Source organism: Flavobacterium sp. (genome assembly GCF_044369455.1).
Lineage (GTDB): Bacteria > Bacteroidota > Bacteroidia > Flavobacteriales > Flavobacteriaceae > Flavobacterium.
Genome location: NZ_JBIPLW010000011.1, coordinates 1 through 90,445, shown reverse-complemented (window position 1 = coordinate 90,445; position 90,445 = coordinate 1). Strand labels below are relative to the sequence as shown.

The window sequence follows — 90,445 nt, the reverse complement described above, 5'->3', positions numbered from 1 at the left end:
TAGTTAACGTAGCACCACATGAACCTGTAGACAACGTAATCGCAGGTACAGCCGGTGGCGTTACAGTCATTGTATTTCCTTGATACGCCAATACCTCATCATTGATAACCGCTGCTGCACTAATAGTATACGTTGCCGTATACGAACGCATCGGTCCGGGAATCGTTACATAACGCGTTGGTAAAGTAACCTCTTGAACCTCGTTTGCTTGTCCTGTTTGTATCTTAGTAATGATAAAGCGATACTTAAGATTCGTATACGGTGACAATGAATACAGATTCGCTGCAACTGCATTTGAAAACGTAGTTAAGGTAGCCGTAGTTGAAGTCATGTTTACGGTAGGAACTACACAAGCAGTTTCATTAACAAAACCATTACAGTTGTCGTCGATACCGTTGTAGCATATTTCAGTTGCATTTGGTCTGATTGCTGGATTGGCATCGTTACAATCGCCAGTAAGTACAACACCACAAGCTACTTGAACTGCTGTTCCGTAGTTGTCAGAATCTCCATCAAAATATTGAATTTGATTGTCGTTACAATCAGTATTGTTTGTAACACCTCCACAAGCCACTTTTACGGTAGCTGATCCGAATGTATCACCATCAACATCAGCCCAACGAACTGTAGCATCGTCACAATCAGCAGTGTTGGTAACTGTACCACAAGCTAATTTAGGTAATGCACCAAATCCGTCATTATCTGAATCCGTATAATACGTTATGGCATCATTACAATCTGAACTATCAGTAACATAACCTACTGGTTGCGTACAAGCCAATTGAGAAACCGCTGAATTTCCAAATCCGTCAGCATCACTATCTTGATAATACGTGATTTGTGGTGTACCAGAAACATACGTTAAGTCAAGGGTAAATGTACCTAATGCGGCAGCATCATATCCTTCAACAACTAAATAGTAAATCCCCGGATTCAATGCTAATGTTGTCAGTAAAGAGCCTGCAGTATTAGGAGTTGTACAAGAGTCATCATCTCCATTAATTCTAGTACCGGCTGCATTTAATAAATGCACATAGGTATCGAAACTAGAAGTACATGTTCCAATATCCATTAAACTACCACATTCAGTAATTTCAAATTTATAGAATACTTCATTACCCGGTCTAGCCAAACTATTACCAGGAGTAGAAGTTGTGGTATAGTCATTTCTCCAACAATTAGATGTTTGATTATCTCCATTTGCACTTGTAGAAGCAGTAATTACCCCTAAATCAATGGCAGTAGCAAAAGTATCTCCAGTAGGATTTCCATTAGCTGTAAAGGTAAAATCTACACAACCTGTTGCGGCACCAATACAATTTAATGGCACAATGCTCCAAGCATGAGGACCAGCAGCTACAGATTGACTGTATGATGTTCCGGCTTGAGTTGAAACTAAAACCGTATCTAAATATACTTCATATGACGTTGCACCCGCTGCAGCAGCCCAAGTAAAGGTTGTTGGACCTGCACAAATAGTTGCTAAATCAGCAGGAGCTGTTAAAGTCGTACACGCTGGAGCACCAGTAGTTGTAAATGTAAAATCGGAACAACCTACAGCATCACCTGTACCATTTTTAGGAACTATTCTCCAAGAATAACCTGTAGTACCAGCTAATATACCAGCAACATAAGAAGTACCTGCTTGAGCAGGAGAAACTAATGTAGTTGCAGGTCCTGCACCAGCATCAAGATACACATCATACGTTAAAGCACCGGGCACTGCAGGCCAAGATAAGGTAACTGCACAAGGATTAACCGTAGTTGAAGCGTTTGCAGGAGCTGTAGGCGCCGCCACACAATTAGGTGCAGGAGGCGTTGAAATACAGATTGAGAATGTACCCGCAACTGCAGCACTATTTGCCCAAACAACGATAAAATAATCTGTATTGGCGGTAAGACCAGTTATATTAGTTGTTAATGATGATGATGAACAAATACCACCATACGTTAATCCGCAATCAGTATAGATACCAAATTCATTTGTACCTGTTAAATTTGTAAAAGCAAAATTTAGAGAAGTATTAGCACCTGAATTAAATTTATAAAACACATCATTATAGGTACCAAAGGCATCACAAGTAGTTTTTACCACACCCGGAGTTGCAGTAGCATCGACTGTAGTTCCTGAAGTAGCAGCGCCAGGACAAGAACCTGGAGCACCAACTGTAATCGTTTCTACCCCTGCACACTCATCATTTGCAGGAGGTACTGCACAAACAACATCTTCGTAAATTCTTATATTAAAATTACCTGCAGTATCACTATAAGGCCATAATTGAACATAATACGTGGCACCAGGAGTTAAAGAACAAAACTCCAATTGTGGCATATTACCAACAACGTCATCACTACATCCTAAAGCAATACCCGAAGCAGGACATGCTGACCACACTTGCATTACGGCATCTGATATCGTTCCTGATGAAGTAGTAATAATTACTTTATTTCCAGAAGTTGGCGCCACAAAAGAAACCCAACGGTCTCTTTTGCTAGGATTACCTGTAGAGTTACTACAAGTTCCGTTTGGCCCATCAGAAGTTAAACCTGTTGTTAGTAACGTATTTACTGCAGAACCTAAATCAGGAGCTACAGTAATAGTTTGTGTAATAGTACATGATTCACCAGCTGTTGGTGTAAATGGCGTATTTACATTAGTACTATATCCATTACCTGAACCTGTACAATCTTGACGTACATATACTGAATAGGCAGTTCCTAAAGTTAAACCTGTAATGGTTTGTGGAGAAGATCCTGACACTACACTTCCACAAGCACCTGCAGTTGCACCCGTACCTGCAACACAACCTGAAGCACCCCATTCTACCACTGCAGAAGCAGCACCCGACCAACTAACTGATGCGGTTGTTGCACTTGTTAATGTTATTGAAACTGAACTAGGTAAAGTACATGCTGGAGGTGCAGGTGGAACAAAAGTATATGTTAAGCCTGTAGCCGGTTTAACTGTGTTTGATAAAGTTAGCGTGCTTGCATTAGTTGCTCCCGCAGTACTAGCAGACCATGAAGTTGTTGAAGTTCTATTATTAAAATCTGCATTAGAACTTCCTCTTAATCCAACTTGGTATTGATTAGCTGTAGTTGAAGTAGGTCCTTGAATGTTGTATACGAACTCTATGTTATTAGTACCTTCTGATAGTCTTATTTGGAAGTTGTATAATTCCCCAAACGCTCCATTTGTAGTATATCTATGGAATCCTGTCCACTGAACTACCAAGGTCCTGTTTGGCGAAGTTCCAATAGTTTCATAACGGATACCTGTATTTGGTGTAGAAAAGCGGAAATGGGATCCTGAACCAGTGGTAGTTGCATTTGCAGACATTGTTACTGTAGTTGCAGTTTTCGATAAAACTGTAGCGCCTGCTGGTATTCCAGTTCCTGAAACTTTATCTCCAACGCTAATTAAGCTGATATCTCCAGATGTAACGGTTACTGTTGGACTTCCACTAGTTCTATTGATTAAAAAGGTACCTCTACCCATTAAATCATTATTTAATGCTGATATTACATTGTTTGAGGTACCAGTAGACAAGGAATTATAACTTGAAATAGGCAACGCTCCTAATGTAATAAATCCATTTGCATTAAATCCGAATTGAGTGTAAACTACACCATTATAAGTAAAGTTAAAACCAATAGGTTCAAGTGCAGTAGAACTATTATCGTCTAAAAAAGATGTATTAGTAAAACTTGTAAATCCATTTAAATTTGAACCACCTGTTATCGGTGTGTAAGTTCCTGTACTTTGAGAAAAAGTGTAGTTTGCTACTTGCGCAAATCCTTTTTGTCCTATTATCAATGATAATAATAAAAATAAAGAGCCAAGTAAGTGTTTTGTTTTTTGATTGATTTGATCAACCTTAAACACTTGCATTTTTTTAATAAAAGATACCAATCCTTTATCAAAAACATTGTAGTTTAAATTCATATTTAATATTATTTAAAATTATTGATTATAAATTTAAGTATCTTATTTAATATGCGAATGATTTTTTGCTAACTTTTTAATAACACAACTATAATATTAGATGAACTGCATTTTTTCACCGATGTACTACATTAGATAAGTCTGTTACAATGCTAAAAAAAACTTATACCACTACATAAACGTTTTCTTTTTTATAAAGTATTACTTTTTAGTAAATTGTTTATCCCTTTGGGTGTAATTAATTTTTGATGATAATTTTTCGTCAGTTTCAATTTTCTAATAAAACTTCGGAAAAAAAAATCGTCTTTCGAATTCACTCAGGATGTCAGAACAAGAAAAATATCATTATAAACGGTTCTAGCTTACACTCAGTTCGCCTTCGGCTCGGGTCGATACTTTCTTTGTTCTTCTTGTCCCAGAAGACGAGATACAAAAAAATCGAAGTGACGTTTTTAATAATTTCACCCACCCGCTAAATTATCTAGTCGATCTCTAATTATATGTATCAATAATTATCAAATTGACAGTTGTGCATTTAGAAAAAGACAAAAAAAATCCGCTAACGCGGATATTTTACATCTATAAATCAAATAAACTTATTGATACTGCTTTTCGTAATAGGTTTGATACTCACCCGAAGTGACGTTCTTTAGCCATTCCTCATTAGATAAGTACCAATCGATGGTTTTTTCTAATCCTTGTTCAAAAGTTACTGATGGTTTCCATCCTAATTCTCTGTTTATTTTAGAAGCATCAATGGCATAGCGCAAATCATGTCCTGGTCGGTCTTTTACATAGGTAATCAACTTTTCAGATTCGCCTGCTGGTCTTCCTAACTTAGTATCCATTTGACGGCACAATAATCTTACCAAATCAATATTTTGCCATTCGTTAAAACCTCCAATATTATAAGTCTCGTGATTTTTCCCTTCGTGGAAAACCAAATCAATGGCTATGGCATGATCAATTACGTATAACCAATCACGGGTGTATCTTCCGTCACCATACACCGGCAATGCTTTGTTATTGATAATATTATGTATAAACAAAGGCACTAATTTTTCCGGAAAATGATTGGGTCCGTAATTGTTAGAGCAATTGGTAATCACATAAGGCAATCCATAGGTTTCTCCATACGCTCTGACAAAGTGGTCTGAACTCGCTTTGGAAGCCGAATAAGGAGAATTGGGATCATACGGTGTAGTTTCGGTAAACAAACCTTCTGCCCCAAGACTTCCGTATACCTCATCGGTTGAAATATGATAAAATCGTTTGCCATCAAAGTTGGCTGCCCAAATGGTTTTTGCAGCATTTAATAGGTTCATTGTTCCGATAACATTGGTTTTCACAAAGGCCAGCGGATCCGTTATGGAACGATCTACATGCGACTCGGCTGCCAAATGCAACACGCCATCAAACTGCTGTCTTTGAAATAAGTCATTGATAAAATCGGCATCAACAATATCGCCTTTCACGAAAGTGTAATTGGGTAATTGATCAATATCTGCGATGTTTTCAAGATTACCGGCATACGTCAAAGCATCCAAATTAAAAATTTGATAACTAGGATACTTTGTTACAAATCGTCTCACCACGTGAGAACCAATGAAACCTGCTCCGCCGGTTATTAAAATTTTTTTCATAAATAAATTTTTTTTTCACGCGAAGTGCGCAAAGTTTTCTCGCAAAGGCCACAAAGGTAAAAATTATTTATATAAATGGTTTCCAAAAACTCAAACACACATTGCGTGAAACTTTTAACTAACTACAACTCATTAACTATCCTGTGAATGGAATCTTTAACCAACTTTGAATTAAAATTAATCAACAATCCCAATCGTTTATCCGATAATTTCAAATAAGTCAAAAGTTGAGAATAATGAATAGGTGCTAAACTTTCCACTGATTTAATTTCGAGAATAATTTTATTCTCAACCAAAATATCTATTCTATAACCAACTTCTAAATGAACCTCTTTATAAACAAATGGCATAGATACCTGTTGCGAAACGTCTAATCCCAAAGAACGTAATTCATAAGCCAGCGCATTCTCATAAACAGATTCTCATAAACCTGGTCCAATTTGCTTATGCAGTTCAATTACAGCTCCAATTATTTTATATGATAGTTCATTCTCTGTCATCATTTAAAAAAGATATTTCTCGCAAAGAACGCTGATACTTTTCGCAAAGGGCACAAAGACCAATTTATTAAATATCTAGAAAGTATATAAAAACACACTACTTTTTGTATTAAAAGAGCAAATCAAAATTACTAAAAAAACTCGGTGCTCTTTGCATAAACTCTTTGAGAGCTTTGCGTGAAACTTTTACAATCTTCCGTCCGCTTTTTCAGTCAATACTCCTTTTACATCAAATAAAACACCGTTAGGTTTTTTCAATTTCGATAAATCGATAGTAGTAAATTCTTTATGAGCTACTCCAAGAACTATCGCATCAAAAGAATCTGCTGGCAATTGCGTTGTTGTTGTCAATTTATATTCATGCTGTACTTCTGATGGTTTTGCCCAAGGGTCGAAAATGGATACTTGAATTCCGTAATCGGCCAAAGCATGAACCACATCTACAATTTTAGTATTACGAACGTCAGGACAATTTTCTTTAAAAGTGATTCCCAGCATTAACAGTTTAGCGCCGTTAATAACAACCCCTTTTTTAATCATCAACTTCACTACTTGCGAAGCTACATATTCTCCCATACTATCATTTAATCGTCTTCCAGCTAAAATAATTTCGGGATGGTATCCTTTTTCTTGCGCTTTTTGAGCTAAATAATAAGGGTCAACTCCAATGCAGTGTCCACCAACCAATCCGGGTTTGAAGGGTAAGAAATTCCATTTGGTTCCGGCAGCTTCTAAAACAGCATGAGTATCAATTTCAAGTAAATTAAAAATCTTAGCTAGTTCGTTTACGAAAGCAATATTAATATCGCGTTGTGAATTTTCGATAACCTTTGCTGCCTCGGCTACTTTAATTGATGGTGCCAAATGTGTTCCAGCTGTAATAACGGATTTATATAACTCATTTACTTTCTGTCCAATTTCTGGAGTGGATCCCGAAGTTACTTTTAAAATTTTCTCAACGGTATGTTCTTTATCACCTGGATTGATTCTTTCGGGGGAATAGCCTGCAAAAAAATCAACATTAAATTTTAATCCGCTTACTCTTTCTAAAACAGGGATACACTCATCCTCAGTAACACCAGGATAAACTGTTGATTCATAAATGACGATATCGCCTTTTTTCAAAACCTTACCAACCGTTTCACTTGACTTATATAACGGCGTCAAATCGGGGCGGTTATTTTTATCAACCGGAGTTGGAACCGTTACTATATAATAATTACAATCTTTAATGACTTCTATAGTACTACTACAGAAAAGACCGTTTGCATTACTAGTTGAATTTACAAGTACATTTTTTAATGTGCTTTCATCGATTTCTAACGTAGCATCAATACCAGAGTTCAGTTCTTGAATTCTGTTCTGATTAATATCAAAACCAACAACAGGATATTTTGTGGCAAATAAACGTGCCAATGGCAATCCAACATATCCTAATCCAATTACTGCTATTTTAATATTCATAAAATTTAATTTTTAAAAAGGAAGCAAATATACTTTTTTTATTTAACGCCAATAGATTGATATACAAAACCAATTGACTTAAGATTTTCTCCATCCAACAGATTTCTACCATCAAAAACAAAAGCTGGTTTTAGCATGTTATCATAAATTTTTTGCCAATCATAATCCTTAAACTCATCCCATTCGGTCAATACAGCGATGGCATGTGCATTTTTACAGGCATCATAAGGATTGTCGCAAGTTGAAATGTGCTTCTCATTTTCTGTTGGTTTTCTAGTTTCAAGATAATCCAAATCGGACAAGACTTGTTTTTGAGCCACTTTGGGGTCAAACAAAGTAATCTTTGCCTGTTCATTTATTAAATCATCTGCTACATATATTGCAGCCGATTCACGAGTATCATTAGTGTCTTTTTTGAATGCCCATCCTAAAAAGGTTATCTTTTTACCAGATACCGTATTGTAGAGTGTTTGTACAATATTTTTTGAAAAACGACGTTTTTGATGGTCGTTCATGATGATTACTTGTTCCCAATAATCAGCCACTTCGTTTAAGCCGAAAGCTTTAGAGATATACACTAAATTCAAAATATCTTTTTGAAAGCACGAACCTCCAAAACCCACCGAGGCTTTTAGGAATTTTGGTCCAATTCTACTATCCATTCCGATAGCTTCTGCCACTTCATTAACATTAGCTTCGGTCTTTTCACACAATTCAGAAATGGCATTTATAGAAGAAACACGTTGCGCTAAAAAGGCATTAGCTACTAATTTTGATAATTCGGATGACCATACGTTTGTAGTTAAAATACGATCTCTTGGCACCCAATTCGAATAAACATCGACCAATGATTGTATAGCATTTTGCCCTTCAGGTGTGCTATCTCCACCAATTAAAACGCGATCCGGATTTAATAAATCTTGAACCGCAGTTCCTTCTGCCAAGAATTCTGGATTGGAAAGAATTTGAAATTGCACCCCTTTTCCGGTGTTATCCAAAATACTTTTTAATGCTTCTGCGGTTCTCACCGGGAGGGTTGATTTTTCGACTATAATTTTATTGTTTTTGGCCACTTTAGCAATTTGTCGGGCACAAAGTTCAATATGTTTTAAATCGGCTGCCATTCCTTTTCCACTACCATAGGTTTTGGTTGGTGTATTTACTGAGATAAATATCAAATCAGCTTCATCAATGGCTTTATCCACATCGGTAGAAAAAAACAAATTTTTCCCTCGAGCATTTCTAATTATTTCATTTAATCCTGGTTCATATATTGGAATATTATTGACATCTTCATCGTTCCAAGCCGCTATTCTAGCTTCGTTTAAATCGACTACAGTAATCTTAATATCCGGACATTTTTGTGCAATAACCGCCATTGTTGGTCCACCTACATAACCTGCTCCGATACAACAAATGTTTTTAATTTTCATGCTAAATATGCTATTTTAAATTTTCCCAATACCATTTTACAGCCTCTTTCAAACCGTGTTGAAATGAATATTTTGGAGAATAGTTTAATATTTTTTTTGCTTTATCAATACTTGCCAAAGAATGAGGAATATCTCCAGCTCTATTGGGTCCGTGTATTACTTTAATAGTTGAAATTTCCGCATCATATTCTGATAAATATTCTTTTAAATAAGTAACCATTTCATTTAAGGTGGTTCTGTCTCCAAATGCAGTATTGTAAACGGTGTTTATCGCTTCCGGATTTTGAGTCAGCATCGCCAATTCGTTCATTTGAACTACATTATCAATATAGGTGAAATCTCTTGAATAATTTCCATCCCCGTTAATAACTGGGCTTTCATGTTTCATCAATTGCATTACGAATTTTGGAATCACTGCTGCATAAGCGCCATTTGGATCTTGTTTTCTTCCAAATACATTAAAATAACGCAAGCCGATTGTTTCTAAACCATAGGTATTACTGAAAATTTGAGCATACAACTCATTCACGTATTTTGTAATGGCATAAGGAGAAAGAGGTTTGCCGATTTTCTCTTCTATTTTTGGTAAACTTTCTGAATCCCCATAAGTAGAGGAACTTGCAGCATAAACAAACCGTTTTACCTTGGCTTCTTTTGATGCGACAAGCATGTTTAAAAAACCTGAAACATTCACCTCATTACTCGTTATTGGGTCAGCTATTGACCGCGGAACTGAACCTAATGCAGCCTGATGAAGGACATAATCAACATTTACAACTGCCTCTTTGCATTGTTCCAAATTACGAATGTCACCTTCTATAAGTTTGAAATTTTCATTCTTTAAAAGATCGGAAATATTATGTTTAAAGCCGGTAGAAAAATTATCTAAGCAACTAACAAAATACCCTCGAGATAAAAAATACTCACAAAGATTAGTGCCAATAAATCCTGCACCACCCGTAATTAAAATAGCTGTTTTATTTCCTATCATTTCCCTAATTTTTTTAACAAACGATACTTCCATTTAGCAAAAAACTCGGTTGGCTCATCTTCTTCGTGGTAACCACTTCCGTAACCATAGCCATAGCTATAGCCGTAGCCGTAGCCGTAGCCGTAGCCAACACCATATTTTGCTTTGTTTTCATAGCCATTAAATACAATACTTACATTGCGTAGCTCATCTCGTTTGGTTCTGTTGTTAAGCAATACCAACATTTCTTTTTTGGTAAAATTTTGACGAACAACGTAAAGCGTTACATCGCAAAACTGTGACAACTCTAATGCATCCGAAACTAATCCGACGGGAGGTGTATCAAGAACAATATAATCATAGCTTTTCTTTAACTCATCAATCATTTCTTTCATCGAATCTCCAAGAATAAGTTCCGAAGGATTTGGTGGTATTGGTCCTGATGTAATTACATCTAGAAACGGAATATGTGTTTTTTGGATGACATCTTCCAAGGCGTTGTCGCCTATTAAGTAATTTACAGCTCCAAGTTCATTTTGGATATTAAAATCATCGAAGATTTTGGGCTTTCTTAAATCGAGTCCCAAAATGATTGTTTTCTTTTCACTTAACGCAAAAACAGTTGCGATATTCAAAGAACAGAATGTCTTTCCTTCACCACTGATAGACGAGGTTAACATTACTGTTTTGGCACCATCAACTTTTTGTTTTTTAAACAAAAATTGTAAAGAGGAACGAATAGCTCTAAATGATTCTGAAAGTGCCGATTTTGGCCTTTCAAATACAGATAAATTGCTTTCAGAGTGTTTCACCCCAACAATACCAATCAAGGGTAACTGTGTATTAGCAGAAATATCTTCAACATTTTGAACAGAATTACTAATAAAGAAAATAAAGAAAACCAATATCAAAGGAATAATCAGTCCCATGAAGAAAGCTAACACATAATTAACACTTGTTTTTGGACCCAATAAGCCTCCTCCAACATCTTTTGCAGGATCAATAAAAACAATATCGGATAAATTTGCTGCCTTAACTATAGAAGCTTCACTTCTCTTTTGAAGAAAGGTATTATAAATATTATCACTCAAATTGTACTTTCTTGAAATATTTAACCATTCTTGTTTGTTCTCAGGAAGCTTACTAATTTCGTTTTCTACCTTTGCAATCTTCTCATTTGCTCTACTTAAATCATACTGTAATGCGTTTCGATAGGAATTTACATTTTCAATTAATACTCTTTTAACCGATGACATTTCATTATCAATTCTTTCATAATAAACACCACCTTTGATTGAGTATGCCAATTCTGATCTTTGAATAGAAAGTAAAATTAATTTGGCAACATTTGAATTTATATTGGGTTCTTCTATACCCGCAACTGTTGGAGCAGGTAATTTAGAATAATCTACGCTATTTTTAAGATAATTACTTAGGGTGTTTAGATACGATAATTTTCGCTCAACTATATCTTTTTTTTCATCATAATCAAGTAATTGTAACTTATAACCTTCGCCTCCCTCTTCAATATCAATAATATTATTATTTCTTCCAAATTCTTTTAATTGATTACCAGAATCTTCGAGATCTCCTTCCATCTCTTTTAACTTTTCATCAATAAATTCAATGGTGTTGTCTGCAAACTTGTTTTTACTATCCAATTGTCTTTTAATCAATACTTCTACAGTAGTATTCAACAAATCAACCATTCGGTTTTTGTTATTTCCTTGAGTACTTAATTTTAAAATAGAACCAGCTTTTTCATCGATTGTTACATTGATATTCATACACGCAGTAACAGTATTGTCAAAATTATAACAACGAACTAAAATTTCCTCATTTGAGTTTTCACCAGTATAAGGAACCGCTGTCAATCTCCAATGAAGAAAAGGTAAATTTACATCTTCACCTACTTTGTAAACTCTCTTAAATTCTTTATTCTCAACCTTGATAAAAGATTTTTTAGCATCAGCATATCGAATTACTTCTACCGAATTAGATGGAAAAGTAACAGATAATTGATAGGTATCATTAGAAAGCATTTTAACCTTAACAAACTCATCCAACAATTGATTTTGTGCTTTATCGATGGTTACAGTAAACGGCAGATCACCATATACATCCTTTAAGAAATATTTGGTTTGCTTCATATAATCAACATAAAACTGTAATTTATCTACAACCAATTCGTTGTGAGACCTTGATTTAAGTGTTGTGGAAATCATTTGAACTTTGTCAGATGTTCCTCCCCAATTAAAAACTAAGCTTGTATTGGATGTAAAAAAGGGATTGTTTTCCTCTTGGATAGCGATAGTGGTTTCAACACCATATATTTTTTGCTTTCTAACATTAACCTGATGTGCAATAGAAAAAGAAATGATCAATCCTACTAAAAACCATTTCCAATAACTTAAAGTTTTAATTAAAAATCCTTTAAAATCGAAGCTATTTTTTTTATCAAAAAAAGTGAAATCTTTTACGTCTAACATGAAAAGTGGGTGTTAATTTCTAAGCAACAAAAAAGTTGTTGTTGCTAAGGATAATAATGTTATCACTGTAGTTAAGGACTCTATACCTGTTTTCCCTGTTCCCCAACTCTTTTGTTTTAGAGGTTTGACATAAATATAATCATTGGGTTGTAAATAAAAACAAGGAGCGTTACTTGCATTACTATCGGTTAAATCAATACTAAAAGTTTCGCTTCCTTGAGGATATCTTCTCATTACTTTTACATCTTTTCTATCGCCTGTAATAGTTATATCACCAGAATTTGCGATTGCTTCCATAATATTTACTTTGTCCTGATACAATACTTTTGTTCCTGTATTTAATACTTCTCCATTTATAGTATATCTGAATCCCGATAATTTAACAACAACGAATATTCCTGCTTCTGTTTTAAAGTATTTTTCATTTAGGAGTTTTTCAATTTTAATCCTAACATCCTCAACTGTAAAACCTAAAACATTAACTTCCCCAAGAATTGGCAATCTAATATTCCCATGATCATCTACTGAATATCCATTAAAATAATTCACCATCTCCGAACCATTATTACCAAGTTGAGTTGAATTAGTGCTAAAAATTTCTACAAGTTTTGGGTCAATAGCTTTTATAGTAATCATTAAGATATCCGTCGTTTGGAGTCGATACGGTTTTTGATTTACTTGCTCTACTACTTCGTTTTTAGTGTTTTCTTTCTCTTGTAAGTAGATTAAATCCTTAGTAGGTATGCAGGAAGTAAATAAAACAGTAAAAAGTAACAGTAAATATAATTTAGGTTGGTTCATTATTTTTCATAAAAATTAGCAAACAAAGATAGTTTTTCAATTCTAATTACAAAAATGTAGTTTGCTATTATTTACTATATATTTTTTAAAGTGTTTTCAAACGGAATTCGATTTAGAATACTACGCCCCAAAGTCACTTCATCAGCATATTCCAATTCATCGCCCACTGCAATTCCACGAGCAATGGTTGATGTTTTTACGGTAAAATCTTTTATCTGCTTAAAAATGTAAAAATTAGTGGTATCGCCTTCCATCGTTGAGCTTAGCGCAAAAATCAATTCATCGGTTTCTCCTAACTTCACTTTTTCTACTAATGATGAAATAGTTAACTGACTTGGTCCAATACCTTCAATCGGTGAAATTTTTCCGCCTAAAACATGGTAAATTCCTTTAAATTGATTTGTGTTTTCAATTGCCATGACATCACGAACATCTTCTACAATGCAAATTATTTTACGATTTCTCTTCGGATTATTGCAAATCTCACAAACTTCAGCATCGGAAATGTTATGACAACTACTACAAAATTTGATTTCCTCTCGCATAGTTGTGAGTGCTTGTGATAAAAATCGGGTTTGTTCCGAAGGTTGTTTGAGTAAATACAATACCAATCGCAAAGCAGTACGCTTCCCAATTCCGGGTAATTGTGCCATTTCGTTTACCGCTTTCTCGAGTAATTTTGAAGAAAATTCCATTGCGCAAAAATATGTAAAAAGAGAAAAGAAAATAGAGAAAAGAACATAGAAACTTTCTACTATCAAATTTTACAATTAATTACTATGTCTATTATCTATTTTCATTATTCTATATTCTTTTTTGTATTTTGGCTCACTGTAAAATACAACTTATGTCGCCAACAACCATACTCATTATCATTGTTATTTATTTCGGATTATTGATTTTTATATCGAATATCATGACTAAAAAAAGCACTGATAATGATACTTTTTTTAAAGCCAATAAAAACTCAAAATGGTACCTAGTAGCTTTCGGAATGATTGGCACTGCTTTGTCTGGCGTAACTTTTATTTCGGTTCCGGGACAGGTTGGCTCATCAGACATTCAATTTAAATATTTTCAATTTGTATTGGGCAATGCACTTGGCTTTTTACTGATTGCTAGAGTTTTGCTTCCTTTGTACTACCGAATGAATTTGACTTCGATTTATGGTTATATTGAACAACGTCTTGGAAATGTATCGTATAAAACTGCCGCATTCATCTTCTTAATCAGCCGTACAATTGGTTCTGCAGCTCGTCTGTATTTGGTAGTTTTAGTCTTGCAACGCTATCTTTTTAATGCTTTTAATGTTCCGTTTTGGGCAACGGTTTTTATCTCATTAGGGTTGATTTTTGCCTATACCTATCGCGGTGGATTAAAAACCATTATCATTACCGATACTTTACAGACTTTTTTCTTAGTTTCCTCTGTATTTCTGACTATATATTTCATTTGCGACAGCATGAATTTTTCTTTTGGAGAAGCATTTGAAGCGGTGAAAAACAGTAATTACTCGAAAGTTTTCTTTTTTGAAGATTGGTTGAAAAGCACTCATTTTGTAAAGCAAATTCTTGGCGGAATGTTTGTTACCATAGCAATGGTTGGACTTGATCAGGATTTGATGCAAAAGAACTTAAGCTGCGCAACTATTGGTGAAGCGCAAAAAAACATGTACACTTTTACCGGAATCTTTGTGATTATTAATATTTTCTTTTTGAGTGTTGGAGCCTTACTATACATGTATGCGGAGAAAAACGGAATCGCTGTTCCCATGGTAAACGATGTCGTTCGAACCGATTTATTGTTTCCAGAGATTGCTTTCAATCATCTGACAATCGTTCCCGCTGTAATCTTTTTGTTAGGACTAACTGCAGCAACTTTTGCCACAACGGATTCGGCATTAACCGCCTTAACCACTTCGTTTTGCGTTGATTTTCTTGGAATGGATAAATCTGAAAATCAAAACAAACCCAATATTGTGAGAACGCGCCATTTGGTTCATATTGGATTTTCATTCTTAATGCTATTGGTGATTCTTTTGATTAACTTTTTTAATAATGCTTCAGTGGTAAGCTTGATTTTTAAGATTGCGGCTTTAACTTATGGTCCGCTATTGGGACTTTATGCTTTTGGGTTGTTTGTTAAAAAGAAAACAGTCAACGAAAATCTAGTTCCAATAATTTGCATCATAGCGCCAACACTAACATTCTTATTGAGTTTGTATTCAAAAGTACTTTTTGGCAACTATGAATTTGCCGAAGAATTAATAATTATAAATGGTTTGATTACGTTTGTTGGACTAATAATGATTAGCAAGCCAACCGATTTAAACACAAGGTATTAGTATTGATTTGTAGCCAACAATACCAACGTACATGCTACTTCCACTTTAATTCCGTTGCTTTCTAGTAATTGGTAAAATTGTGGATTTTCTGTTCCTGGATTGAAGATAACCCGTTTTGGCTTGGTTTCGATGATGTAATTGTAGTAATCGCGTTGACGTAACGGATTTAAATACAAGGTAACGGTATCAATATTGGCAAGTGGAATTTGTTTGGTATAAATTTTAACTCCCGCAACTCCCCCTTGATTTTGACCAATAGCAAGAACGGAGTGCCCTTTTTCAACAAGCATTGTAATGGCTTTATAAGCATATCGATCCGATTTTGTAGTAGCACCAAGGACCACCGTTTTTTTATTTTTCATGGGTTTCATTTCTTGGTGTCAAAGATAATGGTATCTTTATATTTGGGCAGGTTTATTTAACTTCTATTTAATATTTAAAGTAAAACTCAGAAGGTATCTTTGCAAAAAAACTATGGAACTATTTATTTTTCTACTAGCAGCTCTTTTTTCAGTACTTAATCCAATTGGAACCGTGCCAATATTCGTTGGTTTGACAGTGGATTATACCAAAAAAGAACGTTCTCGAGTAGCACTTTGGACCGCCATCAATGTTTTTATTATTCTGATAATCTCTTTTTTTATTGGGCAATATGTTTTGTCTTTTTTTGGGATAACGATTAGTGCACTTAGAATAGCTGGTGGAATCATCATTGCAAGTTCAGGTTTTTCTTTATTGAATGGTAAATTCAGTAAAAATAGAGGTATCGATAAAAAAGTGCAACAAGACATTGAAAACCGAAATGACATTGCTTTAACGCCATTGGCTATGCCGATGCTCGCTGGTCCTGGTTCGATATCACTATTAATTGCTTTCTATCAAGAGCATAATACAACAAATGATAGTATTCTTTCTTCTTCAGCAATTTTAGTGGTAGCATTTATAATTTTCCTAATTTTGCGAAGTGCTCATTATCTGGCAAAAATACTTGGACAATCTGGAATTGTTGCTATATCGAGAATTATTGGTTTTCTAACCATAGCAATCGGGATTCAATATATCATCAGTGCGGTTTTAAGTATTATCAGAGGAATATAATTTTATAATCATGAAAAAAATACTTATACTATTCGCTGGAATTACCGTATTCTTAAGTTGTAAATCGGGTCAAAATCAATCATCAAAAAACAGCTCCGAATTGAATGAGATAGTTTCCATCATGCAAGGGCATTATTCTTCTGAAATTCAATCAAAAGAAGATACCGATTATTATAATATTTCACTCCGAATGACTCCCATTTGGAAAGAAAAAGGGAATTATCTTTTTGTTGAACAAGCCATGTTTGACACCCAAGACAAACCGTATCGTGTTAGAGTGTATAAAGTTCATCAAGACGGAGAAAAATTTATCAGTGAAATATTTACAATTAAAAACGAAAAAGATTGGATTGGTAAATGGGCAACTCCAGAATCTTATGACAAACTTACGCAATCCGATATCGAATTGAAAGAAGGCTGTCAAGTAACGTTGAAAAGAGAAAGTAAAAACAAATTTTCAGGTGCTACTGGAGATAAAACGTGCCCTAGTGAATTACGAGGTGCGAGTTTTGCAAACTCTATAGTAACCGTTACAAAAAATGAAATTGTTTCTTGGGATCAAGGATTTGATAAAGAAGGAAAACAAGTTTGGGGCGCTACAAAAGGCGGTTATCATTTCATAAAAATGAATAATTAATTTGTAAAAATTCCAAATAAAAAATCCCAAACTCCAATGGCTTGTTATTGGAATTTGGGATTTTAATTTTATGTAATTTAATTTTTTGGAAGAAAAATTTCGGCCATCATACATCGAGCACTTCCACCGCCACAAGCTTCTATTGTATCTAAACTAGAGTGAATGATTTGAACATGAGCTTCTAATTGTGCGATTTGTTTTTTTGTTAAACTTTTATAAGCTGATTCACTCATTACCAAAAATCGCTCATCGTTTTTCCCTTTAACTTCAAGCATATTTCCAGCAAAGTTATTGACTTGCTCTTCGGTAATTAGAATAATTTCTTTGTCGTCGCCACGAAGACTATCCAGCACCATTTTTCGTTCTTTTTTATCGTCAATGCAATCGGCACAAATTACGGCAAAAGTATCGCCGAGAGTAAGCATCACATTCGTATGATAAATCAATTCTCTTTTACCACCTGCCTTGCCGTCAGGCAGGTTTACCGTTTGAAAAGCTTCAAAAATGACAGGCGTAAATTCAAAATCTTCGCAAAACTCTATCATTAATTCTTCTTCGGCTCTGGGTGAAAGTGCGCAATAGGCTTTGTCGTTTTCTCGATCTAATAATAAACTTCCTGTGCCTTCTAAGAATACGCCATCATCTTCGGCTTGCGTATAATCCATGATTTCTTTAATGACAAACCCTTCATCTTCTAAAATATCTAAGATATCTTCTCTTCGTTCGGCACGACGATTTTCAGCAAACATAGGATATAAAACGACATCACCACTTTCGTGAAATGAAATCCAATTGTTCGGAAAAATGCTGTCTGGAGTATTGGGTTCTACAGTATCTTCAACAACAATAACATGTACACCTACTTTTCGCAATTTGACTACAAACGCATCAAATTCTTGCTGTGCTTTTGCATTTACGTTTTCTGGTGATACTCCGTCAAGAACTTTTTGGTAGTAATTATTTACGGCTGTTTGCTCATTCATTCGGAAGGCAACGGGACGAATCATGAGTATGGAATTGGTCGTTTGTTTCATTTCGTAATTTGTGTTTTTTATTAGTTTGGTTAGGTCATTTTATCGTCCAATCAAAGATAACAAAATCAAACTAATAAAAAAGCACTCAAAAAGGTTCTTTACAATTTTACAATTTAAAAACTGTACTTGTGTTATTTCCCTAACGGCACTTTACCCGTTCCGTTAGTAGCACCGTTTGTTCCCGTTCTATCAGAAGCGGTTCCATGATTTGCATAGTGGCTTGCGCATGAAAGTAATAGCACTACCATTACCATCAATACGCCATTTCGAATGTTGAATAAAGTTTTCATAATTACTAATTTTAGTACTATAAATTTACATAGCTACAAATTAAAAATCTTATACCTTTATCTTTAAATCTTGTAGAATTGCTATTCTTACAATCGTATTTCGTCCAAAAAAAATACTCTTTCTATTGCTTTTCATTTCAAAAATTACAATATAATATTCAAACCAATTCTGAAGTTTCTGCCTCGGGTGGAATACCCAATGTTTTCAACGAATTCTTCATTTAATATATTTGTTGCGGCTCCAAAAATGGTCATTCGACCTTTAATTAATTCATATTTTATTGAAGCATTTACCAGTTGGTAGGAATCCAATTTAGTAGTTACTACACCAAAAGTAGTTCCATCAAAAAAAGCATCGTTTCGAGCATTAAAATACTGATAGTCTAGACTTAAGAATGTTCTTGTTGTTGGCTGAAAACCAATGCTTGCATTGGCTTTGTGTTTTGGAATTAACCTGTCTAAGGCTTTGTCAACTTGCGTGAACGTATAATTTCCGTTTAGTTGCAATTTTGATGTCAATGCAATATTCAACGAAGTCTCTACTCCTTTTGCTTTGGTTTCTCCGTTAACATTTATATAAAAGGCATCAAAAGTAACTGGGTCAAAATAAAAATCGATGGCATTGGTTTGATCACGATAAAAAGCCACCGCATTCAGTTTCACCTTTTTGTTTATCAATTCGGTTTCAAAACCCGCTTCGATGGTTACATTTTTCTCAGGCGTTAAATCAGAATTTCCAAATTCTGAATACAATTGGTACAAACTTGGCGTTACAAAAGCAGTACTATACGAAGCCAAAACTTTCAACGGAAAAGAAGTTTTAAAATTAAAGGACGGATTAAAATTATACACAAAATTATTTCCATAGGCACTATGATTATTTAATCGAGCACCGGCATTAACATTCAAACCATAATCTGAATTGTAGACCAACGTGGTATACCCATCGATGATATTAATAGTGGTGTTTTCATTTTCAATAGAACTAAATGGCGTATTGCTATTCATATCATTATATTGATAATTAGTTCCCAATATCACTAAAAACTCTTTGCTTACATTGTATTTATTAAACCCATCAATTACAACACTTCTCGAATCATAAACCGAATAATCTACGGTATTTGAAAACGTATTTAATTCATTATAATCCCTTGTAATTTTGGTAAAACCCGAATTCAATACGAATTCCCCTTTTCTATACTTATACTTTGGAGAAAACCCAAAACGCAGTTGTTCCGAAGTAGTGATATTAGTATCCGTATCATTAAAATCGGTATTGTCAAAAGTTCCGTCGTAATCGTTTTTTATTTTATCGTAATTCCCAAAAAAATCTAAAGACAAATTATTGGTCACTTTAAAACCAAGTTTTGTCAAAAGATTTTGTCTCGAAAAAGAATCGTTTTCATAGTTTGAAGTAGAATTGGGTTCGGCAATCTGAGACATTCCTTTGGATTCGGTACTATTGAATCCCGCAAAATAGTTTACTTTCTTAAATTCACCACCAACAGAAAGTCCTTGATTAAAATCTTGTCCGTTATAATGATGATTGTTAGCTGTATTATTGGAGCCAATATTTAGGTAGGCATTTCCTTGAATTTCTTTTTTAGCTGCTTTTTTGAGTGTAATATTGATAACTCCGGTAGCGGCACCCGTTCCGTATAAAGTACTTGCAGCGCCTTTCATAATTTCGATGCGCTCTACTTGTTCTACTGGCAACAAACGTAAATCATATTCTATACTAATTCCAGAGGCATCGGTTACCGGAATACCATCAATTAGAATTAAAATTTGTCTGTTTTTACCGCCTCGAATGTAATAGCCTAGATTTTTTCCGTTAGCCGATTGGTTTCCGTTAATTTCAACACCCGTAACTTGACTCAAAACTGTTGCCAGAGATTGTCCCGCTTTTTTGGCCACATCTAACGCGGTAATTACTTCGATTACCTTCCCTGATTTTTCTTTGCGCTGTGCAAATTTGGTATCGGAAATCACCACTTCTTGTAAGGAATTCACTTTGGTAGAATCCTGCTCTTGTGCATAGGCGCAAGTGTTTAGCAATGCTAGTACAGCAAGTGCTTTAACTGTTTTTTTCATTTTTAAAATTCAACAATCATTCAATAATCTTGGGAGAAAAGTATAGAATTTACCATACCCAAACCTTTTGTCCCGAAAGTTTGTTACTCGATGAAATGAGGCAGGTCTCCTGGCTTGCGTCTTATTGTTGACCTTCCCATTCGGATTTGGGATTTGGGATTTTAGATTTGGGATTTAAAAAAATCCCTATTCCTAGTTCCTAATTCCTAAATCTACAAACAGTGGTTTTGTAGATAACAACAGTCCCGATACTTCGGTATAATAGCTTACAGTTGCGGGAACAGCTCGGGATTTTTGATTTTTGAATGTTTATTATTGATTTCAGATTTTTAGTTCTGTAATCTTCAATCGTTACTCATCAATCTTCAATCACCCGATTCCCTTTTAATGCGATTTTGAAAAACAGAATCGCAACCTTAATTCGGGTGTAAATGTAATATAGAAAACAGAATTAAATTGAAAATATTTTTATAACTTTACCACAACTTATAAATTCATGATTATGAAAAAGTTACTGCTGTTACTTTTGATTGCAAATTTTGCGTTTGCCCAGCCTGGAATTGAAATAAGGTTAGTTAATGCCAATATTGGAACTGCAAATTACTCATGGAATGGTTTTAATTATATTAGTATGAATAGTTCTAATGATGCAGGATTGAATGCTATCTTTTCAACATATAATGTTACTGAAGGATATGAAAACAATGAAGTACACCCTTATCCCCCTTACTTTGCAAAAATAAAAATTATCAGAGGCACTTATCCTGCACAAATGATTGCCGATTTGCAGGCTTACTCAACAGTAGTAGCATCTGCCAAGATTACTAACAATTATGAATTTTCAGATGCTTTAAGAATGCAATTGGTTGATTTAAACATTGGTTCACCTGTTGGAACTTCAGGTAATATTATCGTTACGAATGATGCTGGTTTAAATACTATTTTCCTAGATTTTAATGTTTTTTATTATGTTCAAAGTTACCCATCATCTTCTGTAAATAGCACTTTAAGATATTACACTGCTGTTTGTGATTGTGACAAAAACCTTTTGAATACTGCTTTGTTAAATTATTCTTCTGTTGTTGAAAGGACTGAGATAGTTAATGGAGGCGTTATGCTTTCAAACCCACAATTTGAAAAAACAAAAGCCCTAATTTCACCAAATCCATTTTCAGATAATTTCAATATAGAAACAGAGCAAACCATTACCAACTATACCATCGTTGATATTACAGGAAAAACAATTATATCAACTTCTTCTAAATCGGAATTAGACAATCAAACTTCCCAATTAAGCAATGGAATGTATATCTTAACTCTCGATTTTGAAAACGGTCAAAAAGCCAATTACAAATTGGTAAAAAAATAAAACGTATTCTTTACGGGTTTCGTTTTACATTTGTGGCAGTTGCAAAAAAGTAATATGAAATCCATTACCTCAAAAATTTTAGTGTCGTTTCTTGTCATGTTCCTTCAAAGTTGCAAGAAGGAAACCAAGTCGGAAACAACTATTGCTTCCGGAAATACAGTACGTTACGCCAAAGGATTTTCGATTCAAAATTATAAGGGCTATTCCGTAGTAACGGTTAAAAACCCTTGGCCCAAAGCGACCCAAACCTATAGGTATATTTTAAAAGAAAAGAACGGAATTGTTCCCGATAGCTTGAAACAAAACATCATTATTGCTGTTCCGATAAATACAATTGTAGTGACGTCTACAACACATATTCCGTCTTTAGAAATGTTAGGCGAAGTAAATTCATTAGTTGGTTTTCCGCATTGCGATTATATTTCTTCTAAAAAAGTAAGAACCCGAATTGAAGCCGATAAAGTAAAAGAACTAGGCAACAACCATGATTTAAATACCGAAGCAATTCTTGACTTACAACCTAATGTTATCATTGGCTACGGTATTGACAATAAAAATCCAACCTTGGATAATCTGCAAAAAAGTGGTTTAAAAATAATGCTGAATGGCGATTGGAACGAAGAAACCGCCTTAGGCAAAGCCGAATGGATTACCTTTTTCGGAGCGTTGTATGGCAAACAAAAAGAAGCCAACGAAATCTTTTCTAAAATTGAAAAAGACTTTTTGAATACAGTTGAAATAGCACAAAGAGCTACCACTACTCCCACTATTTTAGCTGGCGATATGTTTGAAGACCGCTGGTATTTGCCCAAAGGCAGCAGCTGGGGAAGTTTGCTTTTAAAACAAGCCAATGGCAATTATCTTTGGCAAGAAACTTCGGGAACAGGAAGTTTATCGTTGTCTTTTGAAACTGTATATTTCAAAGCAAAAGATGCTGATTTTTGGATTACTTCGGGACAATTTTCAACTTTATCCGAAATGACTAATTCCAATCCGCATTATACAAAATTCAAAGCTTTCAAAAATAAAAATGTATATTCGTTCAGTGGCAAGAAAGGAAAAACAGGCGGTATTTTGTATTATGAATTGGCCCCCAACCGACCGGATATTGTATTGAAAGATTTAGTAAAGATTTTGCATCCTGAATTATTGCCGAGTTATACACCTTTCTTTTTTGAGAAATTAAAATAGTTTTCACCACAATGTTGTCATCCGAGGCACGAGGAATCTCATAATCTGAATTATAGTAAAGAGATTCCTCGTTCCTCGGAATGATAAAAACAGTAATAAAAATGTCTAAAAACCAAAATACATTTCTTTTTATCATTTTGTCATTGCTATTGCTATTGACATTGCTATTGAATATCTCATTTGGTCAAGTGGACATTCCATTTAAAGAAGTTTTTAATAGCTTATTTGGTGGTCATGCTTCAAAAGATACTTGGGAATATATTATTGTGAATTTTCGATTACCGAAAGCTATTACGGCTATTCTTGTTGGTATTGGTCTTTCAATTTCGGGTTTATTGATGCAAACTTTATTCCGAAATCCGTTGGCCGGACCTTATGTTCTCGGATTGAGTTCGGGTTCCAGTTTAGGTGTGGCTTTTGTAATTCTGGGTGCTGGATTTCTACCAGCGTTTTTTTCTCAATTTTTATTGTCTTCTTATGGAATTATTTTGGCTTCGTGCTTAGGAAGTTCAATAGTTTTAGTGATGATATTGATTGTGTCTCAAAGGCTTCGCGATACCATGTCGATTTTGATTGTTGGATTGATGTTCAGTAGTTTTACAGGAGCTATAGTTAGCGTTTTTACGTATTTTAGTTCGGCCGAACAATTACAGAAATACACCTTTTGGTCTATGGGTAGCATTGGTAATTTATCATGGCAAAACATATCCATTTTAGCCGTTTGCGTTTTTATTGGTTTGGTATTGAGTTTGATTTCTTTAAAATCTCTTGACGCTTTGTTATTGGGTGAAAACTATGCTCGAAGTTTGGGACTGAATATTTCAAAAGCACGATACATCATAATTTGTGCCACCAGCATTCTAGCGGGAAGCATCACCGCTTTTGCCGGACCTATTGCTTTTATTGGATTAGCCGTTCCGCATTTGGCAAAATTATTGTTCAAAACCAGTAATCATCAAATTTTATTTGGCGCAACGCTTTTTATTGGTTCGATTATTATGTTATTTTGTGATACGGTTTCACAAATGCCTGGTTTTGAATTTACGTTACCCATCAATGCGATTACTTCTATTATTGGAGCCCCAATGGTAATATGGCTGATTGTAAGTAGAAAAAATAAAAATAGTATTATATGAAAAATATAGTCCGTAGAATGCATGTTTTGTTTTTTATTTCTTCCGCGTTCTTATTATTTGGATGTGCCGAACTATTTGATTGTGTAGCAAGTGCTAGACCTGACATCCACTCAAAAAATTTAAATATAGGAACCTTTGGCACCAGCTATAATGATTTTATTGATTCGGATATTACCAATGAAACTAATGATAATGCCTATGATTATTTCTATGCTGTTAGTGGTAATTTTCCACCCGGAATGACTTATAACGAACAAGGAAGAAAACTATTTTTTAATGGCTACCCAACTCAAACAGGAAGTTTTACTTTTAAGGTGAGGTTAACAGTTGATCCACCCTATTATTACGATCAAAATCAAGGCTTTTATGAGGATGGAAATCGTATTTGTTTTGGCAATGACACGACTACAAAAGAATTCACTATTGTTATTCAATAATTTTTGGAATTGAATAAAAAAATACTAACCGCTTCTAATCTGAGTATTGGATATTCATTCAAAAATCATCGCAATTGTATTGCCGAGAATTTAAATTTAAGTCTAGAAAATGGTCAATTAGTGGCGCTTGTTGGTGCCAATGGTATTGGAAAGTCCACACTATTACGTACGTTAACCGGAATTCAGAAACCATTGGCTGGAACGGTAGCGCTCAATGATAAAAATATTTCATCCTATCAATCTATAGACTTGGCTCAAAACCTAAGTTTGGTTTTGACCGAAAAATTACCGCCAAGTAATTTATCTGTTTTTGAATTGATTGCTTTAGGAAGACAACCCTATACCAATTGGCTTGGCAAACTTTCAGAAGATGATTTGAATAAAATAAATGATGCAATTGCACTTACCCATATAGAACATTTAGTAGCTAAAAAAATACACGAAATTAGTGATGGACAGTTGCAAATTGTTTTAATTGCTAGAGCTTTAGCACAGGACACTGCACTGATTATTTTGGATGAACCTACTACGCATTTGGATTTGCACCACAAAGTTTCGGTTTTTAAACTATTAAAAAAACTATCTCAAGAAACCAATAAAAGCATCTTATTTTCGACTCACGATATAGATTTGGCTATTCAGCTTTCGGATGAAATGATTGTGATGACGGAAGAAACGGTGTTACAAGACCAACCTTGTAATTTGATTACGAAAGGTGTTTTCAATTCGCTTTTTAAAGATTCTTCTATTACTTTTGATGGCGAAAAAGGGAAGTTTGTGGTTTTATAATTTAACCGCAAAGGTCGCTAAATCGTCTTCGCAATGAGCGCAAAGAAATGATTACTGATCACTGCGACTGTTTACTGATAGCTGCCTCTTCGCTTCACCAACCAAAAATGCCACGGAATTAGCAATATTGTAACTTCGGATTAAATTGGACATAGGGATTTTCAAATGGTTCTCAAATTGATTTAAAAATTCGGCACTTAGCCCTACACTTTCTTTACCAAAAACCAACCAATCGCCATCTTGGTATTCCACTTCATAGATGGATTTTGTGGCATGAGAACTGGTTAAAAAAACCCTAGATTTATCAAGAATTTGGGCAATCCATTCATCAACGGTTTCATATTCTGTCCAATCGAGATGCACCCAATAATCCAAACCAGAACGTTTCAAATTGGAATCGGTAATTTTAAACCCGTAGGGTTTTATCAAATGCAAACGGCTTTCAGTGCCCACACAAAGACGACCAATGTTTCCGGTATTATTTGGGATTTCGGGTTCTACTAGAACGATGTTGAGCATAACATTAAAATTGATATAAAAATAAATCCAAATTATCAATCTTCTCAAAACCTTTATCAGCAGTTATAAGTGGGATTCCCAAAAATAAAGCGGATGCAGCAACAATAGCATCTGGTGTTTTAGATTTTGATTTTTGTTTGAGGTCTATGCAAATTTCTTTAATTTCATTATTTAATGGAATAAGAGTACAATTTGATAGAAAAGAAGATATTTTGGTTCTGTCACTTTCAGATATGCCATTAAAACCAAGAAGCTCTATTTCGGTAATGACCGAAACAAAAAGATGTATGCCATTTAATATTGAAAATAGTTCTTTGTCTCCTCCGAGCAGATAGAGCACAATGTTGGTATCTAAAACAATTTTATTACCATTCACCTCTCATCTCTTTTTGAATTTGAAGTGGGTCTTTATCAAGTTTAATAACCCCAACGTGTTTTGATAAGTCAATACCTTTCTCTGTCTTGGAACTTTGTAAACTTTTAAGCTTTTTTTCAAACTCTTTTTTACTAGTATTTTTATTAATAATTATTGTCATAATTACAAAAATTTAACTCAAAAGTAATTATTTTTTTTGATTCAAAAGATTTTTAAATTTCAAATTCAAAAATGCTCAACACTTCCCCAGCTTTTAATTGCAAATGTATGTTACCTACTCTAATTCTCACTAATCTGAGTGTTGGAAAACCTACAGCAGCAGTCATTTTTCGCACCTGCCGAAATTTTCCTTCGGTTAACGTGATGGAAAACCAGCTTGTTGGTCCGTGACGTTCGTCCCGAATTTTTCTGCCTTCGCCAATACAATCTGGCAGTTCGAATACCATTTTTGAATCACACTTTTTAGTTACATAACGAATGCCATTGAAACCGATTTCAACTCCATTTTTTAGACGTTCAATAGCTTCTTCAGTAATGATTCCATCCACTTGAGCGTAATATTCTTTTTCCACCGTTTTGCTTCTCACGTGTTCACTCATCATTCCATCTGTCGTAAGTAGCAATAGTCCCTCAGAATCTTCATCCAAACGACCAATTGCCATGGTGCCTTCGGGGAAATTATGCAATTCGCATAGTACCTTTTTATGGCGTTTTTTGGCATAAACAAATTGACTTAAAAAGCCGTGAGGTTTATGAATTAGAAAGTGTTGGTGCATGAATTTTATTTGGAACAAAAATACATTATTCAAATCCGTAATTTCAATTTAATGCTTATTTTTACCAAAAACATTTCATAAAATGACTGATTCCCTCTCTGTAATTCTCACTTTTATCATCGCCTTAGCCATTGGAATATTCCTAGGTAAAATAATTTTCTCTGCCCATTCAAAATCTGAAAAATCTTCATTAGAAGAAAAAATAAATGGGTTGCATCAACAAATGGAACAATTCAAAAATCAGCTTAATCAAACTATTCAAGAAAGAGAATCTATTAGAACTGAAAAGGATTCCTTAGCCATTCAACTATCAAAAAAAGAAACCGATTTTGAAAATCTATGGGAACGCAATAAAGAACAAAAAGAAGAAGTAGAAAAACTCCAAGAGAAATTTACCAAAGAATTTGAAAATTTAGCCAACAAAATCCTTGAAGAAAAAACAAATAAGTTCACGGAACAAAACAAGGAAAATCTCAAAAATATACTAACGCCATTGCAAGATAAAATTCAGCTTTTTGAAAAGAAAGTGGAAGATACTCACAAGGAAAGTATTGATTATCACGCGGCGTTGCGTCAACAAATTCTTGGCTTGCGCGAAATGAACGAACAAATGAGTAAAGAAACTTTAAACCTGACTAAAGCTTTGAAAGGCGACAGCAAAATGCAAGGCAATTGGGGCGAGTTGATTTTGGAACGTGTTCTCGAAAAATCAGGATTAGTTAAAGGTAGAGAATATGCCGTGCAACAAAGTTTCACTACAGAAGAAGGTAACCGCGTTTTTCCTGATGTGGTGATTAACCTACCTGATGGAAAGAAAATGATTGTAGACTCGAAAGTTACCTTAACTGCCTATGAACGCTACGTTAACGAAGAAGAAGATGATGCTAAAGCACAACATTTGAAAGAACATGTCATCGCGTTGAAACGCCATGTTGACCAATTGAGTGAAAAAAATTATCACGATTTGTATCAAATGGAAAGTCCCGATTTTGTATTGTTATTTATTCCTATCGAATCCGCATTTGCATTGGCATTAAACGAAGATACAAGTTTATATAACAAAGCTTTTGAAAAGAATATTATAATTGTAACACCAACTACACTGCTTGCAACATTGCGAACCATAGATAGCATGTGGACCAATCAGAAACAACAAGAAAATGCTTTGGAAATTGCCCGACAAGCTGGTGCATTATATGACAAATTTCAAGGTTTTGTTGATGATTTAGTATTAGTTGGTAAAAAAATGGATGAAGGCAAAAAAGCATATGAAGAATCAATGAAAAAATTATCTTCAGGTGACGGTAATTTGGTAAGAAGAGTTGAAAACTTAAAAAAAATGGGAGCTAAAGCTAAGAGAGCCCTGCCTGAGAACATTTTACAAAGAGCTCAAAAAGATGAATGATTTATTTAAAACTGTAGCCTCATCAAAAATTACAATAGCAGAGTTGATGTTGCCTTCGCATACCAATTTTAGTGGCAAAATTCATGGTGGTTATATTTTATCTTTATTAGATCAAATTGCTTTTGCTTGTGCTTCAAAATTTTCCGGACATTACTGTGTAACGGCATCAGTAGATACAGTAGATTTTTTGAATCCTATTGAAGTAGGTGAATTGGTTACGATGAAAGCATCTGTAAACTATGTTGGAAAAACATCAATGATTATTGGCATTCGAGTAGAAGCTGAAAATATTCAAACTGGAAAAGTAAAGCATTGCAATTCGAGTCATTTTACTATGGTTGCCAAAGACAAAAACGGCGATAATATTAAAGTGCCAGGTTTAATTTTATCTAATGATATCGAGTTAAAGCGTTTTTTTAATTGTATAAAGCATATCAGTTTGAAGAAAGAAAAAAATCAACACGAAGAAATTTTTGATTATAAATCAGATTCTGCATTAGAAACTTTAAAATATTATAATGTTAAATTAGATGCAATTAGATGATTTTATTGCGGTTTTCTTATAGAATGTAAATAAATTTTATTGGTATCCAAATTATTTAAAAAAATATAAATAAAATTTACTATTTTTGGTTGCGAATTTTAAATAATATGAAAAAACATTACCTTGCATTTGCCCTTTGCACACTATTGACTCTACTTTACGTCTCCTGTTCAGACAATGACGATGATTACATTCCAATTTCACCCGTAACGGTTGACTTAACTTTGGTGCCTTATCTTAAATTATCAGATTATAAATTTTTTCAAGGGAACATCAAAGATCAAAACCCTTCTCTAAATGTAATTCCTTACGAGCCAGCAAGTAGCCTTTTTACCGATTATGCATCAAAAAAAAGATTCATTTGGATGCCTGCTGGAGTAAATGCCACTTATAATGTAGACGGTCAAATTTTAAATTTTCCAGTTGGAACTGTTTTAATAAAAACATTTTATTATAAAACTATCCAACCTGGAGATGTAACTAAAATAATTGAAACCCGATTAATGATTAGGAAACAAGATGGTTGGAAATTTTATGAATATATTTGGAATGAAGAACAAACTGATGCTGATTTAATGAACACTGCTGATTTTTTGAATGGCAGTTCAAAAACAATCACATTTAAAAAACCAAACGGCCAAACAGTTACTTCGGATTATAGAATTCCCTCTGATGCTGAATGCTTTGCTTGTCATAAAATTAATGAAATAGCAACTCCCATTGGAGTAAAACCTCAAAACCTAAATCACAATTACACTTTTGGAAATCAAAATAAAAATATACTTCAAAAATTGGTAGAACAAGGATATTTAGATACTTATCCTTCAAATATTGAATCAACAATTGATTATAAAGACACTACAAAACCTTTAGATTTAAGAGTTCGTTCTTATTTAGATGCCAATTGTGCTCATTGCCATCAAGATGAAGCCCGTTGTTTTTATAGACCTATCCGTTTAAAATTTGGTTTAACAAGTATTGATAACAATATTGGCTTATGCGTATTGGCTGATGAACCCATAAGTGCTTCTTTGCAAAAAATTATTACACCAGGAAACTTTAATAAATCAATTATGCACTATCGCATGAGTACAAATGATGAAAGCATTCGAATGCCTATGTTTGGAAGGACTATGGTTCATGAAGAAGCAGTAGCGCTTTTGCAAGAATGGATATCATCACAAACACAAACATGTAATTAAATTTATTTTAAAAATATTATGAATAAAATATTCTATTTTATCGCTTTTTTCTTTTGCATTTCATTTGCAATAGGACAATCAAATTGTAGTAATGCAGCAGCTGTTTTGTTAAATTCTACAACAACTGCTCCTGCATTTACAAATGAAACAGGAACCCCACCATCTGCATTTTGCGGATTAAATAATAACAACCAAAATCCCACCAAAGGAAAATGGTACAAATTTACAGCAACTCAAAACAGTAACATTACAGTTACTACATTATTACCACAAAACAATAACAGTGATACGCGATTAATTATCTATTCAGGTGACTGTAGTGCATTAGTTTGTGTTGGGTCTAATGATGATTTCAATGACACAAACTCTTCCCAAGTGACTTTTGCTGCAACAACAGGAACCATTTATACCCTTGCATTTGATAATCGATACAGCAATGCTGGTTTCGATTTTAAAGTTATGGAAGCAGCGCCTCCAGCTCCCGACAGATTGTCATTTACATCTACTCCAGTATCGGGAATAACAGGTGGCTATAATAATTGTATTACTGATATGAATGGTGATTTTTTAGATGATATTGTTTCAGCTGTAAATACAACTCAATTGGTAATTACGTATCAAGGGACAAATGGCACTTTTACAACAACTGCTTATCCGCTAACGAGCACTTCTGTATTGCCTTCATGGAGTATTTCAGCAGGTGATTATGATAATAATGGATACAATGATTTAATCTACGGATCAGGTAGTGGTGTTGTCTTTTTAAAAGCTAATAGCAATGGAACGGGTTATACAACAGATAGAAAAACACAATCCTACTTAGTTCAAAGAACCAATTTTGTAGATATTAATAACGATGGAAAGCTTGATGCATTTGCTTGCGATGATAATGCGCCAAATAGATATTACATGAACGACGGAACAAATTTAAATCATATTCAAGGTGGCATTGGCGATTTCCCATCAGGAGGAAATTATGCGTCCAATTGGTTTGATTATGACAATGATGGCGATATCGATATGTATATGGCTAAATGCGGTCAAGGTGGTGCTGGTGTTGGCGGTAATATTGATGAGTTTTATAGAAACAATGGAAATGGTACTTTTACAAATGTTGCAGCATCTATTGGAATGAATAATCCAGAGCAAACATGGTCCGGTGCGTGTGGCGATTTTAATAATGATGGATGGATGGATGTAATTGTTGGAGTAAATTCTGCTTCAAATGGATATTCTAATGTTAAAAGAAACAATGGAGACGGAACTTTTACGAGCGTTACTGCTGGTTCTGGATACGATACAAACACATGGTTAGGTAGAGAATATGTAGCACAAGATTTTGACAATGATGGTTTTCTAGATGTATTAGGTTCAGGAAATAATATCATGTTTGGCAATGGTAATTTTCAATTTACACCAAATCCAAACACGTATGCAATTTCTAATTTTGATAGACCAATAGGCGATTTAAATAATGACGGTTTTTTAGATATTCAAAACGGAACAAATGTTTTATTTAATAACGGCAACTCTAATAAATGGCTCAATGTTAATTTGCGAGGAATCCAGAGTAATAAAAATGGAATTGGAGCACGAATTGAGATCTATGGCTCTTGGGGAAAACAGATCCGATATGTTCAAAGCGGTACAGGTTTCCAAAACATGAGTACTTTAACAGCACATTTTGGAATTGGTCAAGCAACTACAATAACACAAGTAATCATAAAATGGCCATCAGGAACAATAGATACGCTTAACAATGTAAACCCAAACCAAAATATTTTGGTAGTTGAAGGCTCTACATTAGCAATTAATTCATTCAATAATGGAGTGTTTTCTATTTACCCAAATCCAGTAAAAAATGTTATAAACATTCAATTAAAAGATACTGGAACTGTGGCACTAAAATCAGCTTTAGTTTTTGATTTAAATGGAAAAGTTGTACTTTCAACTAGCGATTTAAGTCAACCTATTCGTGTTGAAAATCTTGCCACAGGAACTTACATTTTATCAATATCAGATGTTGAGAATAGAAATTACACTCAAAAATTTATGAAAGAATAATTATAAAGGAGCAGTCTAAAAAAAGCGTTCTATATTCAGAGCGCTTTTTTTATATTCATAACTCAGCTCAATGAAAATATGTTAGACAACAATTTTACTTTGAATTATCAATATCTCCTATATAATTTGTTAATTTTAAATAAATTATAGAATTAATTTTTATATTTGACTGCATTTTAAATTTTATGGGAAAACATTATCTTCTATTACTTATAACATTTCTATCTTTTACAATTTTTATTAATTGTTCAGATAATGATGCGTATACTCCTGTTTCTCCAGTAGTAGTAGATTTAACTCAAGTACCCTATCCTAAATTATCCGATTATAAGTTTTTTGAGGGTGAAATGAAAAATCAAATTCCATCCTTAAATGTATTACCCTACGAACCTGCATCATCGTTATTTTCAGATTACGCGCACAAAAAAAGATTTGTTTGGATGCCTACAGGAACAAAAGCAACATTTGTAGCCGACAATAAAGAATTAGAGTTGCCAATTGGTGCTGCATTGATAAAAACATTTTATTACGATAATGTTCAAAATATAACCCCTATTGGCGGAAGAAGAATAATCGAAACCCGCGTAATGATAAAAAAAGCAAGTGGTTGGATATTTGCCGAATATGTTTGGAACGCAGAACAAACAGAAGCCTATTTTGATTTAGCGGGAAGTTACACCGACATTGCATGGAAAGATGAAAATAATATTATAAAAAGTACCAATTATCGAATTCCAACTGAAGTTCAATGTATTATATGTCATAAAAACAAAGAAACGGTGGGAACTACAGAAATAACAACCTATATTCCAATTGGAATTAAACCTCAAAATTTAAATTTCAGTTATACCTATGGTAGTGAAACGAAAAACCAACTAACAAAATGGATTGCACAAGGGTATTTGGAAAACAATTTCACGTTCCCAACTGCAGAAAATACCATAATTAATTATACCGATAACACACAACCTTTAGAAAAAAGAGTGCGCTCCTATTTAGATATAAATTGTGCGCATTGTCACGCCCCAAACAGACATTGTGATTATAGACCAATGCGTTTTGCCTATAGTGAAACAGGAGGGGTTAATGGCAGAACAAATATGGGTGTTTGTGTTAACACCGAAGATTTCAGCTTTGCACCAGCTTTAACAAAAATTATTCAACCTGGAAATGTAAATAGGTCGATGCTTTTTTATAGAATTAATACCACTGATGAATCCTTTAGAATGCCTCTTCATGGAAGAACCGTAAAACACGATGAAGGTATAGCTATGATGCAGGAATGGATAAATTCATTAACTTCATGTCCTTAAAAATTAGTAAATATAAAATATAATCAAAAAAAAAAAAAATGAAAAAAATTACTTTAATCTCAACCTTACTCTTATTTGTGCAATGGTCAAATGCACAAGACACTTGTGCTAGTGCGTCTGTCATTTCAGCACCAGGGACATTTACCGTTGGTGTGATAAATGGAACAGCTCCAACACTAATTTGTGCAGATAATGGTCCTAATAACCAAACTAGTCCAGGTCCAAGAGGCGAATGGTATATTTATACACCAACTGCAAACCGCACGGTTACAATAACTACTGATATTGCTGCTAACACGCCAAGAAAAGACACTCGTATTCACGTTTACACTGGCACATGTAGTTCATTGATTTGTTTTGCTGGTGACGATGATAGCGGTGCAGATTATTCTTCTATTGCGGTTTTTAATGTAACAGCGGGAACCACATATTATATTGCCTTTGACAATAAATGGATGGGAGCAACTCAAAATACTGGGTTTAGTTTTCAATTAACTGAAACGCCAATAGTGGTTCCTCCAGTAACTCCTATTACCTATACAACTCAAAACATAAGTACAGTTAATAGTGCGTATAATATCTGTGTTACTGATATGGATGGTGATAAAATGGACGATATTGTTGGCGTAAGTGCTAATAATTTGAGAATAAATTATCAGCGAACTGGCGGTACATTCACAACCTTAGATTTTCCAATTACGGGAACTAGTCAAATGCCCTCATGGAGTATGGCAGCTGGAGACTTCAATAGAGATGGTATAACTGATGTTGTTTTAGGAAGTGGACAAGGTTTGTCCGTTTGGAAATCAACAGCAAGCTCATATACAAATATAACTCCAGGAGATTACATTTTTTGTCAAAGAACCAATTTTGCTGATTTAAATAACGATGGTAATTTAGATATTTTTTCATGTCACGATATTGCTCCAAACTGTTATTATCTAAATGCAGGTGGCACTGCAAATAATTTAACTTTCTATCAATCTAATGTAACTCCAGGAGCCATGAGATTAGGTGTTGGTGGCGGTAACTATGCAACATTATTTACAGATTTTGACAATGATGGTGATACAGATGTTTTCATATCAAAATGTTCTGGGCCTCCATGCGAATTGCACAGAAATGACGGAAATGGAGTATATACCGATATTTCTGCGATAGCCGGAATTAATGTTACGCCTATTCAAACATGGTCATCAGCTATTGGTGATTTTGATAATGATGGCGACATGGACATCATTATTACGGCTAGTTCTGGTACGCATAGATTTTTCAGAAATAATCTCGATACTACAAACAGTGTTGAAGAGGCATATACCAATATCACCGCTGGTTCTGGTTGGGACACTAATACTTCTCTAAGCATTGATAATATAACTTATGACTTTGATAATGATGGATTTCTTGATGTATTAGGTGGTGGGAATAAAATAATGTTTAATCAGCATAATAGTACTTTTGCGCCTGTTAGCTATGCCGGAATTGCCATTGGTGCTGTAGGTGATTTAAATAATGATGGTTTTCTCGATATATTAAACGGAAGCACCGTTCGTTATGCCGTTCCAAACACGAATAAATGGTTAAAAGTAGCATTACAAGGAATACAAAGTAATATAAACGGAATTGGAGCTCGTATTGAAATTTATGGCGCTTGGGGTAAACAAATTAGAGACATAAGAAGTGGTGAAGGCTTCAGATACATGAGTTCATTAAATGCGCATTTTGGCATCGGACAAGCAACTACAATTGCTAGTGTGGTTATAAAATGGCCTTCTGGTGTAGTTGACACGTATCTAAATGTAAACCCAAATCAAAGACTATTCGTAGTAGAAGGTGCAACCTTAGCGGTAAATGCATTCAACAATGGTGTGTTTTCGGTTTACCCAAATCCTGCTAAAAACGTGGTTAACATACAGTTCAAAAGCAATCTCAATATAACTCCTACTTCAGCCTCTGTATTCGACTTAAATGGTAAAGTTGTATTAACAACAACTGATTTAACGCAACCTATTAACGTTGAAAAATTAGCAACTGGAACCTATATCTTGTCGATCTCAGATACAGACAATAGAAATTATGGCCAAAAATTCATAAAGGAATAATAAGATTTTTATTATATAAAAAACGTCTCGAATTATGTACATGCCCCAAAAAGTTAGACACTATTCGGGACGTTTTTTATCTTGATTAAGTTCGCTTTATTTTAGAAAACCCGTAATAAATTAAAGCCAAAGAAAATATCTCCAGTCGTCCAATCTCCAGTTGTATTACCCAAAAAACCAGCTTCATGAATTCCTTGAGAACTACTGAAATGCATCTGAAAAACATGGCCTCCAGTTTCTAAATCTACACCAAGGGAAAGTGGGTTTTTGAAAGATGACGTACTAGATCGGTTTAAATGCGCAGCATAATCAATGTTTACCGACCAACGCTTTGCAAATTTATATCTTCCTCCCATTCCTATAGCGTACTGGCTATTATCTTGATTGTCATCAACTACAAAATTCTCATGAAAAAATGTGGGAGCTACTTCTAATGATAATTTACTATTAAACTTTCTAGAAATTAATACTTGTGAAACATAAATTAATCTGTTTTTAAATTCCATTTTTGGATAATTACTTTCCTTCAATGTATTATTAAATCCAATACTTGAAAAAGCTGCAATTGCAACGGGGAAACCATTTTCTTCTTGAGATTTCAATAAAAATTTACCTGAAAAATCATAAGCTAATTCACTCCTCGCTGCACTAATAGTAAACCAATCGTTTAATCCGTAAACAAACTTTAATTGAGTGACAGCATTATCAAGTCCATATGCACCTTCAAAGCCCTCTTTGAGTGAACCAAATCTGTGAGCAACAATAAAATACAAATCTCCCTTCGCAGCTAATTTCGTCGATTCTAGATTTACAATTTTTAAAGCTTTGAAAGCTGACTCTACTTTGTTTTTTGAATTAGACACTGAATCAACATCTTTTAACAAATCTTCTTGTGCTATCAAAGTAAATGGCAAAAGTAATAATAGTGTAATTTTTTTCATATTTGATTTGATTTATTCTTTATTCATGTATGGTACATTGATCCATTTGGATTTCATCTAAAATATCGTCATAACCTATAATTCTTCCTTTCAAAGTTATAGTATTTTGAAGTTTCAATCTCTGATGTTTATCATTTGTATACCTGGCAAGTAACTTATCATCAAGAGTAATTATCTTATTTGTTGAATCTATATTCGTAATTTTACCCAGCACTTCGATTGTCTTATCACTGTATTTTTGATTTGCTAAGCTATCGTTTTGTTTAAAAGCCGTATAAATTTCGTTTGCCGAAATTGAAAAAGAAGCCTTTTCCGTTGCAATATCTCTATGATTTTTATAAACATATTTATAGCCAATCAAAGCGAGAACAATAAGTACAATAACAAGAAAATACAGTTTCTTTTTCATAAATAAATAGAATTATATTATTACAAATTTAAATTAATTAATAATAACTCCATTTTTTTACTAATTTTATTATGTTTTTATCATTAAACAAAATTACTATGAATAAATTAAAATCAATATTATTTCTTATTCCAGTAGCATTGCTACAATTTGGATGCACCAATGATTCAGAATCCGACTTAGTTGGAGATCCGATTATTATTGATGAAATCACATATACGAATACTGTAAAAAACATCATAGACAATAACTGTATTATTTGCCATGCTACAACTCCTGTTTTTGGTGCACCTATGTCTTTAACTACTTATGCAGATGTTAAAAATGCGGTATTAAATCGTGGCCTATTAATTAGCATATCAAAAGCACAAGGGGAAACAGGATTGATGCCTGTCGGAGGAACAAGATTACCGCAAGCTACTATTGATAAAATTACGAATTGGGCTGAAAATGGATTTCAAGAATAAAAAAATGAAAACAAATTTACTATCTATACTTTGCCTTTTAAGTTTGATCAGTTTTGCTCAAAACAAAATGATTACTAAAACAGGAAAAATAACTTTTGAAGCATCAGTTCCCGCATTTGAAGAAGTTAAAGCTAAAAACGAATCGGTTACTTGTGTCTTAAATTCTAGTACAGGTGAAATAGCCAGTTTAGCATTAATGAAAGGATTTCGATTTAAAGTGGCTTTAATGGAGGAGCATTTTAACGAAAACTATATGGAGAGTGACCTTTATCCAAAGTCAACTTTTAGAGGTAAAATTGAAAATTTTGATACTTCAAAATTAACGGCAACTTCAAAAGAATATACCATTAAAGGAAAACTAGAAATGCACGGAAAATCAAAAGATATTATAATTAAAGCACATATCAAAAAATCCGAAGATGGAATTGATATTGACACAAAATTCTCAGTAAACACTGACGATTTTGGAATTGAAATTCCAAGCGTAGTAAGTAAGAAAGTCTCTAAAAAAGTAGTCGTAAAATTAGATGCTACTCTAAAATAAAAATAAAGCTGTACTAAATCTACAGCTTTATTTTTTCATATAAATTCAGTTTATCAATATGAAGTATTGTTTTATTCTGATTATCGCTTTTAGAAAACATAGGCGAAAATTTGGCTCCAAAAACAATCTCATTAAATGAATAGGACGTTCGCTTCACTACTGTCGCGCTATACATGTCATCAAAAACTTTAAGAAAAACCAATACTTCGCCTTTAATAGCTTCAAAATCTTCTTTAGTCAAATTATATAACGGACTGCTTTCATTTATGGGATGAACCAATGTCCAACTTAAATTCAAAGCATTAATTCTTGACAACTCTAAATCTAGATTATAAAATGTGTTGGTCAGTACACCATTAACATCTATTTTCATCCCTAAAGTTATTTTGACTTCTCCATCGCTCAAATTGGTATTCTTGAAAGGCACGAGTCTAAGCATTAAAGCAATTCCGCCTTTATAAGGTGCAATTAATGCATTTTCAGAAAATTTGATATGCGCTTTTGGTTTACTAAACCTTCCATAAAACAGACCTGTAGCGATGGCAAAACTTAATAATCCGAATAACGCTTCAACCGCTGCTACAAAACTGGTTAGAAAACCACTTGGACTTATATGGCCATAACCAACTGTGGTAAACGTTTGAATGCTAAAGAAAAATGCTTGCCCAAACTTAGCTATTGATGATATTCCAGTAATTCCGTTTAAATGTTCTACCCCAATTAGATAATAAATACTGGCAAAAATAAAGTTAACCGAAAAATAAAATACGAATATGATAACCAAAAACTTCCATCGCGGAATATTGAGCATTGTATGATACCAACTAATACTTTCAAATAGTCCAATACCCGATTTCTTTATATTAGCGTTTCCACTTTTAGAGATAAATCTGCCTCCGTAACTAGCCGCATTGGTTCCGAAACCGGTATTAGAGTCGGATTTTGCCTTACTGTTTATCTTTTTTAAAAATTCCATTAGTTCTTTTTTATCAAAAACTCCATGACATAATCATCCATGACATACCCATTGCCAATATCGATTACTACTTCTTTACTGACAATAAATCCCAGTTTCTCATAAAAATGTTGGGCTTTATTTTTCTTATTAACATTCAAAAGTAAGGCTTCCTGATTATTTTGGTGTGATTTATTTACTATGTAATCAATCAATAATTTTCCTGTTCCTCTTCCTTGTTGATTGGATAAAACATAGATCTTATGAATCTTTGTTTTTAAGGTTTGATTATAATTAAACTCAAAAGAGGCAAAACCAATTGGAATTTCATTCTCGAGAGCTACAATAAAGTGATTTGCATTTTCATTGGCTTGCTTTTGTAAAGAAGAAATACTGTACATCATCTCCATCATATAATCAAGCTGCGCCTGACTTAGTATTGCTCCATATGCAATAGGCCATACTTCTTTAGCAATAGCTCTAATACTAGTGAAATTAGTGTCGGTATTTCTTTGAATTGAAATCATTTCCCTCTCGTTTTCCAATTTTGTTCATATAGTGCAATATAGTCTTCAACAGAAATTTTAGTTGCCAATTCTCCAATTAACTCAAAAGGAATATCATCCATCTTTTTAAATCGTATGCAACCTTCACCCATATCGAGCTTTCCTTTTGCATGTTTTGGATATTCCGCCACAAACCAATCTAACAAATGCTTGTTACCATAAATCCCCATGTGATACACCGCAATAAAATTCTTTTGAGATGCAATATTCATAAACGGCAATGGCAATTTTGGAGTGCAATGATACCCATCAGGATAAATACTATGAGGAACCACATAGCCCAACATTCCGTAACTCATCACCTCTTCAAACCCTTTGGGAAGATTTTTTTTAATAACTTCTCTAAGTGTATGCATAGGTAACTTTCTATCTTCTGGTAGTTCTGATAAATAGTGTTCTGGAGTTGCCGCTTTAGATTGCATGGTCTTGTTTTTTTGTATCTCAAAAATAGAAATAATTTTAATAGATTTACGTTTTGATTATTTAACAATTGCTTATGTCCAGAAATCCATTAAGGAAAGATAAAACCTGTCTAAATTGCAATCATGTAGTAGAGAAAAGATTCTGTCCGAATTGTGGTCAGGAAAACACCGATACCCGAAAAACTTTTTACCATTTATTTGTTCATTTTTTTGAAGACTTAACCCATTACGAAAATTCGTTTTGGAAAACTATAAAAAACTTAATCTTAAAACCTGCGTCGTTAACTAAAGAATATTTATCGGGGAAACGCCTTTCGTATTTGGCGCCTATCAGACTTTACATTTTCATCAGTTTTGTAACGTTCTTCATTGTGACAGTTTTTCCAAATGATAAAGATGAATTGGTAGACCTCAATCAAAGTTCTACCGTACAAATAACTGATAAAAACGAAAAAAAAATAGACAGCATTATTTCTAAAAAAGCAATAAAAATGTCTGACCGTTTAAAAGCTAAGGAGGAATCACAGAAAAAAAATAAGTTAAGTAATGCAGAGCAAAATGAAGGTTTTTTATATTTTGGCTACAAGAATATAAAAGAATTGGATTCGCTTCAAAGATATGGTCCAGCAGATGAAAAACTTGATGAGTTTGAATATGGTATAGTAAAGAAGACATTAGAAGTAAAGGCGAAATACAACCAGAAAGAGATGTTGGAGAAATTTGTGGAAGGAATTTTGCATAATCTTCCAAAAGCGTTGTTTTTTTATATGCCTTTATTTGCTTTGGTTTTATGGTTATTTCACGGCAAAAAACGTTGGTATTATTTTGATCATGGTATTTTTACATTGCACTACTTTTCATTTCTTTTACTATCCTCGCTTCTAATTTTCTTTTTTAATAAACTAATGAATTGTTTTGTCGACAATTCGCTTACCAACTTTATTCACGGTTTTGGAAAAGGCATAGCCTATATTTGGATGTTTTATTATTTTTTTCCAGCACATCATCGTTTTTATGGCGAAAGTAGAGCGATTTCTTTTGTAAAAAGTGTCGCTATGTTTTGCATAAATACTGTTTTAATGTTCGCACTTATTTTAATTTTTATAATTTACACCTTTATTAATCTTCATTAAAATCATGAACAAACAAATTGCTTTCCTATTCCTTTATTCTTTCGTATTTATAAGCTGTTCAAGTAAACAATCTATTTTAAATTCTGAAGTTAAAAAAACGAATTCATCAGATTATTTTCAATTTATATCTTCAGAACGTATACAAACTAATTTAACAGTAATTGCATCCGATGAAATGGAAGGTCGCGATACTGGTACCGAAGGTCAAAAAAAAGCGGGACGTTACATTATTGATTTTTATAAAAAAAATGGCATTGGCTTTCCAAAAGGTGCTACAAGTTATTATCAACCTATTCCAGCTTCCTATTTGAATGCAAAGTATGATGAAAACCTAAAAGACTCCGAGAATATTTGGGCTTTTATTGAAGGCTCAGAAAAGCCAGACGAAATTGTGGTTGTTTCTGCCCACTATGACCATATCGGAATCAAAGTTGGCGAAGTTTTCAATGGTGCAGATGACGACGGATCAGGAACAGTAGCTATTATGGAAATTGCGGCGGCTTTTCAAAAAGCAAAAAATGAAGGTCATGGTCCAAAACGCTCCATATTGATTCTTCATGTAACTGGTGAAGAGCATGGCTTACATGGTTCGCGTTACTATTCTGAAAATCCGCTATTTCCTTTAGCCAAAACGGTTGCCGATGTCAATATTGACATGATTGGACGTCGAGATAAATTCCATGAAGACACAAACAACTATGTTTATTTAATTGGTTCTGATTATTTATCTAGTGATTTATTTACCATTTGTGAAGAGGTTAATAAAAAATACAACTTACTCACTTTAGATTATAAATACAACGACAAAAAAGACCCCAACCGTTTTTATTATCGTTCCGACCATTACAATTTTGCTAAAAACGGAATTCCATCAGTTTTTCTTTTCAACGGAACACATGAAGATTATCACAAAGCCACCGACGAAGTAACCAAAATTGAGTTTGATGCCCTAACCACAAGAGCCAAATACGCCTATGCCATTACGTGGGAAATTGCAAATCGAAAGGACAAACTAGTAGTAGATAAAACGGATGGAAGATAACTTATATAAACAAAAAAAGTCCTGAAATTTCAGGACTTTTTAGTTAAGGGTGGCTGACCGGGTTCGAACCGGCGACCCTCGGCACCACAAACCAATACTCTAACCAGCTGAGCTACAACCACCATTTTTAACGAGTGCAAATATAGCATAAATTCTTTTCTACCTCCAAGAAAAAAATTAAAAAGTTACTTTAAATCACTTAAGCTATTAACGGCCAAATATCTTTCTACAGTGAAACCTTCTGCATGCTCTACGCCTACTAACCGCCCAAAATCCTGAGAACGATAATGAATACTTTCTAAGAAGTTTTTTGTGGCAATTGGTGTAATAGGTTCATTCGAGTTTTCTGAGTAAAACTGGGAACTATACGCTAAAATAGAAGCTTCCTTTTTATCTAAAAAACCTGTAATATCAACTACAAAATCGGGCTCAATATTTTCCCATTGTATATAGTGATAAACCACTTTAGGACGCCATGCCTCTTGATTTTTATCATCAAAAAAAGTTTCTATTTTTCGTAAACCCGATAAAAAACAAGCATCCGAAACCAATTTACTTCCTTTTCCATGATCTATATGTCGGTCTCGAATGGCATTACAAAGCACAATCTCGGGTTGGTATTTTCGAATCATTTGAATGATTTTGATTTGATGGGATTCATCATTTACAAAAAAACCATCACGCATATCCAAATTTTCTCTAACCGAAACGCCCAAAATTTCAGAAGCTTTAGCCGATTCTGAATTTCTAATTTCAACAGAACCACGAGTTCCTAATTCACCACGTGTCAAATCGATAATACCCACTTTTTTACCCAAAGAAATCTCTTTGGCAATCGATCCGCTACACCCTAATTCCACATCGTCTGGATGTGCTCCAAACGCCAAAATATCCAATTTCATATCTTTTATTATTTTATAATTTACTAAAAAATTATCCATTATCAATTAATAATCTTTTTCATCGTCATCGATTTGTTGACTGTTTCTAAATACTCCGCTTCGGGGTTGCTATCTTTTGTTATCCCGCAACCAATGAACAACTGCGCCTTATCTTTTATAATTTTCATACAACGTAAATTGACAAACAAATCGGTTTGTAACGTTTTAAAAGTCACCAAGTCGATATTCAATTCTCCCAAAAAACCTGAATAATACTCCCGATTATATCCTTCATTTTCTCGAATAAAATTCTTTGCTGAATGCTTTGGCAACCCGCATACTGCCGGAGTTGGATGCAATGAAGCAATAACTTTTTTTAGTATTTTTTTTGATTTCAATGTGGCCGAAATGTCCGTTTTTATATGCCATACATTTCCCGCTTTTTCCGAGTATGGAGTTGAAATTGTAATTTCTTTTACCAATTCCTCCAAACTTTGTACTATGAAATCAGTTACTAATTGTTGCTCTACTTCTTCTTTATTTTGCCAGGCAATATTTTTAGAACTTGTTGCCAATTGAGTTCCTGCAAGTGCTACAGTTTTAAAGACATTACCATCTGTTTTCAAAAACTGTTCTGGAGTTGCGCCAATCCATGTGCCAATTTTTGGATGAAAAAAACAATACTTGAAAGCGTTGGAGTACTGTTGAATCATTTTCTTTAATATCGTTTCAACATCAAAATTTAGAATCGTGATTTCTTCTTTTCTAGATAACACTACTTTTTGGAATTCCTTATTTTGAATTGACGTTAATGCTTTTGCTACCAATTCTTCGAAGAAATCTTTCCCAACAGAACGATTCATGTTAGAAGTTTTATCATCAAAAAAATAGTTGCTTTTTTTAACAGTTTCAACATAAACATCAGAATACTCTATTGGGATGTAGGGAATTTCATCTGCATCGAATGGTGCAAAAACAAAACCTTTTTCTTCAAAAGTTTCTAAAAAATAAAGATGGTCATTCTTTTGAAATAAACCTACAATTTGATCCGAATTAGGTTTGCAAAATAACACATAAGGTAATTTTTGCTCTTGATGAATTTTGACTTTTAGGAATAAATCGGTCATTTTCTTCTTGATAAAATCATGTTGGTTAACTTACAAAGCGATATTAATTTTCCTTCCTCATCCGTGATTTTTATTTCCCAAAGATGAATACTCGGCCCTTTATGAATAATTTTCGCGGTACAAAAAACCGTTCCTTCTCGTTTACTTTTTAGATGATTTGCGGAAATTTCTATGCCTCGAACTTCCTGCCTTTCTGGATTAATGAATAAAAAAGAAGCGGCACTTCCTACACTTTCTGCCAAGGCAACGGTTGCTCCACCGTGTAATAATCCCATTGGTTGATGAACTCTAGGATTGACAGGCATTTTAGCCGTTAAAAAATCTTCTCCAGCATCAATATATTCAATCTCTAAAGTGTTCATTAAGGTATTTTTACTCCAATTATTGCAAAGTTGGAGCATTGCATATTTATCAAATGACATTGCTTTTTTTGGTAAAAATACTATTTATTTAGCACAAGAAAAACAAATCAAGTTTACGTTTTAGCTTTCATTTGCAATAAAATTGATTTTTTAACGTTATGGTATTACATTTTAAAGTTTTCAAATTAATACTTACATTTACCAAAATTCCTTTTGCAGATGCGTAAACTCATTTATCTATTTTTTGTTGGTTTAGCAATAACCCTTAGTTCCTGCCGTCAAGACTTTGTATTTGAACCGAGTACAGGCGATTTAAAATTTTCAAGAGACACCATTTATTTAGATACTGTTTTTGCCAATATTGGTTCTAGTACTTATACATTAAAAGTGTATAATAGAAGTAACAAAGACATCAAAATCCCAACAATAAGGCTGGCAAAAGGGGTTGGTTCAAAATACAGAATGACTGTTGATGGAATGACAGGTTTTGAAAACAGAGTTTTTCGTGATGTTGAGTTATTGGCCAAAGACAGTATGTATATTTTTATAGAAACTACCGCAGGAATTGCGGATGCCAATTCAACTGATTTTCTTTATACCGATCAAATAGAATTTGATAGTGGCGCTAATTTGCAAAAAGTAGAATTAGTAACACTTATTCAAGATGCTTATTTTATTTTTCCAAATAACGTCAATGGCATTATTGATCAAATTCCAATTGGATTTAACGAAGATGGAACTGTCTTAGAAACCAATGGTAGAAACCTAAGTCACAACCATCCTGACAATGGAGATGAATATACTTTTAACACCGACAAACCTTATGTCGTCTACGGTTATGCCAGTGTACCCAATGGTGAAACATTAACTATTCCTGGCGGAGCCAGAGTTCATTTTCATGCCGATTCTGGTTTGGTGGTGCAACAAGGCGGTACTTTACATATTGAAGGCTCACTTTCATCTACAGCCGCATTAGAAAATGAAGTCATATTTGAAGGCGATCGATTGGAACCTAGTTTTTCTGATGTTCCAGGTCAATGGGGAACGGTTTACCTTAGACAAGGAAGTGGTACTAACAATCATAGAATCAAAAATTTAACTATCAAAAATGCTGTCATAGGTTTATTGATTGAAAACAATACTGGCACTTCTATGGCTATAGAAAACACTCAGATTTATGATTGTTCTAATGTTGGATTATTAGCCAGAGCTGCCAAAATAGAAGGCAAAAACATGGTTATAAACACTGCAGGTGTTGCTACTTTAGCGTGTACCTTAGGCGGAAGTTATGAGTTTAAACAGTGTACTTTTAACAACAATTGGGCGAGCTCAAAACAAGTAGCTGTTTTGGTAGATAATTATTACACCGATGCAAATACTAATCAACAGGTTGCCTTTGATTTGATTAAAGCAGATTTTAAAAACTGTATCATTTTTGGTGGCAATCAAATCGAGTTATTGGTAAATAAAAGTACCGATACGAGTAAACAATTCAATAAATTGTTTAGTAAATGTCAAATCAAATTTAACAATACTAATAATCAATTTACTGATAATCCGGATTATGCTTTTATTAATGATACTAATGAAATAAAAAAGAATGGCACAGTAGATTTTCTTGACATCAATAATAATGAACTATTTATTGGTGCTGATTCTGATGCAAAAGGATTTGGAGTAGATGTTGGAGTTCCTTTTGATATATTAGGAAATGCCAGAAATTTGGAGTTTGATTTAGGTGCTTATAATTCAATAATATTTCCGGCTGATTAATTTAAAAAGTAGTTTCTGGTTTTCATTTATTTACCCTAAATTTGCGACAATCTACCTGTCGGCAGACAGGCAACAACACACACTAAAACTACAACACAATGATTCATTTCTTCGGAAACGAAAGTGATACCGTTTTTGCAGTCAAATCGCAGAACGAACTTTCGACAGAAACCATCTCAAAACTAAATTGGCTATTTCAATCTGAACTTGTTTCAGATTCTCAAACAAACATATCAAAATCCGTCCTGACGGATTTTTTTATTGGCCCACGTGCCGCCATGATTACCCCTTGGAGTACCAATGCTGTAGAGATTACTCAAAACATGGGAATCGAAGGCATCATCAGAATTGAAGAATTCCAAAAAGTAACTTCAGATTTCAACGATTTCGACCCGATGCTTTCTCAAAAATACAGTGAACTTAATCAAGATATCTTCACCATAAATATAAAACCTGAACCTATTATAGAAATTGATAATATTGAAGTATTTAACAAACAAGAAGGTTTGGCTCTAAGTGATGAAGAAGTTCAGTATTTAGAAAATCTATCTAAAAAACTAAATAGAAAACTAACCGATTCAGAAGTTTTTGGTTTCTCTCAAGTGAATTCAGAACATTGCCGTCATAAAATTTTTAATGGAACTTTTGTAATTGATGGCGTCGAAAAAGAAATGTCCTTATTCAAAATGATTAAGCAAACTTCGGAATTGAATCCGAATGATATTGTTTCGGCTTATAAAGATAATGTGGCTTTTATCAAAGGTCCAAAAGTGACCCAGTTCGCCCCAAAAACAGGTGATAAAGCAGATTATTATCAAGAAAAAGAATTCAACTCAGTAATCTCAATAAAAGCAGAAACTCATAATTTTCCGACCACAGTAGAACCATTTAATGGTGCTGCCACAGGTTCTGGTGGCGAAATACGCGACCGTTTGGCTGGTGGACAAGGTTCATTACCCTTAGCAGGAACAGCTGTCTATATGACTTCCTATTCAAGATTACAAGAAAATCGTCCTTGGGAAAATGGCATGACCGAAAGAAAATGGCTGTATCAAACACCAATGGATATTTTGATAAAAGCATCGAATGGTGCTTCCGATTTTGGAAATAAGTTTGGACAACCTTTAATCACAGGTTCTGTTTTAACATTTGAACACGAGCACTTCGACAAGCTTAGTGGGACTTCTCGTAAGTTAGGTTTTGATAAAGTGATTATGTTGGCAGGAGGTATTGGTTATGGAAAAGAAGAACAAGCCAAAAAACACAAACCTAAAAAAGGTGATAAAATTGTAGTGCTTGGTGGCGAAAATTACAGAATCGGCATGGGTGGTGCTGCAGTTTCTTCGGCAGATACGGGTGCTTTTGGTTCTGGAATAGAATTGAATGCCATTCAGCGTTCAAATCCCGAAATGCAAAAAAGAGCCGCCAATGCGATTAGAGCTTTTGTAGAAAGTGATGACAATCCAATAGTTTCGATTCACGATCATGGTGCGGGAGGACATTTGAACTGCCTTTCCGAATTAGTAGAAGAAACGGGTGGCTTGATTGATTTAGATAAACTGCCTATTGGCGACCCAACCTTATCTGCTAAAGAAATCATCGGCAACGAATCACAGGAACGAATGGGACTTATAATCGCTAAGGAAAATATTGAAACGTTGAGAAAAATTGCGGATCGCGAACGTGCTCCTATGTATGAAGTGGGTGAAGTAACCGATGACCATCGCTTTACTTTTGAAAGCAAATCTACTGGGGCAAAACCAATGGATTTTGCTTTAGAAGACATGTTTGGTAGTTCTCCAAAAGTCATAATGAGAGATGCAAATTTTCAAATTCATTATACTGAAATTTCCTATTCTCAAGATAAAATTCAAGAATATGTAGAACAGCTTTTACAACTCGAAGCGGTAGCATGTAAAGACTGGTTAACCAATAAAGTTGATCGTTGCGTAGGCGGAAAAGTAGCCAAACAACAATGTGTGGGTCCATTACAATTGCCTTTGAATAATGTTGGCGTTATGGCTTTGGATTATAATGGAAAAGAAGGAATTGCCACAACAATTGGTCACTCCCCAGTTTCTGCCTTGATTAATCCAACGGCAGGCTCTCGAAATTCTATTGGAGAAGCCTTATCAAATATTGTATTTGCTCCGTTAAAAGAGGGTTTGAAAAGCGTATCGCTTTCGGCCAATTGGATGTGGGCCTGCAAAAACGAAGGTGAAGATGCGCGTTTATATGAAGCCGTAAAAGCCTGTTCTGATTTTGCTATCGAACTTGGAATCAACATCCCAACCGGAAAAGATTCCCTTTCGATGAAACAAAAATATCCTAATGATGAAGTAACTGCACCCGGAACCGTTATCATTTCGGCTGCTGGAAATTGTTCCAATATAACCAAAGTAGTAGAACCCGTTTTGCACAGAAATGGCGGTTCTATTTATTACATCAATTTGTCTCAAGATGATTTTAAACTAGGTGGAAGTTCCTTTGCCCAAACGCAAAATAAAGTAGGTCATGAAACCCCCACAATTAAGGATGCTGACTTTTTTAAAAGAGCATTTAATACCATTCAGGATTTAATCAAAGACAGACAAATCGTTGCTGGACATGATATTGGTTCGGGCGGTTTGATTACAACTTTATTGGAAATGTGTTTTGCAGATATCAATCTAGGCGCTAAAATTGACTTCAATGCATTTGCCGAAAAAGATTTGGTAAAGATTTTATTTTCTGAAAATATCGGATTGGTGCTTCAAGCAAAAGACGATAGTACTTTTGAAACAGCATTAACAGGATTAGAGTTGTTCAAGATCGGTTCGGTTCAAAATAAATCATCATTAGATTTTGGTATTTGGAATTTTGATATTGAGATTTATCGAGATATCTGGTTCCAAACCTCGTTCCTACTCGATCAAAAACAAACTAAAAACAACAAAGCGCAAGAACGATTTGAAAATTTAGGAAAACAACCTTTACAATATATTTTTCCAAAACATTATACGGGTTGCCTCACCCCCAACCCCTCTCCAAAGGAGAGGGGAGCCAAACCCAAAGCGGCTATTATTCGTGAAAAAGGAAGTAATTCCGAACGCGAAATGGCAAACGCCATGTACTTAGCAGGTTTTGATGTAAAGGATGTTCACATGACCGATTTGATTTCGGGACGAGAAAATCTTGAAGATGTTCAATTTATTGGAGCTGTCGGCGGATTTTCAAATTCAGATGTTTTAGGTTCCGCTAAAGGTTGGGCTGGAGCTTTTAAATACAACGAAAAAGCCAACAGTGCTTTGAAAAATTTCTTTAAAAGAAAAGATACTCTTTCGGTCGGAATATGTAATGGTTGCCAACTATTCATGGAATTAGAATTAATAAATCCGGAACACGGGGTTCACGGAAAAATGCTGCATAATGACAGTCACAAACATGAAAGTATTTTCACTTCGGTAAAAGTTCAGGAGAATAATTCCATCATGTTAAAATCATTAGCCGGAAGTACGCTTGGCGTTTGGGTATCGCATGGTGAAGGAAAATTCAAATTACCCTACGAAGAAAGTCAATACAATATTGTTGCCAAGTACGCTTACGAAGGGTATCCTGCCAATCCAAACGGTTCAGACTACAACACCGCCATGATGTGCGATAAAACTGGTCGCCATTTGGTAATGATGCCTCATATAGAACGTTCAACTTTCCCCTGGAATTGGGCACATTATCCTAAAGACACAAAAGACGAAGTCTCTCCATGGATTGAAGCGTTTGTGAATGCACGGTTGTGGATCGATAATCTGTAAAATCAAAAAATATGAAAATAAAAATTGTACTTATTGCTTCTTTCTTATTCACCGCAGTCAACAGTTTTTCCCAAAACTGGGATAAAATAGAAGCCAAAGATGGGATTCATTACATCTCTCATTATATGCAAAACATCAATCTTGATATACTTGGGAAGTATATGTTTAATGGACAAGAACCTATAGTTGAACTGAAGGAATACGGAACTGGATTCTATCAACTTCACGAACAACCTATAAGGCCTATGATTTGGGGATTGGAATGTGACGAGTTGGGTGCATTAAAATATACTAAAGGATTTGACAACGCTAAGTACATCCTTTGGTATCAATATACCACTAAACTCGAAGGGGATTCAGAAGAAGACAGCAATTGGAAATCAGTCGAATTTACTATCCATTTCAATACTAAAAAAATGTTTATTCAAGGGGAACGAAGCAAAGATTATAAAGAATAAATAATCTTTTCTTATTCACATCAACACCTGAAAGATTTCTATAACCTTTCAGGTGTTTTTTATGACAGCTAATTATTATCTTTGAAAAAAAGATAAAAAATGCAACACATCATTGACCGCTTTATAAGTTACGTAACCATCGATACCGAATCAGACCCAAACTCGGATACCACACCCAGTACCAAAAAACAATTTGACTTAGCCAACAATTTAGTAAAAGAACTTAAAGCTATTGGTTTAAAAGAAGTCACTATCGACAAACATGGTTATATCATGGCAACACTACCATCGAATGTTGACCACGAAGTACCTACAATTGGGTTCATATCTCACTTTGATACTACGCCTGACTTTACCGGAAAAGATGTAAAACCACAAATAATTCCGAATTATGATGGTGGTGATATCGTTTTGAACGCAGCACATAATATAGTATTGTCGCCTAGTTATTTCAAAGATTTATTGCAGTATAAAGGTCAGACCTTAATCACTACAAATGGCTTGACTTTGCTTGGTGCCGATGATAAAGCAGGTATTACCGAGATTGTAACTGCCATGGAATATTTGGTAAACAATCCACAAATCAAACACGGGAAAATTCGAGTTGGGTTTACGCCAGATGAAGAAATTGGTCGTGGTGCCGATTTATTTGACGTAGAAAAATTTGGTGCCGATTGGGCGTATACTATGGATGGCAGTCAGATTGGTGAATTAGAATATGAAAACTTCAATGCTGCAGGCGTTAAAATTACCTTCAAAGGAAAAAGCGTACATCCAGGTTATGCTAAAGGGAAAATGATAAACTCCATGTTAATCGCCAATGATTTCATTAACGAATTGCCTCAGCATGAAACGCCACAAGAAACCAAAGGATATGAAGGTTTTTTTCATGTAACAGGATTATCAGGAAGCATCGAAGAAACTAAATTGGATTTAATCATTCGAGATCACGACATGAAGAAATTCAAAAAACGTAAAGAACTCGTTCATGACATTACAAAAAAATTCAACAAGAAATTCAAAAAACAATTTGGTGAAGATATAGTAATCACCACAATTAAAGACCAATATTACAATATGAAAGAAAAGGTACAACCTGTTATGTTCATCGTTGATTTGGCTGAAAAAGCAATGAAGTCATTAGACATTAAACCGCTTATTAAGCCTATTCGTGGTGGTACTGATGGTTGTAGATTATCCTATATGGGATTGCCATGTCCGAATATTTTTGCAGGTGGTCATAATTTTCACGGAAAATATGAATACGTACCGGTAGAGAGTATGCAAAAAGCGGTTGAAGTAATTGTGAAAATTGCAGAACTAACAGCAACAACAGATTTCACAAAAAAAGCAAAGGCAAAAAAGAAATAAATCCAGTTTAAAAGAAAACTAAATACCGCAAATTCGCAAATTAAAATTACAGCTACAATGATTTTAATTTGCGAATTTGCGGTAACTATTTTAAAATAAAACTTATACTTTCTTATTCAATGTTGCAGTTAATTCTAATGAAATTGCGGAACGCTCCATTTTAAGTTTTCCTGACATGGTTTCGATGACTACTGTAGTATCTGCTAATTCAGAAATCTTCCCATGAAGACCACTTTTGGTAATGATTTTATCGCCTACTTTTAGTCCGGCTTCGAATTCTTTCTCTTGTTTGATTTTCTTTTGTTGCGGTCTAATCATAAAAAAATAGATAACCACAAACATTAGTAAAAAGGGTAAAAATTGACTTATTTGATCCATAGTATTTAATTATTTAGTTTTTGACGGAACTTTAATATCCGCTGTTATGGTTAATACTTTACTTTTTTCTTTACAATTGCTCGTTAACACAACTGACTTGGTAGTGACACCAGATTTACCTGTTGAGTTAAAGGACACTTTTATAATTCCAACTTTTCCTGGACTAATTGCTGATTTTGGATAATCTGGAACGGTACAACCGCAAGTACCTTTGGCATCTGTTATTTGCAAATCGGCTTCACCAGCATTTTCAAACTTGAATTCATAATCTACTTTAGCACCTTGTTTAATTGTTCCAAAATCATGTTGGCTTTTTTCAAATTTCATCTCTGGATATTTACCATCTGATGGAATAGAATTCTTTGAAACCGATATTTTAGGTTGAACATCATCAGCAACTTGTATAGCATTGTCAGTACTTTTTGATTCATTTTTACATCCCATTGTAAATGCAACAACCGCTGCTAAAAAAAATAATTTTAATCTTTTATTCATATTTTAATTTTGAATTAAACCTCTTCCAGTTTTTTGAATTTTGTTTTCGTTTTGGAACTCTTTAACCAAATTGTCTAAAATTCCGTTAATAAAAATACTGCTTTTTGGTGTTGAATATTCTTTGGCAATTTCAAGATACTCATTGATGGTTACTTTAACTGGAATTGAAGGAAATTTTAAAAATTCACAAATAGCCATTTTTAAAATGATAGTATCAATTTCTGCAATTCTATCGGCATCCCAATTGGGTGTTTTGTCAATGTATTCTTTAGCTAACGCTACTTCGTTTAGTACTGTTTTTCTAAACAAAAGACAAACAAACTCTTTATCTTCTTGATCTTTGTAAAGTTTAGATACTCTAAATTCGTCGTTCTCTAAAACCTGCTTTAGTTGCTTTAAAATTTGAGTATTTACTACTGGAATATCATCAACCCACGTTAGTTTGTAGTCTTCTAAATATTCATATAATTTCTCGTTAGGTGCAATCAGTTCGGAAAACATTGCAATTACAAAATCTTTATCTTCTTCGAATGAAGACTTTTTGTTCATCATATACGTTTCATATAATGCGCTTTGCTTAATTTCGTTTAATAAAATTAAAATATAATCATCGTTCATTGCCCAATTGGTAATTTTTCTTTTCTCTATGGCAATACTTAACGAATTGCTTTCTTCTAATAATTGAAGAACAGCATTAGTAACAAATTTTCTGTTGGGATTTTTTTCTTCTGGTGTTGCTAAATGCTTTTTGCTGGAAGCTTCAAGGTAGACCATTTCTTTCTTTCTGATTTCAATAAGAGAAGACAACATTATTAAATACAAATCTTGAATACTATCAATACTATGAAGTAAAAACTTTTCTTCTTTCTCAATATCATCAGAGTTTTTTTGGTGTAATGCATAAATGGATTGCATCACTTTTACTCGAATATGTCTTCTGTTTAACACGGATAAGAACTTTTTATAAATTAACAAAGCGAAAGAAACTCTTTCGCTTTGCAAAAATAGGAATAATTTAAAAACGGCTATTATTTATTAGCATTTTCTTTTTTTCTTTGTGCGATTCTATTTTCAGCTATTTGCATTGCAGCTTGTTGTGTCGTAATATTGTTATCATCGGCAAATTTGAAGATTTCAAGAGTTGTATTATAAATATTCTCTGTTTTTCTGATGGCTTCTCCCTCACTGTATTTTACTAACTCTCCATACACATTTATAATTCCACCTGCATTTATCAAGAAATCGGGAGCATATGTTATTCCTCTTTCTCTTAAAATTGCTCCGTGAATTCCTTCAACCGCTAATTGATTATTGGCAGCTCCAGCAATTACTTTAGCTTTGATTTTGTATATAGTTTCATCATTTATGGTCGCACCTAAAGCACATGGAGAATAAATATCAACATTGGCACTATATACGTCACCCATAAAAATTTTGGCTCCGTATTTTGAAACCATATTTTCCATCTTTTCCTCATGAATATCGGATACAAAAACAATTGCTCCTTCTTTGGTCAAATAACTGATTAAGATTTCACCAACATGACCGTTTCCTTGTACCAAAACTTTTTTACCGGCTAAACTATCAGAACCAAATTGATAGTTGGCTGCAGCTTTCATTCCCATATAAACACCATAAGCTGTAACAGGAGAAGGATTCCCTGAACCGCCTTTTTCTACTGAAATTCCGGTTACAAATTTAGTAACCTCATGAATTCTATCCATGTCTTCTGTTGTAGTTCCCACATCTTCAGCAGTGATATATTTTCCACTCAAAGAATTTACAAACTGTCCAAAACGTGTAATCATTTCTGGGGTTTTATCGGTTTTAGCATCTCCAATAATAACTGCTTTTCCGCCGCCCAGATTTAATCCTGTAATGGCTGATTTATAAGTCATTCCGCGAGACAAACGTAAAACATCATTTAATGCTTCCCATTCGTTAGCATAATTCCACATTCTTGTTCCGCCAAGAGCTGGTCCCATTACTGTATTATGGATTCCAATAATTGCTTTTAATCCTGTATCTTTGTCATTACAAAAAACAATTTGTTCATGATTGTCAAAAGATAGCTGACCAAAAACGGGATCCATTTTTTTTAGCTCTGCTGGCGTAATAATTTCTGATGTCATATTGTAAAAAGTATTAATTAGGGCTTTAAGAAAAAAGATAGGTGCAAAATTAAAACTTTATTCAATAAAATTCACTAAAACAAGGAATAATTGGTAATTTGTTATTAAAATCAATTTAAATAGAGAATATAATAATTTGATTATTACTAAATATTTAACAATAATCTATTTATAAAACTACATTCTATCAAATTTAAATGAAAGAACTCCAATATTTAAACAAATACTTTGTCAAATATAAATTCCATTTTTTATTAGGGATTATTATGACAATCGCTTCTCAGATTTTTTCACTGTTTACTCCAAAACTCATAAGTAAGTCATTTAAGGCTATTGAAGATTTTCATAAAAGCAATTTAAGTAACGAAATAGTTAAAACCGAATTAATTCAAAATCTCTTTTGGATTATCGGTGCTACGCTTCTTGCAGGTGTTCTTCGATTTTTAATGCGTCAAACGTTAATTGTAATGTCGCGTCACGTAGAATTTGATTTAAAAAATGAAGTGTTCCAACATTATGAAATTCTTGACCAAAACTTTTACAAGAGTAACCGAACCGGAGACTTAATGAATCGCATCAGTGAGGACGTTGCCAGGGTTAGACAATATGTTGGACCGGCAGTAATGTATACTATTAATACTTTTATTACGTTTACTGTCGTGATAATTTATATGTATAATGTATCGCCAAGATTAACTTTATATACGATTTTACCTTTACCAATACTTTCTTTTATTATTTTCAGATTAAGTAAAGAAATTAATAAACGTAGCACTGTTTTTCAACAATACTTATCGAAAGTTTCTAGTTTTACCCAAGAGGTGTTTTCGGGAATTCGTGTTGTAAAAGCATATGCATTAGAAAAGCAATATCAAAATAATTTGGATGAATTAGCAGAAGAAAGTAAAACCAAAAGTATGAGTTTGGCTCGCGTACAATCACTTTTTGGTCCACTAATGATTGCACTAATTGGCCTGAGCAATTTAGTAGTTATTTACTTTGGAGGGTTAATGTATATGAACGGAACCATAAAAAGCATTGGAACTATTGCCGAATTTATTTTGTACGTTAACATGCTGACGTGGCCTGTAACATCTATAGGCTGGGTTTCCTCTTTAGTTCAGGAGGCCGAAGCATCACAAAAACGTATCAATGAATTTTTAAAAGTTCAGCCTGAAATCATAAATAAAGCCAAGGGGAATTCAACTATCCAAGGTGAAATAGAATTTAAAAACGTAACTTTTACTTACGATGATACCAAAATCAAAGCGTTACAAAATATTTCATTCAAGGTAAAGAAAGGAGAAACCTTAGCTATTTTAGGCAAAACTGGCTCGGGAAAATCAAGCATTTTAGCATTAATTACTAGAATGTATGATACCAAGCAAGGAACAATCACTATAGATGGAACGAAGATAGACGAAGTCAATTTATATGATTTACGAAACAGTATTGGAATTGTTCCTCAAGACGCCTTTCTTTTTTCGGACACTATCAAAAATAATATCAAATTTGGGAAAGAATATGCTACGGATGATGACGTTACAAATGCAGCCAAAAAAGCCGTAGTTCATGATAATATTATGAATTTTAATAAACAATATGAAACCGTTTTGGGAGAACGAGGCATTACGCTTTCGGGTGGACAAAAGCAGCGTGTTTCTATTGCACGAGCCATCATCAAAAAACCACAAATATTACTTTTTGACGATTGTCTTTCGGCTGTAGATACAGAAACCGAAGAGCAAATCTTGAATAATTTACAGGAAATTTCTAAAGAAAAGACTACAATTATTGTGAGTCACAGAGTTTCATCCGCTAAAAATGCAGATAAAATTATCATTATTGAAGAAGGTGAAATAATTCAAGAAGGTTCTCATAATCAATTAATAAACCAAGAAGGGTATTATGCCGAATTGTATATGAAGCAACTTTCAGAAAAAGAATTAAATTAAATGTTGCTTGGTAACAAAAAAATTACCATTTTTGAACTGTTATGTAACATTACTAATTGACCAAAAGAATATGAGAGAAAATGATATGTTAGAAAAAGATGAGATTTTTTCTAAAGTTTTAAGAGCCGGAAGAAGAACCTATTTCTTTGATGTGAGAGCTACAAAGGCCGATGATTACTATATTACCATTACCGAAAGCAAAAAATTTACCGAAGAAGATGGTTCTTTTCATTTCAAAAAACATAAAATTTATTTATACAAAGAAGATTTTACTGCTTTCTCTGAAATTTTAGGAGAAATGACTGCTTATGTTTTAAACCATAAAGGAGAAGAAGTTATTTCAGAAAGACATCAAAAAGATTTCAAAAGAGAATACCAACAAGAAACTGTAGAAGAAGTAAAAACATCAACGGCAGAAAAGAGTTTCACCGATATTGAATTTGACGATATTTAATTGAAAAATAATGCTAATGAAAAGCAACTATATTAAAATCATTTTAATATAATTTCTCTAATCTTCTGGATTTGGTTAATTTTAGAAAAATAGGAAAAAATAATAATTGGAGACAGCAATGCATTGATTTATAACTCCTTATTCATAGTTTGTATTGAAATTTCCTCTTATCAATTGATAAAAGCAATAAAAAATAAAGAACAAGTTTAAATCCAGAAATTAATTTCTGGATTTTTTTTTAATATTTTGCTGGAACTCCAGGTTTTGGTAGGGATTTTTGAATAAAAATTCTCAAATCTTCATTTCCTTTAATTAAATCTTCTTTGCGAAGATACATCATGTGACCACTTCGATAGCCTTCAAAAGACATCCTATCTTTTAATCTACCACTTGGGTCCATTTGCCATAAATTGTATTTTGCATTAAAATAATCACAAGCGCCATCGTAATATCCTGATTGCACTAGTACATGTAAATAAGTATTTTGAGCCATGGCTTGACGCAAATTCTCACCAGTATTATCTCCTGAATTATCCCAAGGTCGAACTGGTCCAAACATGTTGTATTTCAAATCAGTTTTGTATCCTAAATTATTGCGAAGATAAATATTTATTGCAGGTGTAAACGAATGCAACCAAGAGGTCAACTCGGAATTAAAATCGGGACTATCTCCAGCCTCTTTGCGATCAATTCCTTTATAACGAGAATCTAATCTTCCTACAGTATAACCTTGATCTCTTAATAATTCTTTCCAAAAATAATCCAGAGGAACGTCAAGATTATTTTGCAAAATCACTTTTTCTGACATTCCTGAATAACGCGCTATTTTTGTCGCCATTTCTTTGCGTTTGGATTCTTCCATAAATCCACCTTTACTCAATTCTGGAATTAACTCATTAATAGTAAAATTTTCTACTTCAGGAAGCATTGTTGTCAAGTCTTTGGATTGTAAATCGGAAGAAAGCATTTTATGATACCAAGCTGTAGCTGCGTAATAAGGTAATCGTAAAGCGGCTCTAGACACAACACCTCTTTCAATTCCTAATGTAGTTGGCGATACTAACACTACACCATTCAAATACATCCATTGATTATTTTGTAGTTCCAAAGCCAAACCAGAAACACGTGTGGTTCCATAACTTTCGCCAATAAGATATTTTGGCGAAGCCCAACGATTATTTCGTGTGACAAACGTTTTAATCCATTCTGCCAAATACTTTACATCTGCATTTACACCAAAAAAAGTAGTTTTTGGAGTTTCTTTATTTGTAATTCTTGAATAAGCCGTATTGACAGGATTAACGAAAACTATGTCGGCTACATCTAAAATCGAATAGGGATTTTCTTTTATTCCGTAGGGTTGAATAGGATATCCTTCATCATCAATATTTAATAAACTTGGACCAGTATATGCAATTTGCATCCAAACAGAAGCCGAACCTGGACCGCCGTTAAATGAAATAACCAAAGGACGACTTTCTCTATTCTTCACATCAGAACGCTCGTAATACGTATAAAATAATCCCGCAATTGTTTTTCCATCTTCATCCCAAACAGGCATAGTTCCTGTCGTTGCTTGATAAGGCACTTTACTTCCTTTGATTGTTGAAACATGCTGAGTAATTACTTTTTCGTCTGGATTAAATTTAATATTTGAGAGTGAATTTTCAGCTTTATCAACCGGAGAAGTGGCTGGTGCATCAGTATTTTTTGTTGCAGATTGGGCATTAACAAAAATGCAAGAACTGGTAAGAATAAGAGAAAGCAACATTTTTTTCATAGTAACTTAATTTAATAAATTTTACATTTTAAAATCAATCTCGATATGCCTAACAAATATATAATAAAATGACACTAAACTATTTTTTGAAACAAATTAAATAGTAAAGCCATCATATCGAAAATACGCTTTCCATCAAATTGTATATCATACTCCTATCCAATTCTCAGCCCATTTTCCACTTTCAAATCAGAAGTTAATAGCACAATATCATCCTCGTCTACAGAGCCCAAAACCAGACATTCGCTCATAAAATTTCCAATTTGTTTCTTAGGAAAATTAACAACTGCAACGATTTGTTTGCCTTTTAAATCTTCTTTGGAATAACGTTTAGTGATTTGCGCCGAAGATTTTTTTAAACCAATTTCAGTTCCAAAATCAATCGTTAATTGATACGCTGGATTTCGCGCTTCGGGAAAATCATTGACTTCAAGTATCGTACCTATCCTGATTTCTACTTTTTCAAATTCTGGCCATTTTAGCAAGAGGTTAGAATTATTTTCCATAGTGTATATTGTTTTAAAAATGTTGCCCAATTAGAATACTAAAATCTAAAGTTAAATTAATTTGGTTTAAATACAGATCGCTCCGATGGAGCTTTTTGTTTGTATTGCTATTTTTTCTAGTAACAGTAGGTTCCCACGGAACTATAAATTGCTCCTTTAGGAGCTAAATGTTTGTAGAAATAATTGACATTCATTTTTTTTAGCTCCGTAGGTGCGACATGATTATTAAAATAAAACATCGGATACCATTAAATCTAATTTCAAAAATATCGAAACCAGAAATAATGTATAGTTTTTATATAGGTTAAATTCAACTATCTAACGATAATATTTTATACTTTTAAAAAAGATTAAAAAGACCAAACAAAACCCTATGAAAATAGCACTTTTTACTAATGAATTTCCTCCCAACATCTATGGTGGTGCTGGTGTGCATATCGATTTTTTGAGTCAAGAATTGGCAAAATTAGGTGAAGTGGAAGTGCGTTGTTTTGGAAATCAGCAAGAAGAAATTGGAACAATGAATGTTTTTGGAATTCAATCCTCGTTAAACCAAATGGAAGATGAAGCAAATCCGCACCTCAAAATGTTTCATAATTTGAGTCGCAATGTGGAAATGGCTCAACACACGTTGCAAGCAGATGTAATTCATTGTCACACTTGGTACACGCATTTGGCGGGAATATTTTCGAGAGAATTGTTGCAATCCCCTTTGATTCTTACTACCCACAGTTTAGAAACGCATCGCCCTTGGAAAGTAGAACAAATTGGGAATGGCTATTTCCTTTCCCGTTGGATTGAAAACCATGCTTATAACACCGCTGATGGCATTATAGCCGTGAGCCAACAAATGAAAACAGATGTTATTGAAGCATATGGAGTATCTGCCGAAAAAGTAACGGTTATTCATAACGGCATTAACCCAGAATTTTACAAACCAACTTTCGACAACGATTTATTATTGGAATATGGCATCAATCCAGAAATTCCTTTTGTGCTTTTCGTTGGACGAATTACTCGGCAAAAAGGAATTTCACAATTGATATCGGCAGCGAAATATTTTAATACAACTTGTCAGGTGGTGCTTTGCGCTGGTGCGCCAGATACTCAAGAAATTGCGAAAGAAACGGAAGAAATTATAATTGAATTAAAATCCCAAAGAGAGGGAATTATTTTAATATCCGAAATGTTGCCTAGAGAAAAAATCAAAGTTTTGTATAGTCATGCTCGCGTATTTGCTTGTCCATCATTATATGAGCCATTTGGGATTATTAATTTGGAAGCCATGGCTTGTGAAACTCCTGTAATTGGAAGTGCCGTTGGCGGTATTCCCGAAATAATTATTGAAGGACAAACGGGTTTTTTAATTCCGCTTGAAAGTGTTTCAAGAACCGATTTCAATCCGAAAAATCCTGAAAGGTTTCAAAAAGATTTTGCACAAAAAGTAAACCTTTTATTAGACAATGAAGAGTTAGCCGATAAAATGGGAAAAGCAGGAAGAGAAAGAGTTTTAGATAAATTCAGTTGGGAATCCATTGCGAAAACAACTTTCAACTATTATGCAGAAGTAATCTCAAAATTTGAAAAAGAAAAGGTGTGAGAGTGAGGATTTGAAATTTGAAATTTGGGATTTGAGATTTGGAATTTGATATTTGGAATTTGATATTGACATTGATATTGACATTGACATTGATATTGACATTGATATTGACATTGACATTGACATTGATATTGACATTGATATTGAATTAGGATTTGCAACCCGACTTGAACGGAGCTCTTTATTCCTTGCTTTTTTTAAGCAAGGAATAAAAGCGGGAGTGGAAGGCGGAATAGTTGCCCAAATAAAAAAAAGGAGTACTAATGAGGGAGAAATGGCATTCCTCGCAACGATAAAAAAATGATAAACAAAAGCACATTAGCCATAATTCTTGGTGGCGGACAAGGTTCAAGATTAGCTCCTTTGACGGAGAGTCGTTCCAAACCTGCCGTTCCGATTGCAGGGAAATACCGATTGGTTGACATTCCGATTTCCAATTGTATTAATTCAGATATCAAAAGAATGTTTGTGTTGACTCAATTCAATTCGGCTTCACTCAATCAACACATTAAAAACACCTATCATTTTAGTCATTTCAGTACAGCCTTTGTGGATATTTTAGCAGCGGAACAAACACCTGATAATCCAACTTGGTTTCAAGGAACGGCAGATGCGGTGAGACAATGTATGAATCATTTCATGAATCACGATTTTGATTATGCTCTTATTTTATCAGGTGATCAATTGTATCAAATGGATTTTAACGAAATGATACAAGCGCATCATGATAGTGGTGCTGCAATATCTATTGCGACTTTACCTGTAAATGCAAAAGAAGCTTCTGATTTTGGAATTTTAAAAACGGATGCTGAAAATTTTATTACCTCATTTATTGAGAAACCAAATGCTAGTCTTTTACCTGAATGGACATCTGAAGTGAGCGAGGAATCGGCAGCGGAAGGAAAAATATATTTAGCTTCGATGGGAATTTATATTTTCAATCGCGATTTATTAGTTGAATTGATGAAAAATCCAGACACTAAAGATTTTGGAAAAGAAATCATCCCTCAAGCCATTGGAAAAGAAAGAATTTTAAGTTATCAATACGAAGGATACTGGACCGATATTGGAAATATAGACTCATTCTTTGACGCCAATTTGGGATTGACTGATGATATTCCGAAGTTTAATCTTTTTGACAATTCAAGTAAAATTTATACTCGTGCTCGAGTTCTACCTCCATCAAAAATTACGGGTGCCTCAACTGTTGACAAATCGGTTGTCGCTGAAGGCTGTATCATAAATGGTGTAACTATTGAACATTCTGTAATTGGTATTAGAAGTAGAGTTGGTTATGGCTCAACAATTATTGATTCGTACCTTATGGGTAACGATTATTATCAAAACATAGATGAAATCAGAACAAATGCTATAAATGGTATTTATAATATTGGAATAGGAGAACGCTGTTTTATTAGCAATACAATTGTAGATAAAAATTGCAGGATTGGAAATGATGTGCGACTTAACGGCGGAAAACATTTAGAAGATGCCACTACCGATTTATATACAATAAAGGATGGAATCATAGTTGTGAAGAAAGGAGCTATTTTACATGATGGATTTACTTTATAATAATCAATGTGATTAAAAAAAAATCTCGCCAAAAGCGAGATTTTTTTTTAACTAAAGTACTTATTAATTATGATTTTGGCAAAACAACAGTGTCAATAACATGAATAACACCATTGGAAGATGTAATATCTACAGCAGTAATTGTAGCAATATTTCCTTTTTCATCAGTTAAAATCACATTTTTTCCAGAAAGTGATGCTACTAGCTTTCCACCTTGTACAGTTGTTAAAGTAACGCTTCCCTTTCCTTTTGTGATCGCGTCAACTACCGCTTTGCTATCAAGATTTCCAGCAACAACATGGTACGTTAAAACTGCTTGTAACGTAGCTTTGTTCTCTGGTTTCAATAATGTTTCAATTGTTCCTTTCGGTAATTTAGCAAATGCTTCGTTCGTTGGTGCAAACACAGTAAATGGACCTTTACTTGACAATACATCTGCTAATCCAGCCGCTTTTACAGCAGCTACTAAAGTGGTGTGATCTTTAGAATCGATAGCATTTTCTACAATAGTTTTTGTGCTTTGTGCTTGTGTACTATAACTCGCTAAAGTTGTTAATACTGCAATCGCTAATACTTTAATTGATTTCATAATTTGTTTTTTTTAATTTTGTTTAAGTTTTAATATAAATAATTAGACAAATTTATATTTAATTAAAAGAAGTCAATAAAGTTTAACAAATAATTGTATAGTGTTTGGAAGACTAAAAATAACTTTTAATTCAATTTGAAAAATAGCACCCATTTTAAAGAATACTAATTTGAATCATTTATTGCATTACAATATAATTGTAGACATATTCTCTTTCTGCATCTGACAATTCAGCTGCTTTTTGCATACGAAGCATAATTGATTTCCAATTTTCTGGAGTATGATCTTTTACCTTTGGTAAATCATGGCAGTTACCACATTTATTTTGAAAAATTGATTCGCCTTGTGCTATCCTATCCGCCATACTTATTTCACCTGAAACTGTTGTTGTGGTTTCAATTGCTGTTTTATTTTCCGTTACTACTTTTTTAGACTTGCACGATACAAGAATAAAAATAACCAAGGCAGGGAGGATTGTTTTTTTCATAAAAATTTAATTTTGGTTTAAGTAAATGTATAAAAAAATCCCAACAGCGAACTGTTGGGATTATATCCTAATCAAAAATTAAGTTAACTATTTTACATCCATTAATTCTACATCAAAAACTAAAGTGGCGTCTGGTGGAATTACACCTCCTGCTCCGCTGGAACCATATCCCAAATAAGACGGAATTACAAAACGCGCTTTGTCGCCCACTTTTAACAAAGCAATGCCTTCATCCCAACCTTCAATTACGTTTCCTTTTCCCAATGGAAATTCAATTGGCTTTTTGCGAGGATACGATGAATCAAATGTTTTGCCATTTTCTAATTGTCCTGTGTAATGAACCGAAACTGTTTTTCCTGCTTCTGCTTGTTTCCCATTTCCTTTTTGAATGATTTTGTATCGAAGACCACTTTCGGTTTTATCAAAACCAGCGGCTAATTTCTCCATGGCAGCTTCGGCTTGTTTTTTGGCTTCTTCTATTCTTTTAGCACGTGAACCTTCAAAAGTTCTAAAGGCCTCGATAGCGTTCCATTTTTGAGCTTCTTCTCCTACTCTGATAATTTCAATACTTTCAATCAAATCACCTTGAGCAATTGCCTCAACAACATCTTGTCCTTCAACCACATTTCCAAAAACAGTATGTTTGTTATCTAACCAATTCGTTGGGACATGTGTAATAAAAAACTGTGACCCATTACTACCTGGACCTGAATTTGCCATCGACAAAACACCTGGTTTATCGTGTTTTAAAGTCGGATGAAATTCATCATCAAAATTATATCCTGGACTACCCGTTCCAACTCCTTGTGGACAGCCACCTTGAACCATAAAATCTGGGATAACTCTATGAAATTTTAAACCATCATAATAAGGTTTTCCCATTGGTCGTGCTGAATTTTCCAATTGCCCTTCGGCCAATCCAACAAAGTTTCCAACTGTTCCTGGTGTCAAATCGTGTGTTAATTTTACTAAAACCGAACCTTTTGAAGTGTTGAATTTAGCGTATATTCCGTTTTCCATAACTAAAATTTTAAAAAATGTGGTGCAAAGGTACTATTTAATATTGTAAATTTGGTGACCGAAAAACTATAATATGAGTACTATTTTCAATTCATCGGACAACGGTTTTATCATTTCAAGAATAAATCAATTAACACCAGAAAGTAAAGCACTTTGGGGAAAAATGAATGTTTCGCAAATGATAGTGCATTGTCAACAACCGCTATTGGTATCGGAAGGAAAACTCGAGGTAAAAAGAAGCTTGATTGGAATAGTAATAGGTAACATGATGAAAAAGAAATTCTTAAACAAAGAATTTGGAAAAAATCTACCTACCGACAAAAAGTTTATAATTACCAATAATCCCGAATTTGAAAAAGAAAAACAGCTATTGATAAATCAAATTCAAAGTTTTGAAAAGAAAGGAAATTCGGTTATTCAAAATTTTAAACATCCTTTTTTTGGCTCAATGACTGCCGAGGAATGGGGAATAATATCATACAAACACTTAGATCATCATTTGAAACAATTTGGGGTTTAAACTTTCTCATTATGAAATCACCATTAACAACAAGTTTGTTGCAAACAAACACCAATGAAGATAAGGTGATTCCATATGACCAATAAAAAAACAATAATTATCTACAAATGAAAAATGATTTCGATTATTTAAAAACCAACAAGCAAACTTGGAACAACAAAACAGCTATTCACATTGAATCTGAATTTTATAATAACAAAAGTTTTTTGGAAGGCAAATCAACTTTAAATTCAATTGAACTTTCTCTTTTGGGCGATTTAAACAATAAAAGAATACTTCATCTTCAGTGTCATTTTGGGCAAGATACAATGACTTTTTCTAGACTTGGAGCAAAAGCTACTGGAATTGATTTTTCAGACAAAGCCATAGAAAAGGCAAGAGCGTTTTCGGAAAAACTAAATCTTGATACCACATTTATTTGTTGTGATATTTATGACATTCCAAACCATCTTGACGAAAAATTTGATATTGTTTTCACTAGTTACGGAACCATCGGCTGGCTACCCGATATAGATAAATGGGCCGCTGTCGTTTCTCATTTTTTAAAGCCAAAAGGAAAATTTATTATGGCTGATTTTCATCCAGTTGTTTGGATGTTTGACAATGATTTTAAAAAAGTTTTTTATAGTTATTTTAATATCGAGCCCATAATTGAATTAGAATCTGGAACTTATGCTGATAAAAATTCCAAAATAGAAACTAAAACTATTACATGGAATCATCCAACAAGTGAGGTTTTAAACGCATTAATTCAATCTGGTTTAGAAATCAATTCTTTTAATGAATATGATTATTCGCCCTATAATTGTTTCAATCAAACAGAAGAATTTGAAAAAGGAAAATTTAGAATTAAACATTTAGGCAATAAAATCCCGATGGTATTTTCCATCGAAGCTACAAAAAAATAATATTTATCTTAGCCGAATGAGAATAGATATCATCACCATTTTACCCGAATTAATGAAAAGCCCTTTCGAAGCGTCTATCATGAAAAGAGCTATTGAAAAAGGATTGGTGGAAGTCCATTTTCATAATTTGAGAGATTTTACGACTAATAAGCAGAAATCGGTTGATGACTATCCTTTTGGTGGTGGCGCCGGAATGGTAATGAATATCCAACCCATAGATGATTGTATTGCCCATTTGAAAAGTCAAAGAAATTACGACGAAATTATTTATATGTCGCCCGATGGGGAAACTTTAAACCAAAAAATGGCAAATTCAATGTCGATGCTAGAAAACGTAATCATTCTTTGTGGACATTATAAAGGTGTTGACCAGCGTGTTCGCGATCATTTGATTACCAAAGAAATTTCTATAGGCGATTATGTGCTTTCGGGAGGAGAAATTGGTGCCATTGTTTTTTGCGATGCAATCATCCGATTAATTCCTGGTGTTTTGAGCGATGAAACCTCAGCATTGACAGATAGTTTTCAGGATAATCTGCTGTCTGGACCAATTTATACTCGTCCAGCTGATTACAAAGGTTGGAAAGTACCCGAAGTTTTAACTAGTGGACATTTTGCTAAAATTGACAAATGGAGAGAAGATATGGCTTATGAACATACTAAAAACAGAAGGCCGGATTTACTTGAAGAATAGTTTAATATGGTTTAAATTGTTTAATTTAGTTTAAGCAACAAACAAATTTAAACTTTTTCTAAACTTTTAAACTTTTTCTAAACTTTTTTACTTAAATTTGCCCCCACATTTGACTAACCTCTGGCGAAAACCGTGAATGTTGCTCAAATTCAAAACCATAATATTTAAAAAAAATGGCAAATTTAGTAGATTTCGTTAACAACGAATTATCAACAAAAAAAGATTTCCCCGTATTTGGTGCTGGTGATACCATCACCGTTTACTACGAAATTAAAGAGGGTGAAAAAACAAGAACTCAGTTTTTCAAAGGAGTTGTAATCCAAAGAAAAGGTGCAGGAATTACAGAAACTTTTACAATCCGTAAAATGTCCGGTGCAGTTGGTGTAGAGCGTATCTTCCCAGTTAACATGCCTGCTTTACAAAAAGTAGAAGTGAACCAAAGAGGTAAAGTTAGAAGAGCTCGTATCTACTACTTTAGAGAACTTACTGGTAAAAAAGCTAAAATCAAAGAAAGAAGAAGATAATTCTAAACTTTCTATTTATAAGGAGAGTCTCGGTTTTCACCGGGACTTTTTTTATTTTGTCAATTTAAACCTTATATTTTATCAAATTAGCACTTTTTTAATGTTTAATTAACAATATGATAATTCAATTAATTTAGACTGGGTTATGAACGGACTTCATCACATATTAATTATATTTGTTTCCGCAAAAATTTAAAACTAATCCAAGAATATGGTAAAAATTAAAGTAGCCAATCCGGTGGTAGAATTGGATGGCGATGAAATGACTCGAATTATTTGGAACTTTATTAAAGAACAACTTATTCTTCCTTATCTCGACTTAGATATTAAATACTACGATTTAGGTATTGAAAATAGAGAAGCGACAAAAGACCAAATCACAATTGATTCAGCAGAAGCCATTAAAAAATACAATGTTGGAATTAAATGTGCCACCATTACTCCAGATGAAGAGCGCGTAAAAGAATTCAACCTTTCTAAAATGTGGAAATCACCAAACGGAACTATTCGAAATATTGTCGGAGGAACTGTTTTTCGTGAGCCAATAATAATGAGTAACGTACCTCGTTACGTTCAAGGTTGGACAAAACCTATCGTTATTGGACGTCACGCTTTTGGAGATCAATACAAAGCTACCGATACTGTAATAAAAGGGAAAGGAAAACTGACGATGAGTTTTACTAATGAAACTGGTGAAACTAAAACTTGGGAAGTTTATGATTTTGAAGGTGATGGTGTTGCTATGGCAATGTACAATACTGACGAAAGTATTTATGGTTTTGCACATTCCTCTTTTCAAATGGCTTTGACCAAAAAATGGCCCTTATACTTATCTACGAAAAACACCATTTTGAAAGCATATGATGGACGTTTCAAAGATATTTTTGAAGAAGTATATCAAAAACATTACAAAACAGATTTTGAAACTAATGGGATGATTTACGAACACCGACTTATTGATGACATGGTGGCATCGTGCATGAAATGGAATGGCGGATTTGTTTGGGCTTGTAAAAATTATGATGGCGATGTGCAATCGGATACCGTTGCACAAGGATTTGGTTCATTGGGATTAATGACTTCTGTTTTAGTTACTCCAGACGGAAAAACGGTTGAAGCGGAAGCCGCACACGGAACGGTAACGCGTCATTACAGAGAACATCAAAAAGGAAAAGCAACTTCTACAAATCCGATTGCGTCAATATTTGCTTGGACAAGAGGACTGGAACATCGCGGTAAACTTGACGGGAATCAAGCATTAATTGATTTTTGTTTGAAACTAGAACAAGTTTGTGTAGAAACTGTTGAAAGTGGAAAAATGACTAAAGATTTAGCCATGCTAGTAAAAACTGAAGGTTTAACTGATGCTGATTATCTAACAACCGAAGGTTTTCTTGCAGCTATCAAAGAAAACTTAGATGCTAAACTTGGATAAATTTTAACTATATATTTTAATTTAAAAAGGCGACCCATTTGGTCGCCTTTTTATTTCTTTTCATCTAACCCCTCTGTCCTATATATTTTTACAATGGCTTTGTAACCCGTATTCAAATCCCAGTTTTGAATAGTAACTACTTTTTCATTACCGTCAAAAAATCCAAATTGTCCCGTATTCGGAAACACTTCGCCAACATTTAAGGCTTCTATTTGAATGTTATTTAACCCCATTTTCAGAGTATAGGTATAGCTTTTAAAACCTGATTGTAATTCAACTACTGGATTTACTTTTTCTCCATTTACCCAAATACAAATTGCATCTCCATCAATAGCTGAATTGTCTCTACATGAAATAGTCAATTTTTCTGTAAAGATTTTAAACTCTCCTAAAAACATATCACTGCTTACATTTTCTCTTGTAAATCCTTCTGTTTTTAATTGATTATTCATTTTATCGGTGTACTCTTTTACTGGACTTGCGAATTGCTCTTTTTCAAAGATACTTTTCTCGTCATCTGGTTTCTTCTTTAATAATGAAACACTTTCGGATAATTTATCTTTTTTATCAAAAATGCTAGGATAAGTTATGGACTTTGAACTTGTTGGAGAAACTGCTCCTTTTGGATTTGATACTGGAGCAATATTTAGAGTTCTTTTAGGTGTTTCAAATTGTGAAAAACCATTAAAGCAAAAGAATATTAAAAATAATAAAGCAAAAGCTGCTTTCATGTACCAATTGTTTAGGTTGTAAAAGTATTTAATTTTTTATCAAAAATTGTTCCAATTTAACCCTAGCTTAACAAAATTGCAAGTAACAAATAGTATCTTTAGGCGTCGAAAGCACAATTCAAAAAAACAATCTATTCCATGCAAAAAAAAAATATACTTCTCTTGTTACTTTTTGTTTCAATCTTTTCATTTTCACAGGAAAAATATACCTTAAGCGGAACAATTTCAGATCTCAAAACAAAAGAAACCCTTATTGGTGTGAACGTTTTTATTCTTGAAACCAAGACAGGAATCTCAACTAATGAATATGGTTTTTATTCTATCACGCTGCCAAAAGGAGAATATACAATTTCCATCAGTTATGTTGGATACCAAGCTATCGAGGAAAAAGTTAGTTTAAATGCCAATATCAAAAAAAACTTTTTAGTCGCAGAATCAAGTCAATTGCTTAAAGAAGTTATTATTGTTGATAATAAGAAAAGAGTTGACATCCGAAAACCGGAGATGAGCGTTAATAAACTCACCATTCAAGAAATTAAAGAAATGCCTGTAATATTTGGTGAAGTTGACATTATCAAATCTATTTTAACCTTACCCGGAGTAACTAATGCTGGAGAAGGACAATCGGGATTTAATGTTCGTGGTGGTGGTGCCGATCAAAATTTAGTTTTATTAGACGAAGCTACTATTTATAATTCCTCACATCTTTTTGGATTGTTCTCCGTTTTCAATCCAGATGCTATTAAAGATTTAAAGCTCTATAAAGGTGGAATTCCAGCGCGTTATGGCGGAAGGTTATCTTCTGTTTTAGATATTTATCAAAAAGAGGGTAACAAAAATGATTTTCATATGAATGGTGGCATTGGATTAATTTCAAGTAGAATGTTAGCCGAAGGTCCAATTGTAAAAGGAAAAGGTTCATTTGTAGTGGCAGGCAGAGCTTCGTATGCACATCTTTTTTTAAAACTAATTGACAATCCAAACTTGGCTTACTTCTACGATTTAAATACTAAATTGAGTTACTCTTTAAACGAAAAAAACAACATCTATCTTTCGGGTTATTTTGGTCGCGATGTATTTCAATTGGATGATAGCTTTGTAAATACCTATGGAAATACAGTTGTAAATTTTAGATGGAACCATTTATTTTCTGATAAATTATTTTCAAATTTATCGGTAATATATTCTGATTATTATTATGGTCTTAAATTAGACATCATTGGGTTCAATTGGGATAGTGGAATCAAAAACTATAACATCAAATACGACTTTAAGCATTATCTGAGTGATAAACTAAAATTAACATATGGAATCAATTCAAATTATTATGATTTTAATCCAGGTAAAATAGAACCAACGCGCGCAGATTCCGGAATAAATGCCGACCAATTGGATAAAAAATATGCCCTTGAAAATGCTATTTATATTGATGCTGAACATCAAATTTCTAATAAAATTGCAATCTCTTATGGAGTAAGAGTAAGTTCATTTCTAAGACTTGGAAATCAAACGCTGAATACGTACGCCGATAATCAACCTGTAATTTTCAATCCCGATTTTTTAATCTATGAAAGTGCTGAACCAACAGGAACAATCAGTTATGGAAAAAATAAAACCATTGCCAAGTTTGATAATTTGGAACCGAGATTTGCCATTTCGTATACCATTAATGAAAACCAATCTATAAAAGCGAGTTATAACCGAATGTCACAATATTTGCATCTAATTTCTAATACACAATCGCCAACACCTCTAGATGTATGGGCTCCAAGTGACAACTTTTTAAAACCACAATTATTAGATCAAGTCGCTTTGGGATATTTTCAAAATATAAAAGATGATGAATTTTCATTAGAACTAGAAACCTTTTTTAAGAAAATAAAAAACCGTGTCGATTATATTGATGGCGCCAATTTAATAGCAAACGAGGCTATAGAACGTGTCGTTCTAAACGGTCAAGCAAGAGCGTATGGACTAGAGGTTTTATTCAGAAAAAACACAGGACGTTTTAAAGGCTGGCTATCCTATACACTTTCGAGAACGGAACAAAAAGTTGAAGGCAGAACAGCTGTAGAAACTGGAATCAATAATGGCGATTGGTATAAAACAGGTTTTGACAAATTGCATAATCTAGCTATCGTAGCTAATTATAAATGGACAGAAAAATGGCGGTTTAGTGCTAATTTGATTTTCCAAACAGGGCAACCTGTAACTTTTCCTAATGGACAATATGAATATGAAGGTATAACAGTTCCAAATTATAGTTCCAGAAATGAAAACAATCTACCAAGCTATCATCGTTTAGATGTTTCAGCAACTTTAACACCTCACAAAAACAAAAAAAGAAAATGGCAAGCCGAATGGGTTTTTGGAATCTATAATCTTTATAACAGGCAAAATGCTGCATCCATAACTTTCCGACAAAATGACGAAACTGCTTCAAATGAAGCCCTACGATTATCCATTTTTGGAATAGTTCCAAGTGCAACGTATAACATTAAATTTTAAATTATGAAAACATCCAACATTATAGTACTATTACTATTTTTTTTATTTATTTCTTGTGAAAAAGTTATCGATATAGATTTAGCTACAGGCGAACCCCGATTGGTTATTGAAGCGTCAATTAATTGGTATGCTGAAACCAACGGTAACGAACAAAAAGTAAAATTATCAACCACAACTGGTTATTTCTCCAATACAATTCCAACCGTTTCTGGAGCCACAGTTTTTATCACTAATAGCAGCAGTCAAGTATTTACTTTTACAGAAGATGGAACGGCTGGAACCTATAAATGTTATAATTTTATTCCCGTAGTTGGTGAAAATTATACTTTGACTGTTATTTATCTCGGTGAAACCTATACTTCTACGGAAGCGCTTTTAAATACTCCAGCAGTTACAAGAGTTGAGCAAGTAAATGATGGCGGTATTCTTGGCAATGAAAAAGAAGTAAAATTCTTTTTTAATGACTTACAAAACGAAACCAATCAATACTTCTTAAGAATTGATGATCCTTATAAAGTGATACCAGAATACGGCGTTTTAGAAGATCGCTTTTTTCAAAACAACGAGATGTTTGGTTTGTATTTCAGTGAAGATTTAAAAACGGGTGATACTTTAAAATTCACATTAAACGGTGTCACACGAAATTATTACAACTACATGAATATCCTTCTGGCACAAACAGGAACCAACAGTGCAGGGCCGTTTTCTACACCAACATCAACTGTTAGAGGAAATGTCGTAAACCAAACCAATTTCGATAATTTTGCTCTTGGGTATTTCCGCTTAAGCAAAACCGAGGTTAAAGAATATATTATTGTAGAATAATTCGAAAAAGAAGTATGGAGAAAGAAGTATTATTTACTTTTAAAATCTAAGTATCTCGTAAAAAATGTCTTCACATCATATCGTTCGCGACGACCAAGAACCAGCACTAATTATAGCAAATGGTGAAGTATGTTCTCAAGAATTATTAGGCCAGTTGTTGGAATGGTCACCATTAGTTATTGTTTTAGATTCGGCTATTGAGCGCGTTTTAGAATTAGGAATAAAAGTTGACGTGCTTTTAGGCGATTTCGATAGAGGTTTTGATGCCAATTATTATAAAGAAAAACAATATCCATTAGAAATTGTATATTCTCCAAATCAGGATAAAACCGATTTGGAAAAAGCATTTGATTATCTCATCGAAAAAGGACATAAAGCAGCGAATGTTATCTGGGCAACCGGAAGACGCGCAGATCATACCATTACCAATTTAACCAATATCGTTGCCTACCGTAACCAATTGAAAATTGTTGTTTTAGATGACCATTCTAAGGTGTATTTACTTCCTAATATTTTTGAAAAATGGTACACTGCTGAAACCATTCTTTCCTTAATTCCAATTGGAAAAGTCATCGGAATTACAACTCAAAATCTTTTTTATTCACTAAATAATGAAGATTTAACCATTGGCTACCGAACTGGCAGTAGTAATCATGTGATTGAAGATGGTATTGTTGCAATTACCCATACAGATGGAGATTTGTTATTAATGGAATGCTGGGATTAATTTTTATACTTCAAAAAAGTGTTGTTTTAATCTTAATCTAAATTTAAGAATGTAAAAGTTCAACAATTGTTAAAATAGGTTACTTTTATTCTAATATTTAGCCTCTGTTTTATGAAAACTTTCCCTGTAATTTTATTCATTTTATTAAGTTATTCAACGTATTCCCAACAAACTGCAACTCTAGATCAATCTATTAGTAAAGCAAAAGAAGAACATAAGAAAGTATTATTCTTTTTTTCAGGTTCTGATTGGTGTTCACCTTGTGTTCGATTCAAAAAAAACTTTATTGAAAATCCAAGTTTTAAAGAATTTGCCACTAATAATTTAGTTGTTTTCAATGCTGATTTCCCTAAACAGAAAAAAAATGCATTGTCTAAAGAACAAACTTTAGAAAATGAAAAACTTGCTGAAAAATTCAATCCAAAAGGAATTTTCCCTTTAATCATCCTCATAAATGAAAATGGAACTATTATAAAAAGATGGGAAGAATTGCCCTCTAAAACCATTGATGAGTTTATTAATGAAATAAAATAATTGCGAATTAGTATGCAATTCAAAAAAAACATACGGTTAATGGGAAATCAATTTGAGTTCACTTTAATTGATGAAAACGAATACAATGCCCTTGAGAATTTTGAAATTGCTATCCAAGAAATAAAAAGAATTGAAGCGTTATTAACTACCTTTTCAGATACAAGTATTACCTATAAAATAAATGAAAATGCAGGTATTTCTCCAGTTAAAGTGGATGAAGAAGTCTTCCAATTGATAAAAAGATGTCAAGTTATTTCTAAAATAACTCAAGGTGCTTTTGATATCAGTTATGGCAGCTTAGACAAAAGATTTTGGAATTTTGATTTAAATATGACTTCGCTTCCTGAACCTAAAGTGGCGAAAAAAGCAGTAGAACTAATCAATTATGAAAATATAGTACTCCATGAGGAAGACAAAACTGTTTTTTTAAAAAATAAAGGAATGCGCATAGGTTTTGGTGGAATCGGTAAAGGGTATGCCGCAGAAATGGCAAAGAAAAAACTTATTGAAAATAATGTTATGAATGGAATTGTAAATGCTTCGGGAGATTTAACTGCCTGGGGATATCAAGAAAATGGTGACCCATGGACTATCGGTGTGGCTGACCCAAACCAAAGAAAATCAATATTCTCTACTTTCAAAATTACCGATAAAGCAGTAGCAACATCTGGTAATTATGAAAAGTTTATCACCATTAACAACAAACGGTATTCACATACTATTGATCCGAAAACAGGTTACCCAATATCAGGAATAAAAAGTGTCACTATTTTGGCTGAAAATGCAGAAATAGCCGATGCATTGGCAACACCGGTTACTGTTATGGGTATTGAAGTTGGAATGAATTTTATAAATCAATTAAAAACCATTGGTTGTATCATTATTGATGATAACGACAAAACCTATTTTTCAAATAATATAACCATAAACTAAAAACCTATGAAATTTAAGATTCTAAAAAAAGTGAACTTATTAGCTATAAACAAAAAGTTTATTATTGCTATAGCACTACTTTCTTTAAACGCCTGTAGTACCGTTAAAGAGTATCAAAAAGCAAAAATTAATGATGCTGAAATGGTACTTACGGCAAAAAAAACGGAAAAATTTGAAAACACTTTTCAATTGTACCGAGAAGCTAGTTCTGGCGCTAATGGCGGAAAAACTGGCGGTGGATGTGGTTGTAATTAATTTAATTTAAAATGAAAAAAAGAATTATTACAGCAGCATGCTTGGCTTTTTTATTTACCCATCATAGTAAAGCACAAAATGATAGTGTTTCTAGCAATTATAAAAAGCAGAAACTAAAAATTGAAGAGATTAATTTCATTTCAAGTTATTATACTCAAGACGGAGATAACTCGGCTGTAACTGGAGGTGAAGGAACAGAAAAATTAACCGATATCGCTACAAACTTTGAAGTTATTTTGTCTAAAAGAGATAAAAAAAACAACATTCATTCACTAGATATTAATGTTGGCATTGACAGTTATACTTCTGCTTCATCCGATAAAATTGATCCAAATACCGTTTCCTCTGCATCGTATCAAGATATTCGTATTTATCCCTCTGCGAATTATAGCTATGCTAATGAAGAGAAAAAAACAGTTTATAATGGTGGCGTTTCTTTCTCGGCCGAATATGATTATTTCTCTATTGGAGCCAATGTAGGTTTTGCTAAAACATCCAAAGATAATAACCGTGAGTTTTCTGTTAGAGGAATGGCATTTTTTGACACATGGAAAGTCATTTTGCCCATAGAACTGAGGAATAATCCATCTGATACTGATGCTAGAAATAATGATTCTAAGCCAAGGAATTCCTATAATTTAGGATTAACATTATCTCAAGTCATTAATAAAAAGTTCCAAATTGCCATACTTGCAGACATTGGCTATCAAGAAGGTTTGTTAGCAACTAAATTCAACCGTGTCTATTTTGAAGACCTTTCGGTTCGTTCGGAAAAACTTCCCAGTACCCGATTTAAAATTCCAGTTGGAATTAGAGGTAATTATTACCTGAATGACAAAATTGTATTGCGAACATTCTACAGATACTATTATGACAATTGGAATATAAATTCGCATACTTTTAGTTTTGAGCCAAGTTATAAACTTACCGAATTCTCATCCATAGCTATACCATATCGTTTCTACCATCAAAGTCAAGCGAAATATTTTGATGCCAAAAATCAACATCAGCTGACTAATGAATTTTACACAAGTGATTATGACTTGTCAAAGTTCACTAGCAATATGATTGGATTAGACTATCATATTGTGGATAGCAATAAGGGAATTTTTAATATTAAACGAATTCATAGTTTAGACCTTCGATACGGATACTATACCAGAAATGATGGGTTATCCTCGCATATTATAACGTTGGCACTACAGTTTAAATAAGAATTGGTTATTGTTAAGTACAAAGTTAAAAGTAAAGTAAAGTATGCTTTTAACTTTGTAACTTTGTCCTTTAGCCAACCAAAAAATGAAATTCCAAGTCGTATCCGATTACAAACCTACCGGTGACCAACCGCAAGCTATCGAGAAACTCTCTGCGGGTATTCTTAATGGCGAAAAATACCAAACCCTACTTGGAGTTACTGGTTCTGGAAAAACATTTACGGTTGCTAATGTAGTGCAGCAAGTAGATAAACCTACTTTGGTTTTGGCGCATAATAAGACATTAGCAGCGCAATTATATTCTGAGTTCAAACAATTTTTCCCAAACAATTCGGTGCAATATTTTGTTTCGTATTACGACTATTACCAACCGGAAGCCTTTATTCCGGTAACGGGAACGTACATCGAAAAAGATTTATCTATAAATGAAGAATTAGAAAAGCTACGATTGAGCACTACTTCTGCCCTACTCTCAGGTCGTCGTGACATTATTGTGGTTTCTTCGGTGTCGTGTTTGTATGGAATTGGGAATCCAGTTGAGTTTCAAAAGAACGTTGTGTCAATTGCAAAAGGCGAAATCATTTCGCGAACCAAGTTATTACATCGTTTGGTACAGAGTTTATACTCGAGAACCGAAGATGATTTTACACCTGGAAATTTCCGAATCAAAGGAGATACTGTTGATATTTTTCCGAGTTACGCCGATGAACCGTATCGGGTGCATTTTTTTGGTGATGAAATTGAAGAAATTGAAGCTTTTGATGCTAAAAGTTCTAAGGTTTTGGAACGCTACGAAAAACTAAATATTTATCCTGCGAATATGTTTGTGACATCACCCGATGTTTTACAAGCCGCGATTTGGGACATTCAACAAGACTTGGTAAAGCAAGTCGATTATTTCAAAGAAATTGGCAAACATTTGGAAGCAAAACGTTTGGAAGAACGTACCAATTTTGATTTGGAAATGATACGCGAGTTGGGCTATTGTTCTGGAATTGAAAACTATTCCCGCTATTTAGACAGACGACTTCCTGGCACTCGTCCTTTCTGTTTGTTAGATTATTTTCCGGATGATTTTCTGATGGTAGTCGATGAAAGTCACGTTACGATTTCGCAAGTGCATGCCATGTATGGCGGCGATCGAAGTCGAAAAGAGAACCTTGTTGAATATGGTTTTAGATTACCTGCTGCTATGGACAATCGTCCGTTGAAGTTTGAAGAATTTGAAAGCATGCAAAATCAAGTCATTTATGTTTCGGCAACGCCTGCCGATTATGAATTACAAAAATCAGAAGGTATTTATGTAGAACAAGTTATTCGACCTACAGGATTATTAGACCCAATAATTGAAGTGCGCCCGAGTTTGAATCAAATTGATGATTTGATAGAAGAAATTCAAGTACGATGTGAATTAGACGAAAGAGTTTTGGTTACGACTTTAACTAAACGAATGGCAGAAGAACTGACCAAATATTTAACCAAAGTTTCCATCAGATGCCGTTATATCCATTCGGATGTAGATACTTTGGAACGTGTAGAAATAATGCAGGATTTACGCAAAGGGTTGTTTGATGTTTTGATTGGTGTGAACTTACTCCGTGAAGGTTTGGATTTACCAGAAGTATCATTGGTAGCCATTTTGGATGCCGATAAAGAAGGTTTCTTGAGAAGTCATCGCTCTTTAACACAAACCGTTGGTCGTGCTGCCAGAAACGTCAACGGAAAAGCGATTATGTACGCTGATAAAATTACCAACAGCATGCAAAAAACCATGGACGACACCCATTACCGTCGCGAAAAACAAATTGCTTACAATACTTTACATGGATTGGAACCAAAAGCTTTGAATAAAAGTTTAGGAAGTGCGTTAGGGAATAATTCCGTTTCAACCCAATACTATGAAGACAAAATTGCCAAAGCGGCTGAACCGGAAAGCTTATACTTATCGAAACCCGAAATAGAAAAGAAAATCCGTGAAGCACGCAAAGCAATGGAAAAAGCGGCAAAAGAGTTAGACTTTATGCAAGCAGCAAGATGGAGAGATGAGATTAAAGCATTGCAGGATAAATTACAGACGATCTAAATTACGATCGCGATTTAAGTCACTGCTTCAATTTAATGACTCTGTGGGAAAATTATAATAAATTACTATGTTTTGCGTTACAGTTATAATCCAAACTAATCTCTTTCCCTTATGAAAACAAAATCCGTTACTTTACTCCTAGTATCCTTATTATCAGCCTCGACAGTTATTTGTCAAAACACTTCTGAAAAACGAAAGACCAAGAAAAATACTTTTAGCATAGAATTGTACCAGCCTGTAGACAATTTGGTCAAACCATTTTATGACTTTGAATCACTATTCGGTATTGATACTAATGTTGATAGTAACAATTCCGCAAATTCGTTTTCAAGTGCCATTGGCATTAGTTATGAAAGAATTCAGAATGATGTTGTATTCAGACCAAGGTTAGGTATTTCCTTTATCAATAGTAAAGATCATAGTAATCATGTAAGCATAAACAGCGCAGAAGATTATAAATCTATCCTCAATCAGAATGATCATTACAGTCAAAATCATATCAATTTATTTATCGGAATCGCAAAAAGAATACATTTGAACGACAGGTTTTCTATAGATTGTGGCTTTGATTTGGCCTCTATATATTATTTGAAAGGAAGAGGAGATTACGATTACAATATTCAACAGGTAAAGATTAGTGATAATAGCCCCATAGCTAATCAGACAATTAACGTCAATGATAGAATTGGACCAATCGTTTCAATGGGAATTGGGCCTATTATCAAGCCTCAATACACTATTTACAAAAATATCGTGGTTTCGATGGAATTGCAGGTTTATTTTATGCGGACAGTTTCGAATGGAACAGCATCAAGACAACAAATCAGCTATTCAAATGTCTTTGCTGAAAATTATAACGAATACATAGACGTATATGGTGAGATTAATTATCACATCAATCAATGGAATTGGACAAAAATTTCACCTTTAATGAGGATTGGATATCAATTTTAAGCTATGAATTTCAATTTCAGAAAAGCAACAACATTAGATACAGCAGAAATATGGACAATCATTCAGCAAGCCATTGTACGCAGAAAAAATGATGGAAGTCAACAATGGCAAGATGGTTATCCAAATGAGGACGTTATAAAACAGGATATTGAAAAAGGAATTGGCTATGTTATTACTTTGGATAATATTCTTGCAGGTTATGCTGCGATTCTCTTTAATGATGAACCTGCTTATGAACAGCTAAAAGGAACTTGGCTGACCAATGGCGATTTTGTCGTAGTGCATCGGGTTGCCATTTCTGATGACTATTTAGGGAAAGGTTTGGCGCAGAAAATTTTTCTATTTACTGAAGATCTAGCGGTAAACAATAACATCTTTAGCATCAAAGTAGATACCAATTTTGACAACATTCCAATGCTTAAAATTCTTGAAAAATTAGGCTATACCTATTGCGGAGAGGTAACTTTTAGAGGTAGTATTAGAAACGCTTTTGAGAAAATAGTACCTTCTTCCTAATTCAATTGCTCTTGAAAAACTTCCAAAAGAAATTCAGCGGATACCATTTTGGTTGGAGAAGTTTCCATAGCTTTTAATACGCGTTTTATCGCGTGAGGATTTAATCCCATATTAATTCCTATTTCATGAATTTTATTTTGTTCGCGTTCGTGCAAAACACCATCACAATGCATTAATAAAGCCAATCGATAAAATTGTTGCACACGCTCAAACTCTGATTTGATAACTATAGGATATTCTTCTTGATGAAAAAGGTTTTTGAAATCATCATTCTTAACCTGAAGTTCTTCGGCGATCATAGATAAGAAAAGATATTCTCTTTCATGCAATCTTCCGTCAACAACAGAGAAGGAAATCATTTCTGACAAAAGGGCTATTCTTTCGTTATAATTGTTCATCAAATGCATATTTTTTAGCTAAAATATACTATTTTGTTAAATGATAAAAATTATTGATTTGAAATGTTAATTTTACAGCATTAAATTTTGTACAAATGAAGAAAATTAAATTTTTTATTATTGTATTGTTATTCTCATCTTACAATATACTATCACAAGCTTTTGACCCAAATGCAAATAGAAATGGTGGTGTTAATAGAAATATTGGAAGAACGTATACGCCGCCTTCTCAACCTTCAGCTTATGAAATTGAAAAAAAGAAAACAGAACAACTTGATAAATTTATGGACAAGTTAAAAAAAGAATTAACGCTTGACGAACTCCAAACTATTGCTATTAGAAATGAAATTGATAAAAACAATAGAAATATTGATATCATTGTAAAAAAAGAAATTTCAGATGATGAGAAATCAAAAGAAATTACATCTATGATGGAAAGAACAGATAAAACAGTCAACTCTTATCTAAACAAGGAACAAAAGGAAAAATATAAAATTCTAATAGAAGATAGCAAACCAAAGAAAAAAGAAAAGAAACAGAAAAAAGAAGAAACAGCTGTTGAAGAAATAAAAAAAGATGAATTAAAAACCGAAGACTAAAACATAACGAAATCAATTTTGAAACATATTTTACTAGTGCTTTTATTACTGTTTTATTTAAATAGTAATGCCCAACAACCTTCCGCAAGTAAACAAGTATCTACTTTTTCAATTGAAATACCTCAACTAAAAACGGCAAAAAAGATTTGGGTTTATCTTCCTAAGGGTTATACAACTTCTGCCAAAAAATATCCTGTCATTTATATGCACGATGCTCAAAACTTATTTGACGCATCAACTTCTTATGCAGGCGAATGGAACATAGATGAAACTCTAGACAGCATCCATGCTAAAGTTATTGTAATTGGAATTGAAAATACAGAAAATAGAATGGAGGAACTAACACCGTTTCAACATTCAAAATATGGAGGCGGAAAAGCAGATGCGTATTTAGATTTTATTGTTACCACTTTAAAACCAAGAATTGATGCCACTTACCGAACCAAAACTAACGCTAAGAATACAGCCGTTTTTGGTAGTTCATTGGGCGGATTGGTTTCTTTTTATGCTGCTATAAAATATCCAGAAGTTTTTGGAAAAGTAGGTTGCTTTTCGCCCGCTTTTTGGTTTAATCGAAATGAAATTAATGATTTACTTGCTCAAACTAAAGACTTCGATACTAAAATCTATTTCTTGTGTGGCGATAACGAAGGAGATGCCGATATGATTCCGGATATGAAAAACGTGGAGCAATGGGTAAACACCAAACGTTGTGAGTGTAAAAAACTCAACAAAGAAGTTATTGTCAAAGGTGGACAGCACAACGAAAAATTGTGGCGTGAAGGTTTTAAAAAGGCATATCTTTGGCTGTTTTGAATTGTGAATTGTGAATTGTGAATTGTATAACTTTGAAACTTCTAAAATACTATGAATAACAACGATATCTTTAAAAAATTACGTGTAGCCTTACAACTTCGTGATGATCAAATTGTAGAAATTCTGGAATTGGTTGATTTCAGAATGTCAAAAGGCGAAATTGGAAATCTTTTTCGTAATGAAGATCATCCAAATTTTATGGAATGTGGCGACCAAGTGTTGCGTAACTTTTTGAATGGACTGGTAATTCATTTGCGTGGCACTAAAGAAAATCCGAAAAATGCTATGGATGTCATCAAGCAAAACCAGGAAGTAGTTAAGAAAAATATTGCTGAAAAGCAGAAAGCAGAATTCAAGCCAAAAACGGACTTCACCCAAGCAAAAAGGAAACAGAGTGAAGCTAAACCAAATACGAACTCCCAAAAAAAATCTTTTAATCCAAAAGATAAAAAACAAGTAGTAAAAGTTCAGGTGGTTGAAAAGGTTCAATATAAAAACGGTAAGAACAAGAAATCCTGAGTTTTAGCTCAGGATTTTTTCATTATCTAGATCTTCTTTGCTCTCGAGCTAACAACGTATTTTTCAAAAGCATGGCAATGGTCATAGGACCAACACCGCCCGGAACAGGGGTTATATAAGATGCTTTTTTAGAAACGGCATCAAAATCGACATCACCTGTAATGCGGTAACCTCTCGGGTCATTTTCATCAGCTATTCGGGTTATTCCAACATCAATCACGACGGCATCATCTTTAATCATTTCTGCTTTTAGGTAATTAGGAACGCCGAGTGCTGTAATAATAATATCGGCTTGTGTTGTAATTTGGGCAATGTTTTTAGTATAACTGTGTGTAAGCGTTACGGTTGAGTTTCCGGGAAACCCTTTTCTTCCCATCAAAATACTCATTGGGCGACCAACAATATGACTTCTTCCAATCACAACAGTATGTTTTCCTTGTGTCTCCACACCATATCGCTCTAGCAATTCTAGGATTCCAAAAGGTGTTGCCGGAATAAACGTAGTCATGTCCAACGCCATTTTTCCAAAATTTTCGGGATGAAAACCATCTACATCTTTGCTTGGATCAATGGACATGATAATGTGCTGTGTGTCAATTTGTTTTGGTAATGGTAATTGCACTATAAATCCATCGATGTTATCATCTTCATTAAGTTCTTTTATTTTTTTGAGTAATTCTGTTTCCGATGTAGTATTGGGCATTTTAATTAAAGTAGATTCAAAACCTACTCTTTCACAGGATTTTACTTTACTACCAACATAAGTCAAACTTGCACCATCATTCCCTACAATAATGGCAGCCAAATGAGGGACTTTCTCGCCATTGGCTTTCATCTTTTGAACTTCGGCTGCGATTTCGTTTTTAATGTCTTCTGATATTTTTTTTCCGTCTAATAATTTCATTTTTTTTGTTGTCTTGTTTATGAAAAAAGACGCAATAAATCGCGTCTCTTTGCTATTTCATCCCGCCCATCATCTTCATCAAATTCTTTCCGCCACCGCCTTGCATCATTTTCATCATTTTGCTCATTTGCTCAAATTGTTTCATCAACTGATTTACTTCTTCAATTTTTCTACCAGACCCTTTTGCGATTCTGGTTTTTCTTTTCATGTCGATAATCGCAGGTTTGCTTCTTTCTTTGGGCGTCATCGAATGTATAATGGCTTCAATATGCTTGAAAGCGTCATCTTCTATTTCCACATCTTTTAGGGCTTTTCCAGCACCAGGAATCATCCCCACAAGGTCTTTCATATTCCCCATCTTTTTCACCTGTTGAATTTGATTCAGGAAATCGTCAAAACCGAATTCATTTTTGGCAATTTTCTTTTGAATTTTTCTGGCTTCTTCTTCATTGTATTGTTCCTGTGCTCTTTCTACCAAAGAAACTACATCACCCATCCCTAGAATTCGTTCCGCCATACGCGAGGGATAGAACACATCAATAGCTTCCATTTTTTCACCTGTTCCGATAAACTTTATTGGTTTATCGACAACTGATTTAATTGAAATGGCAGCTCCACCACGGGTATCTCCATCTAATTTGGTAAGAATTACGCCATCAAAATTCAATCTGTCGTTAAACGCTTTCGCTGTATTCACCGCATCTTGACCTGTCATAGAATCTACTACAAACAAGGTTTCTTGTGGTTTAATTGCGGCATGCACATTAGCTATTTCGTTCATCATTTCCTCGTCAATGGCTAAACGACCAGCGGTATCTACGATGACTACGTTAAATCCATTTGATTTGGCATGTTGAATGGCATTTAATGCGATTTGGACCGCACTTTTATTTTCAGGTTCTGAATATACTTCTACCCCAATTTGACCTCCAACAACATGCAACTGATTGATTGCTGCAGGACGATAAATATCACAGGCAACCAAAAGTGGTTTTTTTCCTTTTTTAGTTTTAAGATAATTGGCTAATTTTCCTGAAAAAGTAGTTTTACCCGAACCTTGCAAACCTGACATTAAAATCACAGTTGGATTTCCGGAAAGGTTTATTCCTGTGGCTTCTCCGCCCATCAATTCGGTCAACTCATCTTTCACAAGTTTAACCAACAATTGCCCCGGTTGTAATGTGGTTAATACATTTTGGCCTATAGCTTTTTCTTTAACTTTGGTGGTAAAATCTTTAGCAATTTTAAAATTAACATCGGCATCAAGCAAGGCGCGACGGACTTCTTTTAAAGTTTCGGCTACATTGACTTCGGTAATTTTTCCATGTCCTTTTAGGATATGGAAAGCTTTATCTAGTTTTTCGCTTAAATTATTGAACATAGGCTGACTTTACTTTTAATGAAGTGCAAATTTAAGGATTTGATTTTGAAGTTTAATAGTAAAATAAAAAAACCATTCCAAAATATTGAAATGGTTTAAATGATAAAAAAATAAAGTTTAATTTTTTGTAAATACCAAAGTATCAGTACCTCCATTTCCTCCACTAACATCAATTAAAGAAATTGTAGTGGCAGTATAAGATACAACGTCCCAATCATCTGTTAAATCAGCAAAATCAACAGGTGAAGCAAATGCAATATTAAAATCTAAATCACTACTTGGATTATCATCATTGCTGCTATCTGTTACGATAGACCATGTTCCTGTGTAGGTATTAGTACCATTTGTTGCTGTTACTACACTCGAAGCGCCAAAGGTAAAATTATACCCTGTAAAATGATTTGTTTCATTTGTCCCCGAGTCAACATAACTAGTTATACGCCATGTACCTTGCGAAACAATAGTAATTACTGGTGTTGGGTCTGTTGATGAACTTGAGTTATCATCAGAACTGCACATGGATGCTACGTTTAGCATCAATAGGCAAAATAAAGCGGGAATTAAGAGTAGTCTTTTCATTAATTTTATTTTAAGTTATTAGTAAAGTTATATGGTTTACAAAGATAAAAACGTAAAAAAAGCTATTTTATGATAATTGTCATGAAATAAAATTAAAATTTTTAAAATTTACATTCGTTCTGGCACTTCAATTCCTAATAATTTAAATGCCGCTTTTATAGTTTCAGCTACTTTTTTAGAAAGATGTACTCTGAATACTTTTTTTGTTAAATCTTCTTCTCCCAAAATCGAAACCGATTGATAAAACGAATTGTATTCTTTCACCAATTCATAAGTATAATTCGCAATCAAGGCTGGTGAATGATTGTTTGCTGCATTTTGAATTACTTCAGGATAAAGCGCTATTTGTTTTAATAGCTCTTTTTCTTTTGGATGCAGTTCTGCTGGGCTGTTTGCAACATCTAAACCGAAATCTGCCTTTCGTAAAATGGACTGAATTCGGGCGTAAGTATATTGAATAAACGGACCCGTATTTCCGGCAAAATCAACAGATTCCTCTGGGTTGAAAAGGATTTGCTTTTTAGGATCTACTTTAAGGATATAATATTTCAAAGCGCCAAGACCAATCATTTTGAAAAGTTTTGATTTCTCCTCTTCTGAATAACCGTCTAACTTTCCTAATTCGGCTGCAATTTTTCCAGCGGTTACCGTCATTTCTTCCATCAAATCATCAGCATCAACAACAGTTCCTTCACGAGATTTCATTTTTCCAGATGGCAATTCTACCATTCCGTATGACAAGTGAAATAAACTTTCAGCCCAATTAAATCCGAGTTTCTTTAAAATTAAAAATAATACTTTAAAATGATAATCCTGTTCGTTTCCAACGGTGTAAACCATTCCGCCCACATCTGAAAAATCTTTCACACGTTGAATGGCAGTACCAATATCTTGAGTCATATAAACCGCAGTTCCGTCAGAACGCAACACAATTTTTCGATCTAAACCATCCGGTGTTAAATCAATCCAAACTGAACCATCGGGATCTTTTTCGAAAATGCCTTTTTCTAATCCGAACTGCACGACTTCTTTTCCTAACAAATAGGTATTACTTTCATAATAATAACTATCGAAATCTACACCCAAATTTTTATACGTTTGAGCAAAACCATCATAAACCCATTCGTTCATAGTTTTCCAAAGTTCTATAACTTCTGGTTTTCCTGCTTCCCAATCGAGAAGCATTTGTTGAGCTTCTTGAATTATTGGCGCTAATTTCTTTGCATCTTCCTCAGATTTACCTTGAGTAATAAGTTCTGATATTTGAGATTTATATTCTTGGTCAAATTTCACATAAAAATTACCTACTAATTTGTCTCCTTTTAATTTAGAGCTTTCAGGTGTTTGTCCGTTTCCAAATTTTTGCCAAGCGAGCATCGATTTACAGATATGTATTCCTCTATCGTTGATGATTTGGGTTTTGTAGACTTTTTTCCCAGATGCTTTGATAATTTCTGCAACAGCGTAACCTAATAAATTATTTCGAACGTGCCCAAGATGTAATGGTTTATTTGTATTGGGAGAAGAATATTCTACCATTACAGCTTTACTGTTGGAAGGAATTTCTACAACACCAAAATTTGGGTTATCTTTTATTTCATTGAAAAAAGTAATATAGTAATCATCCGAAAGTACGATATTCAAAAATCCCGAAACCACATTAAATCGAATTACAATTTCTTCATTATCGACGAGATAGTTTCCAATTTTAGTTCCAATTTCGAGTGGGTTACCTTTAATTACTTTCAACAAAGGAAAAAAAACAAGTGTAATATCTCCTTCAAATTCTTTACGTGTCATTTGAAATTCAACTTTGTCTATTAAAATATCAAATAAATCTTGTAAAGCTTTTTGGATTGATAAAGTTAGAATTTGTGAAAGCTTCATTTTAATTTTATTTAAGTGGACAAAGATAAACATTACAGCAGAATTTTAATATCAAGAAAAGTTTATAAAAATCAAGAAAAAAATATTTGAAATGATAATTTTGTAAGATTATTATAAATTTAAATTAAATTATTATGCATTTCATCGATTTTATTTGCTTTTAACCGATGTATTTATTCATATTTGTATTGTCAAAATCCCCAGATTATGAAAAAGATATTACTATTTTCTGCTATCCTACTTAGCACCATTGGCTTCTCACAGCCAATCACTGTAAGTTCAACTAATTACACAGTACCACAATTGGTCAATAATGTGTTAATTAATTCCTCGTGTGTTTCGGCAACAAACATTACATGGAGGACCGGAACCAATTTTGGTTCATCCAACGGAATTGGGTATTTCCAAAACTCTAATCCAAACTTCCCAATGCAAAGTGGTGTTATATTAAGTACTGGAAATATCTTAAATGCACCAGGACCAAATACTTCATTACTAAATGAGGGGTCGACAACTTGGCCTGGAGATCCATCTCTCGAAGCAACGCTGGCTGCCTCAGGAATTAATATGGTATCAAAAAATGCTTCGGTTTTAGAATTTGACTTTACACCAATTTCTCCAAATTTTAGTTTTGATTTTATCTTTGCTTCAGAAGAATATGGTAATTTTCAATGTTTATACTCGGATGCATTTGCGTTTTTGCTAACCAATTTATCTACTGGAGTTACTACTAACTTGGCGGTAGTACCGAGTACAAACTTGCCAATTTCTGTGGTTACTATTAGAGATTTTCAATACAACTCATCTTGTTCATCAGTAAATCCACAATATTTTGGAAATTTTAATGGCGGCTCAGGGGCTGCGAATTCTGCTACTAATTTTAATGGTCAAACTAAAGTATTAACGGCGGCATCTGTTTTAACTGCTGGTGTACCTTATCATATAAAATTGGTAATTGCTGACAGAGCTGACCCACAATCGGATTCGGCTATTTTCTTATCCTCTGACAGTTTTAATATTGGTCAGGACGTTTTGGGAGCAGACATCACTATTGCTACTAATACTGGATTGTGCTTTGGAACAAATCAAACGATTACAACAGGCTTAAGCGCTACTAACTATTCATTTGTTTGGAAAAAAAATAACATAGTGCTACCATCAGAAACTGGTCCAAGCATAACGGTTACTCTACCTGGCACTTATTCTGTTACTTATACCAATTTATTTAGTACTTGTGCTCCTATAACAGATTCTATCGATGTAGAATATTATCCAGAAATAGTTTCTCCAAACCCTACTACACTATATAAATGTGATATGGGTTTAGCTACATATGCCTATAATTTAGGTCAAAATACACCAGTTGTAACGCAAGGATTACAAGCAGGAACAACCGTTAGCTATTTTGCGACTCCAAGTGATGCTAACAATAATACAAATGCATTACCATTAATGTATAATAGTCCAGGTGGAGTAACAATTTATCTTAGAATTCAGCTACCAAACAGTCAATGTTTTACGGTTAAATCATTTCAATTACGATTAGCTCCTCCACCTTTGGCAAATCAAGCACCAGATATGTTAAGATGTAGTCATACTGCTTCACAAAATACTGCATATGTTAATTTAACACAACAAGCTAGTACAATTTTAGGTTCTCAATCTCCAAGTATTTATAGTGTTAGTTATTTTACATCTTCAAACAATGCTACTAATGGTATAAATCCTATTCCAGATCCAACTTATTTTCTAACCGGAAGTACAACTATTTTTGTTAGAGTTCAAAATAGTAGTGACCCAAGCTGTTTCAGTATTTCTAGTTTTAATATAATTGTGAATCAAACACCAATTGTAGATGTACTGCAAGATGTCATGGTTTGCGATCAATTCATATTAGCTCCTTTAACAAATGGTAATTATTTTACAGCCATTGGAGGCGGTGGAACACCTATGTTTGCTGGTGATATAATTACTGAAACACAAACAATTTATATTTTCAATCAACCAGGCGGCCCTGGTACTTGTACTGCTAATAGTTCATTTAAAGTTACCATAGTTGATGAAGATGATCTCACACCAGATGATGTAACAAATTGTGGTAGTTATACTTTACCACCATTAACTAATGGGAAATACTATACACAACCAGGTGGACCAACAGGTAGTGGTACTCTAATTCCTTTTGGAACAGTTATATCAACTTCTCAGTTAGTTTACTTCTATTTTACAACTACAACTTTACCAATTTGCACGGTAGATACTAGCTTTAATATTACTATAATAAACACTTTAGATGTAGGTTCTCGAACAGATGTTTTTCATTGTTCATCCTACACTTTACCTTCATTAACTGTTGGGAATTACTTCACAGCGCCAGGCGGTACAGGAACTCAATTAGCTAGTGGAGCTGTTATTACAACTAGTCAAACTATATATGTTTATGCTGCTACCAGTGGATCAAATCCTTGTACTGCTGAAGATAGTTTTGAAGTAGTTATTGGTATTGCGCAACCTGCAGATATCTCCCAATGTAACGGATATTCCTTGCCAGCATTGCCAATTGGAAACTATTACACTGGACCAAGCGGTACAGGGACAGTAATTCCAGCCGGAACAGTAATCAATGATAATTCGACCATTTATATCTATGCTCCAATGACTGGTGAGGGAACAAACTGTACCGATAATTTAAGTTTTACGTTGACATTCGCTCAACCTTCTATTGATACTTTACCTGATGTTTCTGTTTGTGAAACTTATACACTACCTTCATTAACAAATGGAGATTATTTTTCTAGTATTGATGGAACTGGAACTCC

Annotated in this window: 85 protein-coding genes, 1 tRNA gene, 1 pseudogene and 1 riboswitch; of the genes and pseudogenes, 46 read left to right on the top strand and 41 right to left on the bottom strand. The window is 33.8% G+C overall.

Annotation, left to right across the window (positions count from 1 at the left end):
• The 9 genes and pseudogenes from ACIQ2L_RS11030 to recR form a co-directional block, all read right to left on the bottom strand.
• On the bottom strand, positions 1-3,946 hold a 3,946-nt coding region (locus tag ACIQ2L_RS11030; protein ID WP_396158727.1), incomplete at its 3' end, for a MopE-related protein.
• Between the two features lie 596 nt (positions 3,947-4,542).
• Positions 4,543-5,589 carry a dTDP-glucose 4,6-dehydratase gene (rfbB, locus tag ACIQ2L_RS11025; protein ID WP_396158725.1) on the bottom strand — a complete coding sequence of 349 codons (1,047 nt, stop codon included), beginning with the start codon at positions 5,587-5,589 and terminating at the stop codon, positions 4,543-4,545.
• 122 nt (positions 5,590-5,711) lie between these two features.
• Positions 5,712-5,999, bottom strand: a pseudogene (locus ACIQ2L_RS11020) (GxxExxY protein); the annotation flags it as partial.
• Positions 6,000-6,275: 276 nt separating this feature from the next.
• Complete coding sequence (locus ACIQ2L_RS11015; RefSeq protein ID WP_396158723.1) at positions 6,276-7,553, bottom strand: nucleotide sugar dehydrogenase; 1,278 nt, start codon at positions 7,551-7,553, stop codon at positions 6,276-6,278.
• Positions 7,554-7,591: 38 nt separating this feature from the next.
• Positions 7,592-8,986, bottom strand: a complete 1,395-nt coding sequence (locus ACIQ2L_RS11010) for a UDP-glucose 6-dehydrogenase (protein WP_396158721.1) — start codon at positions 8,984-8,986, stop codon at positions 7,592-7,594.
• A gap of 10 nt (positions 8,987-8,996) precedes the next feature.
• Positions 8,997-9,977, bottom strand: a complete 981-nt coding sequence (locus ACIQ2L_RS11005) for an SDR family oxidoreductase (RefSeq protein ID WP_396158719.1) — start codon at positions 9,975-9,977, stop codon at positions 8,997-8,999.
• Positions 9,974-12,445: a polysaccharide biosynthesis tyrosine autokinase gene (locus ACIQ2L_RS11000; protein WP_396158717.1), complete on the bottom strand. Its 2,472-nt coding sequence runs from the start codon at positions 12,443-12,445 to the stop codon at positions 9,974-9,976. Before ACIQ2L_RS11000 ends, ACIQ2L_RS11005 begins: the two co-directional genes overlap by 4 nt.
• A 12-nt stretch (positions 12,446-12,457) precedes the next feature.
• Positions 12,458-13,246 carry a polysaccharide biosynthesis/export family protein gene (locus tag ACIQ2L_RS10995; RefSeq protein ID WP_396158715.1) on the bottom strand — a complete coding sequence of 263 codons (789 nt, stop codon included), beginning with the start codon at positions 13,244-13,246 and terminating at the stop codon, positions 12,458-12,460.
• 74 nt (positions 13,247-13,320) lie between these two features.
• Positions 13,321-13,941: a recombination mediator RecR gene (recR, locus tag ACIQ2L_RS10990; RefSeq protein WP_396158713.1), complete on the bottom strand. Its 621-nt coding sequence runs from the start codon at positions 13,939-13,941 to the stop codon at positions 13,321-13,323.
• Between the two features lie 152 nt (positions 13,942-14,093).
• On the opposite strand from recR, the gene ACIQ2L_RS10985 reads away from it, so the two are divergent.
• A complete protein-coding gene (locus ACIQ2L_RS10985; protein ID WP_396158711.1) occupies positions 14,094-15,590 on the top strand; it encodes a sodium:solute symporter in 1,497 nt (498 codons plus the stop codon).
• On the opposite strand, the gene ACIQ2L_RS10980 is transcribed toward ACIQ2L_RS10985, so the two are convergent.
• A complete protein-coding gene (locus tag ACIQ2L_RS10980; RefSeq protein ID WP_396158709.1) occupies positions 15,587-15,952 on the bottom strand; it encodes a CoA-binding protein in 366 nt (121 codons plus the stop codon). The two genes, ACIQ2L_RS10985 and ACIQ2L_RS10980, sit on opposite strands and share 4 nt — an antisense overlap.
• Before the next feature lie 112 nt (positions 15,953-16,064).
• On the opposite strand from ACIQ2L_RS10980, the gene ACIQ2L_RS10975 reads away from it, so the two are divergent.
• Together ACIQ2L_RS10975 and ACIQ2L_RS10970 are read left to right on the top strand one after the other, a co-directional pair.
• The gene (locus ACIQ2L_RS10975) at positions 16,065-16,688 is read left to right on the top strand and encodes a MarC family NAAT transporter (protein WP_396158707.1); all 624 of its coding nucleotides are present in this window, start codon (positions 16,065-16,067) and stop codon (positions 16,686-16,688) included.
• A 10-nt stretch (positions 16,689-16,698) separates the two neighbouring features.
• Positions 16,699-17,325, top strand: a complete 627-nt coding sequence (locus ACIQ2L_RS10970) for a chromophore lyase CpcT/CpeT (protein WP_396158705.1) — start codon at positions 16,699-16,701, stop codon at positions 17,323-17,325.
• A 77-nt stretch (positions 17,326-17,402) separates the two neighbouring features.
• Here the strand turns inward: ACIQ2L_RS10970 and ctlX are convergent, their stop codons facing one another.
• The 3 genes from ctlX to ACIQ2L_RS10955 all read right to left on the bottom strand — a co-directional run bounded on the left by ctlX (position 17,403) and on the right by ACIQ2L_RS10955 (position 20,746).
• Positions 17,403-18,359, bottom strand: a complete 957-nt coding sequence (ctlX, locus tag ACIQ2L_RS10965) for a citrulline utilization hydrolase CtlX (protein ID WP_396158703.1) — start codon at positions 18,357-18,359, stop codon at positions 17,403-17,405.
• Between the two features lie 131 nt (positions 18,360-18,490).
• On the bottom strand, positions 18,491-18,649 hold the full coding sequence (locus ACIQ2L_RS10960) for a hypothetical protein (protein WP_396158701.1): 159 nt from the start codon (positions 18,647-18,649) through the stop codon (positions 18,491-18,493).
• Between the two features lie 144 nt (positions 18,650-18,793).
• On the bottom strand, positions 18,794-20,746 hold the full coding sequence (locus ACIQ2L_RS10955) for a TonB-dependent receptor plug domain-containing protein (protein WP_396158699.1): 1,953 nt from the start codon (positions 20,744-20,746) through the stop codon (positions 18,794-18,796).
• 81 nt (positions 20,747-20,827) lie between these two features.
• Positions 20,828-21,180, bottom strand: a riboswitch (cobalamin riboswitch).
• A 68-nt stretch (positions 21,181-21,248) separates the two neighbouring features.
• Here ACIQ2L_RS10955 and ACIQ2L_RS10950 point away from each other — a divergent pair.
• From ACIQ2L_RS10950 to ACIQ2L_RS10930, 5 genes are all read left to right on the top strand, one after another.
• On the top strand, positions 21,249-22,115 hold the full coding sequence (locus tag ACIQ2L_RS10950; protein WP_396158697.1) for a T9SS type A sorting domain-containing protein: 867 nt from the start codon (positions 21,249-21,251) through the stop codon (positions 22,113-22,115).
• Between the two features lie 54 nt (positions 22,116-22,169).
• Positions 22,170-23,306, top strand: a complete 1,137-nt coding sequence (locus tag ACIQ2L_RS10945; protein ID WP_396158695.1) for an ABC transporter substrate-binding protein — start codon at positions 22,170-22,172, stop codon at positions 23,304-23,306.
• A 101-nt stretch (positions 23,307-23,407) separates the two neighbouring features.
• Positions 23,408-24,442, top strand: a complete 1,035-nt coding sequence (locus tag ACIQ2L_RS10940) for an iron chelate uptake ABC transporter family permease subunit (RefSeq protein ID WP_396158693.1) — start codon at positions 23,408-23,410, stop codon at positions 24,440-24,442.
• Positions 24,439-24,879, top strand: coding sequence for a hypothetical protein (locus tag ACIQ2L_RS10935; protein WP_396158691.1), 441 nt, complete (start codon positions 24,439-24,441; stop codon positions 24,877-24,879). Before ACIQ2L_RS10940 ends, ACIQ2L_RS10935 begins: the two co-directional genes overlap by 4 nt.
• 9 nt (positions 24,880-24,888) lie before the next feature.
• A complete protein-coding gene (locus tag ACIQ2L_RS10930) occupies positions 24,889-25,668 on the top strand; it encodes an ABC transporter ATP-binding protein (protein ID WP_396158689.1) in 780 nt (259 codons plus the stop codon).
• Positions 25,669-25,719: 51 nt separating this feature from the next.
• On the opposite strand, the gene ACIQ2L_RS10925 is transcribed toward ACIQ2L_RS10930, so the two are convergent.
• Genes ACIQ2L_RS10925 through ACIQ2L_RS10910 form a run of 4 tightly spaced genes read right to left on the bottom strand, consistent with a single transcriptional unit; the run spans position 25,720 to position 27,339 of the window.
• On the bottom strand, positions 25,720-26,187 hold the full coding sequence (locus ACIQ2L_RS10925) for a tRNA (cytidine(34)-2'-O)-methyltransferase (protein ID WP_396158687.1): 468 nt from the start codon (positions 26,185-26,187) through the stop codon (positions 25,720-25,722).
• A gap of 4 nt (positions 26,188-26,191) precedes the next feature.
• A complete protein-coding gene (locus ACIQ2L_RS10920; RefSeq protein ID WP_396158685.1) occupies positions 26,192-26,563 on the bottom strand; it encodes a type II toxin-antitoxin system VapC family toxin in 372 nt (123 codons plus the stop codon).
• The gene (locus ACIQ2L_RS10915; protein ID WP_396158683.1) at positions 26,553-26,723 is read right to left on the bottom strand and encodes a hypothetical protein; all 171 of its coding nucleotides are present in this window, start codon (positions 26,721-26,723) and stop codon (positions 26,553-26,555) included. Before ACIQ2L_RS10915 ends, ACIQ2L_RS10920 begins: the two co-directional genes overlap by 11 nt.
• 52 nt (positions 26,724-26,775) lie before the next feature.
• Positions 26,776-27,339 (bottom strand): pseudouridine synthase, encoded by a 564-nt coding sequence (locus ACIQ2L_RS10910; RefSeq protein WP_396158681.1) that lies wholly within the window; start codon positions 27,337-27,339, stop codon positions 26,776-26,778.
• A gap of 82 nt (positions 27,340-27,421) precedes the next feature.
• On the opposite strand from ACIQ2L_RS10910, the gene rmuC reads away from it, so the two are divergent.
• The 6 genes from rmuC to ACIQ2L_RS10880 all read left to right on the top strand — a co-directional run bounded on the left by rmuC (position 27,422) and on the right by ACIQ2L_RS10880 (position 35,969).
• Positions 27,422-28,744 (top strand): DNA recombination protein RmuC, encoded by a 1,323-nt coding sequence (rmuC, locus tag ACIQ2L_RS10905; RefSeq protein WP_396158679.1) that lies wholly within the window; start codon positions 27,422-27,424, stop codon positions 28,742-28,744.
• On the top strand, positions 28,737-29,288 hold the full coding sequence (locus ACIQ2L_RS10900) for an acyl-CoA thioesterase (protein WP_396158677.1): 552 nt from the start codon (positions 28,737-28,739) through the stop codon (positions 29,286-29,288). The genes rmuC and ACIQ2L_RS10900 overlap by 8 nt, the downstream gene beginning before the upstream one ends.
• A gap of 107 nt (positions 29,289-29,395) precedes the next feature.
• Positions 29,396-30,490 (top strand): hypothetical protein, encoded by a 1,095-nt coding sequence (locus ACIQ2L_RS10895; RefSeq protein WP_396158675.1) that lies wholly within the window; start codon positions 29,396-29,398, stop codon positions 30,488-30,490.
• 18 nt (positions 30,491-30,508) lie between these two features.
• Positions 30,509-32,554 (top strand): FG-GAP-like repeat-containing protein, encoded by a 2,046-nt coding sequence (locus ACIQ2L_RS10890; protein WP_396158673.1) that lies wholly within the window; start codon positions 30,509-30,511, stop codon positions 32,552-32,554.
• 185 nt (positions 32,555-32,739) lie between these two features.
• Positions 32,740-33,867: a hypothetical protein gene (locus tag ACIQ2L_RS10885; RefSeq protein ID WP_396158671.1), complete on the top strand. Its 1,128-nt coding sequence runs from the start codon at positions 32,740-32,742 to the stop codon at positions 33,865-33,867.
• 38 nt (positions 33,868-33,905) lie between these two features.
• Positions 33,906-35,969 carry an FG-GAP-like repeat-containing protein gene (locus ACIQ2L_RS10880; RefSeq protein WP_396158669.1) on the top strand — a complete coding sequence of 688 codons (2,064 nt, stop codon included), beginning with the start codon at positions 33,906-33,908 and terminating at the stop codon, positions 35,967-35,969.
• Between the two features lie 101 nt (positions 35,970-36,070).
• On the opposite strand, the gene ACIQ2L_RS10875 is transcribed toward ACIQ2L_RS10880, so the two are convergent.
• Both ACIQ2L_RS10875 and ACIQ2L_RS10870 read right to left on the bottom strand, forming a co-directional pair.
• Positions 36,071-36,910, bottom strand: coding sequence for a DUF5777 family beta-barrel protein (locus tag ACIQ2L_RS10875; RefSeq protein ID WP_396158667.1), 840 nt, complete (start codon positions 36,908-36,910; stop codon positions 36,071-36,073).
• Between the two features lie 19 nt (positions 36,911-36,929).
• A complete protein-coding gene (locus ACIQ2L_RS10870) occupies positions 36,930-37,319 on the bottom strand; it encodes a hypothetical protein (protein WP_396158665.1) in 390 nt (129 codons plus the stop codon).
• A 98-nt stretch (positions 37,320-37,417) separates the two neighbouring features.
• Between ACIQ2L_RS10870 and ACIQ2L_RS10865 the strand changes: the two genes are divergently transcribed.
• Positions 37,418-37,786 (top strand): hypothetical protein, encoded by a 369-nt coding sequence (locus ACIQ2L_RS10865; protein ID WP_396158663.1) that lies wholly within the window; start codon positions 37,418-37,420, stop codon positions 37,784-37,786.
• A 4-nt stretch (positions 37,787-37,790) separates the two neighbouring features.
• A complete protein-coding gene (locus tag ACIQ2L_RS10860; protein ID WP_396158661.1) occupies positions 37,791-38,330 on the top strand; it encodes a YceI family protein in 540 nt (179 codons plus the stop codon).
• Positions 38,331-38,349: 19 nt separating this feature from the next.
• Here ACIQ2L_RS10860 and ACIQ2L_RS10855 read toward each other — a convergent pair whose 3' ends face one another.
• From ACIQ2L_RS10855 to ACIQ2L_RS10845, 3 genes are read right to left on the bottom strand one after another with little or no spacing between them, the layout of a single operon-like run.
• A complete protein-coding gene (locus ACIQ2L_RS10855; protein ID WP_396158659.1) occupies positions 38,350-39,306 on the bottom strand; it encodes an ion channel in 957 nt (318 codons plus the stop codon).
• Positions 39,306-39,812: a GNAT family N-acetyltransferase gene (locus ACIQ2L_RS10850; protein WP_396158657.1), complete on the bottom strand. Its 507-nt coding sequence runs from the start codon at positions 39,810-39,812 to the stop codon at positions 39,306-39,308. The genes ACIQ2L_RS10855 and ACIQ2L_RS10850 overlap by 1 nt, the downstream gene beginning before the upstream one ends.
• Entirely contained in the window at positions 39,809-40,273 is a 465-nt protein-coding gene (locus ACIQ2L_RS10845) for a DUF1801 domain-containing protein (RefSeq protein ID WP_396158655.1), read from the bottom strand. Before ACIQ2L_RS10845 ends, ACIQ2L_RS10850 begins: the two co-directional genes overlap by 4 nt.
• Before the next feature lie 74 nt (positions 40,274-40,347).
• On the opposite strand from ACIQ2L_RS10845, the gene ACIQ2L_RS10840 reads away from it, so the two are divergent.
• Complete coding sequence (locus ACIQ2L_RS10840; protein ID WP_396158653.1) at positions 40,348-41,406, top strand: DUF3667 domain-containing protein; 1,059 nt, start codon at positions 40,348-40,350, stop codon at positions 41,404-41,406.
• Between the two features lie 4 nt (positions 41,407-41,410).
• Complete coding sequence (locus ACIQ2L_RS10835; RefSeq protein WP_396158651.1) at positions 41,411-42,448, top strand: M28 family metallopeptidase; 1,038 nt, start codon at positions 41,411-41,413, stop codon at positions 42,446-42,448.
• A gap of 48 nt (positions 42,449-42,496) precedes the next feature.
• On the opposite strand, the gene ACIQ2L_RS10830 is transcribed toward ACIQ2L_RS10835, so the two are convergent.
• The 4 genes from ACIQ2L_RS10830 to ACIQ2L_RS10815 form a co-directional block, all read right to left on the bottom strand.
• Positions 42,497-42,570 (bottom strand) — tRNA-His (locus ACIQ2L_RS10830).
• Positions 42,571-42,633: 63 nt separating this feature from the next.
• Complete coding sequence (gene bshB1 / locus ACIQ2L_RS10825; protein ID WP_396158649.1) at positions 42,634-43,350, bottom strand: bacillithiol biosynthesis deacetylase BshB1; 717 nt, start codon at positions 43,348-43,350, stop codon at positions 42,634-42,636.
• A gap of 41 nt (positions 43,351-43,391) precedes the next feature.
• Positions 43,392-44,456, bottom strand: coding sequence for a chorismate-binding protein (locus ACIQ2L_RS10820; RefSeq protein WP_396158647.1), 1,065 nt, complete (start codon positions 44,454-44,456; stop codon positions 43,392-43,394).
• Positions 44,453-44,878 (bottom strand): PaaI family thioesterase, encoded by a 426-nt coding sequence (locus ACIQ2L_RS10815; protein ID WP_396158645.1) that lies wholly within the window; start codon positions 44,876-44,878, stop codon positions 44,453-44,455. The genes ACIQ2L_RS10820 and ACIQ2L_RS10815 overlap by 4 nt, the downstream gene beginning before the upstream one ends.
• Positions 44,879-45,037: 159 nt before the next feature.
• On the opposite strand from ACIQ2L_RS10815, the gene ACIQ2L_RS10810 reads away from it, so the two are divergent.
• From ACIQ2L_RS10810 to pepT, 4 genes are all read left to right on the top strand, one after another.
• Positions 45,038-46,591, top strand: a complete 1,554-nt coding sequence (locus tag ACIQ2L_RS10810; RefSeq protein WP_396158643.1) for a hypothetical protein — start codon at positions 45,038-45,040, stop codon at positions 46,589-46,591.
• A gap of 98 nt (positions 46,592-46,689) precedes the next feature.
• Entirely contained in the window at positions 46,690-50,382 is a 3,693-nt protein-coding gene (gene purL / locus ACIQ2L_RS10805; RefSeq protein ID WP_396158641.1) for a phosphoribosylformylglycinamidine synthase, read from the top strand.
• An 11-nt stretch (positions 50,383-50,393) separates the two neighbouring features.
• Positions 50,394-50,840, top strand: a complete 447-nt coding sequence (locus tag ACIQ2L_RS10800) for a hypothetical protein (RefSeq protein WP_396158639.1) — start codon at positions 50,394-50,396, stop codon at positions 50,838-50,840.
• Positions 50,841-50,939: 99 nt separating this feature from the next.
• Positions 50,940-52,211 carry a peptidase T gene (pepT, locus tag ACIQ2L_RS10795; RefSeq protein ID WP_396158637.1) on the top strand — a complete coding sequence of 424 codons (1,272 nt, stop codon included), beginning with the start codon at positions 50,940-50,942 and terminating at the stop codon, positions 52,209-52,211.
• Between the two features lie 102 nt (positions 52,212-52,313).
• Here the strand turns inward: pepT and yajC are convergent, their stop codons facing one another.
• The 4 genes from yajC to ACIQ2L_RS10775 form a co-directional block, all read right to left on the bottom strand.
• A complete protein-coding gene (yajC, locus tag ACIQ2L_RS10790) occupies positions 52,314-52,589 on the bottom strand; it encodes a preprotein translocase subunit YajC (RefSeq protein ID WP_396158635.1) in 276 nt (91 codons plus the stop codon).
• A gap of 9 nt (positions 52,590-52,598) precedes the next feature.
• Complete coding sequence (locus ACIQ2L_RS10785) at positions 52,599-53,084, bottom strand: DUF1573 domain-containing protein (protein ID WP_396158633.1); 486 nt, start codon at positions 53,082-53,084, stop codon at positions 52,599-52,601.
• Positions 53,085-53,087: 3 nt separating this feature from the next.
• On the bottom strand, positions 53,088-53,999 hold the full coding sequence (nusB, locus tag ACIQ2L_RS10780; RefSeq protein ID WP_396158731.1) for a transcription antitermination factor NusB: 912 nt from the start codon (positions 53,997-53,999) through the stop codon (positions 53,088-53,090).
• Between the two features lie 113 nt (positions 54,000-54,112).
• Complete coding sequence (locus tag ACIQ2L_RS10775) at positions 54,113-55,216, bottom strand: Glu/Leu/Phe/Val dehydrogenase (protein ID WP_396158631.1); 1,104 nt, start codon at positions 55,214-55,216, stop codon at positions 54,113-54,115.
• Positions 55,217-55,413: 197 nt separating this feature from the next.
• On the opposite strand from ACIQ2L_RS10775, the gene ACIQ2L_RS10770 reads away from it, so the two are divergent.
• Positions 55,414-57,171, top strand: coding sequence for an ABC transporter ATP-binding protein (locus tag ACIQ2L_RS10770; RefSeq protein ID WP_396158629.1), 1,758 nt, complete (start codon positions 55,414-55,416; stop codon positions 57,169-57,171).
• A gap of 70 nt (positions 57,172-57,241) precedes the next feature.
• On the top strand, positions 57,242-57,625 hold the full coding sequence (locus ACIQ2L_RS10765) for a PUR family DNA/RNA-binding protein (RefSeq protein ID WP_396158729.1): 384 nt from the start codon (positions 57,242-57,244) through the stop codon (positions 57,623-57,625).
• 238 nt (positions 57,626-57,863) lie between these two features.
• Here the strand turns inward: ACIQ2L_RS10765 and ACIQ2L_RS10760 are convergent, their stop codons facing one another.
• Both ACIQ2L_RS10760 and ACIQ2L_RS10755 read right to left on the bottom strand, forming a co-directional pair.
• Complete coding sequence (locus ACIQ2L_RS10760; protein WP_396158627.1) at positions 57,864-59,405, bottom strand: S10 family peptidase; 1,542 nt, start codon at positions 59,403-59,405, stop codon at positions 57,864-57,866.
• Between the two features lie 155 nt (positions 59,406-59,560).
• A complete protein-coding gene (locus ACIQ2L_RS10755) occupies positions 59,561-59,911 on the bottom strand; it encodes a tRNA-binding protein (protein ID WP_396158625.1) in 351 nt (116 codons plus the stop codon).
• 373 nt (positions 59,912-60,284) lie between these two features.
• Between ACIQ2L_RS10755 and glgA the strand changes: the two genes are divergently transcribed.
• Genes glgA through ACIQ2L_RS10740 form a run of 3 tightly spaced genes read left to right on the top strand, consistent with a single transcriptional unit; the run spans position 60,285 to position 63,086 of the window.
• Positions 60,285-61,511 (top strand): glycogen synthase, encoded by a 1,227-nt coding sequence (glgA, locus tag ACIQ2L_RS10750; RefSeq protein WP_396158623.1) that lies wholly within the window; start codon positions 60,285-60,287, stop codon positions 61,509-61,511.
• 52 nt (positions 61,512-61,563) lie between these two features.
• The gene (locus ACIQ2L_RS10745; protein ID WP_396158621.1) at positions 61,564-61,815 is read left to right on the top strand and encodes a hypothetical protein; all 252 of its coding nucleotides are present in this window, start codon (positions 61,564-61,566) and stop codon (positions 61,813-61,815) included.
• Complete coding sequence (locus tag ACIQ2L_RS10740; RefSeq protein ID WP_396158619.1) at positions 61,812-63,086, top strand: glucose-1-phosphate adenylyltransferase; 1,275 nt, start codon at positions 61,812-61,814, stop codon at positions 63,084-63,086. Before ACIQ2L_RS10745 ends, ACIQ2L_RS10740 begins: the two co-directional genes overlap by 4 nt.
• A 67-nt stretch (positions 63,087-63,153) precedes the next feature.
• On the opposite strand, the gene ACIQ2L_RS10735 is transcribed toward ACIQ2L_RS10740, so the two are convergent.
• The 3 genes from ACIQ2L_RS10735 to ACIQ2L_RS10725 all read right to left on the bottom strand — a co-directional run bounded on the left by ACIQ2L_RS10735 (position 63,154) and on the right by ACIQ2L_RS10725 (position 65,182).
• A complete protein-coding gene (locus ACIQ2L_RS10735; RefSeq protein ID WP_396158617.1) occupies positions 63,154-63,675 on the bottom strand; it encodes a fasciclin domain-containing protein in 522 nt (173 codons plus the stop codon).
• Between the two features lie 178 nt (positions 63,676-63,853).
• Positions 63,854-64,162: a c-type cytochrome gene (locus ACIQ2L_RS10730; RefSeq protein ID WP_396158615.1), complete on the bottom strand. Its 309-nt coding sequence runs from the start codon at positions 64,160-64,162 to the stop codon at positions 63,854-63,856.
• An 87-nt stretch (positions 64,163-64,249) separates the two neighbouring features.
• The gene (locus tag ACIQ2L_RS10725) at positions 64,250-65,182 is read right to left on the bottom strand and encodes a peptidylprolyl isomerase (RefSeq protein WP_396158613.1); all 933 of its coding nucleotides are present in this window, start codon (positions 65,180-65,182) and stop codon (positions 64,250-64,252) included.
• Between the two features lie 73 nt (positions 65,183-65,255).
• On the opposite strand from ACIQ2L_RS10725, the gene ACIQ2L_RS10720 reads away from it, so the two are divergent.
• The 5 genes from ACIQ2L_RS10720 (at position 65,256) to ACIQ2L_RS10700 (ending at position 69,263) form a co-directional block, all read left to right on the top strand.
• Entirely contained in the window at positions 65,256-65,702 is a 447-nt protein-coding gene (locus tag ACIQ2L_RS10720) for a DUF1569 domain-containing protein (RefSeq protein WP_396158611.1), read from the top strand.
• A 107-nt stretch (positions 65,703-65,809) separates the two neighbouring features.
• Entirely contained in the window at positions 65,810-66,610 is an 801-nt protein-coding gene (locus ACIQ2L_RS10715) for a class I SAM-dependent methyltransferase (RefSeq protein WP_396158609.1), read from the top strand.
• A gap of 16 nt (positions 66,611-66,626) precedes the next feature.
• Complete coding sequence (gene trmD, locus ACIQ2L_RS10710) at positions 66,627-67,304, top strand: tRNA (guanosine(37)-N1)-methyltransferase TrmD (protein WP_396158607.1); 678 nt, start codon at positions 66,627-66,629, stop codon at positions 67,302-67,304.
• Positions 67,305-67,477: 173 nt separating this feature from the next.
• The gene (gene rplS / locus ACIQ2L_RS10705) at positions 67,478-67,828 is read left to right on the top strand and encodes a 50S ribosomal protein L19 (RefSeq protein ID WP_396158605.1); all 351 of its coding nucleotides are present in this window, start codon (positions 67,478-67,480) and stop codon (positions 67,826-67,828) included.
• A gap of 211 nt (positions 67,829-68,039) precedes the next feature.
• Positions 68,040-69,263, top strand: coding sequence for an NADP-dependent isocitrate dehydrogenase (locus tag ACIQ2L_RS10700; protein WP_396158603.1), 1,224 nt, complete (start codon positions 68,040-68,042; stop codon positions 69,261-69,263).
• Between the two features lie 50 nt (positions 69,264-69,313).
• Here ACIQ2L_RS10700 and ACIQ2L_RS10695 read toward each other — a convergent pair whose 3' ends face one another.
• Complete coding sequence (locus ACIQ2L_RS10695) at positions 69,314-69,994, bottom strand: hypothetical protein (protein ID WP_396158601.1); 681 nt, start codon at positions 69,992-69,994, stop codon at positions 69,314-69,316.
• Positions 69,995-70,132: 138 nt separating this feature from the next.
• Between ACIQ2L_RS10695 and ACIQ2L_RS10690 the strand changes: the two genes are divergently transcribed.
• From ACIQ2L_RS10690 to ACIQ2L_RS10645, 10 genes are all read left to right on the top strand, one after another.
• Positions 70,133-72,502: a carboxypeptidase-like regulatory domain-containing protein gene (locus tag ACIQ2L_RS10690; protein WP_396158599.1), complete on the top strand. Its 2,370-nt coding sequence runs from the start codon at positions 70,133-70,135 to the stop codon at positions 72,500-72,502.
• Positions 72,503-72,505: 3 nt separating this feature from the next.
• Positions 72,506-73,327 (top strand): DUF4249 family protein, encoded by an 822-nt coding sequence (locus tag ACIQ2L_RS10685; RefSeq protein WP_396158597.1) that lies wholly within the window; start codon positions 72,506-72,508, stop codon positions 73,325-73,327.
• A gap of 64 nt (positions 73,328-73,391) precedes the next feature.
• Positions 73,392-74,054, top strand: coding sequence for a thiamine diphosphokinase (locus tag ACIQ2L_RS10680; protein ID WP_396158595.1), 663 nt, complete (start codon positions 73,392-73,394; stop codon positions 74,052-74,054).
• A 111-nt stretch (positions 74,055-74,165) separates the two neighbouring features.
• Positions 74,166-74,588, top strand: coding sequence for a thioredoxin family protein (locus tag ACIQ2L_RS10675; RefSeq protein WP_396158593.1), 423 nt, complete (start codon positions 74,166-74,168; stop codon positions 74,586-74,588).
• A 39-nt stretch (positions 74,589-74,627) separates the two neighbouring features.
• Positions 74,628-75,521, top strand: a complete 894-nt coding sequence (locus ACIQ2L_RS10670) for an FAD:protein FMN transferase (RefSeq protein WP_396158591.1) — start codon at positions 74,628-74,630, stop codon at positions 75,519-75,521.
• A 6-nt stretch (positions 75,522-75,527) separates the two neighbouring features.
• Positions 75,528-75,776 (top strand): DUF4266 domain-containing protein, encoded by a 249-nt coding sequence (locus ACIQ2L_RS10665; RefSeq protein WP_396158589.1) that lies wholly within the window; start codon positions 75,528-75,530, stop codon positions 75,774-75,776.
• A gap of 11 nt (positions 75,777-75,787) precedes the next feature.
• Positions 75,788-76,990, top strand: coding sequence for a DUF3570 domain-containing protein (locus tag ACIQ2L_RS10660; protein WP_396158587.1), 1,203 nt, complete (start codon positions 75,788-75,790; stop codon positions 76,988-76,990).
• Between the two features lie 85 nt (positions 76,991-77,075).
• Positions 77,076-79,073 (top strand): excinuclease ABC subunit UvrB, encoded by a 1,998-nt coding sequence (uvrB, locus tag ACIQ2L_RS10655; protein WP_396158585.1) that lies wholly within the window; start codon positions 77,076-77,078, stop codon positions 79,071-79,073.
• A 111-nt stretch (positions 79,074-79,184) separates the two neighbouring features.
• A complete protein-coding gene (locus tag ACIQ2L_RS10650; protein ID WP_396158583.1) occupies positions 79,185-80,027 on the top strand; it encodes a hypothetical protein in 843 nt (280 codons plus the stop codon).
• A gap of 3 nt (positions 80,028-80,030) precedes the next feature.
• Positions 80,031-80,543 (top strand): GNAT family N-acetyltransferase, encoded by a 513-nt coding sequence (locus ACIQ2L_RS10645; protein WP_396158581.1) that lies wholly within the window; start codon positions 80,031-80,033, stop codon positions 80,541-80,543.
• Here ACIQ2L_RS10645 and ACIQ2L_RS10640 read toward each other — a convergent pair.
• Positions 80,540-80,941, bottom strand: a complete 402-nt coding sequence (locus ACIQ2L_RS10640) for an excinuclease ABC subunit B (RefSeq protein ID WP_396158579.1) — start codon at positions 80,939-80,941, stop codon at positions 80,540-80,542. The two genes, ACIQ2L_RS10645 and ACIQ2L_RS10640, sit on opposite strands and share 4 nt — an antisense overlap.
• 95 nt (positions 80,942-81,036) lie before the next feature.
• Here ACIQ2L_RS10640 and ACIQ2L_RS10635 point away from each other — a divergent pair, with 95 nt between their 5' ends.
• From ACIQ2L_RS10635 to ACIQ2L_RS10625, 3 genes are read left to right on the top strand one after another with little or no spacing between them, the layout of a single operon-like run.
• Positions 81,037-81,540, top strand: coding sequence for a hypothetical protein (locus ACIQ2L_RS10635; protein WP_396158577.1), 504 nt, complete (start codon positions 81,037-81,039; stop codon positions 81,538-81,540).
• Positions 81,541-81,558: 18 nt separating this feature from the next.
• Complete coding sequence (locus tag ACIQ2L_RS10630; RefSeq protein ID WP_396158575.1) at positions 81,559-82,356, top strand: alpha/beta hydrolase; 798 nt, start codon at positions 81,559-81,561, stop codon at positions 82,354-82,356.
• 51 nt (positions 82,357-82,407) lie between these two features.
• Complete coding sequence (locus ACIQ2L_RS10625; protein ID WP_396158573.1) at positions 82,408-82,875, top strand: DUF1456 family protein; 468 nt, start codon at positions 82,408-82,410, stop codon at positions 82,873-82,875.
• Positions 82,876-82,897: 22 nt separating this feature from the next.
• Here ACIQ2L_RS10625 and ACIQ2L_RS10620 read toward each other — a convergent pair whose 3' ends face one another.
• The 4 genes from ACIQ2L_RS10620 to argS all read right to left on the bottom strand — a co-directional run bounded on the left by ACIQ2L_RS10620 (position 82,898) and on the right by argS (position 87,626).
• Positions 82,898-83,779 (bottom strand): bifunctional 5,10-methylenetetrahydrofolate dehydrogenase/5,10-methenyltetrahydrofolate cyclohydrolase, encoded by an 882-nt coding sequence (locus tag ACIQ2L_RS10620; RefSeq protein ID WP_396158571.1) that lies wholly within the window; start codon positions 83,777-83,779, stop codon positions 82,898-82,900.
• 52 nt (positions 83,780-83,831) lie between these two features.
• Positions 83,832-85,160, bottom strand: coding sequence for a signal recognition particle protein (gene ffh, locus ACIQ2L_RS10615; RefSeq protein ID WP_396158569.1), 1,329 nt, complete (start codon positions 85,158-85,160; stop codon positions 83,832-83,834).
• Positions 85,161-85,277: 117 nt separating this feature from the next.
• The gene (locus ACIQ2L_RS10610) at positions 85,278-85,739 is read right to left on the bottom strand and encodes a hypothetical protein (protein WP_396158567.1); all 462 of its coding nucleotides are present in this window, start codon (positions 85,737-85,739) and stop codon (positions 85,278-85,280) included.
• Between the two features lie 108 nt (positions 85,740-85,847).
• Entirely contained in the window at positions 85,848-87,626 is a 1,779-nt protein-coding gene (gene argS, locus ACIQ2L_RS10605; RefSeq protein WP_396158565.1) for an arginine--tRNA ligase, read from the bottom strand.
• A 207-nt stretch (positions 87,627-87,833) separates the two neighbouring features.
• On the opposite strand from argS, the gene ACIQ2L_RS10600 reads away from it, so the two are divergent.
• A partial coding sequence (locus ACIQ2L_RS10600) for a choice-of-anchor L domain-containing protein (RefSeq protein ID WP_396158563.1) occupies positions 87,834-90,445 on the top strand: 2,612 nt, incomplete at its 3' end.

Bases quoted from the DNA above. Each gene is read 5' to 3' on its own strand.
- rfbB (WP_396158725.1), bottom strand. From the start codon at position 5,589: ATGAAAAAAATTTTAATAACCGGCGGAGCAGGTTTCATTGGTTCTCAC.
- ACIQ2L_RS11015 (WP_396158723.1), bottom strand. From the start codon at position 7,553: ATGAATATTAAAATAGCAGTAATTGGATTAGGATATGTTGGATTGCCA.
- ACIQ2L_RS11010 (WP_396158721.1), bottom strand. From the start codon at position 8,986: ATGAAAATTAAAAACATTTGTTGTATCGGAGCAGGTTATGTAGGTGGA.
- ACIQ2L_RS11005 (WP_396158719.1), bottom strand. From the start codon at position 9,977: ATGATAGGAAATAAAACAGCTATTTTAATTACGGGTGGTGCAGGATTT.
- ACIQ2L_RS11000 (WP_396158717.1), bottom strand. From the start codon at position 12,445: ATGTTAGACGTAAAAGATTTCACTTTTTTTGATAAAAAAAATAGCTTC.
- ACIQ2L_RS10995 (WP_396158715.1), bottom strand. From the start codon at position 13,246: ATGAACCAACCTAAATTATATTTACTGTTACTTTTTACTGTTTTATTT.
- recR (WP_396158713.1), bottom strand. From the start codon at position 13,941: ATGGAATTTTCTTCAAAATTACTCGAGAAAGCGGTAAACGAAATGGCA.
- ACIQ2L_RS10985 (WP_396158711.1), top strand. From the start codon at position 14,094: ATGTCGCCAACAACCATACTCATTATCATTGTTATTTATTTCGGATTA.
- ACIQ2L_RS10980 (WP_396158709.1), bottom strand. From the start codon at position 15,952: ATGAAAAATAAAAAAACGGTGGTCCTTGGTGCTACTACAAAATCGGAT.
- ACIQ2L_RS10975 (WP_396158707.1), top strand. From the start codon at position 16,065: ATGGAACTATTTATTTTTCTACTAGCAGCTCTTTTTTCAGTACTTAAT.
- ACIQ2L_RS10970 (WP_396158705.1), top strand. From the start codon at position 16,699: ATGAAAAAAATACTTATACTATTCGCTGGAATTACCGTATTCTTAAGT.
- ctlX (WP_396158703.1), bottom strand. From the start codon at position 18,359: ATGAAACAAACGACCAATTCCATACTCATGATTCGTCCCGTTGCCTTC.
- ACIQ2L_RS10960 (WP_396158701.1), bottom strand. From the start codon at position 18,649: ATGAAAACTTTATTCAACATTCGAAATGGCGTATTGATGGTAATGGTA.
- ACIQ2L_RS10955 (WP_396158699.1), bottom strand. From the start codon at position 20,746: ATGAAAAAAACAGTTAAAGCACTTGCTGTACTAGCATTGCTAAACACT.
- ACIQ2L_RS10950 (WP_396158697.1), top strand. From the start codon at position 21,249: ATGAAAAAGTTACTGCTGTTACTTTTGATTGCAAATTTTGCGTTTGCC.
- ACIQ2L_RS10945 (WP_396158695.1), top strand. From the start codon at position 22,170: ATGAAATCCATTACCTCAAAAATTTTAGTGTCGTTTCTTGTCATGTTC.
- ACIQ2L_RS10940 (WP_396158693.1), top strand. From the start codon at position 23,408: ATGTCTAAAAACCAAAATACATTTCTTTTTATCATTTTGTCATTGCTA.
- ACIQ2L_RS10935 (WP_396158691.1), top strand. From the start codon at position 24,439: ATGAAAAATATAGTCCGTAGAATGCATGTTTTGTTTTTTATTTCTTCC.
- ACIQ2L_RS10925 (WP_396158687.1), bottom strand. From the start codon at position 26,187: ATGCTCAACATCGTTCTAGTAGAACCCGAAATCCCAAATAATACCGGA.
- ACIQ2L_RS10915 (WP_396158683.1), bottom strand. From the start codon at position 26,723: ATGACAATAATTATTAATAAAAATACTAGTAAAAAAGAGTTTGAAAAA.
- ACIQ2L_RS10910 (WP_396158681.1), bottom strand. From the start codon at position 27,339: ATGCACCAACACTTTCTAATTCATAAACCTCACGGCTTTTTAAGTCAA.
- rmuC (WP_396158679.1), top strand. From the start codon at position 27,422: ATGACTGATTCCCTCTCTGTAATTCTCACTTTTATCATCGCCTTAGCC.
- ACIQ2L_RS10900 (WP_396158677.1), top strand. From the start codon at position 28,737: ATGAATGATTTATTTAAAACTGTAGCCTCATCAAAAATTACAATAGCA.
- ACIQ2L_RS10895 (WP_396158675.1), top strand. From the start codon at position 29,396: ATGAAAAAACATTACCTTGCATTTGCCCTTTGCACACTATTGACTCTA.
- ACIQ2L_RS10890 (WP_396158673.1), top strand. From the start codon at position 30,509: ATGAATAAAATATTCTATTTTATCGCTTTTTTCTTTTGCATTTCATTT.
- ACIQ2L_RS10885 (WP_396158671.1), top strand. From the start codon at position 32,740: ATGGGAAAACATTATCTTCTATTACTTATAACATTTCTATCTTTTACA.
- ACIQ2L_RS10880 (WP_396158669.1), top strand. From the start codon at position 33,906: ATGAAAAAAATTACTTTAATCTCAACCTTACTCTTATTTGTGCAATGG.
- ACIQ2L_RS10875 (WP_396158667.1), bottom strand. From the start codon at position 36,910: ATGAAAAAAATTACACTATTATTACTTTTGCCATTTACTTTGATAGCA.
- ACIQ2L_RS10870 (WP_396158665.1), bottom strand. From the start codon at position 37,319: ATGAAAAAGAAACTGTATTTTCTTGTTATTGTACTTATTGTTCTCGCT.
- ACIQ2L_RS10865 (WP_396158663.1), top strand. From the start codon at position 37,418: ATGAATAAATTAAAATCAATATTATTTCTTATTCCAGTAGCATTGCTA.
- ACIQ2L_RS10860 (WP_396158661.1), top strand. From the start codon at position 37,791: ATGAAAACAAATTTACTATCTATACTTTGCCTTTTAAGTTTGATCAGT.
- ACIQ2L_RS10855 (WP_396158659.1), bottom strand. From the start codon at position 39,306: ATGGAATTTTTAAAAAAGATAAACAGTAAGGCAAAATCCGACTCTAAT.
- ACIQ2L_RS10850 (WP_396158657.1), bottom strand. From the start codon at position 39,812: ATGATTTCAATTCAAAGAAATACCGACACTAATTTCACTAGTATTAGA.
- ACIQ2L_RS10845 (WP_396158655.1), bottom strand. From the start codon at position 40,273: ATGCAATCTAAAGCGGCAACTCCAGAACACTATTTATCAGAACTACCA.
- ACIQ2L_RS10840 (WP_396158653.1), top strand. From the start codon at position 40,348: ATGTCCAGAAATCCATTAAGGAAAGATAAAACCTGTCTAAATTGCAAT.
- ACIQ2L_RS10835 (WP_396158651.1), top strand. From the start codon at position 41,411: ATGAACAAACAAATTGCTTTCCTATTCCTTTATTCTTTCGTATTTATA.
- bshB1 (WP_396158649.1), bottom strand. From the start codon at position 43,350: ATGAAATTGGATATTTTGGCGTTTGGAGCACATCCAGACGATGTGGAA.
- ACIQ2L_RS10820 (WP_396158647.1), bottom strand. From the start codon at position 44,456: ATGACCGATTTATTCCTAAAAGTCAAAATTCATCAAGAGCAAAAATTA.
- ACIQ2L_RS10815 (WP_396158645.1), bottom strand. From the start codon at position 44,878: ATGTCATTTGATAAATATGCAATGCTCCAACTTTGCAATAATTGGAGT.
- ACIQ2L_RS10810 (WP_396158643.1), top strand. From the start codon at position 45,038: ATGCGTAAACTCATTTATCTATTTTTTGTTGGTTTAGCAATAACCCTT.
- purL (WP_396158641.1), top strand. From the start codon at position 46,690: ATGATTCATTTCTTCGGAAACGAAAGTGATACCGTTTTTGCAGTCAAA.
- ACIQ2L_RS10800 (WP_396158639.1), top strand. From the start codon at position 50,394: ATGAAAATAAAAATTGTACTTATTGCTTCTTTCTTATTCACCGCAGTC.
- pepT (WP_396158637.1), top strand. From the start codon at position 50,940: ATGCAACACATCATTGACCGCTTTATAAGTTACGTAACCATCGATACC.
- yajC (WP_396158635.1), bottom strand. From the start codon at position 52,589: ATGGATCAAATAAGTCAATTTTTACCCTTTTTACTAATGTTTGTGGTT.
- ACIQ2L_RS10785 (WP_396158633.1), bottom strand. From the start codon at position 53,084: ATGAATAAAAGATTAAAATTATTTTTTTTAGCAGCGGTTGTTGCATTT.
- nusB (WP_396158731.1), bottom strand. From the start codon at position 53,999: ATGCAATCCATTTATGCATTACACCAAAAAAACTCTGATGATATTGAG.
- ACIQ2L_RS10775 (WP_396158631.1), bottom strand. From the start codon at position 55,216: ATGACATCAGAAATTATTACGCCAGCAGAGCTAAAAAAAATGGATCCC.
- ACIQ2L_RS10770 (WP_396158629.1), top strand. From the start codon at position 55,414: ATGAAAGAACTCCAATATTTAAACAAATACTTTGTCAAATATAAATTC.
- ACIQ2L_RS10765 (WP_396158729.1), top strand. From the start codon at position 57,242: ATGAGAGAAAATGATATGTTAGAAAAAGATGAGATTTTTTCTAAAGTT.
- ACIQ2L_RS10760 (WP_396158627.1), bottom strand. From the start codon at position 59,405: ATGAAAAAAATGTTGCTTTCTCTTATTCTTACCAGTTCTTGCATTTTT.
- ACIQ2L_RS10755 (WP_396158625.1), bottom strand. From the start codon at position 59,911: ATGGAAAATAATTCTAACCTCTTGCTAAAATGGCCAGAATTTGAAAAA.
- glgA (WP_396158623.1), top strand. From the start codon at position 60,285: ATGAAAATAGCACTTTTTACTAATGAATTTCCTCCCAACATCTATGGT.
- ACIQ2L_RS10740 (WP_396158619.1), top strand. From the start codon at position 61,812: ATGATAAACAAAAGCACATTAGCCATAATTCTTGGTGGCGGACAAGGT.
- ACIQ2L_RS10735 (WP_396158617.1), bottom strand. From the start codon at position 63,675: ATGAAATCAATTAAAGTATTAGCGATTGCAGTATTAACAACTTTAGCG.
- ACIQ2L_RS10730 (WP_396158615.1), bottom strand. From the start codon at position 64,162: ATGAAAAAAACAATCCTCCCTGCCTTGGTTATTTTTATTCTTGTATCG.
- ACIQ2L_RS10725 (WP_396158613.1), bottom strand. From the start codon at position 65,182: ATGGAAAACGGAATATACGCTAAATTCAACACTTCAAAAGGTTCGGTT.
- ACIQ2L_RS10720 (WP_396158611.1), top strand. From the start codon at position 65,256: ATGAGTACTATTTTCAATTCATCGGACAACGGTTTTATCATTTCAAGA.
- ACIQ2L_RS10715 (WP_396158609.1), top strand. From the start codon at position 65,810: ATGAAAAATGATTTCGATTATTTAAAAACCAACAAGCAAACTTGGAAC.
- trmD (WP_396158607.1), top strand. From the start codon at position 66,627: ATGAGAATAGATATCATCACCATTTTACCCGAATTAATGAAAAGCCCT.
- rplS (WP_396158605.1), top strand. From the start codon at position 67,478: ATGGCAAATTTAGTAGATTTCGTTAACAACGAATTATCAACAAAAAAA.
- ACIQ2L_RS10700 (WP_396158603.1), top strand. From the start codon at position 68,040: ATGGTAAAAATTAAAGTAGCCAATCCGGTGGTAGAATTGGATGGCGAT.
- ACIQ2L_RS10695 (WP_396158601.1), bottom strand. From the start codon at position 69,994: ATGAAAGCAGCTTTTGCTTTATTATTTTTAATATTCTTTTGCTTTAAT.
- ACIQ2L_RS10690 (WP_396158599.1), top strand. From the start codon at position 70,133: ATGCAAAAAAAAAATATACTTCTCTTGTTACTTTTTGTTTCAATCTTT.
- ACIQ2L_RS10685 (WP_396158597.1), top strand. From the start codon at position 72,506: ATGAAAACATCCAACATTATAGTACTATTACTATTTTTTTTATTTATT.
- ACIQ2L_RS10680 (WP_396158595.1), top strand. From the start codon at position 73,392: ATGTCTTCACATCATATCGTTCGCGACGACCAAGAACCAGCACTAATT.
- ACIQ2L_RS10675 (WP_396158593.1), top strand. From the start codon at position 74,166: ATGAAAACTTTCCCTGTAATTTTATTCATTTTATTAAGTTATTCAACG.
- ACIQ2L_RS10670 (WP_396158591.1), top strand. From the start codon at position 74,628: ATGGGAAATCAATTTGAGTTCACTTTAATTGATGAAAACGAATACAAT.
- ACIQ2L_RS10665 (WP_396158589.1), top strand. From the start codon at position 75,528: ATGAAATTTAAGATTCTAAAAAAAGTGAACTTATTAGCTATAAACAAA.
- ACIQ2L_RS10660 (WP_396158587.1), top strand. From the start codon at position 75,788: ATGAAAAAAAGAATTATTACAGCAGCATGCTTGGCTTTTTTATTTACC.
- uvrB (WP_396158585.1), top strand. From the start codon at position 77,076: ATGAAATTCCAAGTCGTATCCGATTACAAACCTACCGGTGACCAACCG.
- ACIQ2L_RS10650 (WP_396158583.1), top strand. From the start codon at position 79,185: ATGAAAACAAAATCCGTTACTTTACTCCTAGTATCCTTATTATCAGCC.
- ACIQ2L_RS10645 (WP_396158581.1), top strand. From the start codon at position 80,031: ATGAATTTCAATTTCAGAAAAGCAACAACATTAGATACAGCAGAAATA.
- ACIQ2L_RS10640 (WP_396158579.1), bottom strand. From the start codon at position 80,941: ATGAACAATTATAACGAAAGAATAGCCCTTTTGTCAGAAATGATTTCC.
- ACIQ2L_RS10635 (WP_396158577.1), top strand. From the start codon at position 81,037: ATGAAGAAAATTAAATTTTTTATTATTGTATTGTTATTCTCATCTTAC.
- ACIQ2L_RS10625 (WP_396158573.1), top strand. From the start codon at position 82,408: ATGAATAACAACGATATCTTTAAAAAATTACGTGTAGCCTTACAACTT.
- ACIQ2L_RS10620 (WP_396158571.1), bottom strand. From the start codon at position 83,779: ATGAAATTATTAGACGGAAAAAAAATATCAGAAGACATTAAAAACGAA.
- ffh (WP_396158569.1), bottom strand. From the start codon at position 85,160: ATGTTCAATAATTTAAGCGAAAAACTAGATAAAGCTTTCCATATCCTA.
- ACIQ2L_RS10610 (WP_396158567.1), bottom strand. From the start codon at position 85,739: ATGAAAAGACTACTCTTAATTCCCGCTTTATTTTGCCTATTGATGCTA.
- argS (WP_396158565.1), bottom strand. From the start codon at position 87,626: ATGAAGCTTTCACAAATTCTAACTTTATCAATCCAAAAAGCTTTACAA.